General features: G+C 61.2%; 108 protein-coding genes, 1 other RNA gene and 1 pseudogene (2 of these 110 running past the window's edge). 41 read left to right on the top strand and 69 right to left on the bottom strand.

The genetic code is table 11. The features are described 5' to 3' along the window. Nucleotides 1-1,295 carry the 3' portion of a surface-adhesin E family protein gene (locus NL123_RS01780; protein ID WP_248485125.1) on the top strand. The gene continues 115 nt to the left of window position 1, outside the view, so the window shows 1,295 of its 1,410 coding nt (coding positions 116-1,410); its start codon lies off the left edge, out of view; it ends in the stop codon at nt 1,293-1,295. A gap of 22 nt (nt 1,296-1,317) precedes the next feature. Here NL123_RS01780 and NL123_RS01775 read toward each other — a convergent pair whose 3' ends face one another. From NL123_RS01775 to NL123_RS01760, 4 genes are all read right to left on the bottom strand, one after another. After that, nucleotides 1,318-3,777, bottom strand: coding sequence for a TonB-dependent siderophore receptor (locus NL123_RS01775; protein WP_494357115.1), 2,460 nt, complete (start codon nt 3,775-3,777; stop codon nt 1,318-1,320). 131 nt (nt 3,778-3,908) lie between these two features. Then, nucleotides 3,909-4,856 carry a FecR family protein gene (locus NL123_RS01770; protein ID WP_494357114.1) on the bottom strand — a complete coding sequence of 316 codons (948 nt, stop codon included), beginning with the start codon at nt 4,854-4,856 and terminating at the stop codon, nt 3,909-3,911. Further along, nucleotides 4,853-5,386 (bottom strand): RNA polymerase sigma factor, encoded by a 534-nt coding sequence (locus NL123_RS01765; protein WP_248485130.1) that lies wholly within the window; start codon nt 5,384-5,386, stop codon nt 4,853-4,855. Before NL123_RS01765 ends, NL123_RS01770 begins: the two co-directional genes overlap by 4 nt. A gap of 206 nt (nt 5,387-5,592) precedes the next feature. After that, nucleotides 5,593-6,591, bottom strand: coding sequence for a haloacid dehalogenase-like hydrolase (locus NL123_RS01760; RefSeq protein WP_166794295.1), 999 nt, complete (start codon nt 6,589-6,591; stop codon nt 5,593-5,595). Nucleotides 6,592-6,891: 300 nt separating this feature from the next. Between NL123_RS01760 and NL123_RS01755 the strand changes: the two genes are divergently transcribed. Continuing rightward, a complete protein-coding gene (locus NL123_RS01755; RefSeq protein WP_028618333.1) occupies nt 6,892-8,283 on the top strand; it encodes an L-cystine transporter in 1,392 nt (463 codons plus the stop codon). Nucleotides 8,284-8,369: 86 nt separating this feature from the next. Here NL123_RS01755 and NL123_RS01750 read toward each other — a convergent pair whose 3' ends face one another. Further along, nucleotides 8,370-8,882 (bottom strand): dihydrofolate reductase, encoded by a 513-nt coding sequence (locus NL123_RS01750; RefSeq protein WP_248485134.1) that lies wholly within the window; start codon nt 8,880-8,882, stop codon nt 8,370-8,372. Between the two features lie 69 nt (nt 8,883-8,951). On the opposite strand from NL123_RS01750, the gene NL123_RS01745 reads away from it, so the two are divergent. After that, on the top strand, nt 8,952-10,322 hold the full coding sequence (locus NL123_RS01745; RefSeq protein ID WP_494357113.1) for a DUF2868 domain-containing protein: 1,371 nt from the start codon (nt 8,952-8,954) through the stop codon (nt 10,320-10,322). Beyond that, nucleotides 10,315-11,682: a DUF3482 domain-containing protein gene (locus tag NL123_RS01740; protein WP_494357112.1), complete on the top strand. Its 1,368-nt coding sequence runs from the start codon at nt 10,315-10,317 to the stop codon at nt 11,680-11,682. The genes NL123_RS01745 and NL123_RS01740 overlap by 8 nt, the downstream gene beginning before the upstream one ends. Here the strand turns inward: NL123_RS01740 and NL123_RS01735 are convergent. From NL123_RS01735 to NL123_RS01705, 7 genes are all read right to left on the bottom strand, one after another. Next, nucleotides 11,679-12,233, bottom strand: a complete 555-nt coding sequence (locus NL123_RS01735) for a phosphonate degradation HD-domain oxygenase (protein WP_248485138.1) — start codon at nt 12,231-12,233, stop codon at nt 11,679-11,681. The two genes, NL123_RS01740 and NL123_RS01735, sit on opposite strands and share 4 nt — an antisense overlap. Further along, the gene (locus NL123_RS01730) at nt 12,233-13,366 is read right to left on the bottom strand and encodes a TIGR03364 family FAD-dependent oxidoreductase (protein WP_494357111.1); all 1,134 of its coding nucleotides are present in this window, start codon (nt 13,364-13,366) and stop codon (nt 12,233-12,235) included. The genes NL123_RS01735 and NL123_RS01730 overlap by 1 nt, the downstream gene beginning before the upstream one ends. 126 nt (nt 13,367-13,492) lie before the next feature. Beyond that, nucleotides 13,493-14,518 carry a putative 2-aminoethylphosphonate ABC transporter substrate-binding protein gene (locus NL123_RS01725; protein WP_494357110.1) on the bottom strand — a complete coding sequence of 342 codons (1,026 nt, stop codon included), beginning with the start codon at nt 14,516-14,518 and terminating at the stop codon, nt 13,493-13,495. A gap of 18 nt (nt 14,519-14,536) precedes the next feature. Then, nucleotides 14,537-16,243, bottom strand: a complete 1,707-nt coding sequence (locus NL123_RS01720) for a putative 2-aminoethylphosphonate ABC transporter permease subunit (protein ID WP_248485143.1) — start codon at nt 16,241-16,243, stop codon at nt 14,537-14,539. A 1-nt stretch (nt 16,244) separates the two neighbouring features. After that, a complete protein-coding gene (locus tag NL123_RS01715; protein WP_494357109.1) occupies nt 16,245-17,309 on the bottom strand; it encodes a putative 2-aminoethylphosphonate ABC transporter ATP-binding protein in 1,065 nt (354 codons plus the stop codon). A gap of 247 nt (nt 17,310-17,556) precedes the next feature. Further along, on the bottom strand, nt 17,557-18,420 hold the full coding sequence (locus NL123_RS01710; protein ID WP_494357108.1) for a LysR family transcriptional regulator: 864 nt from the start codon (nt 18,418-18,420) through the stop codon (nt 17,557-17,559). Nucleotides 18,421-18,436: 16 nt separating this feature from the next. Then, the gene (locus NL123_RS01705) at nt 18,437-20,689 is read right to left on the bottom strand and encodes a heavy metal translocating P-type ATPase (RefSeq protein ID WP_494357107.1); all 2,253 of its coding nucleotides are present in this window, start codon (nt 20,687-20,689) and stop codon (nt 18,437-18,439) included. A gap of 85 nt (nt 20,690-20,774) precedes the next feature. Between NL123_RS01705 and cadR the strand changes: the two genes are divergently transcribed. Further along, nucleotides 20,775-21,215: a Cd(II)/Pb(II)-responsive transcriptional regulator gene (gene cadR / locus NL123_RS01700; RefSeq protein WP_494357106.1), complete on the top strand. Its 441-nt coding sequence runs from the start codon at nt 20,775-20,777 to the stop codon at nt 21,213-21,215. 138 nt (nt 21,216-21,353) lie between these two features. On the opposite strand, the gene NL123_RS01695 is transcribed toward cadR, so the two are convergent. Together NL123_RS01695 and lgt are read right to left on the bottom strand one after the other, a co-directional pair. Then, on the bottom strand, nt 21,354-22,187 hold the full coding sequence (locus tag NL123_RS01695) for a thymidylate synthase (protein WP_071494804.1): 834 nt from the start codon (nt 22,185-22,187) through the stop codon (nt 21,354-21,356). Between the two features lie 54 nt (nt 22,188-22,241). Next, the gene (gene lgt / locus NL123_RS01690) at nt 22,242-23,054 is read right to left on the bottom strand and encodes a prolipoprotein diacylglyceryl transferase (RefSeq protein WP_058426513.1); all 813 of its coding nucleotides are present in this window, start codon (nt 23,052-23,054) and stop codon (nt 22,242-22,244) included. 212 nt (nt 23,055-23,266) lie between these two features. Between lgt and NL123_RS01685 the strand changes: the two genes are divergently transcribed. Then, nucleotides 23,267-24,013 carry an NRDE family protein gene (locus NL123_RS01685; RefSeq protein ID WP_494357105.1) on the top strand — a complete coding sequence of 249 codons (747 nt, stop codon included), beginning with the start codon at nt 23,267-23,269 and terminating at the stop codon, nt 24,011-24,013. A gap of 46 nt (nt 24,014-24,059) precedes the next feature. Here NL123_RS01685 and ptsP read toward each other — a convergent pair whose 3' ends face one another. Both ptsP and NL123_RS01675 read right to left on the bottom strand, forming a co-directional pair. Further along, nucleotides 24,060-26,339: a phosphoenolpyruvate--protein phosphotransferase gene (ptsP, locus tag NL123_RS01680; protein WP_248485154.1), complete on the bottom strand. Its 2,280-nt coding sequence runs from the start codon at nt 26,337-26,339 to the stop codon at nt 24,060-24,062. A gap of 22 nt (nt 26,340-26,361) precedes the next feature. Next, nucleotides 26,362-26,841 carry an RNA pyrophosphohydrolase gene (locus NL123_RS01675; protein ID WP_003176750.1) on the bottom strand — a complete coding sequence of 160 codons (480 nt, stop codon included), beginning with the start codon at nt 26,839-26,841 and terminating at the stop codon, nt 26,362-26,364. 143 nt (nt 26,842-26,984) lie between these two features. Between NL123_RS01675 and NL123_RS01670 the strand changes: the two genes are divergently transcribed. Then, complete coding sequence (locus NL123_RS01670; protein WP_494357104.1) at nt 26,985-27,641, top strand: histidinol-phosphatase; 657 nt, start codon at nt 26,985-26,987, stop codon at nt 27,639-27,641. Nucleotides 27,642-27,743: 102 nt separating this feature from the next. On the opposite strand, the gene NL123_RS01665 is transcribed toward NL123_RS01670, so the two are convergent. Then, a complete protein-coding gene (locus tag NL123_RS01665; protein ID WP_494357103.1) occupies nt 27,744-28,157 on the bottom strand; it encodes a DUF2269 family protein in 414 nt (137 codons plus the stop codon). Between the two features lie 40 nt (nt 28,158-28,197). Continuing rightward, entirely contained in the window at nt 28,198-29,712 is a 1,515-nt protein-coding gene (ilvA, locus tag NL123_RS01660; RefSeq protein WP_071494519.1) for a threonine ammonia-lyase, biosynthetic, read from the bottom strand. Between the two features lie 137 nt (nt 29,713-29,849). Here ilvA and rpiA point away from each other — a divergent pair, with 137 nt between their 5' ends. Continuing rightward, nucleotides 29,850-30,524 (top strand): ribose-5-phosphate isomerase RpiA, encoded by a 675-nt coding sequence (gene rpiA, locus NL123_RS01655; protein WP_248485162.1) that lies wholly within the window; start codon nt 29,850-29,852, stop codon nt 30,522-30,524. On the opposite strand, the gene NL123_RS01650 is transcribed toward rpiA, so the two are convergent. The 4 genes from NL123_RS01650 to NL123_RS01635 form a co-directional block, all read right to left on the bottom strand. Next, entirely contained in the window at nt 30,511-31,419 is a 909-nt protein-coding gene (locus NL123_RS01650) for an SdiA-regulated domain-containing protein (protein ID WP_494357102.1), read from the bottom strand. The two genes, rpiA and NL123_RS01650, sit on opposite strands and share 14 nt — an antisense overlap. A 120-nt stretch (nt 31,420-31,539) precedes the next feature. Continuing rightward, nucleotides 31,540-32,466, bottom strand: coding sequence for an SdiA-regulated domain-containing protein (locus NL123_RS01645; protein ID WP_494357101.1), 927 nt, complete (start codon nt 32,464-32,466; stop codon nt 31,540-31,542). Nucleotides 32,467-32,692: 226 nt separating this feature from the next. Beyond that, a complete protein-coding gene (locus NL123_RS01640; RefSeq protein WP_494357100.1) occupies nt 32,693-33,358 on the bottom strand; it encodes a fumarylacetoacetate hydrolase family protein in 666 nt (221 codons plus the stop codon). 21 nt (nt 33,359-33,379) lie between these two features. Then, nucleotides 33,380-34,774: an FAD-binding oxidoreductase gene (locus tag NL123_RS01635; RefSeq protein ID WP_494357099.1), complete on the bottom strand. Its 1,395-nt coding sequence runs from the start codon at nt 34,772-34,774 to the stop codon at nt 33,380-33,382. Nucleotides 34,775-34,979: 205 nt separating this feature from the next. Here NL123_RS01635 and serA point away from each other — a divergent pair, with 205 nt between their 5' ends. After that, nucleotides 34,980-36,209, top strand: a complete 1,230-nt coding sequence (serA, locus tag NL123_RS01630; protein ID WP_058426502.1) for a phosphoglycerate dehydrogenase — start codon at nt 34,980-34,982, stop codon at nt 36,207-36,209. Nucleotides 36,210-36,273: 64 nt separating this feature from the next. On the opposite strand, the gene NL123_RS01625 is transcribed toward serA, so the two are convergent. Next, nucleotides 36,274-36,714 carry a DUF4399 domain-containing protein gene (locus tag NL123_RS01625; protein WP_248485181.1) on the bottom strand — a complete coding sequence of 147 codons (441 nt, stop codon included), beginning with the start codon at nt 36,712-36,714 and terminating at the stop codon, nt 36,274-36,276. Nucleotides 36,715-36,848: 134 nt separating this feature from the next. Between NL123_RS01625 and NL123_RS01620 the strand changes: the two genes are divergently transcribed. Continuing rightward, nucleotides 36,849-37,376, top strand: a complete 528-nt coding sequence (locus NL123_RS01620) for a transporter substrate-binding domain-containing protein (RefSeq protein ID WP_248485183.1) — start codon at nt 36,849-36,851, stop codon at nt 37,374-37,376. Here NL123_RS01620 and NL123_RS01615 read toward each other — a convergent pair. Next, on the bottom strand, nt 37,327-37,809 hold the full coding sequence (locus tag NL123_RS01615; protein WP_248485184.1) for a 2-thiouracil desulfurase family protein: 483 nt from the start codon (nt 37,807-37,809) through the stop codon (nt 37,327-37,329). The two genes, NL123_RS01620 and NL123_RS01615, sit on opposite strands and share 50 nt — an antisense overlap. 2 nt (nt 37,810-37,811) lie before the next feature. After that, on the bottom strand, nt 37,812-38,444 hold the full coding sequence (locus NL123_RS01610; RefSeq protein WP_248488272.1) for a 2OG-Fe(II) oxygenase: 633 nt from the start codon (nt 38,442-38,444) through the stop codon (nt 37,812-37,814). Between the two features lie 131 nt (nt 38,445-38,575). Between NL123_RS01610 and NL123_RS01605 the strand changes: the two genes are divergently transcribed. Then, nucleotides 38,576-39,328 (top strand): DUF2059 domain-containing protein, encoded by a 753-nt coding sequence (locus tag NL123_RS01605; protein WP_248485186.1) that lies wholly within the window; start codon nt 38,576-38,578, stop codon nt 39,326-39,328. Nucleotides 39,329-39,371: 43 nt separating this feature from the next. Here NL123_RS01605 and bipL read toward each other — a convergent pair whose 3' ends face one another. Next, nucleotides 39,372-40,295, bottom strand: a complete 924-nt coding sequence (bipL, locus tag NL123_RS01600) for a phospholipase BipL (RefSeq protein WP_248488273.1) — start codon at nt 40,293-40,295, stop codon at nt 39,372-39,374. A gap of 99 nt (nt 40,296-40,394) precedes the next feature. Between bipL and NL123_RS01595 the strand changes: the two genes are divergently transcribed. Further along, nucleotides 40,395-40,970: a DUF6436 domain-containing protein gene (locus NL123_RS01595; RefSeq protein WP_494357098.1), complete on the top strand. Its 576-nt coding sequence runs from the start codon at nt 40,395-40,397 to the stop codon at nt 40,968-40,970. A 28-nt stretch (nt 40,971-40,998) separates the two neighbouring features. Then, the gene (locus NL123_RS01590) at nt 40,999-43,353 is read left to right on the top strand and encodes a penicillin acylase family protein (protein WP_494357097.1); all 2,355 of its coding nucleotides are present in this window, start codon (nt 40,999-41,001) and stop codon (nt 43,351-43,353) included. Here NL123_RS01590 and NL123_RS01585 read toward each other — a convergent pair. Then, the gene (locus NL123_RS01585) at nt 43,339-44,247 is read right to left on the bottom strand and encodes an AraC family transcriptional regulator (protein ID WP_248485191.1); all 909 of its coding nucleotides are present in this window, start codon (nt 44,245-44,247) and stop codon (nt 43,339-43,341) included. The genes NL123_RS01590 and NL123_RS01585 overlap by 15 nt on opposite strands. A gap of 102 nt (nt 44,248-44,349) precedes the next feature. Here NL123_RS01585 and NL123_RS01580 point away from each other — a divergent pair, with 102 nt between their 5' ends. After that, complete coding sequence (locus tag NL123_RS01580) at nt 44,350-44,703, top strand: carboxymuconolactone decarboxylase family protein (RefSeq protein WP_248485193.1); 354 nt, start codon at nt 44,350-44,352, stop codon at nt 44,701-44,703. Here the strand turns inward: NL123_RS01580 and NL123_RS01575 are convergent. Then, nucleotides 44,681-45,646 carry a GlxA family transcriptional regulator gene (locus NL123_RS01575; RefSeq protein ID WP_494357096.1) on the bottom strand — a complete coding sequence of 322 codons (966 nt, stop codon included), beginning with the start codon at nt 45,644-45,646 and terminating at the stop codon, nt 44,681-44,683. The two genes, NL123_RS01580 and NL123_RS01575, sit on opposite strands and share 23 nt — an antisense overlap. A 253-nt stretch (nt 45,647-45,899) precedes the next feature. Between NL123_RS01575 and NL123_RS01570 the strand changes: the two genes are divergently transcribed. Continuing rightward, nucleotides 45,900-46,541 (top strand): HD domain-containing protein, encoded by a 642-nt coding sequence (locus tag NL123_RS01570; protein ID WP_058426491.1) that lies wholly within the window; start codon nt 45,900-45,902, stop codon nt 46,539-46,541. A 111-nt stretch (nt 46,542-46,652) separates the two neighbouring features. Here NL123_RS01570 and NL123_RS01565 read toward each other — a convergent pair whose 3' ends face one another. The 8 genes from NL123_RS01565 to NL123_RS01530 all read right to left on the bottom strand — a co-directional run bounded on the left by NL123_RS01565 (nt 46,653) and on the right by NL123_RS01530 (nt 55,301). After that, on the bottom strand, nt 46,653-47,537 hold the full coding sequence (locus NL123_RS01565) for an ABC transporter permease subunit (protein WP_058426490.1): 885 nt from the start codon (nt 47,535-47,537) through the stop codon (nt 46,653-46,655). Then, nucleotides 47,534-48,454: an ABC transporter permease subunit gene (locus NL123_RS01560; protein ID WP_016979002.1), complete on the bottom strand. Its 921-nt coding sequence runs from the start codon at nt 48,452-48,454 to the stop codon at nt 47,534-47,536. The genes NL123_RS01565 and NL123_RS01560 overlap by 4 nt, the downstream gene beginning before the upstream one ends. Then, a complete protein-coding gene (locus NL123_RS01555) occupies nt 48,451-49,593 on the bottom strand; it encodes an ABC transporter ATP-binding protein (RefSeq protein WP_016973037.1) in 1,143 nt (380 codons plus the stop codon). Before NL123_RS01555 ends, NL123_RS01560 begins: the two co-directional genes overlap by 4 nt. A 68-nt stretch (nt 49,594-49,661) precedes the next feature. Further along, nucleotides 49,662-50,756, bottom strand: a complete 1,095-nt coding sequence (locus NL123_RS01550; protein WP_248485196.1) for a polyamine ABC transporter substrate-binding protein — start codon at nt 50,754-50,756, stop codon at nt 49,662-49,664. A 152-nt stretch (nt 50,757-50,908) separates the two neighbouring features. Beyond that, on the bottom strand, nt 50,909-52,003 hold the full coding sequence (locus tag NL123_RS01545) for a polyamine ABC transporter substrate-binding protein (RefSeq protein ID WP_494358275.1): 1,095 nt from the start codon (nt 52,001-52,003) through the stop codon (nt 50,909-50,911). A 197-nt stretch (nt 52,004-52,200) separates the two neighbouring features. Then, the gene (locus tag NL123_RS01540) at nt 52,201-53,565 is read right to left on the bottom strand and encodes an aspartate aminotransferase family protein (RefSeq protein WP_494357095.1); all 1,365 of its coding nucleotides are present in this window, start codon (nt 53,563-53,565) and stop codon (nt 52,201-52,203) included. A 58-nt stretch (nt 53,566-53,623) separates the two neighbouring features. Continuing rightward, nucleotides 53,624-54,982: a glutamine synthetase family protein gene (locus tag NL123_RS01535; protein ID WP_003176780.1), complete on the bottom strand. Its 1,359-nt coding sequence runs from the start codon at nt 54,980-54,982 to the stop codon at nt 53,624-53,626. A gap of 79 nt (nt 54,983-55,061) precedes the next feature. Further along, the gene (locus tag NL123_RS01530) at nt 55,062-55,301 is read right to left on the bottom strand and encodes a hypothetical protein (protein WP_494357094.1); all 240 of its coding nucleotides are present in this window, start codon (nt 55,299-55,301) and stop codon (nt 55,062-55,064) included. A 278-nt stretch (nt 55,302-55,579) separates the two neighbouring features. On the opposite strand from NL123_RS01530, the gene NL123_RS01525 reads away from it, so the two are divergent. Together NL123_RS01525 and NL123_RS01520 are read left to right on the top strand one after the other, a co-directional pair. Next, complete coding sequence (locus tag NL123_RS01525) at nt 55,580-56,956, top strand: glutamine synthetase family protein (RefSeq protein WP_003213894.1); 1,377 nt, start codon at nt 55,580-55,582, stop codon at nt 56,954-56,956. 245 nt (nt 56,957-57,201) lie between these two features. Then, on the top strand, nt 57,202-57,831 hold the full coding sequence (locus tag NL123_RS01520) for a TetR/AcrR family transcriptional regulator (protein ID WP_494357093.1): 630 nt from the start codon (nt 57,202-57,204) through the stop codon (nt 57,829-57,831). A 114-nt stretch (nt 57,832-57,945) separates the two neighbouring features. Here NL123_RS01520 and NL123_RS01515 read toward each other — a convergent pair whose 3' ends face one another. The 8 genes from NL123_RS01515 to NL123_RS01480 all read right to left on the bottom strand — a co-directional run bounded on the left by NL123_RS01515 (nt 57,946) and on the right by NL123_RS01480 (nt 65,240). After that, entirely contained in the window at nt 57,946-58,161 is a 216-nt protein-coding gene (locus tag NL123_RS01515; protein WP_003213899.1) for a TOBE domain-containing protein, read from the bottom strand. Nucleotides 58,162-58,189: 28 nt separating this feature from the next. Further along, entirely contained in the window at nt 58,190-58,996 is an 807-nt protein-coding gene (gene ssuB, locus NL123_RS01510; RefSeq protein WP_010207344.1) for an aliphatic sulfonates ABC transporter ATP-binding protein, read from the bottom strand. After that, on the bottom strand, nt 58,993-59,781 hold the full coding sequence (ssuC, locus tag NL123_RS01505; RefSeq protein WP_248485203.1) for an aliphatic sulfonate ABC transporter permease SsuC: 789 nt from the start codon (nt 59,779-59,781) through the stop codon (nt 58,993-58,995). The genes ssuB and ssuC overlap by 4 nt, the downstream gene beginning before the upstream one ends. Before the next feature lie 9 nt (nt 59,782-59,790). Further along, on the bottom strand, nt 59,791-60,939 hold the full coding sequence (ssuD, locus tag NL123_RS01500) for an FMNH2-dependent alkanesulfonate monooxygenase (protein WP_248485205.1): 1,149 nt from the start codon (nt 60,937-60,939) through the stop codon (nt 59,791-59,793). Between the two features lie 25 nt (nt 60,940-60,964). Next, nucleotides 60,965-61,933, bottom strand: a complete 969-nt coding sequence (locus NL123_RS01495; protein WP_248485207.1) for a sulfonate ABC transporter substrate-binding protein — start codon at nt 61,931-61,933, stop codon at nt 60,965-60,967. 96 nt (nt 61,934-62,029) lie between these two features. After that, on the bottom strand, nt 62,030-62,623 hold the full coding sequence (gene ssuE, locus NL123_RS01490; protein WP_058426479.1) for an NADPH-dependent FMN reductase: 594 nt from the start codon (nt 62,621-62,623) through the stop codon (nt 62,030-62,032). 316 nt (nt 62,624-62,939) lie between these two features. After that, on the bottom strand, nt 62,940-63,578 hold the full coding sequence (locus NL123_RS01485; RefSeq protein ID WP_058426478.1) for a peroxiredoxin: 639 nt from the start codon (nt 63,576-63,578) through the stop codon (nt 62,940-62,942). 291 nt (nt 63,579-63,869) lie between these two features. After that, the gene (locus NL123_RS01480) at nt 63,870-65,240 is read right to left on the bottom strand and encodes an OprD family porin (protein ID WP_248485211.1); all 1,371 of its coding nucleotides are present in this window, start codon (nt 65,238-65,240) and stop codon (nt 63,870-63,872) included. A gap of 370 nt (nt 65,241-65,610) precedes the next feature. Here NL123_RS01480 and NL123_RS01475 point away from each other — a divergent pair. Then, nucleotides 65,611-66,166, top strand: a pseudogene (locus NL123_RS01475) (ABC transporter substrate-binding protein); the annotation flags it as partial. 74 nt (nt 66,167-66,240) lie between these two features. On the opposite strand, the gene argA reads toward NL123_RS01475, so the two are convergent. Further along, entirely contained in the window at nt 66,241-67,542 is a 1,302-nt protein-coding gene (gene argA / locus NL123_RS01470) for an amino-acid N-acetyltransferase (protein ID WP_058426475.1), read from the bottom strand. Nucleotides 67,543-67,677: 135 nt separating this feature from the next. After that, complete coding sequence (argE, locus tag NL123_RS01465; RefSeq protein ID WP_494357092.1) at nt 67,678-68,826, bottom strand: acetylornithine deacetylase; 1,149 nt, start codon at nt 68,824-68,826, stop codon at nt 67,678-67,680. A gap of 158 nt (nt 68,827-68,984) precedes the next feature. Here argE and NL123_RS01460 point away from each other — a divergent pair, with 158 nt between their 5' ends. Then, nucleotides 68,985-70,352: a CYTH domain-containing protein gene (locus NL123_RS01460; RefSeq protein ID WP_248485215.1), complete on the top strand. Its 1,368-nt coding sequence runs from the start codon at nt 68,985-68,987 to the stop codon at nt 70,350-70,352. A 110-nt stretch (nt 70,353-70,462) separates the two neighbouring features. Here the strand turns inward: NL123_RS01460 and NL123_RS01455 are convergent, their stop codons facing one another. Then, nucleotides 70,463-70,933 carry an Lrp/AsnC family transcriptional regulator gene (locus NL123_RS01455; RefSeq protein ID WP_010207358.1) on the bottom strand — a complete coding sequence of 157 codons (471 nt, stop codon included), beginning with the start codon at nt 70,931-70,933 and terminating at the stop codon, nt 70,463-70,465. 127 nt (nt 70,934-71,060) lie between these two features. Between NL123_RS01455 and NL123_RS01450 the strand changes: the two genes are divergently transcribed. The 7 genes from NL123_RS01450 (at nt 71,061) to NL123_RS01420 (ending at nt 77,152) form a co-directional block, all read left to right on the top strand. Next, nucleotides 71,061-71,399, top strand: a complete 339-nt coding sequence (locus NL123_RS01450) for an ACT-like domain-containing protein (RefSeq protein ID WP_248485217.1) — start codon at nt 71,061-71,063, stop codon at nt 71,397-71,399. 83 nt (nt 71,400-71,482) lie between these two features. Next, on the top strand, nt 71,483-73,162 hold the full coding sequence (locus tag NL123_RS01445) for a GspE/PulE family protein (protein ID WP_494357091.1): 1,680 nt from the start codon (nt 71,483-71,485) through the stop codon (nt 73,160-73,162). A 77-nt stretch (nt 73,163-73,239) separates the two neighbouring features. Then, nucleotides 73,240-74,160: an SPFH domain-containing protein gene (locus NL123_RS01440; RefSeq protein WP_010207363.1), complete on the top strand. Its 921-nt coding sequence runs from the start codon at nt 73,240-73,242 to the stop codon at nt 74,158-74,160. Nucleotides 74,161-74,170: 10 nt separating this feature from the next. Next, nucleotides 74,171-74,617 (top strand): NfeD family protein, encoded by a 447-nt coding sequence (locus NL123_RS01435; protein WP_071490443.1) that lies wholly within the window; start codon nt 74,171-74,173, stop codon nt 74,615-74,617. A 69-nt stretch (nt 74,618-74,686) separates the two neighbouring features. Continuing rightward, nucleotides 74,687-75,001 (top strand): DUF2388 domain-containing protein, encoded by a 315-nt coding sequence (locus NL123_RS01430; protein WP_003176799.1) that lies wholly within the window; start codon nt 74,687-74,689, stop codon nt 74,999-75,001. A gap of 187 nt (nt 75,002-75,188) precedes the next feature. After that, nucleotides 75,189-75,854: an outer membrane protein gene (locus NL123_RS01425; protein WP_248485220.1), complete on the top strand. Its 666-nt coding sequence runs from the start codon at nt 75,189-75,191 to the stop codon at nt 75,852-75,854. Between the two features lie 158 nt (nt 75,855-76,012). Then, nucleotides 76,013-77,152, top strand: coding sequence for a DegT/DnrJ/EryC1/StrS family aminotransferase (locus NL123_RS01420; RefSeq protein ID WP_458958315.1), 1,140 nt, complete (start codon nt 76,013-76,015; stop codon nt 77,150-77,152). Nucleotides 77,153-77,194: 42 nt separating this feature from the next. On the opposite strand, the gene gcvH is transcribed toward NL123_RS01420, so the two are convergent. The 9 genes from gcvH to NL123_RS01375 form a co-directional block, all read right to left on the bottom strand. Then, nucleotides 77,195-77,578 (bottom strand): glycine cleavage system protein GcvH, encoded by a 384-nt coding sequence (gene gcvH / locus NL123_RS01415; RefSeq protein ID WP_058426466.1) that lies wholly within the window; start codon nt 77,576-77,578, stop codon nt 77,195-77,197. Nucleotides 77,579-77,631: 53 nt separating this feature from the next. Beyond that, nucleotides 77,632-78,714, bottom strand: coding sequence for a glycine cleavage system aminomethyltransferase GcvT (gcvT, locus tag NL123_RS01410; RefSeq protein WP_494357090.1), 1,083 nt, complete (start codon nt 78,712-78,714; stop codon nt 77,632-77,634). Nucleotides 78,715-78,870: 156 nt separating this feature from the next. Continuing rightward, a complete protein-coding gene (locus NL123_RS01405; RefSeq protein ID WP_248485225.1) occupies nt 78,871-80,487 on the bottom strand; it encodes an ABC transporter permease in 1,617 nt (538 codons plus the stop codon). A gap of 147 nt (nt 80,488-80,634) precedes the next feature. After that, nucleotides 80,635-81,639 (bottom strand): extracellular solute-binding protein, encoded by a 1,005-nt coding sequence (locus NL123_RS01400; protein WP_071490448.1) that lies wholly within the window; start codon nt 81,637-81,639, stop codon nt 80,635-80,637. Nucleotides 81,640-81,734: 95 nt separating this feature from the next. Beyond that, nucleotides 81,735-82,952, bottom strand: coding sequence for a 2-octaprenyl-3-methyl-6-methoxy-1,4-benzoquinol hydroxylase (locus NL123_RS01395; protein ID WP_494358274.1), 1,218 nt, complete (start codon nt 82,950-82,952; stop codon nt 81,735-81,737). Nucleotides 82,953-82,961: 9 nt separating this feature from the next. Then, nucleotides 82,962-83,447 carry a DUF4442 domain-containing protein gene (locus tag NL123_RS01390; protein ID WP_248485227.1) on the bottom strand — a complete coding sequence of 162 codons (486 nt, stop codon included), beginning with the start codon at nt 83,445-83,447 and terminating at the stop codon, nt 82,962-82,964. After that, entirely contained in the window at nt 83,440-84,627 is a 1,188-nt protein-coding gene (gene ubiH, locus NL123_RS01385; RefSeq protein WP_248485229.1) for a 2-octaprenyl-6-methoxyphenyl hydroxylase, read from the bottom strand. Before ubiH ends, NL123_RS01390 begins: the two co-directional genes overlap by 8 nt. After that, nucleotides 84,624-85,946 carry a Xaa-Pro aminopeptidase gene (gene pepP, locus NL123_RS01380; protein ID WP_248485236.1) on the bottom strand — a complete coding sequence of 441 codons (1,323 nt, stop codon included), beginning with the start codon at nt 85,944-85,946 and terminating at the stop codon, nt 84,624-84,626. Before pepP ends, ubiH begins: the two co-directional genes overlap by 4 nt. Nucleotides 85,947-85,966: 20 nt before the next feature. Then, entirely contained in the window at nt 85,967-86,524 is a 558-nt protein-coding gene (locus NL123_RS01375) for a YecA/YgfB family protein (protein WP_494357089.1), read from the bottom strand. 138 nt (nt 86,525-86,662) lie between these two features. Here NL123_RS01375 and NL123_RS01370 point away from each other — a divergent pair, with 138 nt between their 5' ends. From NL123_RS01370 to NL123_RS01355, 4 genes are all read left to right on the top strand, one after another. Beyond that, nucleotides 86,663-86,872, top strand: coding sequence for a TIGR02449 family protein (locus tag NL123_RS01370; RefSeq protein ID WP_007982902.1), 210 nt, complete (start codon nt 86,663-86,665; stop codon nt 86,870-86,872). Further along, nucleotides 86,869-87,186 (top strand): cell division protein ZapA, encoded by a 318-nt coding sequence (locus tag NL123_RS01365; protein WP_248485238.1) that lies wholly within the window; start codon nt 86,869-86,871, stop codon nt 87,184-87,186. The genes NL123_RS01370 and NL123_RS01365 overlap by 4 nt, the downstream gene beginning before the upstream one ends. Before the next feature lie 30 nt (nt 87,187-87,216). After that, a non-coding RNA gene (gene ssrS / locus NL123_RS01360) (6S RNA) lies at nt 87,217-87,395 on the top strand. 56 nt (nt 87,396-87,451) lie between these two features. Continuing rightward, nucleotides 87,452-88,081 carry a 5-formyltetrahydrofolate cyclo-ligase gene (locus tag NL123_RS01355; RefSeq protein WP_494357088.1) on the top strand — a complete coding sequence of 210 codons (630 nt, stop codon included), beginning with the start codon at nt 87,452-87,454 and terminating at the stop codon, nt 88,079-88,081. A 7-nt stretch (nt 88,082-88,088) separates the two neighbouring features. Here NL123_RS01355 and NL123_RS01350 read toward each other — a convergent pair whose 3' ends face one another. Beyond that, nucleotides 88,089-88,238, bottom strand: coding sequence for a hypothetical protein (locus tag NL123_RS01350; protein ID WP_010207387.1), 150 nt, complete (start codon nt 88,236-88,238; stop codon nt 88,089-88,091). A gap of 194 nt (nt 88,239-88,432) precedes the next feature. On the opposite strand from NL123_RS01350, the gene NL123_RS01345 reads away from it, so the two are divergent. From NL123_RS01345 to NL123_RS01330, 4 genes are all read left to right on the top strand, one after another. After that, nucleotides 88,433-88,882 (top strand): EVE domain-containing protein, encoded by a 450-nt coding sequence (locus NL123_RS01345; protein WP_494357087.1) that lies wholly within the window; start codon nt 88,433-88,435, stop codon nt 88,880-88,882. 69 nt (nt 88,883-88,951) lie between these two features. Continuing rightward, complete coding sequence (locus tag NL123_RS01340) at nt 88,952-89,917, top strand: HlyD family secretion protein (RefSeq protein WP_248485244.1); 966 nt, start codon at nt 88,952-88,954, stop codon at nt 89,915-89,917. Beyond that, on the top strand, nt 89,914-92,631 hold the full coding sequence (gene rbbA / locus NL123_RS01335; RefSeq protein ID WP_494357086.1) for a ribosome-associated ATPase/putative transporter RbbA: 2,718 nt from the start codon (nt 89,914-89,916) through the stop codon (nt 92,629-92,631). Before NL123_RS01340 ends, rbbA begins: the two co-directional genes overlap by 4 nt. Further along, nucleotides 92,631-93,749, top strand: coding sequence for an ABC transporter permease (locus NL123_RS01330; protein ID WP_248485248.1), 1,119 nt, complete (start codon nt 92,631-92,633; stop codon nt 93,747-93,749). The genes rbbA and NL123_RS01330 overlap by 1 nt, the downstream gene beginning before the upstream one ends. A 179-nt stretch (nt 93,750-93,928) precedes the next feature. Here the strand turns inward: NL123_RS01330 and NL123_RS01325 are convergent, their stop codons facing one another. Continuing rightward, nucleotides 93,929-94,336, bottom strand: a complete 408-nt coding sequence (locus NL123_RS01325; protein WP_032884296.1) for a flagellar basal body-associated protein FliL — start codon at nt 94,334-94,336, stop codon at nt 93,929-93,931. Nucleotides 94,337-94,486: 150 nt separating this feature from the next. Between NL123_RS01325 and NL123_RS01320 the strand changes: the two genes are divergently transcribed. Both NL123_RS01320 and glpT read left to right on the top strand, forming a co-directional pair. Then, nucleotides 94,487-95,464, top strand: a complete 978-nt coding sequence (locus NL123_RS01320) for an NADPH:quinone oxidoreductase family protein (protein WP_248485249.1) — start codon at nt 94,487-94,489, stop codon at nt 95,462-95,464. A 247-nt stretch (nt 95,465-95,711) separates the two neighbouring features. Then, entirely contained in the window at nt 95,712-97,049 is a 1,338-nt protein-coding gene (glpT, locus tag NL123_RS01315) for a glycerol-3-phosphate transporter (RefSeq protein WP_025857408.1), read from the top strand. Here glpT and NL123_RS01310 read toward each other — a convergent pair. Next, entirely contained in the window at nt 97,046-97,699 is a 654-nt protein-coding gene (locus tag NL123_RS01310; RefSeq protein WP_248485251.1) for a gamma-glutamylcyclotransferase, read from the bottom strand. The genes glpT and NL123_RS01310 overlap by 4 nt on opposite strands. 26 nt (nt 97,700-97,725) lie before the next feature. Then, a complete protein-coding gene (locus tag NL123_RS01305; RefSeq protein WP_494357085.1) occupies nt 97,726-100,113 on the bottom strand; it encodes a TonB-dependent receptor plug domain-containing protein in 2,388 nt (795 codons plus the stop codon). Between the two features lie 328 nt (nt 100,114-100,441). Here NL123_RS01305 and NL123_RS01300 point away from each other — a divergent pair, with 328 nt between their 5' ends. Next, complete coding sequence (locus NL123_RS01300; protein WP_494357084.1) at nt 100,442-100,924, top strand: sn-glycerol-3-phosphate transporter; 483 nt, start codon at nt 100,442-100,444, stop codon at nt 100,922-100,924. Here the strand turns inward: NL123_RS01300 and NL123_RS01295 are convergent. From NL123_RS01295 to NL123_RS01275, 5 genes are all read right to left on the bottom strand, one after another. Then, nucleotides 100,921-101,889: a CDP-6-deoxy-delta-3,4-glucoseen reductase gene (locus NL123_RS01295; protein WP_248485256.1), complete on the bottom strand. Its 969-nt coding sequence runs from the start codon at nt 101,887-101,889 to the stop codon at nt 100,921-100,923. The genes NL123_RS01300 and NL123_RS01295 overlap by 4 nt on opposite strands. Continuing rightward, entirely contained in the window at nt 101,889-103,355 is a 1,467-nt protein-coding gene (gene ubiD, locus NL123_RS01290; protein WP_003176824.1) for a 4-hydroxy-3-polyprenylbenzoate decarboxylase, read from the bottom strand. The genes NL123_RS01295 and ubiD overlap by 1 nt, the downstream gene beginning before the upstream one ends. Before the next feature lie 135 nt (nt 103,356-103,490). Further along, nucleotides 103,491-104,750: a transcription termination factor Rho gene (rho, locus tag NL123_RS01285; protein WP_016973082.1), complete on the bottom strand. Its 1,260-nt coding sequence runs from the start codon at nt 104,748-104,750 to the stop codon at nt 103,491-103,493. Between the two features lie 234 nt (nt 104,751-104,984). After that, nucleotides 104,985-105,314, bottom strand: a complete 330-nt coding sequence (trxA, locus tag NL123_RS01280; RefSeq protein ID WP_003213989.1) for a thioredoxin TrxA — start codon at nt 105,312-105,314, stop codon at nt 104,985-104,987. A 121-nt stretch (nt 105,315-105,435) separates the two neighbouring features. Continuing rightward, a complete protein-coding gene (locus tag NL123_RS01275) occupies nt 105,436-106,131 on the bottom strand; it encodes a FadR/GntR family transcriptional regulator (RefSeq protein WP_248485258.1) in 696 nt (231 codons plus the stop codon). Between the two features lie 255 nt (nt 106,132-106,386). On the opposite strand from NL123_RS01275, the gene NL123_RS01270 reads away from it, so the two are divergent. From NL123_RS01270 to NL123_RS01255, 4 genes are read left to right on the top strand one after another with little or no spacing between them, the layout of a single operon-like run. Then, nucleotides 106,387-107,172, top strand: a complete 786-nt coding sequence (locus NL123_RS01270) for a transporter substrate-binding domain-containing protein (RefSeq protein WP_017530859.1) — start codon at nt 106,387-106,389, stop codon at nt 107,170-107,172. A 15-nt stretch (nt 107,173-107,187) separates the two neighbouring features. After that, nucleotides 107,188-107,856, top strand: coding sequence for an amino acid ABC transporter permease (locus NL123_RS01265; protein ID WP_017736949.1), 669 nt, complete (start codon nt 107,188-107,190; stop codon nt 107,854-107,856). Then, complete coding sequence (locus NL123_RS01260) at nt 107,853-108,503, top strand: amino acid ABC transporter permease (RefSeq protein ID WP_058426444.1); 651 nt, start codon at nt 107,853-107,855, stop codon at nt 108,501-108,503. The genes NL123_RS01265 and NL123_RS01260 overlap by 4 nt, the downstream gene beginning before the upstream one ends. After that, the gene (locus tag NL123_RS01255) at nt 108,490-109,227 is read left to right on the top strand and encodes an amino acid ABC transporter ATP-binding protein (RefSeq protein WP_248485262.1); all 738 of its coding nucleotides are present in this window, start codon (nt 108,490-108,492) and stop codon (nt 109,225-109,227) included. Before NL123_RS01260 ends, NL123_RS01255 begins: the two co-directional genes overlap by 14 nt. Here NL123_RS01255 and NL123_RS01250 read toward each other — a convergent pair. The 4 genes from NL123_RS01250 to NL123_RS01235 all read right to left on the bottom strand — a co-directional run. After that, nucleotides 109,208-109,738, bottom strand: coding sequence for a DUF1120 domain-containing protein (locus tag NL123_RS01250; RefSeq protein ID WP_248485264.1), 531 nt, complete (start codon nt 109,736-109,738; stop codon nt 109,208-109,210). The genes NL123_RS01255 and NL123_RS01250 overlap by 20 nt on opposite strands. Further along, complete coding sequence (locus tag NL123_RS01245) at nt 109,728-112,247, bottom strand: fimbria/pilus outer membrane usher protein (RefSeq protein WP_494357083.1); 2,520 nt, start codon at nt 112,245-112,247, stop codon at nt 109,728-109,730. The genes NL123_RS01250 and NL123_RS01245 overlap by 11 nt, the downstream gene beginning before the upstream one ends. Nucleotides 112,248-112,254: 7 nt before the next feature. Beyond that, nucleotides 112,255-112,947 (bottom strand): fimbria/pilus chaperone family protein, encoded by a 693-nt coding sequence (locus tag NL123_RS01240; RefSeq protein ID WP_248488275.1) that lies wholly within the window; start codon nt 112,945-112,947, stop codon nt 112,255-112,257. Between the two features lie 139 nt (nt 112,948-113,086). Then, nucleotides 113,087-113,172 carry the 3' end of a DUF1120 domain-containing protein gene (locus NL123_RS01235; protein ID WP_248485273.1) on the bottom strand. 565 nt of this gene lie beyond the right edge of the window, so 86 of the gene's 651 nt are visible here — the last part of the coding sequence; its start codon lies off the right edge, out of view; it ends in the stop codon at nt 113,087-113,089.

Below are 113,172 nucleotides of genomic sequence, written 5' to 3'. Positions count from 1 at the left end.
ACGAAGCCATGACACTGCCGGCGCTCGACTACACCATCCTGCGCAACGGCGACAGAGTCGCGTACTCCGTCGATTTGCAGCAAAACCCGATCTCTGTGCAGTTCGACGCCTATTGCACACAAGGTCCTGGAAGGATGCTCTACCCCACGCGCACGGGCCTGCGGGCATTTACTCCCTCACCGGCAACAGGCGTCGACCTGCCGGCGGCACAGGCCCAACAACTGCAGCAAAGCGCTCAATTGCAGAGCGTATGCAAGGCACGTCCCGTGCCCGACTGGCGGGTGCTGCAAACCTCTGCCGATCAGGGCTGGCTGCTGATCGACCGTAACAGCGTGCAGCAGCAAGGCAGTCAGATATCCGCCTGGGTCGCACAGGATTACCTGCACTATCAGGTCGCCAAGAACGCATCGTTGTTTACTCAACGGCAGGAGCGGCTGACCCTGGATTGCACACAACGCACCATTACGTTGATGAGCCAGTTCAACCTCGATGAAACGCGCCAGATGATCAACGGCGAAATCCGTCGACAATTCAAGCCGCAAGCCTTGGAGCAAGCTTCCGGCGAACATGCCCAGCTCTTCAAGGCTCTGTGCCAGGCGCCGATGGAGCTGGCCCAGTTACCCGCTTTCAAGGCGCGCCAGGCATTGCCACCCGCTGCCAGCGCAACGAATGCCAACCCAGCCGTACTGGCGGCCATCCGAGCGCTCGGCCTGCCTGCGCCAACCCGCACCCTGAGCGAGCTGGCCTACGACTATGACGCCGTGCTCTTCAACAACACCCGCGTGGGCGACCAGACCAAACAGACATTCATCAGTGTCGACAACGCATCGGGCCAGACGCTGGTACAAACGCGCGACTCGGCACTCGGCTTTAACCAGGAGCTGACCTTCCAAGGCCTATTCGATCTGGACAGCCAAGGTCTGGACCGCAAAACCGGCAGTGACAAGGTGAAGACCCGCCTCTTGGTTGGCCTGAGCTTTCAAGGCGATTGGCGTAACTTGCCCCTCGCCAGTGAGGTGGGCTACACCCAGACATGGTCAAAATCCATCAACCCCGATGGCAGTCCTTCGCCAGAGAACAGCGAGCCAAGAACCGTGACCTGCAAGGTCGCTCGGGAAATCCCGGCTGCCACCCTCACCCCGGACCTGAAGGGACAAGCCAAGGTACTCGACTGCGTTCAGATGAAAGGTTGGACTTATCAGGCAGCCTACCTGAGCGACTATGGGCTGTTCATCAAACTGCATGAGAACGCGTTGGTTGCGCAATGGAACTGGCATTTGAAATCGGTGAAGTGACCCCTTGTATAGGCGCCGGGTTCTAGAACTGCGGCTTGTACGTCACGCTGAACATCATGTTTCGCGGGTCGCCGAAGTAGTTGTTGCCTACCAACTGGCTGTAGGACGGGATGTAGTAACGCTTGTCCAAGAGGTTGTTGAAGTTCACCGCCAAGGTGACTTCATCACTGGCATCGTAGGCGACTCGGGAATTGAAAATTGCAAAGCCGGCCTGGCCAAAGTTGCGGTCAAAGCTGGTGGTCGCCGTCTGTGCGTTGACCCCTGCACCCAGGCTGACACGGTTGAAATCCCCCGGTAGTTTGTAATCGCCCCAGATCCGCAGCATGTGCTTGGGCACCGCCGTACTGAAGACCTTACCCTTCAGTTCGGTGTCTTTCAAAAACACCGTGGTGTTGTAGGTATAGCTACTGCTGACCTGCAAACCCGGCGCCAATTGGCCGCTGACCTCAGCCTCCAGCCCCTGGCTGCGCACCTTGCCCGAGGCGGTGGAGCAGTACCAGCCACTGCAGGCGTTTGGTCCATCGATATCGGTGCTGAAGTCAGTGACGGCGCGGTTTTCGTGGATATAGCGGAACAGCGCAAGGGATGTATTGAGACGTCCATCCATCAACTCCCCCTTGATCCCCACCTCATAGTTGCGCCCTTCGATCGGCGGCAGACCGGTCTTTTGCTGGGTCAACTGGGTTTGCGGGATGAACACCTCCGCGTAGCTGCCATACACCGACCACTGGTCGTCCAGTGCGTACACCAGGCCCGCAAAGGGTGTGACCTTGCCATTGCTCTTGACCGAGTTTTTTTCACCACCCTCCTGATACTCACGGGCATAGTAGTTGTCTTGGTCGAAGGCGAAGTCGTACCAACTGGTACGAGCGCCGAGAATCAATGTCAGAGGCTCCGTCAGGTTGATCCGCCAGGTGCCGTAAAGACCTTTTTGGGTGATGTCATAGGTGCTCAAGGCCAAGTTGGCGCGATCAGCAATGCTGTTATAGGTCGGTTGTGGTCGGTGATGGTCGATGGCACCGATATCGGCTCCCGGCGTGAACGCACGGGCATAGCCGTCATCCGTGTTGTACTTGGAATAGTTGCCCCCCAGCACCAGGCTCTGCTTGAACGACAGCGCTTCAAAATCTCCGCTGACATAGGCGTCGAACCCGCGGTTCTTGCCATAGAAATCTGTGGAGTAGTCAGCGTAGTTACCGCTGCGCGTTGAGCCGACCGGCACCGCACCCACGATAAATTGATAAGTGGCTTCATTGGATTCATTCATCGCCAGCGCGGAGGCGTTGAATTTCCAGTGATCGTTAAAGCGGTGCTCAAGATCCAGGTATACCGCCGTCTGATCGTTGAACGAGCGGTTCCAACTTGCTCCCGTATAGGTCGAACGTGACACATCCAATGCACTGCCATCGGTGTGACGCGGCAAGGCGATCAAATACGGACGGCCATGGCTCTTTTTATTGCTGAAACCGACCCCCAGGGTCGTGTCATCGTCCAAGTCGAAGTCCAGCGCGCCGTACACGGTCTGCTCCCAATTCCACACGTAGTCGGTGAAGGAGTGGCCCTTCTCATAGTTGACCACGGCGCGGCCACGGATCGTCCCGGCCTCGTTCAATGGGCCGCCCACGTCCGCCTGGGTCGCATACCGGTCCCAACTGCCAGCCTTGGCGCTCAAGGTTACAGTCGGTGCAGCCTGGGGACGCTTGCGCACCAGATTGATTGCCCCGCCCGGGCTGTTGGCGCCTTGCAGCAGGCCAGCAGCACCACGCAGGACTTCCATGCGGTCGTAGATCACCATGTTCTCGGTGATGTAGCTACCCAACGCATACACGTTACGGGGTACCGGCACGCCATCGTATTGCAGCGATTCAATCTCGAAGCCACGCGCAAACATGAACATCCCGGGCCCTGGCGACTTGACCGACGCCATGCCCGGCACCGCTTCAATCGCTTGGGTCAGGGTGGTTATGTTCTGGTCATCCATCGCTTTGCGGGTCAGCACACTGACCGATTGCGGGATGTCCTTGAGCTTTTGCGTGCCCTTGCCGATGGTCACGGCTCCGGTGGTGTAAGAACCGCTGCCTTCGGTGGTCGTCCCCAAGTGGTCAGCGCTGATGGTGGTGGCGCCGACTTCGAGGGCACTGCCAGTGTCTACGCGCTTTTCCAGGGTGACGGTGTCGGCATTGATGAACGCCGCGCTCAGCCCTGTACCTCCCAGCAGCAAGCCCATTGCCTCGCGCTGCCCCAAGTGACCGCTGACACCTGGCGACACCAGCCCCTGGGTCAACTCACCATTCACCAGCACCTGCACCCGTGTCAACGCCGAAAATGCCGCCAGCGCACCGTCCAGGCTCTGCCCCGGAATGTCGAATCGGTAGGTCTGGGCCTGGGTGGTTTCGGCGGCCTGCAGGTACAGCGGCGCAGTGCCGCAGGCCATGGAAATGGCCAGTGCCAGCAAGGGCCGTGCGGCGAATCGGTGTGCCATGGATAGTGCTCCCCGGTGCAAAAAGTCTGTGATCGGCGCCGCACTACTTGAGAGTGCTTACTATTTACGCCTCAGTGATCAAGGACGATGGCTTGCGGGGAAACCCTGAAAATATTTTGCAAAAGTTGCCGCTAAGAGGCTTTGCCTTCGCGCAACACCAGTAAATACGGGGTGTAGTGCTCAGCGCGCAGGTTGAGGGTGTATTCCAGCGCTTTGATCACGGCCTCGGGTTTGTCGATCTCGAACACGCCGGACACCACGCGATTACGCAGCGAATCGCCCAGCACCAGGGTCGTGCCAGGCCAGTAGCGGTTCAACTCGCTGACCACTTCCGACAGCGGCTGTTGGCGAAACACCAGTTGTCGCTGGCGCCAGGCAAAACCGCTGGCCGCATCGAAACCGTGCACCTCGGCAAGGCGCTCGCCCTGATATTCCACGGCCCGTCCCGGCTCCAGGTAGACCGGCTCACCGGCGCCCGCGCTGACCTGCACCTTGCCCTGCGCCACTTGCACGCGCGTCTGCGCATCCCGCCTTGCCACGCTGAACTGGGTGCCGACCACCTTCACCCAGCCCTCGCCGGACTGCACCACGAAGGGCCGCGCCGGGTCTTTGGTCACGCTGAAAAAACCTTCCCCGCGCAACAGGCGGATCTGACGCTCACCGCCGCTCATGCGTACCTGAACAGCACTGTCAGTGTTGAGCTGCAACTGGGAGCCATCGGCCAACTCGACCGTGCGCGACTCGCCGGTGCCGGTGGCATAGTCCGCGCGCAGGCGGTCGAGCCAGGGCGTGTGCTGCACGTTCAACCCAACCGTCAGCAGCACCGCAGCGGCATAAGCCCAGCGCCGCGCGGGTTTGCGCCACGCGGCCTGCTCGGCGCGGCGGATCAGCCGTGCCGGTTCACGCAAACCACCGAGCATCGCCTGCACTTCCTGCCAGGCGTTGTCCTGGGGCTGGCCCTGCCCGAGCCAGGCGGCAAAGGCGTCCATCTCGGCCGGGGTCACGTCCTCGGCCTGCAAGCGGAAATACCAGGCGGACGCTTCTTCGAACAACACGTCGGCAGGGGGTAACGCAGTCATGACCGACGTCCTTGTGTGTCGCAGGCGAGCCGCGTCTTGATGTAGGCGCGGCATTCAATCAAGGCGCGACGCAGTTGGTATTCCACGCTGCGTGGGGTGATCGACAGGCGTTCGCCAATCTCGCGGTAGGAAAGTTCGTCGACATGATAGAGCAGGAAGATCTGCCGAGTCGCTTCGGGTAACGCCAGGATGGCGTCCTGCATCAGTCGCTCCTGCTGGTAGGCGGCCAGTTGTTCGTCGGCACCGGGGTTGCCGCACGGCAGCTCTTCGCTGGGCTCGCCGGCATCCAGGCGCTCACGGCGGATGGCCTGGCGCTGGTGATCGCGCACCAGGTTGCTGGCGATGGTGAAGAGGAAGGCTGGCAGGTTGTCGATCTTCTCGCCGGAATCCAGGCGTGCCAGGCGCAGGAACGATTCCTGGGTCAGGTCGGCGGCCACCTGAGCGCTGCCGGTGCGGCGGGTGACGAAGGCTTCGAGGGCTTTCTTCTGCTCCGCGAACAGGCGCGCGATCTGCGAATTCCAGGAGGACACAGCACTACCTTGAGAAGAACCGAGGGTTCAGGAAGTGCGCACGCTAGCAGAGGATGAGATTGGTTCGCAATTGATATCTATTTTTGCTGTGACCTTTGGGGTGTCAATCAGATAGCTATCGGGGGCAAGCCCCCTCCCACAGTTGACCGAGTTCACACTGTCGAAATGTGGGAGGGGGCTTGCCCCCGATCAAAGCCACCTCGGACTTATTGGATTTCGTCAGGCTTGACGATCACCCAGTTCTTGTCCGCCGTTACCGGCAACCCTTCCTTGGCCTGCGCCGCCGCGTGCTTGGCGATCATGCCGTTGAGTTGGGTCATGTACTTGTCCTTGCGGTTGATCCACAAATGCACGCCGCCCTTGGCCACGTCTACATCGTGAAACAGCATGTAGCCATCGCTGGTCGGGGTGTCGCCACCCACCAGTACCGGCTTTTTCCATTCGTCGATGTAAGTGAGGATCGCCGCGTGCTTGCCGGCCATCCAGGTCGCCGGGGTCCACAGGTAGGGCGTGAGTTCCAGGCCGAGGTTGGCCTTCTCGTCATACTTGCCGGCGGTGATCTGTTTGCGCGCGGTGGTCAGCTCGCCGGTCTTGCGGTCCTTGAGCAGGGTGGTCACACCGATGACGTTCTCGGGCTTGACGTTGTAGCCGTACTTCGGATCGGCGGCGACCATGCGCACCAGCTCTTCGGAAGCAGCGGTCATCACGTAGACCTCGATGCCGTTTTCCATCAGCTTGTTGTACAGCTCGGCCTGGCCGGTGAAGACTTTCGGCGGTTGCACCTCGGACTTCTTAACCGCGTCACCTTCGAAATAGGTAACGGGCACGGGCTTGCCAGAGGCCATCAGCTCATCGACCTGCACCTTGAGTTCCTTGAGGGTGAACCCCGAGAACACCTGGGCAACCCACGGGTAGCAGACCATGTCGTCCACTTCGCAGAGGCGGTAGTAGTAGCTGAACAGACTTTCCTTATGGTCGGCGGTGTCTTTGAACGGCATAAGCTTGAGCGACGGATCGAGGCTGTCGCGGGTGATCAGGCCCTTGTTTTCCATGTAGGGCAGCAGGGACTCTTCGAGGTCATAGCGGTAGCTGGTGTTGTCCATGTCGAACACCGCGAAATTGCCCTTGTTGGCGTTGGCGGCGATCATTTTGTTCAGTTGCTCGGCGGCCGGGGCCGGCCAGTGTTTCAACTCGGTGGCGGCCATGGTTGGTCCGGCAAGGCCAATGCACAACGCGGCGGCAAACAATCTCGAAGCGAGCTTCATATGCGTTTCTCCCTGAGTGAAAAACATCGACGCTAACAAATCCCTGTGACAGTTATCGCCCGAGCACGACCGCTTGCGTCGTGATCGCGCCAATGGCATGTGCCTGAGCGTCAAAGGCTTATTCCAAAAACGACAGTCACCATTCCATATCGGTATTAAATCAATATATTTCAAGCTGTTAGGCTTTCCGGTTCGCAATCGCAGGCTCGCGCGATTGGCTGCCTTCTCAACGGAGCTTCAATGAATCTGCCCCTGATTCTCAACTTACTGGTGTTCGTGGCCCTGTTGCTGGGCCTGGCACAAACCCGTCGCACAAACTGGAGCCTGGCCAAGAAGGTGCTGTTTGCCCTCGTCCTTGGCGTGGTGTTCGGCACCGTGCTGCACACGATCTACGGTGACGGCAACCCGGTACTCAAGGCCTCCATCGGCTGGTTCGACCTGGTGGGTAACGGTTACGTGCAATTGCTGCAAATGATCGTGATCCCGCTGGTATTCGCGTCGATCCTCAGCGCCGTCGCCCGTCTGCACAACGCCTCGTCCCTAGGCAAGATCAGCTTCCTGACCATCGGCACACTGCTGTTCACCACTGCGATTGCGGCGCTGATCGGTATCGGCCTGACCAACCTGTTCGGCCTCACCGCCGAAGGCCTGGTGGCCGGCACCCAGGAAATGGCGCGCCTGCAAGTGATCCAGAGCGATTACGCGGGCAAGGTCGCCGACCTGAATATCCCCCAACTGCTGCTGTCGTTCGTGCCGGCCAACCCGTTCGCCGACCTGGCCCGGGCCAAGCCGACCTCGATCATCAGCGTGGTGATTTTCGCTGCGTTCCTGGGGGTCGCGGCGCTGCAACTGCTCAAGGATGACGTGGAAAAAGGCCAGAAAGTCCTCAACGCCATCGACACCCTGCAAGCCTGGGTAATGCGTCTGGTGCGCCTGGTAATGAAGCTGACGCCGTATGGCGTATTGGCGCTGATGACCAAAGTGGTCGCCGGTTCCAACCTGCAAGACATCATCAAGCTCGGCAGTTTCGTGGTGGTGTCGTACCTGGCCCTGGGCCTGATGTTCGTGGTGCACGGCCTATTGCTGTCCCTGGCCGGGATCAACCCGCTGCGCTTCTTCCGCAAGGTGTGGCCGGTGCTGACCTTTGCCTTCACCAGCCGCTCCAGTGCGGCGGCGATCCCGCTGAGCATTGAAGCGCAGACCCGCCGCCTGGGCATCCCGCAATCCATCGCCGGGTTTGCTGCCTCGTTTGGCGCGACCATCGGCCAGAACGGTTGCGCCGGTCTTTATCCTGCGATGTTGGCGGTGATGGTCGCGCCTACCGTGGGCATCAACCCGCTGGACCCGCTGTGGATCGCGACCCTGGTGGCAATTGTGACCTTGAGTTCGGCAGGCGTTGCTGGCGTGGGCGGTGGCGCAACCTTCGCCGCGCTGATCGTACTGCCGGCCATGGGTTTGCCGGTGTCACTGGTGGCGCTGCTGATTTCCGTAGAGCCACTGATCGACATGGGCCGTACGGCGCTGAACGTGAACGGTTCGATGACGGCAGGTGCGATCACCAGCCAGGTCATGGGGCAGACGGATAAGGCGTTGTTGAATGCGGATGAGCATGCGGAATTAGCGCAAGCCTGATAGATAGCAATCGGGGGCAAGCCCCCTCCCGCACTTGACTGGGCTCACACGGTCAACATGTGGGAGGGGGCTTGCCCCCGACGCTTTTAGGCTTTTTCCCAGACTTCGAAGTTGTACGCCGGCTTATCACCTTCAGCTGGATTCTCCAGATTGGAAACCAACTTCCACTGGCCCCGATCAAACTCTGGAAACCAGGCATCCCCCTCCGGGCTCAACGCCACCCGCGTCAAATACAGGCGATCCGCCTGCTCCAGCCCCTGCGCATACAACTGCGCACCGCCAATCAGCATCAGCTCGTCAACACCTTGCGCCGTTGCCCATTCCTCAGCGCGCTCCACCGCGGCCTCCAGAGACGGAAAAACTTCCGCACCTTCCAGCGCCAGATCGGTCTGACGGCTAACCACCAGGTTCAAGCGCCCCGGCAGCGGTCGGCCCAGGGAATCCCAGGTCTTGCGCCCCATGATGATCGGCTTGCCGAGCGTGGTGGCCTTGAAGTATTTGAAATCCCCCGGCAAATGCCAGGGCATGCTGTTGTCGACGCCGATCACACGGTTTTCACCGAGGGCTGCGATCAGGCTTAAAGGGAGAGTTTTTTTCATGGCGACGAGAATACCAGAGCCCCGAGCCAGGGGTTATGCTCCAGGCTCACAAACACGACAGGACAACGCGTGACTCCTCTGCACACTCTCTGGCTGACAGAAACCGTGCGCCTGCGTGAAGAACACGCCGGCCCCCTGGAAGACCTGGAAGCCAATCGCCTGGCCCGCTCGGCAGGTGGCGATCTGCCGACGCGTATCCAGCAGCGTGCCCTGCACTTGGCCGAGCGCGATGGGCTCACGACCGCCCTCACCCGCTGGTTGCAAGGCGCACGCCTGGCGCTGGTGCTGCTGGCGGTCATCGCCGTGATCAGCGGCGCGGGCCTGGCCTTTGCCGCGCTGGGCAACGGGCTGGTCCCGGTGAATGTGTTCTGGGCCTTGGGCAGCTTGCTCGGCTTGAACCTGATCCTGCTGATCAGCTGGGCCTTGGGCCTGCTGTTTGCCGGTGAACACAGCGCCAGCCTCGGGCGACTGTGGTTATGGCTCAGCGAAAAACTCGCCCGTGACGCAAAGGCTGCGCAGTTGGCGCCCGCACTCCTGCTATTGCTGCAACGCCAGAAACTCAATCGCTGGGCCGTGGGTGTGCTGGTCAACAGCCTGTGGTTGTTGGCGTTGCTCAGCGCCCTGGTGATTCTTCTTACGCTACTCGCCACCCGCCGCTACGGCTTCGTGTGGGAAACCACCATCCTCGGCGCCGACACCTTCGTCGCCGTGACCCAGGCCCTCGGCACCCTGCCCGCGCTGCTGGGCTTCAATGTACCGAGCGTCGAGATGATCCGTGCCAGCGGCGATTCCGCGCTGAATATCGAAAGCGCCCGCCAAGCCTGGGCCGCTTGGCTCGTGGGTGTGCTGCTGGTCTATGGCCTGCTGCCACGCTTGATCCTTGCCCTGCTGTGCCTGTGGCGCTGGAAGCGTGGGCGCGCCGCGCTGCGCCTGGACCTCAACCTGCCCGGCTACAGCCAATTGCGCGAGCGCCTGATGCCGAGCAGTGAGCGCCTCGGGGTCAACGATGCCGCCCCCGAACAACTGCATCACGTCAGCGGCGGCGTCAGCGAACTGCAAAGCGACGGCGCGCTGCTGGTGGCCATCGAACTGGACGACCAGCACCCCTGGCCCCCAAAACTGCCGCACAACGTGAAGAACGCCGGTGTCCTCGACAGCCGCGAATCGCGCAACAAACTGCTGGAACAACTCACGCGCTTCCCGCCCGCCCGCCTGGCCATCGCCTGCGACCCGCGCCGCTCGCCGGATCGCGGCAGCCTGGCGCTGATCGCCGAACTCGCCCGCAGCGCCACCGCCACCCGCGTATGGCTGCTGCAAGCGCCGCCCGGCCAGGCCCTGGACGCCGAACGCCTGGGCGACTGGCATGCCGCGCTGCAGCAGCTTGAGTTGCCCTTTGCCGACTGCGCGCCGCTGAATTGGCTGGAGACCGGTCATGACTAAGCCCCTGAAACTCGCCGTGGTCGGCCACACCAATGTCGGCAAGACCTCGCTGCTGCGCACCCTCACGCGAGACGTCGGTTTCGGCGAAGTCTCCCATCGTCCCAGCACCACCCGGCATGTCGAAGGTGCACGGTTGTCGGTCGACGGCGAAGCCTTGCTGGAGCTGTACGACACCCCCGGCCTGGAAGACGCCATCGCCCTGCTCGACTACCTGGAACGCCTGGATCGCCCCGGCGAACGCCTCGACGGCCCGGCCCGCCTGGCGCGCTTCCTGGAAGGCAGCGAAGCGCGCCAGCGTTTCGAACAGGAAGCCAAGGTGCTGCGCCAACTGCTCGCCTCCGACGCCGGCCTGTATGTGATCGACGCCCGCGAGCCGGTACTGGCCAAGTACCGCGATGAGCTGCAAGTGCTGGCCAGCTGCGGCAAGCCGTTGCTGCCGGTGCTCAACTTTGTCAGCAGCAGCGACCACCGCGAGCCGGACTGGCGCGAAGCCCTGGCCCGGCTTGGCCTGCACGCGCTGGTGCGCTTCGACAGCGTGGCTCCACCGGAAGACGGCGAACGGCGCCTGTATGAAAGCCTGGCCCTGCTGTTGGAAAACGCACGGCCGCAATTGGAACGGCTGATCCTGGATCAAGAGGCGCAGCGCCAGGCCCGTCAGCAAAGCGCCGCACGGCTGATCGCCGAGTTGCTGATCGACTGCGCCGCCTGCCGCCGCAGCGTGGTCACCGAAGATGAGCAACACGCCATCGGCGACCTGCGCAAAGCCGTGCGCCAACGTGAACAAAAATGTGTGGAAGCGCTGCTCAAGCTGTTCGGCTTCCGCCCGCAGGATGCCGCCGCCAGTGACTTGCCGCTGCTGGACGGGCGCTGGGGCGACGACCTGTTCAACCCGGAAACCCTCAAGCAACTCGGCGTGCGCGTCGGTGGCGGGATCGCCGCAGGCGCGGCGGCGGGTGCCGGTGTGGACCTGTTGGTCGGCGGCCTGACCTTGGGCGCCGCCGCCCTGGCCGGCGCCATTGCCGGAGGCGCGCTGCAAACCGCACGCAGCTATGGCAGCCGGTTGCTGGGCAAGATCAAAGGCCAGCGCGAACTCACCGTCGACGACAGCGTATTGCGCCTGCTCGCTCTGCGCCAACGCCAGTTGCTCAAGGCCCTGGACCTGCGCGGCCATGCGGCGATGCACAGCATCAAGGTCGACACGCCCCAGGACAAAACCTGGCGCGAAGGCAAGTTGCCGGACGCGTTGCACAAAGCCCGCGCCCATCCACAATGGTCGTCGCTCAACCCTCACCCCAGGCTCAGCCAGGCCGAGCGCCAGGAACAGGTCGAAGCACTGGCCCGGCGCCTCGACGAAACCTAAGCCGCCAGCACTTGCCGCGCCTTGGCCTTGAGCACCTCAAGGTCGAGCACCGGCACGTGCATTGCCTTGGCCTGTTCGTCCCAATGGCGCATGCGCAGGCTGATCTCGCAGAGCGGGTCTTGCTCAAACGCCCGCGCTTCTTCCTGGGTCATTACACCGCCCTGGTACCCGAGCGTACGGCGACTGGCTTCGCTCAGGCAGGCGTAATAGTCCGGCTGGCTGAAGGTCAGGTAGCGCTTGGCTTGCACGTGATATTCCACCAGCTTGGCCATGCGCTCGCTGAAGCCTGCACGACGCAGGTAATCGGCGCCGAGCCGCTCATGGCTGACCACGCCATAGCCGCCCATGTTGTCGTTGCCCTCGCCGCACAGGTGCCCGATATCGTGGAAAAACGCCGCCAGCACCACTTCATCATCGAAGCCTTCGGCCATGGCCAACTGCGCCGCCTGGGACATGTGCTCGATCTGCGACACCGGCTCGCCAATGTAATCCGCCGTGCCGTGTTGCTCGTACAAGCCGAAGACTTCGTCGATGGTCTGTTCAGAGGTCATCACGCCGCCCCCCACAAGGTTGTGATATTGCGTTCGGCCATCGCCGGCCCCACGCTCATGCCCACACCGGTGTGCATCAACGCTGCACTCACACCCGGCGCCGCTCGCAGGAACGAAAACGGCGCCGGCCCGCGCGAGCCGTACACACCCTGCCAGCGCTCCACCACCTGGATCTTGCAGCCCAGGGTCTGCTCGGCCAACTCGATCATCCAGTCATCCACCTGCTCGGCATTGAACGGCGATGCATCGCTGCCGTAGTCATGGGAGTCACCGATGATCAGTTCGCCATGGGGCGTGGGGCTGATCAGCAAATGGATGCCGTGTTCGTGCAGGTGTGGCGCTTCACGCAGGATCTGCGCCTGGATCGGCGCCGCTTCCGGGAGATCGGCGAAAGCGCCGTAGTGCACGCAGCTCAAGCCGGTGAGCAAGGCGTGTTGCAGGTTCAGGTTCACCGCTGGCCGCGCGCGCAGCATTTGCAGGCGACAGATGCTCGGGTTGAGTTCGGCCATCGCTTCGGCCAGCAGGGTCTGGTAGTCGTGGCCGGAGCACACGATGATCTGTTCAGCGCGAAAGCTGCCTGCCGTGCTGTGCAACTGGCCCGGTTCGACGTCGCGCACCAGGGTGGAGAAGTAGAACTCCACGTTCAGCTCTTGCGCCAGGTAGTTGATCAGCGCCGGGATCGCTTCACGCGAATACAACTGCTGGTCATCCTTGCCGTGCAACGCGGCGCGGTGATGGCGGAACTGGCCGCCGTACAGGTCCTTCATCGCGGAGCCTTGCAGCAACTCGACGTGGTAGCCGTGCTCCTGCGCACGGCCAGCGCAGAACGCTTCCAGTAGATGCTCTTCGGCTTCGGTACGGGCGAACAGGTATGAGCCGTTGCGCTTGAGTTGCAGCCCGGCCACCTGCGCCCAATGGCCCCAGATTTCGCGGCTTTCTCGCGCCAGGTCGAGCATCGGCCCAGGTGGTTGACCGGTCACCAGGGCCTGGCCGAAGTTGCGCACCGAGGCGCCCAGCGGCGTGGCGCTGCGTTCGAAGACCTTGACCTTGAGGCCGCGCCTGGCGGCGGCAAAGGCGTGAGACAGGCCGAGGATGCCGGCGCCGATGATCAGCAGGTCGCTGTGGTGTGTCATATCGTGATGTCCTGTTTTGCAGACCGCCATCGGGGGCAAGCCCCCTCCCACACTTGAAAGTGTTCACAGTTCAAAATGTGGGAGGGGGCTTGCCCCCGATAAGGCCAGTAGCCCTAACGAAAAACCTTACTGACCGGCAACCTTCTCCGATTTGCCGTCATAGCGCTTGCGCCACTCGGTCAAGATGCTGTCGCGGTTCTTCGACGCCCAGGCAAAGTCGTTCTTGATCAAGCGCTGCTCGTAGTCGGCCGGCAATTCGGTCTGCGGCTTGGCGATACCCGGCTGGGCGAGCACGGCAAAGTTGTCCTTGTACAGGCCCATGGCCGCCGGGCTGGCGGAGAAGTCAGCGAGCTTCTGCGCGGCGTCCTTGTGCGCGGTGCCTTTGATCACGGCGGTGGCTTCGATGTCCCAGCCCAGGCCTTCCTTCGGCAGGATGATGTCCAACGGCGCGCCCTGGCGCTTGAGTTGTACTGCTGGGTATTCAAACGAAATGCCGATCGGGAATTCACCGGAAGCGGCCAGCTTGCACGGCTTGGAACCGGAGTGAACGTACTGGCCGATGTTCTGGTGCAGGTCGTCCATGTACTGCCAGCCCTGCTTCTCGCCAAAGGTCTGCAACCAGGCGCTGACGTCGAGGAAACCGGTGCCGGACGAGGCAGGGTTAGGCATGACGATCTTGCCCTTGTACTCAGGCTTGGTCAGGTCCTGCCAGCTCACCGGCTTAGTCAGGCCCTGTTTCTCGGCTTCAACGGTGTTGAAGCAGATGGTCGCGGCCCATACGTCCATGCCGACCCAGGCCGGAGGGTTGGCGGCGTCGCGGTAGTGCTTGCCGATCTTGTCCAGGTCCTTCGGCGCGTAGTTGTCCAGCATACCTTGCTGGTCGAGGATCGCCAGGCTGGACGCGGCCAGGCCCCAGACTGCGTCAGCTTGCGGGCGGTCTTTCTCGGCCAGCAGCTTGGCGGTGATGATGCCGGTGGAATCGCGCACCCACTTGATCTCGACGTCGGGGTTAGCCTGTTCGAAGGCCTTTTTGTAGGTCTTCAATTGCTCGGCTTCGAGGGCCGTGTACACGGTCAACTCGGTTTTCGCGGCAAAGGCATTCACGCTGAATGCCGTGAGTACCGCCGCGACCAGCGCCAGGGGCTTGAACATGGAACACCTCCTTCAGGATTATTGGCCGGGCGCGGTCTGGCGCCAGGCTTGGGAGCGGCGCAGTGCGCCACGTGAGGCCCACGCCAGCAGCAGCGAGACGCCGGCCGACGTGAACAGGATCAGGGTCGACATCGCCGCCGCACCGCCCACGTTGCCGGCGTCGTCCATGTTCAACACGGCGACGGCGGCGAGGATGGTGTCGGGGCTGTAGAGGAAGATCGCGGCGGACACGGTGGTCATCGCCGACACGAACAGGTAGCGCACGATATCCAGCAGCGCCGGCAGGCAGATCGGTACCGTCACTTTCAGGTAATGCCGGTACAGCGGTGCCTTGAGGGACAGCGCGGCGGCTTCGAACTCGGCGTCCAGCTGACGCAGCGCCGTGGTGGCGGTCATCTGGGCGGTGGTCAAATAGTGCGCAATGGTGCACACCACCAGCAGGGTCATGGTCCCGTAGAACACATGCAGCGGGTTGCCGTTAAGGTTGAAAAAGAACACGTAGCCCAGGCCTAGTACCAGGCCCGGCACGGCCATCGGCACGAAGCTGAGCATGCGCAGGGCCAGGTTTAGGCCCTTCTGGCCCTTGGTTTTTTCCATCAGGTAGGCGCCGGTGAAGATCAGCGCGCTGCCGATCAATGCGGTGCACAGGGCCAGGGTCAGGCTGTTGCGATAGGCCAGCCAGCCGCCGCCGGCCGTGTCTTCGAACTGGTAATGGTTGAGGGACAGCGACAGGTTGTACGGCCAGAATTTAACCAGCGAGGAGTACACCGCCATGCCGAACACCAGCAGCAACACCGCGCAGATCAGCAGCACGATGGCCAGGTAACAGGCGTCTCTCAGGCGCGAGGGCACCGGTTGAAACACTTGTGCACGGCCGCTCATCGAATCGCCGTGACGACGGCGCAGCCAGGCATCCACCCCAAAGCTGAGCAGCGCCGGCAGCAGCAACACCATGCCGATCAGCGCACCGCGCCCGAACTGCTGCTGGCCGACCACGGCCTTGTAGGCTTCCAGGGCCAGCACCTGATAATCGCCCCCCACCACCACGGGCACGCCGAAGTCGGTGATGGTCAGGGTGAACACCAGGCAAAACGCGGCGAACACCGCCTGGCGCGTGGCCGGCCAGGTGATGCTGCGAAACGCCCGGGCCGGGCTGGCGCCCATGCTGGAGGCGGCATCGAACAGGCGTGCATCCGCCAGGGACAACGCCGACAGCAGAATCATCAAGGCATGTGGGAAGGTGTAGATCACCTCCCCCAGCACAATGCCCCAGAAACCGTAGATATTCTCCGAGAGCAACCCACGCAGCATGCCCTGGTTGCCAAACAGGTAGACCAGCGCAATGCCCGGCAGCATCGACGGCGCCATCAGCGGCAGCAGCGACATACCGCGCCAGATCGCCTTGCCGGGAATCAAGGTGCGTTGCAGGGCGTAGGCAAACAGGTAAGCCAGCGGTACGACGATGGCTGCCACGCTCAGGGACACTTTCAGGCTATTGCCCAGCAGCCAGTGGAAGTTGGCGCTGGTCACCAGCTCCCGCGCCGCCAACAGGCCACCGCCCTGCCCGGCCTCGCTGCTGAAACCGCGCCAGAAGATCGCCAGCAACGGCATCAATACAGCGATACCCAACAGCAACAGCCACAGCAGTTTGCCGCCGACGACGAAAATTCTGTCGCCGGTTTCGGCGCGGGAAACCTGGCGTGGCAGCGTCATGACAGCGGCCATCTCAGGCAAACACCTGCAGGCTGCGCGGCGGCAAGGCCACCCAGATGTCCTGGGCGCCCAGGCGCGGCATGGCTTCCGGGGCCAGTTCGGCGAGCAGCGGGTGGCCGGGCAATTGCTCCAGTTCAAAGCTCATGCGGCAGCGGTTGCCAAGGAAGGTGATCTCGCGCACCTTGGCCGGGAACAGGTTTTCTTCATGCACCGGCGGGTTGACGCTGATCGCCTCCGGACGGCAGAACAGGCGGCCCGACTTGGCCACGCCAGCATCGTCGGCCAGGCGCATGTTCATCCCGCCGACCTGGGCGTGACTGGCACTGTTGCGGCTGAACGGCAGCCAATTGCCCTGGCCGACAAACTCCGCCACGAACGGCGTGGCCGGGCGGTCGTAGATCTCCTGGGGCGTGGCGTATTGCTCGACCTTGCCGTTGTTCATCACGGCGATGCGGTCGGCCATCAGCATGGCTTCGTCCTGATTGTGGGTGACCATCAGCGTGGTGATGCCCAGGCGCCGTTGCAGTTGGCGCAGCTCGGTGCACAGATGCTCACGCACGCGGGCGTCGAGGGCCGACATCGGTTCGTCCAGCAATAACAATGAAGGCGCGGGCGCCAAGGCACGCGCCAAAGCGACGCGCTGCTGCTGGCCGCCAGACAGCTGGCCGGGGTATTTCTTTTCGCTGCCGACCAGGCCGACCAGTTCGAGCATCTGGCCAACACGCTGGCGCACTTCATCACGACCACTGCCGGTGAGGCCGTAGCCGATGTTCGCTTCGACGGTGAGGTTGGGAAACAACGCGTAGGACTGGAACAGGATGCCGTAGTCCCGCGCCTGGGGCGGCAGCCGGGACACATCGCGGTTGCCCAGGTAAAGCTCGCCACTGTCCTGGCGTTCAAGGCCGGCGATGCAGCGCAGCAAGGTGGTCTTGCCGCAACCGGACGGGCCCAGCAGGCACACCAGCTCGCCGGCGGCGACGTCCAGCGAGACGTTATCCAGCGCGGTAAACGCGCCGAAGCGTTTCTGGATACCGCGCACCTTCATGGGCGCGCCGGGTTGGGTCAGGGCTGTGTTCATGCAAGGCACCTCATCGAACGGATGAAGGCCATGCTAGGGGGGCAATGCGTCCCTGGTGTGGCAGAAAGGCAAAACCCGGTGATAGTGGTATTGGTGGATTTGGGTAGGGCTCTCAGCGCTGAGTTGCCTGGTCTATCACTATCGGGGGCAAGCCCCCTCCCACATTAGACCCCGTTCTCATGTTGGAACTCGGTCAAGTGTGGGAGGGGGCTTGCCCCCGATTGGCCCTCAAGGCGATCACCACGCTTCAGAGCGGCGACATTTCCTGCGCCAACCCCAGAAACGCCGCCGGCAGGCGAGCACTTTTCCGTTCCTTGAGGCAGTACAGATACTCCGGAATCTGCGGCGCGTTCTCGAACGTCAGCACGCGCAATTGCGGGTCATGGGGCACTTCCTGGCGGGCAATAATGCTGATACCGATATTGCGCAGCACCGCTTCACGAATCGACTCGCGGCTGCCGATTTCCAGCAGCGGTCCGAAGCTCATACCTGCGCTCTGCAACAGTTCTTCGGTCAAACGTCGCGTGGTAGAGCCCGCCTCACGCATCAACAGCGTGTGCCCGGCCAATGCGTTGAGCGGCACATGGTCGAGCTTGGCCAACGGATGGTTGCGATGCACCGCCAGCACCAGCGGGTCGGTGCCCAGCACACGGCGAATCAGGCGTGGGTCTTCCAGCAGTTGCGAGGAGGCGGCGACGTCGACACGGTAATCGTCCAAGGCTTCTAGCACTTGTTGGGAGTTACCGATTTCCACCGACACTTCCACTTGCGGCAGGCGTTCACGAAAGGCTTTGACCAGATCGAGGATGTAGTACGGTGCCGTGGCGGCAATCCTCAGTGCACCCTGGACCTGGCCATTGTTGCGTAGAAAAAATTCGATGTCGGCTTCTTGCTGCAACAGCGCCTTGACCATCGGCAGCAGCCGCGCGCCCTCGTCGCTGACGGTGAGGCGACGGCCGCCACGGTAGAACAGCTCAACACCGTATTGGCTTTCCAGGTTACGGATCTGGGTGGTGACCGTGGGTTGGCTCAGGCCGAGTTTTTTCGCCGCCTGGGTAATGCTGCCCAGGCGGGCGACCATGAAAAAAGCCTTCAACTCGGCACTCAGCACACCACCCTCTCATCGTTTATTTGCGCAACAGGCGCAGGCCATTGAACACCACCAGCAGGCTCACGCCCATGTCGGCGAACACCGCCATCCACATGGTGGCCATGCCCAGGAAGGTGACCGCCAGGAAGATCGCCTTGATCACCAATGCCAGGGCGATGTTCTGCTTGAGGATACTCGACGTTTGCCGCGACAGACGAATGAAAGCCGGAATCTTGCGCAGGTCATCGTCCATCAAGGCCACATCAGCGGTCTCGATGGCCGTGTCAGTACCCGCTGCGGCCATGGCAAAGCCGATCTCGGCGCGGGCCAGGGCCGGGGCGTCGTTGATGCCGTCGCCAACCATGCCAACGCGGTGGCCTTGGCCGTAGAGGGTTTCGATGGCTTGCAGCTTGTCGGTCGGCAACAGATCACCCTGGGCCTGGTCGATGCCGACCTGGGCGGCAATCGCCTGGGCGGTGTGGGTGTTGTCACCAGTGAGCATCAGAGTCTTGATGCCCAGCTCGTGCAACTGCTGGATGGCTTCGCGGCTGCTGTCCTTGACCGTGTCGGCCACGGCGAACAGCGCCAGCGGGCCGGATTTGTCGAGCAGCAACACCACGGATTTGCCTTGTTTTTCCAGGGCGAAGAGTTTCTCTTCCAGCTCCGGCGAGCACAGGCCCAGGTCTTCCACCAGTCGGTGGTTGCCCAGGTGGTAGGTTTCGCCGTTGATCTCGCCACGCACGCCGCGACCGGCCAGGGCCACGAAGTTATCCACAACGTGGGTGGGCAGGTTTTTATCCACAGCCGCGTTGGCGATGGCCAGCGACACCGGGTGATCGGAACGCCCCGCCAGGCTGGCGGCCAGCGCCGGTGCGCTGTCTTCGACGTTGGGGAACAGCGCCAGGTAGTCGGTTTGCACCGGTTTGCCGTGGGTGATGGTGCCGGTCTTGTCGAGGGCCAGGTAGTCGAGCTTGTAACCGCCCTCCAGGTACACGCCGCCCTTGATCAGGATGCCTTTGCGCGCCGCTGCCGCGAGGCCGCTGACGATGGTCACCGGGGTGGAAATCACCAATGCACACGGGCAGGCGACCACCAGCAGCACCAGGGCACGGTAGATCCAGTCGAACCAGGCGCCGGCCATGAACAGCGGTGGGATCAACGCCACGCCCAGGGCAAACAGGAACACCGCCGGGGTATAGATCTTCGAGAAGCTGTCGACGAAGCGCTGGGTCGGTGCCCGGGCGCCCTGGGCCTGCTCCACCGCGTGAATGATGCGCGCCAGGGTGGAGTTGTTGGCGGCGGCAGTGACTTTATATTCCAGGGAGCCGGCCTGGTTGATGGTGCCGGCGAAGACTTTGTCGCCCACCGTCTTTTCGATCGGCAGGCTTTCACCGGTGATCGGCGCCTGGTCGATGGTGGATTGGCCAGCGGTGACTTCGCCGTCCAGGCCGATGCGCTCGCCAGGCTTAACCCGCACGATGGCGCCAAGATCGATACTCTTGACCTCTTGTTCAGCCCAAGACCCATCAGCCTGTTGCACGGTGGCCTGCTCGGGCGTCATCTGCATCAAGCCGCTGATGGCATTGCGCGCACGGTCCAGGGACTTGGCTTCGATCAACTCGGCCACGGTGAACAGGAACATCACCATCGCCGCTTCCGGCCACTGGCCAATCAGGATCGCACCGGTCACCGCAATGCTCATCAGGGCATTGATGTTCAGGTTGAGGTTTTTCAGGGCAATCCAGCCCTTTTTATAGGTGGTGAGGCCGCCGCTGAGGATCGACACCAGCGCCACGATGGCAATCACCCAGGTCGGCGCGGCGTTAGTGAAGTGCAGCACTTCCGCCGCCAACGCGCCGATGCCGGACAACGCCAGCGGCCACCAATGTTTCTTGGCGGGCGGTTCGGCGGCGGGGGTGCCTTCTTCGATGGGATCGGCCTGCATGCCCAAGGACTTGATGGCGTCGATGATCGGCGCGGTACTCGGCAGGTCGTGGGTAACGCCGAGGATGCGGTTGATCAGGTTGAATTCCAGCTGCTGCACACCCGCAAGCTTGCCCAGTTTGTTCTGGATCAGCGTCTGCTCGGTGGGGCAGTCCATGGCTTCGATGCGGAAGGTGCTCAGCCGCGAACCGGCGGTGAGCGCTTCGCTCAATTGCACCAATGCCGGGGCCGGCGTGCCGGAGCAGCAGGAGCCGCCGTGGCCGTGGTCATGCACAGGGGTCAATTTCTTCGGGCCATGATCATGGTCGTGATCGTGCTTGTGCGGGGTGTGGATGGAATCGCTCATTCTGTCGCGTCCGTAAAGGTGCCTGTTGCCAAGTAAAGACCCTGTAGCCACTATAGGGTCAAGCACCCATTTGGAGATTGTTGCGATGAAGATCGGCGAACTGGCCAAACTGACCGACTGCCCGGTGGAAACCATCCGTTACTACGAGAAGGAAGGCCTGCTGCCGCCCCCGGCGCGCACCGACGCCAACTACCGCGTATACACCCAGGCACACACCGAGCGGCTGGTGTTTATCCGCAATTGCCGCAGCCTGGACATGACCCTGGAAGAAATCCGCAGCCTGCTGGGGCTACGGGACAGCCCCCAGGACCAGTGCGAAAGTGTGAATGCGTTGATCGACGAGCATATCCACCATGTGAAGGCGCGGATCGATGGGCTGTTGGTGTTGCAGGAGCAATTGCTGGACTTGCGCCAACGCTGTGGCGGCGGGGATCAGTGCGGGATTCTGCAGCGGCTGGAAGTCAGCGGCAGTGTGTTGGCCAGTGAGGCTGAGCCTTCCCATGTGGGCAGAAGCCACGGCCATTAACTCAAACGAAGACGGTTCAAATGTGGGAGGGGGCTTGCCCCCGATGGGGAGTTCCAGCCACCCAATACTTAGCTGATCCACCGCTATCGGGGGCAAGCCCCCTCCCACACAAGCCACACCTTAAGACCAGGACAGCCTTCAGATCGCGACGTCGGCCTTGATGCTTGGGTCGGCGTCGTAGCCCACGATCTCGAAGTCTTCGAACTTATAGTCGTAGATCGACGCAGGTTTGCGCTTGATCACCAGCTCCGGCAGCTTCTTCGGCGTGCGCGCCAACTGGGTGCGGATCTGTTCCATATGGTTGCTGTAGGCGTGGGTGTCGCCGGTGGTGACGATGATCTCGTGGGGGATCAGGTCGCACTGCTGGGCCAGCATATGGGTGAGCAAGGCCAGCGCGGCGGTGTTGTACGGCAGGCCGAGGAATACATCGGAGCTGCGGATGTACAACTGCATCGACAGGTGACCGTCGTGCACGAACGCCTGGTACAGCAGGTGGCACGGTGGTAGGGCTTGTTTGCCGTTGCGCGCGTTTTCCTGCGGGCTCTGGGTTTCGTCGGGCAGGTACTCGACGTTCCAGCCGTGGAACAGGATGCGGCGGCTGTTGGGGTTGGTCTTGAGGGTGTGGACCATGTAGTCGATCTGGTTGATCGTGCCGCCGTCCTTGGTTGGCCAGGCCGTCCACTGCTCGCCGTACACCGGGCCGAGGTCACCCTCTTCGGTGGCCCATTCGTCCCAGATGCGCACGCCGTTTTCGTTGAGCCACTTGATGTTGGTGTTGCCGCTCAACATCCAGATCAGTTCATTGGCGATACTTTTGAAGTGAAGCTTCTTGGTGGTCAGCAGCGGGAAGCCGTCGGCCAAGTTATGCCGATACTGACGGGCAAACACGGCCTTGGTGCCGGTGCCGGTGCGATCGCCCTTGGTCAATCCATTGGTCACGACGTCGTTCAGTAGTTCGAGATATTGCTTCATGTGGGTACCCGTATCGTTGAAGCCCAGGCCAGATAAAGACCTGGGCATTCGAATTTAAAGCGCGGTGTTCTTCAGAGGTTGCGGGCGGTTGTACGCCCACCACAGCAGGCCCAGGCCGCCGATGATCATCGGCAGGCTGAGGATCTGGCCCATGGTCACCCAACCGAACGCCAGATAGCCCAGCTGCGCATCCGGTACGCGCACAAACTCGACGATAAAGCGGAAGATCCCGTAGAACAGCGCGAACATGCCGGAAACCGCCATGGTCGGGCGCGGTTTGCGCGAGAAAATGTAGAGAATAAGGAACAGTGCCACGCCTTCCAACGCGAACTGGTAAAGCTGCGACGGGTGGCGCGGCAATTGCGCCGGGTCGCTGAACGGCGGGAACACCATGGCCCACGGTACGTCGGTCGGCTTGCCCCACAACTCGGCGTTGATGAAGTTGCCGATACGCCCGGCGCCCAGGCCGATCGGCACCATCGGCGCAACGAAGTCCATCAGTTGGAAGAACGACTTGCCGTTACGGCGACCGAACCACCAGGCGGCGATCATCACACCGATGAACCCACCGTGGAACGCCATGCCGCCCTTCCACACTTCGAAGATCAGTGTCGGGTTGGCGATATACGCCGAAAGGTCGTAGAACAACACATAGCCGAGTCGTCCGCCGACGATCACCCCCATCGACAGCCAGAAAATCAGGTCGGAGAGTTTCTCCTTGGTCCAGGTCGGGTCGAACCGGTTCAGGCGTCGGGAGGCCAGAAACCAGGCACCGCCGATGCCGATCAGGTACATCAACCCGTACCAGTGGATTTTCAGCGGACCGATGGCCAGGGCCACCGGGTCGATCTGCGGGTAAGGCAGCATTGCGACTCCTCATTAAATCATTCGTTAGGCGTGCGGACCATGCCGGTGTGCGATTAAGCCTGCGTTACAGCCGCTGTTTCAAATTAAGAAGTTCACACGCACCGAAACGCCAGGCATGTTAACGGATGGAAGGCGTGCCGCCCAACTTCGATACGATGGAACGCCTGCCGCTGTATGAGTAGAGTGACAAAAAACACAAAAGGGATCGCCTGATGTGCCTGATTGTTTTTGCCTGGCGGCCGGGCCACGCCCAGCCGCTGATCGTCGCGGCCAACCGTGACGAGTTCTACGCCCGCCCCAGCCTGCCGCTGGCCCAGTGGCCGGATGCGCCAGAGGTGTACGCCGGTCGTGACCAGGAAGCCGGTGGCACCTGGCTGGGCGTGAATGCCGATGGGCGCTTTGCCGCCCTGACCAATATCCGCGACCCGCATCAGCCGCCGGCCCGTAAGTCACGGGGAGAGCTGGTTGCGCGATTTCTCAACGGTTCGCTGCCGATTGATGAGTATTTAGCCGACGTTAACGGCCGTTCAATTGAATATGCCGGGTTTAACTTGCTGGTGGGCACGCGGGATGAGCTGTGGCATTACAACGCCAATCACACCGAGCCCACGCGCTTGAAGGCCGGAGTGTATGGATTATCCAATGCGGGGCTGGATACGCCGTGGCCCAAGTTGCTCAAGGCCAAGGCGGCGTTGGGCGAAGTATTGGCGGACCCGCAGCCGGAGGCCTTGCTGGAAATCCTGAGTGATCCGCAGACGGCACCGTTTGCCGATTTGCCGGATACCGGCGTGGGGTTGGCGACGGAGAGCCTGCTGTCGAGCGTGTTTATTGCCAGCCCGAGTTACGGCACGCGGGCGAGCACAGCGCTGATAGTGAATGCCGACGGAACGCGGCGGATGGTGGAGCGCAGTTTTGGGCCGCATGGTGGGCGGCTGGGCGAAGTCGAAATCAACCTATAACCACACCGAAACCCAATGTGGGAGGGGCAAGCCCCCTCCCACATTTTTAAAGGGTTTTGGCAGACGCCGGGTTGATCATCCGCGTCAGCCCCAGGTTCTTCAGGGCCAACTGCAACGAGCTGTGGATAACTTGCGGGTTGTCGATAGTCATCAACTCCGCCAGCAGCTCCTTGGCCATGCTCAGTTCCACCTGGCGCAGCATCCATTTCACCTTCGGCAAGTTGGTGGCGTTCATCGACAGGCTGTCAAAGCCCATCGCCATCAACAACACTGCCGCCGCCGGGTCACCAGCCATTTCGCCACAGATGCTCACCGGCTTGCCTTCGGCATGGGCGTCGCGCACCACATGTTGCAGGGCTTGCAGCACCGCCGGGTGCAGGTAGTCGTAGAGGTCGGCCACCCGTGGGTTGTTACGGTCCACGGCCAATAGGTATTGGGTCAGGTCGTTGGAACCCACTGACAGGAAGTCCACCTGCCGTGCCAGTTCCTTGGCCTGGTACACCGCCGCCGGGATTTCGATCATCACACCAATCGGCGGCATCGGTACGTCGGCGCCTTCGTCGCGTACTTCGCCCCAGGCGCGGTGGATAAGATGCAACGCCTCTTCCAGCTCATGGGTGCCTGAAATCATTGGCAGCAGGATGCGCAGGTTGTTCAGACCTTCGCTGGCCTTGAGCATGGCGCGGGTCTGTACCAGGAAAATTTCGGGGTGGTCGAGGGTGACGCGAATGCCACGCCAGCCGAGGAACGGGTTGTCTTCTTTGATCGGGAAATACGACAGTGACTTGTCGCCGCCGATGTCCAGGCTGCGCATAGTCACCGGCAACGGGTGGAAGGCCTGCAGTTGCTCGCGATAGATCGCCAGCTGCTCCTTCTCACTCGGGAAGCGCTGGTTGATCATGAACGGCACTTCGGTGCGGTACAGCCCCACCCCTTCGGCGCCGCGCTGTTGCGCACGGGCCACGTCGGCGAGCAGGCCGGTATTCACCAGCAACGGCACACGGTGACCATCGGTGGTCACGCATGGCAACTCGCGCAATGAATCGAGGCCCAGCGCCAGTTGCTTCTCTTCCTCAACCACTTCGGCGTATTGCTTGCGCAGCACTTCACTGGGGTTGGTGAACACTTCACCGCGATGACCATCGACGATCATGTCGATACCATCCACCTTGGAATACGGCAGGTCCACCAGGCCCATCACCGTCGGGATGCCCATGGCCCGGGCCAGGATCGCGACGTGGGAGTTACCCGAACCCAGCACCGAGACCAGGCCAACCAGTTTGCCTTCTGGCACTTCGCCAAGCATGGTGGCGGTCAGCTCTTCGCTGATCAGGATGGTGTTGTCGGGGTAGACCAGGTTGGTGGTGCGATCTTCCTGCAGGTACGCCAGCAGACGGCGACCGAGGTCGCGCACATCCGAGGCCCGTTCGCGCAGGTAGGCGTCGTCCATCAGTTCGAAACGGTTGACGTGATCGGTGACCACCTGGCGCAGCGCGCCCTGGGCCCACTGGCCGGTCTTGATCACGGTCTTGACTTCATTACCCAGCGACGCGTCGTCAAGCATCATCTGGTACACGTCGAACAGCGCGCGCTCTTCGGGGCGCAGTTGGGTGGCCAGCTTGGTCGACAGGTTGCGCATGTCGGCGCGCACGCCTTCCAGGGCGGTCTTGAACAGTTTGATTTCAGCGTCGATGTCGGTGACGGTCTTGTCCGGCACCACGTCCAGATCCGCCGGCGGCAGCATGACCACCGCCGTACCGACCGCAGCGCCTGGCGAACCGGGTACACCAACGAACTTGGCTTCCTGGATACCCTTGCCTTCGCGCCCCAGGCCGCGAATCGAGCCGGTGGCTTCGGCGTGGGCGATAACCCCGGCGAGTTGCGCGCTCATGGTCACGAGGAAGGCTTCTTCACCTTCGTCGAATTGGCGACGTTCTTTCTGCTGGATGACCAACACGCCGACGACGCGGCGGTGGTGAATGATCGGCGCACCGAGGAACGAGGCGTAACGCTCTTCACCGGTTTCGGCAAAGTAGCGATAACGCGGGTGATCGGCCGCGTTTTCAAGGTTCAGGGGTTCTTCACGCGTCCCCACCAGGCCCACCAGACCTTCATTGGGCGCCATGCTGACCTTGCCGATGGAGCGCTTGTTCAAGCCCTCCGTGGCCATCAGCACAAAACGGTTGGTCTCGGGGTCCAGCAGGTAAACCGAGCAGACCTGGCTGCCCATGGCTTCCTTGACGCGCAACACAATAATCCCCAACGCCGCCTTGAGATCCTTGGCGGAGTTAACTTCCTGGACGATCTTGCGCAGCGTATTGAGCATGGCTCGGGGTCGAACTCCGTCGTCAGTCGCGCGCTAAAAGGCGCGGGGCAAGCTCTTTGAGCGCGCGACGATAAACCTCGCGCTTGAATGTCACCACCTGGCCCAACGGATACCAATAGCTGACCCAGCGCCAGCCATCGAACTCCGGTTTACCGGTCAAATCCATCCGCACCCGCTGCTCGTTGGAGATCAGGCGCAGGAGAAACCATTTCTGCTTCTGGCCGATGCACAGCGGTTGGCTGTGGGTACGCACCAGGCGTTGCGGCAAACGATAGCGCAACCAGCCACGGGTACAGGCCAGAATTTGCACATCTTCGCGCTCAAGGCCGACTTCTTCGTTCAACTCGCGGTACAAGGCGTCTTCAGGGGTCTCGTCGGGGTTGATTCCACCTTGAGGAAACTGCCAGGCATCTTGGTTGATTCGGCGAGCCCATAGCACCTGTCCGGCATCATTCGTAAGAATAATCCCGACATTAGGACGGAAACCATCGGGGTCGATCACGGCAACAACCTCGCAAACGCATGTCGCCGCATTGTTCCACAAAGGTTGATGAAGCGGCAACGAGGCTTCGTACCTTATGTGCACTCTTGTGAAAAGACCGTATTCTGGACGCCTTTTTACAGACTTTTCAGCGAGTAACTGCAATGCGCCTGGCTTTATTCGACTTGGACAACACCCTTCTCGGCGGTGACAGCGATCACGCCTGGGGCGATTACCTCTGTGAACGCGGGATTCTCGACCCGGTGGCCTACAAGGCCCGCAACGACGAGTTTTACCAGGACTACCTGGCCGGCAAGCTGGACAATGCCGCCTACCTGAACTTCTGCCTGGAGATCCTCGGCCGCACCGAGATGGCCCAGCTGGACGAGTGGCACAACGACTATATGCGCGACTGCATCGAGCCGATCATGCTGCCGCTGGCCATTGAGCTGCTGGCCAAGCACCGCGCCGCCGGTGATAAGTTGGTGATCATCACCGCCACCAACCGTTTCGTCACCGCGCCAATTGCCGCACGCCTGGGCGTGGAAACCCTGATCGCCACCGAGTGCGAAATGGAAAACGGCCGCTACACCGGGCGCAGCACCGATGTGCCGTGCTTCCGTGAAGGCAAGGTGACGCGCTTGAACCGCTGGCTGGAAGAAACCGGGTACAGCCTTGAAGACAGCTACTTCTATAGCGACTCGATGAATGACCTGCCGCTGCTGGAGCAAGTGACCCACCCGGTGGCGGTGGATCCGGATCCGAATCTGCGGGCCGAGGCCGAGAAACGCGGGTGGCCGGTAATCACGCTGCGCAGCTGATGAAGCCATCGGGGGCAAGCCCCCTCCCACACTTGATCGGGTTCACACGGTCAAAATGTGGGAGGGGGCTTGCCCCCGATGCAGACGACTCGGTCCAAAGCCTTAAACCGGCTTGGCGCCCATCAGACCGGCAATCACCACAAACCCCACCAGACTGACCACCGCCAGCACCAGCGTGAAGTTCAGGCTACCGCCCTCGCCTTTGCCCAGGCGATTGAGCCGCGCCACCAGCCAGAACCAGGCCAGCGCCGCCACGGTATAGAGGATGCTGGAGCCCAGGATCCAGGTCTGGCCCAGCGGCCAGCCCACCAGATGCACCAGCCACCAGCCGGTAAACGGCATGCTGACCACGCATACGCCCATCAGCAACCAAACAAAGGCCCACGGGCGTTGCACGGTCACCGCCGGGCCGGCGCTGCGCTTGCGCCAGGCCAGCAGCGCCAGGCCAAGGCCACTGAGCAGCAACACCACGGTGGCTGCCATGTGGATAACTTTCAGGGTGGTCAGGGTTTCCATGTGTCGTTTTCCTTAAAGGCCGCCCCCTCAGCGTAGTCGCTCAACCGAGGAACAGTTTGTAGGCCGGGTTATCGCTTTCATCCCAGTACGGGTAGCCGATGGCTTCCAGGGCGGCCGGTACCAGGTGACGTTCATCCGCCGGCACTTGCAGCCCGGCGACCACACGGCCGTCTGCCGCACCGTGGTTGCGATAGTGGAACATCGAGATGTTCCAGCGCCCGCCCAATTTGTTAAGAAAGTTGAACAAGGCCCCCGGACGCTCCGGAAACTCGAAGCGCAACACCACTTCATCGCTAACCTTGGCCGCATGCCCGCCGACCATATGACGGATATGCAACTTGGCCAGTTCGTTCTCGGTCAGGTCCAGCACCGGGAAACCCTGGCTGGTCAGGCTGGCGATGAGTGCACTGCGCGGATCGTTTTCCGGGTGGGTCTGCACGCCGACAAAGATGTGCGCCTCGCTGCCGGAGTGGTAGCGATAGTTGAATTCGGTGATCTGGCGTTTACCCACGGCCTCGCAGAACGCCTTGAAGCTGCCGGGCTTCTCGGGGATGGTCACGGCGATGATGGCTTCGCGCCCTTCACCCAGCTCGGCGCGCTCGGCCACATGGCGCAGGCGGTCGAAGTTGACGTTGGCACCGGAGTCGATGGCGACCAGGGTCTGCCCGGTGACACCACGGGTTTCAACGTACTTCTTGATCCCGGCCACGCCCAAAGCCCCTGCCGGCTCGGTGATGGAACGGGTGTCGTCGTAGATGTCCTTGATCGCCGCACAGATCTCGTCGGTGCTCACGGTGATCACTTCATCCACATAGTCCTTACAGATGTCGAAGGTGTGCTGGCCGATCTGCGCCACCGCCACGCCATCGGCAAAGAGGCCCACGCTCGGCAACACCACGCGCTCGCCCGCGGCCATGGCGGCCTGCAGGCAGTTGGAGTCGTCCGGCTCGACGCCGATGATCTTGATCTCGGGGCGCAGGTATTTCACGTACGCCGCAATCCCGGCGATCAGCCCGCCGCCGCCCACCGGTACGAAAATCGCGTCCAGCGGCCCTGGATGCTGGCGCAGGATCTCCATCGCCACGGTGCCCTGCCCGGCAATGGTGTGTGGATCATCGTAGGGGTGGATATAGACGTAGCCTTTTTCGTCGACCAGTTTCAGCGAGTAGGCCAGGGCTTCCGGGAACGAATCGCCATGCAGCACCACTTTGCCGCCACGGGAGCGCACGCCTTCGACCTTGATTTCCGGCGTGGTCTTGGGCATCACGATGGTGGCCTTGACCCCCAGCACCTTCGCCGCCAGGGCCAGGCCCTGGGCATGGTTACCGGCAGAAGCCGTGACTACCCCGCGCGCACGTTCTTCGGCGCTCAGTTGGGTCAGCTTGTTGTAGGCGCCGCGAATCTTGAACGAGAACACCGGCTGCAAGTCTTCACGCTTGAGCCAGACCTGGTTGCCCAGCCGCTCGGAGAGCTGGCGGGCGGTCTGCAACGGGGTTTCTACGGCAACGTCGTAAACGCGCGAGGTGAGGATCTTTTTGACGTACTGTTCAAGCATCGGCGGATATCACTGGGCGGGTTGGGCAGGGCCAAGGAGTCTAACCCAGCGTTTGGGCGGGCGACCACACGAATCCAGAGGTTTTGTTGGGTTATACTCGCGCCCCTCGATAACTCCCCGCCCGTTCCGGAGCCCGCATGACCCAGGATCAACTCAAACAGGCAGTGGCCCAGGCCGCTGTCGATTTAATCCTTCCTAAACTCGACGACAAGAGCATCGTCGGTGTCGGCACCGGCTCCACCGCCAACTGCTTTATTGATGCACTGGCCCAGCACAAAGGCGCATTCGATGGCGCCGTGGCCAGCTCCGAAGCCACCGCCGCACGCCTCAAGGGCCACGGCATTCCGGTGTACGAGCTCAACACCGTGAGCGACCTGGAGTTCTACATCGACGGCGCCGATGAAAGCGACGCACACCTGAACCTGATCAAAGGCGGCGGCGCAGCCCTGACCCGCGAGAAAATCGTCGCGGCCGTGGCCAAGACCTTCATCTGCATCGCCGACGCCAGCAAACTGGTGCCGGTGCTGGGCGCCTTCCCGCTGCCGGTGGAAGTGATCCCGATGGCCCGCAGCCACGTGGCCCGCGAGCTGGTGAAGCTGGGCGGCGACCCGGTGTACCGCGAAGGTGTGCTGACCGACAACGGCAACATCATCCTCGACGTGTTCAACATGCAGATCACCAACCCGGTGGAGCTTGAAACTCAGATCAACGCGATTGTCGGCGTGGTCACCAACGGACTGTTCGCGGCGCGCCCGGCCGATGTGCTGCTGCTGGGCACCGCCGAAGGCGTCAAAACCCTCAAGGCTTCTTGAAGACGTAGAACAGGTTCGGCTCGCTGACGAGGTACAACGCGCCCTCGTCATCCATGGCGATGCCTTCGGCCTGCGGCACTCGCTTCGTCAGGCCATGGCGCCCGTTGAGCAGTGACAGACTGCTCAGCGGGCGACCGTCGATATCCAGTTCCAGCACCAGGAACGACTCATCCGACAGCGCCAGCAGATGACCGCTGCGCTCATCGTATTGCAGGCTCGACAGGTCACGCACAAACAACCCGGCGTCGCGCTTGGGGTTGTTGATCACGTGCACCGAGTAGGTTTTTTCCGGTTTGAAATGCGGGAAGCCATGCACCTCATAGATCAGCATCGGGTCGCGCTCCTTGGCCACGAACAGGCGCTTGCCCACTGAGTCGTAGGCCAGGCCTTCAAAGCCCTTGTTGCCACCGACATGCACACCCAGGGTCATCTGCTCCGCATCAGCGGCGTCGAGGAATTGGGTGTCATCGTCCACATGCACCTTGATCAGCCGCTGCTGGCGCTCATCGCTGATGACATAGATGTTGTCGCTGATGAACTCCACGGCTTCGGCATCGCCAAACCCGATCAAGGGGATGCGTCGCAGGATCTTGCCTTCCAGGGACAACTCGATCAGTTCGGCGTTTTTATTGGTGACGGTGAACAGGCTTTTGCGCACCGGGTCGTAGGTCAGGGCCGACACATCGTCGTCGAGCCCCTCAATGGCCTGGGCCTCAAGCGTGACGCGGTAGTCCGCCAGCCCGATGGAGCGTTCGTCCGCTGGCTGGCGCCATACCTGCCAATTGAACCAGGCGCGTTCAAACAGACGAAAATGCTGCGCGACGGCCCCGGCGCTGACCAGGGCGATCAGCGCAAGCATGATAAAGAGGGGTTTGGGACGGGCTAGTCGTTGCATCGGGCGGGCTCAAAGTCAAAAGTGGCGAATGAATATCACGCCCGTCTGAATTTAAACTTAAACACGCCCGGATGTCTGGCAGATGCCGCTCACAGAGACCTATCTGACGTAATCGGTGTGCTATTTCTGCTTTTCGAACCGGTAGAACAGGTTGGGCTCACTGACGATGTACAGCGTGCCCTCCTCGTCCATGGTCACCCCTTCGGCACGGGGAATGGTGCGCTTGAGGCCGTTGAAGCCACCCAGCAGGGTCATGAAGCTGACTTGCTGGCCCTTCTCGTCCAGCTCCAGCAGCAGGTGGGAGTCGGCCGACAGCACCAGCAAATGGCCGGTACGCGGGTCGACGGCCAGGGCGGAGAGGTTGCGCATGTCCAGTTCTTTGCTCGCCAGATTTTGTTTATCGCCCGCCAGGGTCGGGCCGCCGTCGCTTTTCCAGGTGAACAACGCGGGCGGGCGCTCTTCGCCAAGGATCAACTGCTGGTTGCGCTTGTCCCAGGTGATGGCTTCGAAGGCCTTGTTCTGGTCCTTGGACGGGCCGAGGTCATAGCTGGTGAAGTCGGCCTTGTTCAGTTGGGTGGTGCTCGCATCGACCTTGACGATGGTCAGGGTGTGCTGGCGCTCGTCGACCACCGCCAACAGGCCATTCTCCATCACCGTCACGCCTTCCGGGTTGTCCCAGCCGTTGAGCGGCATCTTGCGCAGCACATCGCCTTGCAGGCTCAACTCGGCCAGGAACGGGTTTTTGCCCATCACGGAAAACAGGGTTTTGGTCTGTGGGTTGTAGGCAACGTCTGACGCTTCGTCCTTCTCCATCCCCGGCAAGAGCTTGCCATCGATGACCGCATGGTAGTCGGGCAGCCATACGCTCTGCTGGCGTTCGGCCGGCGTCTCAAAGCGCTCCAGCACCCACAGCACACCGCGATCATCCCAGTGCAGGGCCCAGGCCACGCCATACAGGATCACCCCTGTCAGCAACAGCCAGGAATACCAGCGCATGGCAAAACGGGAACGCGGCTTGGGTGAAGCGGAGGGCAGGGACACGGCCATTGGGCGCTTTTTCCGGAAAGTCAGCGTTAGGTGATAGCACAGGAACAACGGGCCTGCGCGAACGAGGCTGAGGATTATCCGGATGGCGTGTGAAAAAAATGCAAAAGCCTGGGATGTGGGAGGGGCTTGCCCCCGATTGCTGAGTGTCAGGCAACAGATGTTTGACTGATAAACCGCTATCGGGGGCAAGCCCCCTCCCACAATGTTGACCGCATTTTGTCAGTGCTTAACGCACAACGCTTTCAAAGCGATTCTGGCCCGCCAATTCCAGCACCAACTCATCCCCCACATTCAGCGGGCCCACTCCGGCCGGGGTGCCGGTGAGGATCACGTCGCCGGCCTGCAGCGAGAAGCAGCCGGCCATGTGCTGGATCATCGGGATGATCGGGTTGAGCATCTGCGCGCTGTTGCCGTCCTGGCGCACTTCACCGTTGATGCTCAGGCGGATGCCGATGTCGGTCACGTCGGCAAAGGTGCTGCCCACCACGAACGGTGCAATCACCGCCGCGCCGTCGAAGGACTTGGCGATTTCCCACGGCAGGCCCTTGGCTTTCAGCTCGGCCTGCTTGTCACGCAGGGTCAGGTCCAGGGCCGGGGCGAAGCCGGAGATGGCGTCCAGTACTTCTTCACGGCTGGGCTTGTTCGACAATGGCTTGCCGATCAACACCGCGATTTCCGCCTCGTAATGCACCGAACCGCGCTCGGTGGGGATCGTGAAACTGTCGCCCAACGACACCACGCAGCTGCCTGGCTTGATGAACAGCAACGGCTCGGTTGGCACCGGGTTGTCCAGTTCCTTGGCGTGTTCGGCGTAGTTACGCCCGATACACACCACTTTCCCCACCGGAAAGTGGATGTTGGTGCCGTCGACATACTTATGCTGGTAGCTCATGGAACGACTCCTTCAGGGCGGTTAAACAGCGAAGATCTTGCCAGGGTTCATGATCCCGTTCGGGTCGAACACCGCTTTCACTGCCTTCATGTATTCGATTTCAACCGGCGAGCGGCTGTAGGTCAGGTAATCGCGCTTGGTCATGCCCACGCCGTGTTCGGCGGAGATCGAACCGTTGTACTTCGCGACGGTTTCGAACACCCACTTGTTCACGGTGGCGCACTTGGCGAAGAACTCGTCCTTGCTCAGATTTTCCGGCTTGAGGATGTTCAAGTGCAGGTTGCCGTCGCCGATGTGGCCGAACCAGACGATTTCGAAGTCCGGGTAGTGTTCGCCGACGATCGCGTCAATTTCCTTCAAGAACGCCGGAACCTTGGAGACAGTCACCGAGATATCGTTCTTGTATGGGGTCCAGTGGGAAATGGTCTCGGAGATGTACTCGCGCAGTTTCCACAGGTTGTGCAGCTGGGTTTCGCTCTGACTCATCACGCCGTCCAGCACCCAGCCCTGTTCCACGCAGTGCTCGAAGGTTTCCAGCGCGTGGTTGGCGACTTCTTCGGTGGTGGCTTCGAATTCCAGCAGCGCATAGAACGGGCAGTCGGTTTCGAACGGCGCCGGCACGTCGCCACGACCCATGACCTTGGCCAGGGCCTTGTCGGAGAAGAATTCGAAGGCGGTCAGGTCCAGTTTGCTCTGGAACGCGTGCAAGACCGGCATGATCGAATCGAAGTCAGTCGTACCGAGCACCATGGCAGTGAGGTTCTTCGGCGCACGGTCCAGGCGCATGGTGGCTTCGACCACAAAGCCCAGGGTGCCTTCGGCGCCGATGAACAGCTGGCGCATGTCGTAGCCGGTGGCGTTCTTGATCAGGTCGCGGTTCAGCTCCAGTACGTCGCCCTTGCCGGTGACGACCTTCATGCCGGCCACCCAGTTGCGGGTCATGCCGTAGCGAATCACCTTGATCCCGCCGGCATTGGTGCCGATATTGCCGCCAATCTGGCTGGAACCCGACGAAGCGAAGTCCACCGGGTAGTACAGGCCTTTTTCTTCGGCGACGTTCTGCAATTGCTTGGTGACCACGCCCGGCTGGCACACGGCGGTGCGGTCGGTGAGGTTCACGTCGAGGATCTGGTTCATATAGTCGAACGACACCACCACTTCACCGTTGGCCGCCACGGCAGCGGCCGACAGGCCAGTACGCCCACCGGATGGCACCAGCGCGACCTTGTGGGTATTGGCCCAACGCACGATGGCCTGGACCTGCTCAGTGGTCTTGGGGAAGACAATGGCGGTCGGCGCGGGTGCGAAGTGCTTGGTCCAATCCTTGCCGTAAGCCTCCAGGGAGTCTGCATCGGTCAGCACTTTGCCGGGCTCAACCAGGGTCTTTAGCTCATCAATCAGGGCAGGATGGGTCATCGACAGAACTCTCGAACAATTCATGGTCATCCTGAGAACGCTTCACGTCGCAGGAATGAGTGTTTAGCGGGGCGCGTATGCTAGCATACCGCCCCCGCAGGACAGAGCCCAAGGGCGTTTCTGCGGTGACGGCTTTCCTGCCGTCCGGGTCAGCTTAAGCGATCCGATTCCCTGCCATTTTTCTCCGGGATACAGGTTTACGCAGATGAGCAAGACTTCTCTCGATAAGAGCAAGATCAAGTTCCTTCTTCTGGAAGGCGTCCACCCATCGGCCGTCGAAGTTCTGAAGGCCGCCGGGTACTCCAGCATTGAGTACATCACCAGTTCTCTGCCGGAAGCCCAGCTCAAGGAAAAGATCGCCGACGCGCACTTTATCGGCATTCGCTCCCGCACTCAGCTGACCGAAGAGATCTTCGATCACGCCAAGAAACTCGTGGCGGTCGGCTGTTTCTGCATCGGCACCAACCAGGTCGACCTCTCTGCTGCGCGCGAGCGCGGCATCGCGGTGTTCAACGCACCGTACTCCAACACCCGTTCCGTAGCGGAGCTGGTGCTGGCCGAGGCCATCCTGTTGTTGCGCGGCATTCCCGAGAAGAACGCTTCCTGCCACCGTGGCGGCTGGATCAAGAGCGCGGCCAACTCCTTCGAGATCCGTGGCAAGAAGCTGGGCATCATCGGCTACGGCTCGATCGGCACCCAGTTGTCGGTCCTGGCTGAAGGCCTGGGCATGCAGGTGTTCTTCTACGACACCCTGACCAAGCTGCCATTGGGCAACGCCACCCAAGTGGCCAGCCTGACCGAGCTGCTGGGCATGTCCGATATCGTGACCCTGCACGTTCCGGAAACCGCTGAGACCCAGTGGATGATGGGCGAGAAGGAAATCCGCGCCATCAAGAAGGGCGGCATCCTGATCAACGCGGCACGCGGTACTGTGGTCGAACTGGACGCCCTGGCCGACGCGATCAAGGACAAGCACCTGATCGGCGCCGCCATCGACGTGTTCCCGGTTGAGCCTCGCTCCAACGACGACATCTTCGAAAGCCCGCTGCGTGGCCTGGACAACGTGATCCTGACCCCGCACATCGGTGGTTCCACCGCTGAAGCCCAAGCCAACATTGGCCTGGAAGTGGCCGAGAAGCTGGTCAAGTACAGCGACAACGGTACCTCGGTATCGTCGGTGAACTTCCCGGAAGTGGCCCTGCCGGCTCACCCTGGCAAGCACCGTCTGCTGCACATCCACCAGAACATCCCTGGCGTGATGATGGAGATCAACAAGGTCTTCGCGGAAAACGGCATCAACATCTCCGGTCAGTTCCTGCAGACCAACGAGAAGGTCGGCTACGTGGTGATCGACGTCGACGCCGAGTACTCGGACCTGGCGCAAGAGAAGCTGCAGCACATCAACGGCACTATCCGTAGCCGCGTGTTGTTCTAAGGTTTCAACCGCACCACGAAAAAGGGAGCCCCTCGGGGCTCCCTTTTTTGCATCTGAACAAATCTTACTTGACGTTAACCGTGATCACTTTCGAGGCTACAGTGGGCTCGAACTGGCGGTGCACGTTATCGCCCGCTACCAGCTGCAAGGTGTGTTTGCCTGGGGTCAATGTCAACTCGGTTTCGGTTTGCGCCTTACCGAAATGAATCGAGGTGGCAGTGGCCGGGATAGCCTCGTCTGCTTTGAGCGACGTCACGTCCTGGTCGACCAGCAGGTGATGGTGACCGGCACCTGGCACCTGCTTGTCGATCGGTTCCAGGTCCAGACCCTTCACGCCAAATTTGACGGTGAAGGTCTTGTCGACGGTCGCGCCATCTTTGGGCGATACGATAAACACCTCGGCGCCTTTGGGGGCGGGGGTGCGCGGAACATCAGCAGCATTCGCCAACATCGAAGCACCCAGCATCAGGGAGGCCAGGGTGGCACGGGACAAAAGGGCTTTCATTCGCTTCTCCAGTTTTTCTGTGAAATCTGTAGGGTTATGACAACTTCGCGACAAATTGCTGTCCAAGGCACTCAACACCATAGCAAAGCGATGCTGACCGGCGCCTCGCACATAAAAATTCTCTAGGAGTGACCATGCGCTTTTCGCCTGGCCTGTTACTGCTGCTTCCCCTTCTGAGCCCCCTGGCTCACGCCGAACTGGTCGATGATGTGTTCGATCGTGGCGAACTGCGCATCGCCCTTGAAGCCAATACGCCACCGTTCAACTTCAAGGACGGCGACAAACTCACCGGTTTTGAAGTGGAACTGGGTGAACTGCTGGCCAAGGAAATGGACGTGCGCTCCTCGTTCATCACCACCGATGACGCCGACTTGCTGCCAGGGGTGGCAACCGGCAAGTACGACGTGGCCATCAACCATATCGCTAAGACTGCCGACCTTGAGGATCAGTTCGATTTCAGTGAGGCTTATCGCGAGAAGCCCGATTTGGTGATCCCGTTCCAAAAGGGTAACCCGGCGTTCAAGACGAGCCTGGACGGCGCGCTGAAGCGGGTGAAGGAGGATGGCCGGTTAAAGGCGCTGTCGCAGAAGTGGTTTGACGCAGAAGCCCCGACTACAACTGCGCCAGTGCCTGCGCAGCCTCAGGTAACTCCAACTCACTGAACACCTGCACGCCGTGGCGCTTGAGCAGCGCCGCGGTTACGCCCTCGCCACTCACTTTCACGCCGGTAAAGGTACCGTCATAAGTGAGCAGGTTGCCACAGGACGGGCTATTGGCCTTGAGCACGGCGATGCGGATAGCGTGGCGTTCAACCAGCGCCAGTGCCTGGCGGGCGCCATCAAGGAACGCTGCGCTGAAATCTTCGCCCTCAGCCGTCAGCACCTGGGCACGCCCCTCCCACACATCCACGCCCTGCCCGCCTGGGATCTCGGCAGCAGGTCGTGGCGTTGGCAAACCACCCGACACTTCCGGGCAGATCGCAACCACACGCCCTTCGGCCTGCCACGCCGCCAATTGGTCGAACGGCCCGCTGGCCCCGCCGTCGTAACGCACCTTGTGCCCGAGCAGACAGCGGCTGATCAGAATCTTTTGCATGTTTAAAACGGCTCGTTGCCCCGCCGGCGAAACCAGCCGGTGAGGGACAGGCGTTCGCGCGTAGCGGGCATCACTTCGTGGGGCACCTCGCCCGACAGGAACACCACCAGGCAACCGCCGGTGGGCACCACATCGTATTCGACGCCGTCCTTGAGGTACATGCGCAACTGGCCGCCATGTTCGGGCAGCCAGGCGTCATTCAAGTAGATCACCGCCGAGACCATGCGCCGGTCATCGTCGCGGAAACGGTCCAGGTGCTTGAGGTAAAAAGCCCCCGGCGGGTACATCGCGAAGTGGCTCTCAAAGTCTTCCAGGCCCAGGAACAGGCCACGGTTCATGGCGAGGCGCAGGCTGTCCATCACCGCCATGTAAGTGTCGCAAACCGCCGCATCGCCCTCTTCCAGCCACTGGATGTGGTCACCGCGAATGCCTTCTCGAATCTCCTGGGTCGGCCCCCGCCCTACCGCTGCCGGGGCCAGTTCACCTTCGGCCTTGCGTTTACGGCACTCAGCCGCCAGTTCCAGGGTCAGAGCCTGGGGCAGGAAGCCGTCCTGTCTGGACCAGCCCTTTTCGGCCAGGTCGTCGACAATACGTTGCAGCAAGGGGTGATCGAGGGGTATTTGCATGGCGCGCATAGTATCCATACGCCTGTGAATCCGACAGAGCCGCCGAGCGTCTGAATGCACTTTAGTCAGGTGACTGATAGGACTTCTCGACAAATCCTACGCCCGACACGGACAATAGTGGCCGACTGACAGGAGTCCCTATGCGTCGTTTGTTTTTTTCCTTGCTGATGTTCTGCGTTTTGCCCGCCTGGGCAGACGGCCATGACCAGTTGTACAAGGTCGCCGGCTGGGCCGAACAACGTGCGCATTTCAATGACGCCCTCAGTGCCGCCCAGCAACGCTACCGCAATAGCCTGCCGCCAGCGGTGTACCAGGCGCTGGTGGATAACAGCAATAAACGCTTCGCCGCCCAGGCGGTGGACCAGCGTGCCGAAGCGCAATTGCGCAAGCACCTGGCGGACCCTGCGCCTGCCTTGGCGTTTTTCCAATCACCCCTGGGCCGCAAGATTGTCGCCGCCGAATTGCTCGCCACCCGCCGCGACCAACTGGCGAAAAATGCCCAGGGCCTGCCGAAAATCGAGGCCGACGCCACCCGCAGCCTGATCATCGGCCACCTGGCCCAGGCCCTGCCGGCCCGCGAAGCCGGCGCGGAAGTCAGCCTGGCGATTGCCGGCGTGGCGGCCGACAGCCTGAGCCAGATGATCCCCGGCCTGCTGGGCGGCGGCCAGGCCCAGGGTATGTTGAATGGCCAACGCGAGCGGTTGATGCAGCAGATCGACAAGGACCTGAACAACACGCTGCTGTACGTTTATCGGGATCTGTCCGACCCGGAGCTGGAAGAATTCGCGACGTTTGCGGAGTCGCCGGAGGGCAAGGCGTATTACCAGGCGGCACTTGCCGCTATTCGCGCCGGGCTGGCGGTCGGGCAAAGCACTTCCAGCCTTACGCAGTAAAAAGTGTGGGAGGGGGCAAGCCACCTCCCACATTTGGATCGCGTTAGTTCAGGTGTTGGGTGAGATAGCTGAAGTACTGCTCACGAATCTCCGGAATCTCATTGGCCAGATGATGCCTGCCACGCGGCAGCATCAACACCTCGGGCTGGTCGAACTTGCTGCGCAACACCTGCAGGTTGTGCTGCCAATCCACGGTCATATCCTCTTCACCCTGCACAATCACCGGTCGCCGAGGGCTGCGCGGTGCGGCTTCGATGCGTTTGATCCAGCGCGCCAATGCACCCACCCAGGCGGTCGGCAATTGCCGCGGCTGCAGCGGGTCGACTTCAAGGAACGGTTTGAACGCGGGGTCGTGGGTGTTTTCGCTGAACCGCCGCGCAATGCCTTTGACGAATGGGCGCAGCAGGTAATAACTGACCTGCGACCAACCCCAGGCACGCGGCCGCACCAACGGTGACAGCAGGAAGGTCTTGCCCTGGGCCGGGCTGTCGGCGCCGTGGTTGAGCAGGTGGTCCACCACCACCGCGCCGCCGGTGCTTTGCCCGAACAGGTGCCAGGGTTGCGGCAACTGCAATGCTTCGGCCTGGGTAAACAGCGCCCGCACCACGTGCTGGTACACCGCGAAATCATCGATGCTGGCGCGTGCGCCGCTGGACAGCCCATGCCCGGGCAGATCGCAGGCGATCACCACAAAACCCTGGTCCAGCGCCCACTTCACCACATGGCGGTACAACCCCATGTGGTCGTAGAAGCCGTGGAACATGAACATCGTCGCTACAGGCCTGGGCGGCCACCACACCTGCGCGACCACCTCGAAACCGTCCACCTCGAAGCGCCCCAGGCGGCTCTCGGCCTGGTCCAGCCCGTAGAAACGCTGGTAGACCCGTGCCTCGGCTGAAAGCGGTTGCGCATCCACCAGGGGCCGCAAGCTTTCGCGCAGATGATCGGGGTCAAAGGTAACGGGCATAAAGGCTTCCAGACTGGCGGCGAAGATGAATATCGAGCTGCGATATTCATCTGTCAGGACAAGCATGGCAAGCTACGCGACCTTCGAGGATACATCTGAATGCGACCGCCCTACCGCACCGCCCTATTCGCCAGCCTGATCCTGGTTATCTGCGCCGGCGTGCTGTGGGCGGCGTATGACTGGTTCCAGGGCCGCTACCTGCGCGCCTTCAGCGAACACACGGCGGTGTTTTCCGGCGACCCATTGAAGCTGCCCGCCGACCTCGCCGGCCCCGGCCCGATCCGCCTGGTGCACTTCTGGGACCCGGCCTGCCCGTGCAACGTCGGCAACCAGCAGCACCTGGGCGAGCTGATCGAGCAATACGCGCCCCAAGGCGTCGAGTTCTATGCCCTGCAGAAGCCCGGCAGCCACGGCCAACTGCCCGACAACCTGCGCACGATGAAAATCCTCACCACCCTGCCCGGCGCCGACCAGGTGCCGGCCAGCCCAGCCGTGGGAATCTGGGATCGCACAGGCAAGCTCGCGTATTTCGGGCCCTACAGCGAGGGCCTCACCTGCAACTCCAGCAACAGCTTCATTGAGCCGATCCTCAAGGCACTAGACGCAGGACGCCAGATAAATGCTACTCACACCCTGGCAGTGGGCTGCTATTGTTCGTGGCCAAAAGGCTCGTAACCCGCCTCTCTCTTGGTAAGGAATATTCATGAAGCGCGTCTTGCAGGTGTTCGCGGTTCTGGTCGTGCTGGCTGCCCTTGGCGCAGGCGCGTACGTCTATAGCAAACAGCCCACCCGCCAGGGCACGGTGACGCTGGCCAACCTGCAAGGCTCCGTCACGGTGCGCTATGACGACCGTGGCGTGCCGCATATCCGCGCCGAGAACGAAACCGACCTGTATCGCGCCCTCGGCTATGTGCATGCCCAGGACCGTCTATTCCAGATGGAGATCATGCGGCGCCTGGCGCGTGGTGAACTGGCCGAGGTGCTGGGCCCCAAAGTGCTGGAGACCGACAAGCTGTTTCGCAGCCTGCGCATTCGCGACCGCGCCGCGACCTATGTGGCGCAACTGGATCATGAGTCGGCGCACTGGAAGGCCCTGCAGGCCTATCTGGACGGGATCAACCAGTATCAGGACAGCCACGCCCGCCCGATGGAGTTCGACGTGCTGGGCATCCCCAAGCGACCGTTCACCGCTGAAGACACCATCAGCGTTGCCGGGTACATGGCCTACAGCTTTGCCGCCGCGTTTCGTACCGAGCCGTTGCTGACTTACGTACGCGACCAATTGGGCAGCGACTACCTGAAAGTCTTCGACCTCGACTGGCAACCCAAGGGTGCGCTCAACCTCGCCGCCAGCGATTGGCAGACCCTCGGCGCCCTCGCCTCACTGAGCGAACAGGCCCTGGCCGACAACGGCCTGCCGCAGTTCGAAGGCAGCAACGCCTGGGCCATCAGCGGCAACCGCACCAAGAGCGGCAAGCCGTTGCTGGCGGGTGACCCGCATATTCGTTTCTCGGTGCCATCGGTGTGGTACGAAGCGCAGCTGTCGGCACCGGGTTTTGAGCTGTATGGCTATCACAACGCTCTGGTGCCGATGGCGTTCCTGGGACACAACCTGGACTTCGGCTGGAGCCTGACCATGTTCCAGAACGATGACCTCGACCTGATCGCCGAGAGGGTCAACCCGGACAATCCCAACCAGGTCTGGTACCACGGCCAGTGGGTCGACATGACCCGCACCGAGCAACAGATCGCGGTGAAGGGCCAGGCGCCACTGACGTTGACCCTGCGCCAATCGCCCCACGGCCCGATCATCAATGACGTGCTCGGCGAGAACGCCGGCAACACACCGATTGCTATGTGGTGGGCGTTCCTCGATACCCAGAACCCGATCCTCGAAGGCTTCTACCAACTCAACCGCGCCGACACCCTGGCCAAGGCGCGAGCCGCTGCAGCCAAGGTTTCCGCACCGGGCCTGAATATCGTGTGGGCCAACGCCAAGGGTGATATCGGCTGGTGGGCAGCGGCGCAATTGCCGATCCGCCCGGCCGGAGCCAACCCCGGTTTCATCCTCGATGGCAGTACCGAACAAGCCGATAAACTGGGCTTCTACCCCTTCACCGCCAACCCCCAGGAAGAGAACCCGGTGCGCGGCTATGTGGTGTCGGCCAATGCTCAGCCCGTGTCACCCACCGGCATGGAAATCCCCGGCTATTACAACCTGGCCGACCGTGGCCAGCAGTTGAATGCGCAGTTGAGCGACAAGAGCGTGAAGTGGGACGTGAACAACAGCCAGGCCTTGCAGCTGGGCACCACCACCGCTTTCGGCCCGCGCCTGCTGGCGCCGCTGCTGCCGGTACTGCGTGAGGTGGTCAAGGACCCGGCGCAGCTGAAACTGGTGGAACAGCTTGCCAGCTGGAAGGGTGACTACCCGCTGGACTCCACCAGCGCCACGCTGTTCAACCAGTTCCTGTTCAACCTCGCGGACGCGGCCTTCCACCCGAAACTCGGCGACAGCATGTTCAAGACCCTGCTCACCACCCGTGTGATTGACGCCGCGCTGCCCCGCCTGGCCGCCATGCCGGATTCGCCGTGGTGGGACGGCAAGCGCGCCGACACCGTCAAGCTCGCCTGGGACAACAGCCTCGCGCACCTCAAGGCCACCCTTGGCGATGACCCGAGCCAATGGCAGTGGGGCACCGCGCATACCCTCACCCACGGTCATCCGTTGGGCATGCAGAAGCCTTTGGACAAGGTGTTCAACGTCGGCCCGTTCCCTGCCCCGGGCACCCATGAAGTGCCGAACAACCAGTCGGCCATGATCGGCCCGGCACCGTGGCCGGTCACCTACGGCCCCTCGACCCGTCGCCTGATCGATTTCGCCGACGTGGCCCACGCGCTGACCATCAACCCGGTCGGGCAAAGTGGCGTGCCGTTTGACCGCCACTACAGCGACCAGGCCGAAACCTACATCGAAGGTGGCTACGAGCAGGCGCACTTCACTGACGAGGAAGTCACCGCCAACACCCGTGGCACCCTCAAGTTGCTACCCGCCCGATGAACGCAAACGCCCCGGCGCCTCGCCATAGGTTTCCTTGAATTTCTTGCTGAACGCCGCCTGGGACTGGTAACCCACCTGGGCGGCGATATCCAGCAGGCTCAGGTGTGACTGGCGCAGCAGGTTGAACGCCAGCTCCATGCGCAATTGGGTCAGCAGCACCCACGGCGATACGCCCGCGACTTTCACAAAGGCGCGCATGAAGGTGGCGCGTGACATCGTCGCAGCGGCCGCCAGGCTGTCGATGGTCCACTCATACCCTGGATCGGCCAGCATGGCTTGCCAGGCCTTGCTCAGGCGCTTGTCGGTAAGCAAGGCGAAGGTGCCGGCGACCGGTGCCTGACGGGCGAGCCAGGCGCGCAGGATCAGGGTGAACAGCGCCGATGACAATGCATCGATAAACGAGCGGGCGCCGAGTTGCTGGCCGTCCGCTTCGCTGCGCAATAACGCGATCAACGCCGCCAGTTGCCCGTCGCCGTGCCACTCGCGGCTGGACACCACCAGGTATTCCGGCAACGCGCCGAGCAGCAGCGACTGGCGGTTGTAGTGAAAGCTGCCGCAGAGCATGTCCAGGTCCGGCTGGTCACCGCCCAGGCGGTGCACGGTGAGCACACCGCCTTCGATGACCTTGGGTTGCATCGGCCGGATCCGCGCGCCCTGGCTGCGCAGCAAATGCGTGGCACCGCCGGGCATCAGCAAAATATCGCCCTGCTCCAGGGTCACTTGCTGCCCACCCGACAACTCGGCGCGGCAGGTGCCACTGAGCACGATGTGATAGGGCGCCATACCCAGGCTTTCCGGCGCATGGTCCAAGGCCCAGTCGCCCTGGAACTGGCAGCGCAGATCCAGACTGCCGCGCAGGTTGGCCAGCGCGATAAGCGTGTCGATCGAATTCATTTGCGAGCATCGGTCAAAAACATGAGCGGATTGAACAATAACGCCGCCCCCGAACGGAAGACACTGGCTCCACACCACCCTACCCGTTCAGGAGTTACCGCAATGTTCAATAACTGGTCCGACTTGCTGCCTACCGTGAAGAAAGCCTTTGGCGCGCTGGGCAAGAGCAACCCGAAGATGGTCAAAGCCTACATGGCGCTGGGCGAAGCTGCCGAGGAAAACAACGTCCTCGATGCCAAGACCCGTGAACTGATTTCCATCGCCGTGGCCATTACCACCCGCTGCGACGGTTGCATCGGCGTGCATGCCGATGCGGCAATCAGGGCCGGCGCCACCCGCGAAGAAGTCGCTGCCACGCTGGCCACTGCGATCTCGCTGAATGCCGGCGCGGCGTACATCTACTCGCTGCGCGCGCTGGAAGCCTACGACACGCTCAAACCGGCGCCGCAAAGTTAAGCCGGAACTGTTGCGGCGTCACGCCCAGCCGACGGTTGAACACACTGCGCATGTGCTGGGCGTCACGAAATCCGCATTGATAGGCCACGGTCTTCAGCGGTGCGGGGCTGCTTTCAAGCATCACCCGCGCCGCGTCCACCCGCGCGCGCTCGACAAACTCCGCCGGCGTGATGCGCGCCTCGCGGGCAAACACCCGGGAGAAATTGCGCGCACTCATGTTCGCGGCCTTGGCCAGGTCGGCAATGGTCAGGTCCCCGGTCAGGTTCGCCAACACGTACAACTGCACCAGCGCCACCGCCGAGGTGGTTTCGGCGTGGGGCGTCAGAAACGGGCTGAACTGCGACTGCCCGCCCGACCGCTGGGTGAACACCACCAGGCGCTTGGCCACGCTCAACGCGACTTCCGGGCCATGGTCCTGGGCCAGCAGATACAACGACAGATCGATGCCCGCCGTGACCCCGGCCGAGGTGTAGAGATTGCCATCCTGTACGTAGAGGCGATCGGCTTCGACCTGGGCCGTGGGGCACAGGCGCGCCAGATCCGCCGCATCGTTCCAGTGGGTGGTGACGGTTTTCCCGTCCAGCAGCCCGGCGCGGGCCAGCATGAAGGCGCCGTTGCAGATGGAGCCGAAGCGCTGCGCACGCGCCGTGGCACCACGCAGCCAAGCATCGAACTCGGCGCCGAAGTCTTCGAAGGGTAACTGCGGACCACCCGCCACCAGCAGCAGGTCATAGGGCTCAAGGGCATCGCTGTAGTGCCGGTGGGCCTGCAGCGACAGACCGTTGGAAGCGGCCATGTTGCCGTGACCGAAGCCGATGACTTCCAACTGGTAATGATCCTGCGGCGGCAGAAAACGATTGGCTTCGCAGAACACGTCCATGGGACCGGTCACGTCCAGTGACTGGACGCCGGGGAAGATCAGGATGGCGACGATTTTGCCCATGGGTACTAAGCCTTGTGATGACCTGTAGGAGCGAGCTTGCTCGCGAAGAACGCCAACGATAACGCGTTCTGCCTGGAGGGGCGTGGTGCCTGGACGTTTTTCGCGAGCAAGCTCGCTCCTACAGATAAGGCCTGGCGTGATATGCAGGCACATTGGCCGGGATCGCTCCCTCGCCGCCATAGCCCCTTCGCGGGCACGCGAACAGACTGGACTCATCGGCGCCACCCCCGGCGCTTTGTTGAGGAGAACGACCATGAGCACCACCATCGCCGGCATCCAGATCCCGGACAGCGCCCTGGCCAAGGCCACCACCGAGTACATCCGCGACGTCGAATCCGACCTGCTCTACCATCACTCGCGCCGAGTGTTCCTGTTCGGCGCCTTGAGCGGTGAACGCAAGCAACTGGCCTACAACCCGGAGCTGCTTTACGTCGGCGCGATGTTCCATGACTTGGGCCTGGTGGAGGGCCATCGCAGTGACAACGAGCGCTTCGAAGTCGACGGCGCCAACGCTGCGGCCGCGTTCCTCAAGCCGTACGGGCTGAGCGATGACGACATCGAACAGGTGTGGCTGTCCATCGCCCTGCACACCACGCCGGGCGTGCCGCAGCATTTGCGCCCGACCGTGGCACTGGTGACGGCCGGTGTGGAAATGGACGTGCTGGGCATGGACTATGCCGCGTTTTCCAGCGTGCAGCGCGAAGCCGTGGTGCATGCGCATCCACGCGGTGAAGGGTTCAAGGAGTGCATCATCTGCGCGTTTGCCGACGGCTTGCGCCATCGTCCGCAGACCACGTTTGGCAACGTGAAGACGGATGTGCTGGTGGATCAGGAGCCGGGGTTCAAGCCGATGAATTTTGTTGAAGTGATCCGCAAGTCGCCGTGGGTCGCATAGTTGACTTGAAATGCAATCAAATGTGGGAGGGGGCTTGCCCCCGATAGCGGAGCATCAGCCACATATCCATTGGCTGACACACTGTCATCGGGGGCAAGCCCCCTCCCACATTTAGACCGGTGCAGCCGCCCGGCGCTTGTCCGGCTGCTGCCAGCCATCCGCCGCGGCTTCTTCGATGGCTTGCTGAATGGCCTTCTTGCGCATCTCTTCGGCACGCCGGCTGAAGAACCACACCAGGAAGGTCACCAGCGACACCGCCAGCAGGATCAGGCTGGCCACGGCGTTGATCTCGGGTTTGACCCCAAGGCGCACCGCCGAGAACACTTCCATCGGCAGGGTCGTCGAACCCGGCCCCGACACGAAGCTGGCCAGTACCAGGTCATCCAGGGACAGCGCGAACGACATCATGCCGCCCGCCGCCAACGACGGCGCGATCATCGGGATGGTGATCAGGAAGAACACCTTCCACGGTCGCGCACCCAGGTCCATTGCCGCTTCTTCGATCGACAGGTCCAATTCACGCAAGCGCGCCGACACCACCACCGCCACATACGCCGCACAGAACGTGGTGTGGGCGATCCAGATGGTGACGATGCCACGTTCCTGGGGCCAGCCGATCATCTGCGCCATGGCCACGAACAGCAGCAACAGCGACAGACCGGTGATCACTTCCGGCATCACCAATGGCGCGGTCACCAGGCCGCCGAACAGCGTGCGGCCTTTGAACTGGCTGATGCGCGTCAGCACGAAGGCCGCCAACGTACCCAGCGCCACCGCCGCCACCGCCGTGTAGCAGGCGATTTCCAGGGAACGTGCCACCGAGCCCATCAACTGAGTGTTGTCCAAAAGGCCCACGTACCACTTGATCGACCAACCGCCCCACACTGTCACCAGTTTGGATTCGTTGAACGAGTAGATCACCAGGATCAGCATCGGCAGGTAGATAAACAACAACCCCGCCACCAGCATGAAACTCGAGAAACTGAAGCGCTTCATATCTTGCCCTCCATCTCTTTGGCTTGGCTGCGGTTGAACAGGATGATGGGCACGATCAGGATCGCCAGCATCACCACCGCCAGGGCAGAGGCCACCGGCCAGTCACGGTTGTTGAAGAATTCTTGCCACAACACTTTACCGATCATCAGGGTTTCCGGGCCGCCGAGCAGTTCCGGGATCACGAACTCGCCCACCACCGGGATGAACACCAGCATGCAGCCGGCAATGATGCCGTTCTTGGACAGCGGCACGGTGATCTTCCAGAAGCTGTTGAAGGTGCTCGAACCCAGGTCGGATGCGGCTTCCAGCAGGCTCTGGTCGTGTTTCACCAGGTTGGCGTACAGCGGCAGGATCATGAACGGCAGGTACGAATAGACCACGCCGATATACACCGCGATGTTGGTGTTGAGGATCTGCAGCGGCTCGTTGATCAAGCCGATGGACATCAGGAAGCCATTGAGCAGGCCGTTGTTGCTGAGGATGCCCATCCACGCATACACGCGGATCAGGATCGCGGTCCAGGTCGGCATCATGATCAGCAGCACCAGCACGGTCTGCATCTCTTTGCGCGCGCTGGCAATGGCGTAGGCCATCGGGTAGCCGATCAACAGGCACAGCAACGTGCTGAAGAACGCCATTTTCAGCGAGCCCAGGTACGCAGCGATGTACAACTCGTCGTCGCCGAGCATCGCGTAGTTGCCCAGGTTGAGCACCAATTGCAGTTTCTGCTCAACGAAGGTGTAGATCTCGGTGTACGGCGGGATCGCCACGTCGGCTTCGGCAAAGCTGATCTTCAGGACGATGAAGAACGGCAGCATGAAGAACAGGAACAGCCACAGGAAGGGAATGCCAATGACCGCATGACGGCCACTGGGCGTTATTCGTTGCAGGCGGCGCTTGAGCTTCTTCATGTTCATGAGCGCAGTACCACGCCGCTGTCGTCTTCCCACCACACGTACACCTGGTCACCCCAGGTCGGCCGCTGGCCGCGACGTTCGGCGTTGGCCACGAAGGACTGCACCAGCTTGCCGCTCGGCAGCTCCACGTAGAACACCGAGTGGCCGCCCAGGTAGGCAATGTCGTGCACCTTGCCGCTGGACCAGTTGTGCTCGCAGGTCGGCATTTCGGTGGTGACCAGCAGTTTTTCCGGGCGGATCGCGTAGGTCACCGACTTGTCTTCCACCGAGGTGGCGATGCCGTAGCCCACATAGATGTCGCGGTCCAGGTCGGCGCACTTGAGCACCGCGTGGCCTTCGGCATCGTCTACCACCTGGGTATCGAAGATGTTGACGTTGCCGATGAACTCGCACACCAGGCGGCTGGTGGGCGTCTCGTAGATGTCGATCGGGCTGCCGATCTGGGCGATCCAGCCCAGGTGCATGATCGCGATGCGTTCGGCCATGGTCATGGCCTCTTCCTGGTCGTGGGTCACCATTACGCAGGTCACACCCACGCGCTCGATGATCTCCACCAACTCCAGTTGCATCTGCGAACGCAGCTTCTTGTCGAGGGCGCCCATGGGCTCATCGAGCAGCAGCAGTTTCGGACGCTTGGCCAGGGAACGGGCCAGGGCCACACGCTGACGCTGGCCACCGGACAACTGGTGCGGCTTACGCTTGGCGTACTGGCTCATCTGCACCAGCTTGAGCATCTCGGCCACACGGGCGTCGATCTCGGCCTTGGGGATCTTGTCCTGTTGCAGGCCGAACGCGATGTTCTGCGCCACGGTCATGTGTGGGAACAAGGCGTAGGACTGGAACATCATGTTGATCGGCCGCTCGTAGGGCGGCATGTCGGTGATGTCTTCGCCATCGAGGTAGATGCGACCCTCGGTCGGGCGCTCGAAACCTGCGAGCATGCGCAGCAAGGTGGACTTGCCCGAACCCGAACCGCCGAGCAGGGCGAAGATCTCGCCCTTCTTGATTTCCAGGGACACATCGTCCACGGCAATCGTCTCGTCGAACTTCTTCGTGACCCGGTCGATTTTGACCAGCACCTTCTTCGGTGTCTGGTCCCCTTCGAGGGCTTTCTTATAGGCGCCGGAGGCAACTGCCATTTACGAAACTCCCAGAAAAAAAAGAGTGCAGCGGACCCAATGCGGGCCTGCCTTGGATAGTTTGAGCCTTACTTGCCCGTCTTGACCTTGGTCCAGCTACGGGTCATCAAGCGTTGCACTTTCGGGGGTAGCTCGAAGTTGACGAAGGTCCTGTCGAGTACCGCCTGCGGTGGGTAAACCGCTTCGTCCGTGCGTATCGATTGCTTCATCAGTTTGTCCGCCCCTGGGTTAGGGTTGGCGTAACCGACGTAATCACTGACCTGGGCGATCACCTCAGGTTGCAGCAAATAGTTGATGAAGGCGTGGGCCTCTTTGACGTTGGTGGCATCCTTGGGGATGGCCAGCACGTCGAACCACAGGTTGCCGCCTTCCTTCGGAATCGCGTAGGCGATGTTCACGCCCTTGCCCGCTTCGCTTGCGCGAGCCTTGGCCTGGAACACATCGCCGGAGAACCCGGCGGCCACACAGATGTTGCCGTTGGCCAGGTCCGATATGTACTTGGAAGAATGGAAGTAGGTCACGTAGGGCCGCACTTTGAGCAGCTTGGCTTCGGCCTTCTTGTAGTCTTCCGGGTTCTCGCTGTTGGGGTTCAGGCCCATGTAGTTGAGCACTGCCGGCAGCATTTCATCCGCCGAGTCCATGAACGACACGCCGCAGGTCGCCAGCTTCTTCATGTTCTCAGGCTCGAACAGCACGGCCCAGGAGTCGATATGGTCGATGCCCAGCACTTCCTTCACTTTATCGACGTTGTAGCCAATGCCGTTGGTGCCCCACAGGTACGGCACGGCGTACTGGTTGCCCGGGTCGTTCTTTTCCAGGCGCTTGAGCAGCGCCGGGTCGAGGTTGGCGTAATTCGTCAGCAGTGACTTGTCGAGTTTCTGGAATGCCCCGGCCTTGATCTGCTTGCCCAGGAAGTGGTTGGACGGCACCACCACGTCGTAGCCGGTACGCCCGGCCAGCAGCTTGCCTTCCAGGGTTTCGTTGGAGTCAAACACGTCATACACGGGCTTGATGCCGCTGGCCTTTTCGAAGTTGGCCAGGGTGTCGGCGCCGATGTAATCCGACCAGTTATAAATATGCACAGTCGGTGCGGCCTGCACGCTCAACGTCAGCGTGATACCTGCACCCACCAGCAAGGCTTTGCGAAATAAAGAAATTGGCAAGTGGAGGTCCTCTTAAATAGTTGGGCCTTAAAGTTGTTGCCCGGCAACAAAACCGGCGCGCAACTTACCCTCGATAAACCGATCCGGCAAAACTTTCTGTCATTTAATTTGTGAGAGGGGCAGTCAAACTGCCCCTCCACAGGTTTCAGGGCTTATTTGCCCGATTTGATCTTGGTCCAGCTGCGTGTCATTTCACGCTGGGTTGCAGCCGGCAGGTCGGCAATCGCGTAGAGCTTGGCCTGCACATCCGCTGGCGGGTAGATGCCCGGGTCGCTGGTGATGTCTTTGTCGACCAGTGCGGTGGCCTTCTCGTTACCGTTCGGGAAGCGCACGCTATCGGTGATCTTGGCCATGACTTCCGGCTTGAGCAGGTAGTTCATGAACTTGTAGGCCGCGTCGACGTTTTCGGCATCCTTAGGGATGGCGACCATGTCGAAGAAGCTGCCAGCGCCTTCTTTCGGAATGTCGTAGGCCACCTTGACCTTGCCACCGGCTTCAGCCGCACGGGACTTGGCCTGCTGGATGTCACCCGAGTAACCCACGGCGACGCAGATGTTGCCGTTGGCCAGGTCGGAGATGTACTTGGACGAGTGGAAGTAGCCGATTGAAGGGCGGATCTTCAGGAACAGGTCTTCGGCCTGTTTCAGGTCAGCCTTCTTCTGACTGTCGGTCGGCAGGCCCAGGTAATGCAGCGCCACCGGCAGCATTTCGGTTGGCGAATCGAGGAAGCTCACGCCGCAGCTTTTCAGCTTGGCGATGTTCTCAGGCTTGAGCAGCACGTCCCACGAATCGATCTTGTCCACGCCCAGCGCGGCCTTGACCTTCTCCGGGTTGTAGCCGATGCCGATCGAACCCCACATGTACGGGAAGGCGTGCTTGTTGTCCGGGTCGCTGACCGACACGGCTTTAAGCAGGGATTTGTTCAGGTTGTCGTAGTTGGACAGCTTGGACTTGTCCAACTCCTGGTAAACGCCGGCCTTGATCTGCTTGGCGAGGAAGTTGTTCGACGGCACGACGATGTCGTAACCGGACTTGCCTGCCAGCAACTTGGCTTCCAGGGTTTCGTTGCTGTCAAAAACGTCGTACACCACCTTGATGCCCGACTCTTTTTCAAAGTTGGCGATGGTGTCCGGTGCAATGTAGTCGGACCAGTTGTAGACGTGCAGCACTTTATCGTCTGCCTGGGCCGCGCCCGCCATTGCGCCCATCAGGGACAAGGCGAGGAGGGTCTTGCCAGCGTTCTTCAAACCTAATGCCTTCATTTGGTGATGCTCCAATTTTTTCTTTTTTGGGCCACAAGCTTTTTATGTTGAGTAGCCCAGCCAAAGGGCAACAAAACAGGGCGACAGTCTGGCAAGTTCCGAGGCCGGCTTTCAACCAAAGCCTCACTTATAACTGCCCAGGGACGCAGCGCCCGAAAGCTGCTGCGTTCTGAGCCTAGCACTTAGCCCTGCAATGCCGCCAAAGTCAGGTCCAGGCACTGCCGAGCCTTGGTCACCAGCTCGTCGATTTCTGCCTTGCTGATCACCAGCGGCGGCGAAATGATCATGGTGTCGCCCACGGCGCGCATGATCAGGCCATTTTCGAAGCAGAACGTGCGGCAGATCATGCCGACGCCCTTGCCTTCGTAGCGTTTGCGGGTGGCCTTGTCCTGCACCAGTTCAATGGCACCGAGCATGCCCACGCCGCGCACTTCGCCCACCAGCGGATGGTCCGCCAATTCCCTCAGACGTTTCTGCAAATACGGTGCCGTTTCGTCGTGCACACGCTTAACAATTTGCTCATCGCGCATGATACGGATGTTTTCCAGGGCCACTGCAGCGGCCACCGGGTGACCGGAGTAGGTGAAGCCGTGGTTGAAATCACCACCTTCGTTGAGCACCGCCACCACGTCATCGCGCACGATCAGGCCACCCATGGGGATGTAGCCCGAAGTCAGGCCCTTGGCGATGGTCATCATGTGCGGCTTGAGGTCGTAGAAATCGCTACCGAACCACTCACCGGTACGGCCGAAACCGCAGATCACTTCGTCGGCGATAAACAGAATGTCGTACTTGGCGAGGATTTCCTTGATGCGCGGCCAGTAGGTGTCTGGCGGAACGATCACGCCGCCGGCACCCTGGATCGGTTCGGCAATAAAGGCGCCGACGTTGTCCACGCCCAGTTCCAGGATCTTTTCTTCCAGCTGGTTGGCAGCCCACACGCCGAACTCTTCCGGGCTCATGTCGCCGCCTTCGCCAAACCAGTACGGCTGGGCGATGTGGGTGATGCCCGGGATCGGCAAGTCGCCCTGTTCATGCATATAGGTCATGCCGCCCAGGCTGGCGCCGGCCACCGTGGAGCCGTGGTAGCCATTCTTGCGGCTGATGATGGTTTTCTTGTTCGGCTGGCCCTTGATCGCCCAGTAGTGGCGGACCATGCGCAACATGGTGTCGTTGCCTTCGGAGCCGGAACCGGTGAAGAACACGTGGTTCATGCCGGCAGGTGCGATGTCGGAAATGGCCTTGGCCAGTTCCAGCACCGGCGGGTGTGCGGTCTGGAAGAACAGGTTGTAGTACGGCAGTTCTTTCATTTGCTTGGCGGCGGCGTCAGCCAGTTCATCGCGACCATAACCGATCGCCACGCACCACAGGCCGGCCATACCGTCGAGGATCTTGTTGCCTTCGCTGTCCCACAGATAAACGCCGTGGGCTTTGGTGATGATGCGCGGGCCTTTCTCTTTCAATTGCTTGAAGTCGCTGAACGGCGCCAGGTGGTGATCACTGCTTAAGGCTTGCCATTCACGGGTTTGCGGGTTGTTGCTGGACATACCAATCTCCTAGACTTTTCAGGTGAGGGCGCGCTGTTCCCACAGCGCGCCCGGCGCATCAGACGGCAAAGAGCAGGAATTCCCGCTCCCACGAACTGATCACGCGCTTGAAGTTTTCATGCTCGGCCCGCTTGACCGCGACGTAGCCTGTGATGAATTTCTGACCCAGGTATTTCTCGATGGTCTTGCTGTTTTCCATGCGCTCCAGGGCGTCTTCGATGGTCAACGGCAGGCGCAGGTTGCGCCGCTCGTAACCACGGCCCACCACCGGCGCGCTCGGATTATGGCCTTCGACCATGCCGATGTAGCCGCACAACAGGCTGGCGGCAATCGCCAGGTACGGGTTGGCGTCGGCGCCCGGCAGGCGGTTTTCCACACGGCGGTTCTGCGGGCCGGCATCCGGTACGCGCAGGCCGACGGTGCGGTTTTCTTCGCCCCATTCCACGTTCACCGGCGCCGAGGTGTCGGGCAGGAAGCGGCGGAATGAGTTCACGTTGGGAGCAAACAGCGGCAGCAGTTCAGGGATGAACTTCTGCAGGCCGCCAATGTGGTTGAGGAACAGCTGGCTCATGGTCCCGTCTTCATTGGAGAAGACGTTCTTGCCGGTGGCGATGTCGATGATGCTCTGGTGCAGGTGCATCGCGCTGCCGGGCTCACCGGTCATCGGCTTGGCCATGAAGGTGGCGGCCACGTCGTGCTTGAGCGCGGCTTCGCGCATGGTGCGCTTGAACACCAGGATCTGGTCGGCCAGGGACAGGGCATCGCCGTGACGGAAGTTGATTTCCATCTGGGCCGTGCCGTCTTCGTGGATCAGGGTGTCGAGGTCCAGCTCCTGCAGTTCGCACCAGTCGTAAACGTCTTCGAACAGCGGGTCGAATTCGTTGGCGGCTTCTATAGAGAAGGACTGGCGACCGGTTTCCGGGCGGCCGGAACGGCCAATCGGCGGTTGCAGCGGGAAGTCCGGGTCTTCGCAGCGTTTGGTCAGGTAGAACTCCATCTCCGGCGCCACGATGGGCTGCCAGCCTTTGTCAGCGTAGAGCTTGAGGACTTTCTTGAGCACGTTGCGCGGCGACAGCTCGATGGGGTTGCCTTGCTTGTCGTAGGTGTCGTGAATCACCTGGGCGGTCGGCTCGATGGCCCATGGCACCAGGAACACGGCGTTCTGGTCGGGGCGGCAGATCATGTCGATGTCGGCCGGGTCGAGCAATTCATAATAGATGTCGTCTTCGACATAGTCGCCGGTCACGGTCTGCAGCAGAACGCTTTCGGGCAGGCGCATGCCCTTTTCGGCAATGAACTTGTTGGTCGGCGAGATCTTGCCCCGGGTGATACCGGTGAGGTCGCCAATCATGCATTCGACTTCTGTGATCTTGTGGTCTTTCAACCAATCGGTGAGCTGGTCGAGGTTGTTACTCATAAATGCCTCTGGGCTGGGTTTCCTGGCATCCATTAAAGGCCAGGCGTTGTTTGACGCAGCATCCGCGTCGTTTTTTCGTTCAGGGTAGGAGCTTACCTGCCATTTGCTGCTGCGTTGCATTCCTCACGCCAAAGTTGTGCGCAATCTTGAGCAGCATGCTGGGCGCACGCTGTTCGGTGGCAGATGAAGAGGCAAAGAAGAGGTCGGCCCGGGCGTCAAGAATATTGGCCGGGGAGCGCGCTATCACGCGGGAGGAATGTACGGATGACACAGCCTTGCTGAAGCAGGCCAAGACGCCGTTGGGCGGCAGGTGAAACATGAAGCACCCCGGTATTATTGCTGTTATGGGTTTGAATCGAGCTTAGCCTTGTTCATTTTTTTACACAACACCCCCGTAAAAAATACAACACGGCCCGCTCAAGCCTGCGAGTCCTAAGCCGTTCAAACCCAAAAAACCGCCCCAAAAGGCCCCAAAAAAGCCTTCGTGGCGCTTTTTTAGGGCAAAAAAGGCCTCGCTTGACTTCGGCATGCCGTTCGGGTTGACTGAAACCAGAAAAGATCAATGATTGATATTTTTAACAACAAAGGTGTTGCATCATGTCGGTACCCCCGCGTGCCGTTCAGCTTAACGAAGCGAACGCGTTCCTTAAGGATCATCCTGAGGTTCTGTACGTAGACCTTCTAATTGCGGATATGAATGGTGTGGTGCGCGGCAAGCGCATCGAACGCACCAGCCTCCACAAGGTTTACGAGAAGGGCATTAACCTGCCTGCCTCTTTATTTGCCCTGGATATCAACGGCTCTACGGTGGAAAGCACCGGCCTGGGCCTGGACATCGGTGATGCTGACCGAATCTGTTATCCGATCCCCGACACCCTGTGCAATGAACCCTGGCAAAAGCGCCCTACCGCGCAATTGCTGATGACCATGCACGAACTTGAAGGTGAACCTTTCTTCGCCGATCCGCGCGAAGTGCTCCGCCAAGTTGTAAGCAAATTTGACGACCTCGGTCTGACCATCTGCGCCGCCTTCGAGCTTGAGTTCTACCTGATCGACCAGGAGAACGTGAACGGCCGCCCACAACCGCCCCGCTCGCCGATCTCCGGCAAACGCCCGCACTCGACACAGGTCTACCTGATCGACGACCTCGACGAATACGTCGACTGCCTCCAGGACATCCTGGAAGGTGCGAAAGAGCAAGGCATCCCGGCCGACGCCATCGTCAAGGAAAGTGCCCCGGCGCAGTTCGAAGTGAACCTGCACCACGTGGCCGACCCGATCAAGGCCTGCGACTACGCGGTACTGCTCAAGCGCCTGATCAAGAACATCGCCTACGACCATGAGATGGACACCACCTTCATGGCCAAGCCTTACCCAGGCCAGGCAGGCAATGGTTTGCACGTACACATCTCGATCCTGGACAAAGACGGCAAGAACATTTTTGCCAGCGAGGATCCCGAGCAGAACGCCGCATTGCGTCACGCGATCGGCGGTGTGCTCGAGACCCTGCCCGCCCAGATGGCGTTCCTGTGCCCCAACGTCAACTCCTACCGTCGTTTCGGCGCACAGTTCTACGTGCCGAACTCGCCGTGCTGGGGCCTGGACAACCGCACCGTGGCGATTCGCGTACCGACCGGCTCGTCCGATGCCGTACGTATCGAACACCGCGTGGCCGGCGCCGACGCCAACCCTTATCTGCTGATGGCTTCGGTCCTGGCAGGCGTGCACCACGGCCTGACCAACAAGATCGAGCCTGGCGCACCGGTGGAAGGCAACAGCTACGAGCAGAACGAACAGAGCCTGCCGAACAACCTGCGCGATGCATTGCGCGAGTTGGACGACAGCGAGGTGATGGCCAAGTACATCGATCCTAAATACATCGATATCTTCGTCGCCTGTAAGGAAAGTGAGCTGGAGGAGTTCGAACACTCCATCTCCGACCTTGAGTACAACTGGTACCTGCATACCGTGTAAGCGGTTGCGGCTGTAAATGTGCTGAGCGGGCTTGTTGTGGCGAGCAGGCTTGCCCTGCGTTGGGCTGCGAAGCAGCCCTGAATCCAGACGCCGAGTTCTTTCAGAAAGAACTCGGCGTTTTTATTGGGGCCGCTGCGCGGCCCAACGCAGGGCAAGCCCGCTCGCCACACCTACACAGTCGCCTCACAGGTATGGATCATCCTTATGCTCTGCGTACAATGCGCTCAGCCTTGTAGGAGACTTCCATGAACACCCGCCCCGCCCCCCTCCGCAAACCCCGCGCCCGCAGCCAGGCCCGGATCGATGCGATCCTTGACGCCGCCCGCACCTTGCTGGCCGCCGAAGGCGTGGCGGGTTTGTCGATCTACGGCGTGGCCGAGCGAGCGCAGATTCCGCCGTCGTCGGTGTATCACTTCTTCGCCGGCGTGCCGGCGCTGTTGGAAGCCCTGACCGCCGATGTACACGCCGCTTTCCGGGCGGCGATTCAGGCGCCCATCGAGCATGACTCACTCAAGCACTGGCGCGACCTGTCCTGCATCGTTGAACAGCGCATGCTCAGCATCTACGAGCACGACGCCGCCGCGCGTCAGCTGATCCTGGCGCAGCATGGGCTGACTGAAGTAACCCAGGCGGATCGTCAGCATGATCTGGAGCTGGGCGACCTGATGCTCACCGTGTTCAACCGTCACTTTGAAGTGCCGACGCTACCGAAGGATGTGGATGTATTTGCCCTGGCGCTGGAGCTGAGCGACCGCGTGTATGCGCGCTCGGTGCATCAGCATGGGCTGATCACGCCGCGTATGGCGCAGGAGGGGATGCGGGTGTTTGATGCCTATGTGGGGCTGTACCTGCCGCCCTACCTGCCCAAGCGTTAATTTTGTGGGGGCCGGGCCGGCCTCATCGGGGGCAAGCCCCCTCCCACATTTTGAATGTATTCACAAATCAAAGTGTGGGAGGGGGCTTGCACCCGATGGCGGTCTCAAGCGCCATCACAACTTGGCGATCGACACCTCGGTGGACTTCACGAAGGCAATCACTTCGCTGCCAATCACCAGTTCCAGCTCCTTGACCGAGCGGGTGGTGATCACGGAGGTGACAATACCGGACGCGGTCTGCACGTCGATTTCCGACAGCACGTCGCCTTCGACGATTTCCTTGATGGTGCCTTTGAATTGGTTACGCACGTTGATGGCTTTAATAGTCATGGTGTTCTTCCTTCAGGGGACGAGTGAGTTATTGAGCCCAACGCAATTGCGTAGGCAGCGGTGAAACAGGTTCGGGTTCCGGCGGCGAGCCCGGCAGGGACAGCACGCGGTTGAGCACTTCGGCTTCCAGCGCGGCCAGGCGATGTGAGCCCCGGGCACGCGGGCGCGGTAGGTCGACGATCAGGTCGAGGCCGATCTCGCCGTCTTCGATCAGGATCACCCGATCGGCAATCGCCACGGCCTCGCTGACGTCATGGGTCACCAGCAACACGGTGAAGCCGTGCTTCTGCCAGAGGTTTTCGATCAGTTGCTGCATCTCGATGCGGGTCAGGGCGTCCAGCGCGCCCAACGGTTCGTCCAGCAACAGCAGGCGCGGTTGGTGGATCAGCGCACGGGCCAGGGCCACGCGTTGTTTCTGCCCACCGGACAGCGCCGCCGGCCACTCGTTGGCACGTTCAGCCAGGCCGACCGCTTCCAGGGCTTCCAACGCCTTGGGGCGCCAGTCGCCCTTGAGGCCCAGGCCGACGTTGTCGATGATCTTTTTCCACGGCAGCAGGCGCGCTTCCTGGAACATCAACCGCGTGTCTTCAATCGCTTCGCTCAGCGGTGCGGAACCGGCCAGCAGCTCGCCGCCGCTGGCTTTGTCCAGCCCGGCCAGCAGACGCAGCAAGGTACTTTTACCGCAGCCACTGCGACCGACCACCGCCACGAATTGGCCGGCCGGAATGTGCAGGTCGATGTCCTTGAGCACTTCGCGCGCGCCAAAGGCCTTGCGCAACTTGCGTACTGCCAGGGGGATCCCCTTGAGCAGGCGCGGGGGTTGTTGAGCTGTCATGCCGCACCTCCTTTATTCACTTGATACGCCGGGTGCCAGCGCAGCCATACACGCTCCAGGCCACGAGCGGCCAGGTCGGCGAGTTTGCCGAGGATGGCGTACATGACGATGGCCAATACCACCACGTCGGTTTGCAGAAATTCCCGGGCGTTCATCGCCAGGTAGCCGATGCCCGAGCTGGCCGAGATGGTTTCCGCCACAATCAGCGTCAGCCACATGAAGCCCAGGGCAAAGCGTACGCCCACCAGGATCGACGGCAGCGCGCCCGGCAGGATCACCTGGCGGAACAGGCTGAACCCGGACAAGCCGTAGCTGCGCGACATCTCTACCAACGCCGGGTCGACGTTGCGAATGCCGTGGTAGGTGTTGAGATAAATCGGAAACAGCGTGCCGAGGGCGACCAGGAAAATCTTCGCCGTCTCATCAATGCCGAACCACAGGATCACCAGCGGAATCAGCGCCAGGTGCGGCACGTTACGGATCATCTGCACCGAACTGTCCAGCAGGCGTTCGCCCCACTTCGACAGACCAGTGATAAAGCCCAGGACCAGGCCGATGCTGCCGCCGATCACAAACCCCAGGCCGGCACGCCAGCCACTGATCGCCAGGTGCGTCCAGATTTCACCGCTGGCAACCAGATGCACACCGGCCGCAATCACGGCACTAGGCGCCGGCAGGATACGGGTCGACAACCAGCCCGCCGACACCGACAACTGCCACACCGCGAGCAATAGCACCGGCAGAATCCAGGGCGCCACACGGTGGCTTAGTTTTTCATAGCTCATGGTGCGGCCTCAGCTCTGCGACGCAGCTTTGGGAAGGATGTCGTTGGCCACCATCTCGCCGAACGGGCTGACGTAGCCGGCGCTTTTCGGCAGCTCGGGACGTTCGATATCCAGGTGCGGAAACAGCAACTCGGCGACGCGATACGACTCTTCCAGGTGTGGATAACCGGAGAAGATGAATGTATCGATACCCAGCGCCGCGTATTCCTTGACGCGCTCCGCCACGGTCGGGCCATCGCCGACCAGCGCGGTGCCCGCACCACCACGCACCAGGCCGACACCGGCCCACAGGTTGGGGCTGACTTCGAGGTTGTCGCGGTTGCCACCGTGCAACGCCGCCATGCGTTGCTGGCCGACGGAATCAAAGCGTGCCAGGGAGGCCTGGGCACGGGCGATGGTCTCGTCGTCAAGGTGGGAGATCAGTTTGTCGGCGGCCTTCCATGCTTCTTCGTTGGTTTCACGCACGATCACATGCAGGCGGATACCAAAGCGCACGGTACGCCCGAGCTTGGCGGCCTTGGCCCGTACCTGTTCGATTTTTTCCGCGACAGCGGCCGGTGGCTCGCCCCAAGTCAGCACCATTTCCACCTGCTCGGCTGCCAGGTCCTGGGCCGCTTCGGAGGAACCGCCGAAGTACAGTGGCGGACGCGGTTGCTGGATTGGCGGATAAAGCAGCTTGGCGCCTTTGACGCTGATGTGCGCGCCGTCGTAATCCACGGTCTCGCCCTCCAGCACACGCCGCCAGATGCGGGTGAATTCCACCGAGGCTTGATAACGCTCTTCATGGCTGAGAAACAAGCCATCGCCGGCCAACTCTTCCGGATCACCGCCGGTGACCAGGTTGAACAACGCACGCCCGCCAGACAGGCGGTCCAGGGTCGCGGCCTGACGCGCGGCCACCGTCGGGGAAATGATCCCGGGGCGCAGCGCGACAAGGAATTTCAAACGCTGGGTCACCGGGATCAGCGAAGCGGCCACCAGCCACGAGTCTTCGCAGGAGCGCCCGGTCGGGATCAGCACCCCGCCGAAGCCCAGGCGGTCGGCGGCCTGGGCAACTTGCTGCAAATAACCGTGGTCAACGGCGCGAGCGCCTTCGGCGGTGCCAAGGTAGTGGCCGTCGCCGTGGGTAGGCAGGAACCAGAAAATATTGAGGCTCATGGAGTTGTCTCCTGAAGAAGTCGGATTACGGCGCTTTGGCAACGGCGGCGGGTGGCGTCCAGATCACGTCCTTGATGCTCAAGGGTTTGGGGATCAATTTGAGTTGGTAGAAGCTGTCGGCGATTTTCTGTTGGGCGGCGACCACTTCCGGGGTCAGGAACAATGCGCCATAGCCTTGGCGCTTCACCGAGGTCAGGGTGATGTCAGCCGGCAGACCGAGCAGCGGTGCGACTTGTTCGGTGACTTCCTGGGGATTGGCCTTGGACCATTCGCCCACGGCGCGCACTTCTTCCACCAGCGCCTTGATCACTTCTGGATGTTGTTCGGCGTAGGGCTTGGTCGCCAGGTAGAACTGATGGTTGTCGGCGATACCGGTACCATCACGCAGGGTGCGGGCTTGCAGCTGTTTCTCGGCGGCGGCCTGGTACGGGTCCCAGATCACCCAGGCGTCCACGCTGCCACGCTCGAAAGCGGCACGGGCATCGGCGGGCGGCAGGAACACGGTCTGCACGTCGGTGTATTTCAGGCCGGCGTCTTCCAGGGCACGTACCAACAGGTAGTGCACGTTGGAGCCTTTGTTGAGCACGATTTTTTTGCCCTTGAGCTCGGCCACGGATTTGATCGGTGAGTCTTTCGGCACCAGGATCGCTTCACTGGTCGGCGCCGGTGGTTCGTAGGCTACGTAGAGCAGGTCGGCGCCGGCGGCCTGGGCGAACACCGGCGGGGTTTCGCCGGTCACGCCGAAGTCGATGGAGCCGACATTCAGGCCTTCAAGCAACTGGGGGCCGCCAGGGAACTCGGTCCATTGCACGTTGACGCCTTGGGCCGCCAGGCGTTTTTCCAGGGTGCCCTTGGCCTTGAGCAGCACCAGCGTGCCGTATTTCTGATAGCCGATCCGCAGGGTCTCGGCCGCTTGAGCTTGAACAATGGCGCCGAAGGACACAGCCGCAGCAAACAGTGCGACCAGACCACGACGCAAGATGACAGTGCGCATGGCGCTCTCTCCAAAAATGCGATTAGGGGTTTTGGCTGCACCTGCTTGGCCGTTGGCGGCTGAGTAAGGTGAGTGTTTCTTTTATATCGGTGAGGCTCAGATGCTCCAGCGAGCACTCAACAGACGTTCATTCAACACGTGGGGGTCCAGCGGTTTCGGGCGACGGGCCATGGCGCCGTAAAGTGTTTCCAGGGCTTCGTGCAAACGCTGTTCAAGTACCGGCACCAATTGCGCCTGGGCACTGCCTTCGCCGTACGCGATCTGGCTGTCTTCGGCAAAGATGCCGTGGAGCAACTCCTGGGCTTTCAACGCCGACAGCACCGGCTTCAATGCGTAGTCCACCGCCAGCATGTGGGCGATGCTGCCGCCGGTGGCCATCGGCAACACGATCTTGTGGGCCAGGGCGCGTTCAGGCAGCAGGTCCAGCACGGTCTTCAGCGCGCCGGAGAACGAGGCCTTGTACACCGGCGTGGCGATCACCAGGCCATCGGCGTTGGCGACTTGCTGCAGCAGGTCGATGACCTTGGGGCTGTCGAAGCGCGCATGCAGCAGGTCCTCAGCCGGGAAGTCCCGTATCTGGTAACTCACCACTTCTACGCCTTTGTCTTGCAACCACTGACGGGTTTTATCCAGCAACACCCCGGAGCGCGAACGCTGGCTGGGACTGCCTCCAAGTGTTACGACCAACATGCAGGAATTCCTTGAGCAGGTGTCGGCGGTTCGCTGTGTGGCGATGGCGCCAAGATGGAACAGACCTTATCAGCAGATTCATATATCTATAAATCTTATTTTTTCATTTGTTTATTCTCTAAATGCATATGAGAGTTATAGATCTCCAGGCGAAAAAAAAGGCCGTCGAAACGGCCTGAAAACCCCTGCTATGTGATTCGGTTTACATCTCAATTCTGTGGTACATGCACCGCCGCCATCGCGGGCAAGCCCGGCTCCCACAGTTGACCGTATTCCCCTGTGGGAGCCGGGCTTGCCCGCGATGGCGATTTCAGCATCAACGATTGGGCTGCGGGGTGAGCCGCAGGTACGGCTTCACCGCGCGATAACCCTTCGGAAAGCGTTTCTTGATCTCTTCCTCGTCCTTGAGCGACGGCACGATCACCACTTCATCGCCGTCCTGCCAGTTGGCGGGCGTGGCGACCTTGTGGTTGTCGGTGAGCTGCAACGAGTCGATGACCCGCAGGATTTCGTGGAAATTACGCCCGGTACTGGCCGGGTAGGTGATGGTCAGGCGGATCTTCTTGTTCGGGTCGATCACGAACAAGGAACGCACGGTGAGGGTGTCACTGGCGTTGGGGTGGATCAGGTCGTACAGGTCGGACACTTTGCGATCGGCGTCGGCCAGGATCGGGAAGTTGACGACCGTGTTCTGGGTTTCGTTGATGTCTTCGATCCACTTGTGGTGCGAGTCCACCGGGTCGACCGACAGGGCGATGGCCTTGACGCCACGCTGGGCGAATTCGTCCTTGAGCTTGGCGGTAAAACCCAGTTCGGTGGTGCACACCGGAGTGAAATCCGCCGGGTGGGAAAACAGCACACCCCAGCTATCGCCCAGCCATTCGTGGAAACGAATCGTGCCAGCGCTGGAATCCTGTTCGAAGTCGGGGGCGATATCGCCCAGTCTTAGGCTCATGGTGTGGCTCCTGATGAGTGCTTATGGAGCCCACTGTGCATGGATTGCGGATTATTTAAAAAGAATAAATATCGATTTATCTAGACGATAAAGGAATATTAAAAATCTGTTCATTGGACGTGGGTGCAGGCGAGGAGCAACATCGTTTTCAAGGTTCGAGAAGGCCTTGAGACGCTGTACAAAGAGGGGTTCAGGAAGGGCCTGCGGGGGTTTGGCCCGACTTGAAAGCAAGACACCCTGCCCGGTGTTGCACCGGGCAGGGCTTTACAGGCTTACAACAGCGTCACGCTACTAGAACAGTGGCAGCGAGTAGCTGACGATCAGGCGGTTTTCGTCCTGGGAACGGGTGTTCGCCAGATCGGTACGCCACATAGCGTTTTTCCAGGCAACGCCGAGGTTTTTCAGCGGACCTTCTGGAATCACGTAGGCAACGGTGATGTCGCGTTCCCACTCGGATTGACCGGTGGTTTCGGCACGGCCGTTGTTGTTGGCGATGGTGTCGATGTCGCTGCCTTTGAGGTAAACAACACCAGCGGTCAGGCCAGGTACACCGACTTTTGCGAAGTCATAGGCGTAGCGAGCTTGCCAGGTACGCTCGCCAGCGCGGGCGAACTTCTGGATCTGCATGTCGGTAGTGATGTAAGCCGACGAGCCGTCACCCTGGTTCAACCAAGGGAAGTCGCTGCTGCCATTGCTGACTTGGTAACCACCACCGAAGGTGTGACCGGCAACGGTGTACAGGAACAGGCCGCTGTACAGGTTGTTGTCGACCTTGCCTTTACCGGCGTTGAAGTTGTTGTAGTTACCGCTGGAGTAGTAAGCGGCGGTGTCGCCGTTCTTGCCATCGTCCGAGCTGTTGAAATAACGCAGGTCAGACTTCAGAACGCCCGGGCCGATTGCCCAGTTGTGGGTCAGACCCAGGAAGTGCTGCTTGTAGAAGTCTTCCAGATTGCCGTAGTAGTACTGGGCAGTCAGGTCTTTGGTCAGCTTGTAGTCACCACCGGCGTAGTAGAACTTGTTGCTGAACTTGCCGGCGTTGTAGTTGGAGCTACCGTTGGCGCCGCCAATCGACAGGTTTTCGTTGTTGCTGGAGTTACGGCCCTTGGCCTTTTCCACCTGACCGGCCACCAAGGTCAAATCCTTGATGTCGTTGGTGGTGATCTGGCCACCTTGGAAGGTTTGCGGCAGCAGACGACCATCGTTGGTCACGATAACCGGCAGTTTTGGCTGCAGGGTACCCAGCTTCAGTTCGGTCTGGGAGATCTTCACCTTACCGGTCACGCCCAGGCTGGCGTAATCGTGGACGGCTTTGTTGCCGTCGCTTGGGAAGATGGTGCCGCCGGAAGCGGTGCCGGTGTAGTTACCGTGATCAGCACGGCTCGAATCCAGACGCACGCCGTACAGGCCGATCGCGTCAACACCGAACTGAACGGTACCTTGGGTGTAACCCGAGATGAAACGCAGATCGAAGCCTTGGCCCCATTCAGCGTTTTTGCTACGTGTGTTGGACGTGGCGTTAGGGTGGCCGTCACGGTTATCAGTGTTGATGTAGAAGTTACGCAGCCCCAGTGTTGCCTTACTGTCTTCGATGAAACCGGCGGAGTTTGCCTGCTGGGCAATCGCAGCCAAAGCTACGGCCAACGCCAATGTTGACTTCTTCATGTACCGCTCCTCTCATTTCTAATTTTTGTATTTCTTTGGTCTCGGGTCTGACGCCCTCGATCCACAGATGCCCGATTAGCGCCAGATAGTGACTACCAAGTCAATCGTAACCTTGTGTGTCTACTACCTTCGTCTAATCGCAGTTGATTTGGTCCCTGCAGGGTAATGAGTTTTTCATACACCCAAAAAGAATTGTTTCATTCTTTTTCATACGATTCGGGAATAAGCCTTTTCATGACGCGGACCCGTCAGGGTAGACGACCCACTCCATAAGCTAATGCCTAAAAGGTATTTGTTAGCGCTTTTTTAGATCGTTTAGTGTGGCCGTACTGTTGCATACGTCACCCACGATCAAAAAGGCGACGCCATCATGGCCAAACGCACATCCTCCCGTCAATTTGTTACAGTTTTTGTGTCACTAATACTTTCTTTTGGTGTCAAAGCCGCCGATTTGACCATCGGCGAGAAAATTGCCTAGTGCCGTTTCAACAGTGGGCCGGAAGTCGTAACCGCCATCGCCTCGGGCGACTTGCGAATCGGCAACCTCGGTTCCAGCCCTCTTGCCGCAGTGGCATAGCGGAATCTATCCATCGTCGCGTTCATCGTATCGGCCCAGATCAATACTTCTGAAGCATGGGTGGTGCGTAATGACAGCCACATTGACGCACCCAGGGATTTGATCGGTAAAACCATCGCCACGCCGTTTGTCATTAGTGGATACGGAACCGGTGCACAAAATCGCGAAAATGACAGGCGCCAACGCCGCAGACACTCCTGAGCTGCTGGCAGGCACGACATTCCCGGATGCCCAGGCACAACAAGCCGATGCGCTGCTAAAAGGCGGCACGGCAAAGTTTTTGAAGGAAAAGGGAAAGGTGGAGGTGGTGCTGCCGGATTACTTGGCCTTAGTGACTGACAAATTTATCAGTCCGAGAACTGATCCATGTGGGAGCGGGCTTGCTCCCACATTTTTTGACCTGAGTCGTTCCCGAAATCGAGGTTACAGGGCCTTCTCGAAAATCTTCGAATTACGCTGATAGTTGTACAGGGACGCCCGCGCAGACGGCAGACGGTCAACACTGCTCGGCTCAAACCCCCGCTCACGGAACCAGTGGGCGGTGCGGGTGGTGAGGACAAACAAGGTCTTCAACCCCTGCGCCCGGGCACGGGCCTGGATGCGCTCCAGCAACACATCACCACGTGCGCCATGACGGTACTCCGGGTTCACTGCCAGGCAAGCCAACTCACCCGCGTCCGAATCGGCAATCTGATACAGCGCCGCACAGGCGATGATCATGCCTTCGCGCTCCACCACGCTGAACTGCTCGATCTCACGCTCCAGCACTTCCCGCGAACGGCGTACCAGGATGCCCTGCTCTTCCAGCGGGCTGATCAGGTCAAGCAAACCGCCGACATCCTCAATCGCCGCTTCGCGCACCTGCTCGAATTGCTCCTGGGCCACCAGCGTACCGCCGCCGTCCCGGGTAAACAGCTCGGTGAGCAAGGCGCCGTCTTCGGCATAGCTGACAATATGGCTGCGCCCTACTCCACCCCGGCACGCTTCGGCGGCGGCATCGAGCAATTCGGCCTGATAGTTGGTTTTGCCCAGGCGTTGCAGGTGAGCCGGCACCTGTTGCGGGCGCAACTCGCGTACCAGGCGACCATTTTCATCGATCAAGCCCATATCGGCGCCAAACAACAGCAGCTTGTCGGCGCCCAGGTCGATGGCGGCGCGGGTGGCGACGTCTTCGCAGGCCAGGTTGAAGATCTCCCCGGTCGGCGAGTAGCCCAACGGCGACAGCAGCACGATGGAGCGTTCGTCCAACAGGCGGTTGATGCCCTTGCGGTCTACGCGGCGTACTTCGCCGGTGTGGTGGTAGTCCACGCCATCCAATACACCGATGGGACGTGCGGTCACGAAATTACCGCTGGTTACACGCAGGCGCGAGCCCTGCATCGGCGACGAGGCCATGTCCATCGATAGGCGAGCTTCAATGGCGATGCGCAGGTGGCCGACCGCGTCGATCACGCACTCCAGCGTCGCCGCGTCAGTGATGCGCATGCCTTCGTGGTAAGTCGGGATCAGGCCACGCGCTTCAAGGCGCACTTCGATCTGTGGCCGCGAACCGTGGACCAGTACCAAGCGCACGCCCAGGCTGTGCAGCAGCACTAAGTCGTGGACGATATTGCCGAAGTTGGGATGCTCCACACCGTCGCCGGGCAGCATGACCACAAAGGTGCAGTCGCGGTGGGCATTGATGTAGGGGGACGCGTGACGAAGCCAGTTAACGTAGTCGGGCATAGAACCTGGGCCTGTAATAAAAAGCAGCCGAAAAAGGATGATTCGTGAAAGCGCACGGCGGGCTGATGGTTATCGTCGGAACAGGCTTGGCGACACGCTCACTCTCCTTCTATGTACGAACAGGCAGGGGTTAATTTATGCAGGTTTCAGGCAGTAATGTTCGATCAGTTCCCGCAATAGACGCACTGTAGGCGTCAAGCGTGACATTTCGAGGTATTCGCCCGGCTGGTGCGCGCAGGCGATGTCGCCGGGGCCGAGCACCAGGGTTTCACAACCAAGGCGCTGAAGATAAGGCGCTTCGGTGCCGAACGCTACTGCTTCGGCACGATGGCCGGTCAATCGTTCCGCCACCCGCACCAGTTCGGCGTCCTCCGGTTGCTCGAAGGGCGGTACTTCGGGGAACAGCGGCGCGAAGTCAATCTTGACCTGATGGCGCTCGGCCAACGGCTGGAGCTTCTGGCGGATGGCGTCGCGCAGCACCTGGGGATCCATGCCCGGCAGTGGGCGCAGGTCGAATTCCAGGGAGCACTGGCCGCAGATGCGGTTGGGGTTGTCGCCGCCGTGGATACAGCCGAAGTTCATGGTCGGCTGCGGCACGCTGAACTGCGGGTTGCGGTACTCGCGCTGCCAGGCCAGGCGCAGGCCACGCAATTCGCCGATGGCGTCGTGCATGGCTTCGAGGGCACTGTGACCCAGGCTCGGGTCCGACGAATGGCCGCTTTGGCCAAGAATATCGATGCGCTCCATCATCACGCCTTTGTGCAGGCGGATCGGCTTGAGGCCAGTCGGCTCGCCGATCACCGCTGCGCGGCCCAGCGGGCGGCCTGCTTCGGCCAGTGCGCGGGCGCCGGACATGGAGCTTTCTTCATCACAGGTGGCGAGAATCAGCAGCGGTTGTTTGAACGGCTGATCCAGCAGCGGCAACACCGCTTCGATGGCCAGCGCGAAAAAACCCTTCATGTCGCAGCTGCCCAATCCTACCCAACGGCCGTCAACTTCCGTCAGCTTGAGCGGGTCGGTCTTCCACAATGCGGCGTCGTAGGGGACGGTATCGCTATGCCCCGCCAGCACCAGGCCACCGGGCCCCCTGCCGTAACTGGCCAACAGGTTGAACTTGCCGGGGCTGACCTGTTGGATATCGATGGCGAAACCCAGATCCCCCAGCCAAGCGGCGAGCAAGTCGATCACCGGGCGGTTGGTCTGGTCGAGAGACGCCTGGGTGCAGCTCACGGATGGCGCAGCAATCAGCGCGGCAAACTGCTCTTTCATGGACGGTAACGGCATGCTCGGCCTCTCGACTTCCCGGATGAACCTCACTATAGAGCCATCTGCACGACACAATAAACCGTTGCGGCACGTTGCCGGGCTCAGTCCTGTACACTGCACGACCTTGGCAGCCACTCTTTTACCCGGCTGCGCTCCCGATCCTGGATGTTCCGGCCATGCAAAAAGAAACTGAAATCAAGCTCCGCGTCAGCCGCGAGACCCTCGCCGCGCTGCGTGAGCACCCGCTCCTGAAAAAACGCAACAAAAGTGGCTGGGAACGCCGTGAGTTGATGAACCAGTACTTCGACACTCCCGAGCGCGACCTGGCCCAGGCCAAAGTCGCCCTGCGCCTGCGCAAGGACGGTGACGACATCATCCAGACCCTCAAGACCCGTGGCCAGAGCGTCGCCGGCTTGTCGGAACGTAACGAATACAACTGGGAACTGCCCAAAGCCAAGCTCGACGTAAAGAAACTCGACGGCGAATGCTGGCCCGAGCAACTGGCCGAGCTGGACAAAAAGACCCTCAAGCCGATCTTCACCACCGACTTCGTGCGTGAGCGCGCCGAAATCGCCTGGGGGCGCGGCAAGGCCAAGGTGGTGATCGAAGCCGCCCTGGACCTGGGCCACGTGGTGGTCGGCAAGCAGAAAGAAGAAATCTGCGAGCTGGAACTGGAACTGCGCGAAGGCGAACCGTCTGCCCTGCTGGAACTGGCCGCCGAACTGGCCGCGACCCTGGCGTTGATGCCGTGCGATATCAGCAAGGCCGAGCGCGGCTACCGCCTGTACGACGCCAGCAGCTACTCCCTGAGCCTTCCGGCGCCACAGTTGCACGCCGAAATGCCGCTGGATGACGCCTTCGCCGCGATCATGTGGCACCTGCTGGGCAGCAGCCAGCGCCTGGCCGAGCAATACCGTTTCAATGGCCACTGGCGCCTGCTGCAAGACTGGGTCGACAACCTCGGCGAACTGCGTGCCTTGGTCGGCAGCCTCGGCCAGGCGGCACCGCGTCAGTCCACCAGCGAACTGCGCAGCGCACTCGATGCCTTGCTGGAAGACTGGCGCCCACTGGTGCAGGCCGGCGATGACGACGAAGACATCCGCAAAGCCGCGCCGGAGCAGTTCGCCGAAGAACTGGACGACGTGCGCTGGGGCCTGTTCTCGCTGAACGCTTCACGCTGGCTGCTGGCCCGCACCTGGACCGCGGACCGCAACGTGCGTGGCAACCGCCAAGGCGCCGCGCAAATCACCAACTGGCTGCCGCGCCTGCTGGCCGACGATGCCGTCGCCCTGCAACTGCCGCGCTACCAGCAACAGCCGGAAGACCTGGCCGAGCAATTGCCACGCATCGAGCGTATCCAGGCCTGGCTGCACCATGCGCGTCAGGTGGTCGACATTCCCGAACTGGACCGTCTGTACGGCGAGCTGAACAAGTTGGTGCAACTGGCCAACCAGCCGATCACCGATGAGTCGCTGGATGCGCGGATGCATCAGGCGATTGCGGTGTATCAGAACCGGGCGTGGAAGACCTTGTTGCGCCTGTAAGGACGCTTTCGCGGGCAAGCCCGCTCCCACACTGACTGGGTTCACACATAGAAATCTGTGAACCCAATCCAATGTGGGAGCCGGGCTTGCCCGCGATGAGGCCATCCCTGTCAGCGCAATACTGGCAGGCTGGTGGTGGATTTGATCTCGGACAAAGCCACAATCGAATTGACCTCCTGAATCCCGGGCACCATCGACAGCTTCTCGAAGAAAAACCGCTCATACGCCTCGATGTCCGAGGTGACGATGCGCAGTAGAAAATCCACCGCCCCCATCAGCACATAACACTCCAGCACTTCCGGAAACCCGCGAATCGCGTCGGTGAACTCGGTGAAGTTGGAACGACCGTGGGCGTTGAGTTTCACTTCGGCGAATATCTGCGTGTTGAGGCCGATCTTCTTGCGATCCAGCAAGGTCACCTGGCCGCGAATCACGCCCTCTTCCTTGAGCCGTTGGATGCGTCGCCAGCAAGGCGACTGGGAAAGGCCCACCTGTTCGGCGATCTGCGCGCTGGAGAGAGAAGCGTCTTCTTGCAACAGGGCCAGGATACGGCGGTCGTAGGCGTCCAACTCGCTGTGCATATAAATACCCTCCATCGCACTTATTCTGAATTGATTGATTCGATTTTTTACAAAACAGGCCCATCTTAGATAAGAAATCTCCGGTGGCGAATGTAAAAATTTCTCCAGTCGAATCTGGAGCTTTCCCATGCACGCCGTCGAAACCAACCACCCCGCTACCCGCGTCGATGCGTGGGCCGTCAACAACGCCCATTGCCAGGCGCATTACCAGATCGTCGCCGAGGCGGAGCCCGACGTGGTGTGCCGGGTACTTAACTACTTCGCCCTGCAATGCCTCACGCCGCAACAGGTCACGGTCAACCGCGAAGAAGACCTGTTGAACATCGGCATCGTCATGGACGGCCTGAGCTGGCACCGCGCCCAGGTGATCGGTGAAAAGATTCGAAACCTGATCAGCGTGTGCGCGCTGGACGTGTGGTCGGCTGATGCCGCGGGGCCTCTGGCAGTGGTGGCGGTCGCTCAGTAAGAACCTGCAATACACGCCGGGAGGAAGATATCCAGGGGCTGGCTAGCCTGGGATTTACGCCCACTGCCCTCAGGAAAACCTTCATGCCGGTTGATCAACGCTTGGAACTGCATCAACTGCTGCCGGCTTTGCTTGAAGGGCGACTGATCACCCCAGAAGTTGCACAGCAGTTGTCGGCGCTGCCGGCCAGCAACACCTTGCATCCCCTGGAACGCATCGCAGCCCTTGGCCCCAGCCTGGAAACCCTGTCCGAATGGCTGGCCCAGCATGCCGGGCAACCGTACCTGCGTATCGACCCGTTGAAGATCGATGTGGCGACGGTCGTGCCGCTCATGTCCCACGCGTTCGCCCAACGCCACTCGATCCTTGCGGTGGCGGTGGACGCGCAGACGGTCACCGTCGCCAGCGCCCAGCCACACGTCACCAGTTGGGAAGCCGGGCTGGCGCAGGTGCTCAAGCGCTCGATCAAGCGTGTGGTCGCCAACCCCCAGGACATAACGCGCTGTATCGGCGAGTTCTACCGGCTGGCGAAGTCCGTCAGCGGCGCCGATCAAAAAGTTGCGGCACCGGGCAACAACGAACTGCTCAACCTCGGCGCCAGCGACCAGGAGCCGGATGCCAACGACGCACATATCGTCAACATCGTCGACTGGCTGTTGCAATACGCTTTCGGCCAGCGCGCCAGCGATATCCACATTGAGCCGTGCCGAGAACAGGGCCGTGTGCGCTTTCGTATCGACGGGTTGTTGCACGACGTCTATCAGTTCCCGCCCCAGGTCACGATGGCAGTGGTCAGCCGCCTCAAAAGCCTGGGCCGCATGAATGTGGCGGAAAAGCGCAGGCCCCAGGACGGTCGGGTCAAGACCAAAAGCCCGACCGGAGCGGAAGTGGAGCTGCGCCTGTCCACCTTGCCCACGGCGTTTGGCGAAAAGCTGGTGATGCGGATCTTCGACCCACAAGTACTGCTCAAGGGCTTTGACCAGCTTGGTTTATCGGTTGAGGACCAGCAACGCTGGCAAGCCATGACGAGCCAGACCAACGGCATCATCCTGGTTACCGGCCCTACCGGTTCAGGCAAGACCAGCACCCTCTACACCACGCTCAAGCAATTGGCCACGCGGGAGGTCAACCTGTGCACCGTGGAAGATCCGATCGAGATGGTCGAGCCGGCGTTCAACCAGATGCAGGTGCAGCACAATATCGACCTGACCTTCGCCAGCGGCATCCGCGCCCTGCTCCGCCAGGACCCGGACATCATCATGATCGGCGAGATCCGCGACCAGGAGACCGCCGAAATGGCGATCCAGGCCGCATTGACCGGGCACATGGTGCTGTCGACCCTGCATACCAACGATGCGCCCAGCGCCATCAGCCGCTTGCAGGAACTGGGCATTGCGCATTATTTGATCAAGGCCACCTTGCTCGGCGTAATGGCGCAGCGTTTGGTGCGGGTCTTATGCCCGCACTGCAAGCGGTCTCTGGGTGACGCCCATGAAGCAGTCGGGTGCGTTGAATGTCGACACAGCGGTTATCAGGGGCGGGCCGGCGTTTACGAAATCATGGTTTTGAACGAAGCGCTCAACACATTGATCACGCCTGGGGCCGATGTGCAGGCCCTGCGCCAGGCCGCAGTTACCCACGGCATGTGCAGCTTGCGCATGGCCGGCATGCAGAAGGTCGCGGCGGGGGTCACCACGATGGCGGAAGTCTTGCGGGTGACTCCCGGGGATTCGGTAACAAATCCTTTGTTTGTCAGGCAGTGAAACCGTTCTTATCGGTGACAACACCGTTACAATCGGCCCAACGTCGTTTCACTGACACCATCAGATAGGGAATCGCTATGCAGATCGGAACCGTACTGCTTCTTTTCGTGGGTTTGGCCATCGCCATCCTGTTCATGGGCTTCAAGGTGGTCCCCCAGGGCTACCAATGGACGGTCGAGCGTTTTGGCCGTTACACCAACACCCTCAAGCCTGGCTTGAACATCATCATCCCGGTCATGGACCGCATCGGTCGCAAGATCAACGTGATGGAAAGCGTACTGGATATCCCGCCCCAGGAAGTCATCACCGCCGACAACGCCACCGTGCAGATCGACGCCGTGTGCTTCTTCCAGGTGGTAAACACCGCCCAGGCCGCCTACGAGGTCAACAACCTCGAACACGCCATCCGCAACCTGCTGCAAACCAACATCCGTACCGTGCTCGGCTCCATGGAACTGGATGCCATGCTCAGCCAGCGTGACGGCATCAACGAAAAACTGCTGAAGACCGTGGACGAAGCCACCGCGCCGTGGGGGATCAAGATCACCCGTATCGAGATCAAGGACATCAGCCCGCCTGCCGACCTGATGGCCGCCATGTCGGGCCAGATGAAAGCCGAACGGATCAAGCGTGCGCAGATCCTCGAAGCCGAAGGCCTGCGCGCCTCGGCGATCCTGACTGCCGAAGGCAAGAAGCAGGCACAGATTCTCGAGGCCGAAGGTAGCCGGCAGGCGGCGTTCCTTGAATCCGAAGCCCGTGAGCGTCAGGCCGAAGCCGAAGCACGCGCCACACAGGTGGTGTCGGAAGCGATCGCATCAGGCAACGTGCAGGCGGTCAATTACTTCGTCGCACAGAAATACATCGACGCCCTGGGCAAGCTGGCCTCGGCCAACAACAGCAAGGTTATCCTGATGCCGCTGGAGGCCAGCCAGGTGATCGGCGCAGTTGGCGGTATCGGCGAGATCGTCAAGGCAACGTTCGACAACAAGAAAGGCTGAGGCCAGCGCCATGTGGGATTTCCTGCAGCATCTGTCGTTCTGGGATTGGTTGGCACTGGGCACAGTACTGCTGATTCTTGAGGTATTCGGCGCTGGCGGTTACCTGTTGTGGATGGGTATCGCCGCGGCCGCCGTGGGCGTGATCAAGTTTCTGGTGCCACCCCTGGGGCTGGAATGGCAACTTCTGCTGTTTGCCGTGTTGTCGATAATGACGGCGGTGTACTGGTGGAAGCGTCAGCGCAGCAGCGCCAAGGCCAGCGACCAGCCGGGTCTCAACGAGCGCGGTTCCGAGCTGATCGGCCGCACCTTCGTGGTGCACCAGGCGATTGTGGATGGCCGGGGCAAGGTAAAAGTCGGTGATGGCGTATGGATGGTGACCGGCCCGGACAGCCCCGTAGGCGCTCAAGTGCGGGTGGTTGGCCAGGAAGGCGTGGTGTTAAGGGTTGAAACTGTTTAGTCAGTGATGGAACTCGGTTGGGCTAACTACAATCATAAAGTACAGATAACCCACCCGGAGTCACCCATCATGCGTCTCAAATATGCTGTCGCAACCCTTGCTGTGCTTTCCCTCCCTGTCGGATCAGCCATGGCCGACAGTTTCTGGCGCAATGTCATCTCGTCGGGCGCCACCACCGGCTCGACATACCTGACGTTCAAGGACCACAAGCTGGTGGTCGCCGCCCAAGACGACGCCGGCAGCTTCGTTGCCAGCGATGGCGGCATCCGTGGCCCATACCTGGAAGCCGCGATGCAGAAAGTCCGCGCCGACAACCCTGGCCTGCAGGCCACGGACATGGAGCTGGCCAACGCTATCCTCGCGAAAAATGCAGTCACCGAATAACTCGGGCTCAATAAAAATGCCGCTGTTAACAGCGGCATTTTTTTGTCCTCAATTCCTACGGTCATCATCGCTGGGCACTACACAAGCATTGCTGTTTTCCCAACTGCATACAGAGAAGTCCTGTCGAGCCTCACTCTGCCGGGCCACAAGCTAAGGATTCCTTTTTGAACAAAGCGAATCACTGCCCATGCACAAGATTGCCTACGCACTGCTGTTCTCTGCATTTGCCACCGCCTACGCCCAGGCAGAAAGCTGGTACGGATCAGCCAAATTCAACAACGCTCGCCAGAACCTCTCCAGTTCACTGCTCACCAGCCCGCGCGTGACGGACAGGGTGGACGCCCCGGATAGCAGCAAAGCATTCGTGGCCTCTTTCGCCGCAGGCTATGCCTTCGCCAATGGCTGGCGCCTGGAAGGGGAGTACACGATGCCAAACAGTTCGACCTTCAAATCCTACTGGGCCCCCTTCAATGCCAACGTCAACAGCCTGCATGTGCAGAGCCAGCGCTTGATGCTCAACGGCTATAAAGATATCCCGATCAACCAGTGGCTATCGTTTTACGGTATGGCCGGTGTGGGCATCGCACGCATTGAGTCCGAAGGTTATCAAACCATTGAGACCCGTCGTTTTGCCAGCAACCGCCAACATAACCTTGCCTATAGCCTGGGTATTGGGCTGGAGGCCAAGGCCAGTGAGCGACTCACGTTAGGGGCGGGTTATCGTTACACCGCCATGGGCGACGTCGAAACCGGTTACAACACCTTCACGAACCGCGCAAATGCACGGGATGAGCAACTCAAAGGCAAACTCAAGGAGCAGAACATGTTCCTGGAAGCGCGGCTTGCCTTCTGATTATTTGCGAAGAATGCCGCCTTCGACGTGGCATTCTTCGGCTCAATAGTGACGATTCATTCACAGATGACAGGCTATATTCAGTCAAGCCGTGCAACCATGCCGGTACTGATACCTCGCTTACTCATCGCCAACCTGAAACGGATGCCTTCGTCGTCATGAGCCAACTGCCCTTCCTGCCGTTTTCCAAACCCACCATTGATGAAGCCACCATTGCAGCGGTCGGCGATGTACTGCGCTCGGGCTGGATCACCAGCGGGCCGAAGGTCCAGGCATTCGAGGCGCAGTTGTCGGAGTACTTTGGCGGTCGGCCGGTGCGCACCTTCAACTCGGGCACCTGCACCATGGAGATTGCCTTGCGCATTGCCGGCATCGGTCCGGGCGATGAAGTCATCACCACGCCAATCTCTTGGGTGGCCACGGCCAACGTGATCCTGGAAGTGGGCGCTACGCCGGTGTTTGCCGATATTGACCCGGTGACCCGCAATATCGACCTGTCCCAGGTGGAAGCGGCGATTACCCCGCGCACCAAGGCGATCATCCCGGTTTACCTGGCCGGCCTGCCCCTGGATATGCCGATGCTGTATGCACTGGCGAACAAGTACAACCTGCGCATTATCGAAGATGCGGCGCAGGCGCTGGGTTCCAGCTGGGATGGCGAGCGTATTGGCGCCACCGGGGATTTTGTGTCGTTCAGTTTCCAGGCCAACAAGAACATCACCTCTTCCGAAGGCGGCTGCCTGGTGTTGAACAACGCCGAAGAGGCACGGCTGGCGGAAAAATACCGCCTGCAGGGCGTTACCCGCACCGGCTTCGACGGCCTCGACGTGGATGTATTGGGCGGCAAGTTCAACATGACCGACATCGCCGCCGCCATTGGCCTGGGGCAATTTGCCCATATCGAGCAGATCACTGCTCACCGCCAGAACCTGGCGCGGCACTACTTCAAATGCTTTGGCAGTGACTTTGAAGAGCAGTACGGCGCACAACTGCCGCCGGCAGACTTCGAGAACAGCAACTGGCACCTGTTTCAACTGGTGCTGCCGGAACGTCAAGACGGTCTGCCAGCCCGCGCCGCCTTCATGGAGCAGATGCAGGCTCATGGCGTCGGCATTGGCTATCACTACCCGCCGATCCATCTGCTGAGCCTTTATCGGGCACAGGGGTTCAAGGAAGGCATGTTCCCGGTGGCGGAGAGAGTGGGGCGTTTGATCGTGTCGTTGCCGATGTTTACAGCGATGACAGAGGCGGATGTGGAGCGGTCGGTGGCAGCCGTGAAGGCGGTGCTACAGCCCTGAAAACACATTGCGGGAGCCGTATAACCGGCTCCCGCAACAGGATCACTCGCCGATGGCGGCTTTGTAGCCGGCAGCATCCAGCAATTTGTCCAGGTCAGCCGGGTTGCTTGGCTTGAGCTTGAAGATCCAAGCGCCGTAGGGATCAGAGTTCAGCAGCTCCGGGCTGCCACTCAGTTCTTCGTTGACGGCAATCACTTCGCCTGCAACCGGGGCGTAGATATCCGAGGCGGCCTTGACCGACTCAACCACACCCGCCTGGCCAGCAGCGTCAAACTGGGCGCCCACTTCGGCCAACTCAACAAACACCACATCACCCAACGCTTCCTGAGCATGGTCGGAAATACCGACGGTCACGGTGCCGTCAGCTTCCAGGCGTGCCCATTCGTGGCTTTCGGCAAAACGCAGGTCGGCAGGGATATCGCTCATAATCTGTGTCCTCAAGAAGTAATGTCAGCGGCCATTGGCCTGCCGGAAATTGGTTAGATCAAGGTTTTGCCATGGCGCACGAAGGTCGGTTTGACCACTCGAACCGGGTACCACTTGCCGCGGATTTCCACTTCGGCCCGATCAGCGGTTGCCGTCGGTACACGCGCCAGGGCAATGGATTTGCTCAGCGTAGGAGAGAAACTACCACTGGTGATCTCCCCTTCGCCAATATTGGCGATACGAACCACCTGGTGAGCGCGCAAAACCCCGCGTTCTTCCAGCACCAGCCCGACCAGCTTGAACTGCACCCCGGCTGCTTTTTCTGCTTCCAGCGCGGCGCGGCCAATGAAATTACGCTGGGCAGGCTCCCAGGCGATGCTCCAGGCCATGTTCGATGCCAGGGGCGAAACCTCCTGGTGAATGTCCTGGCCGTACAGGTTCATCCCCGCTTCCAGGCGCAGGGTATCGCGGGCGCCGAGGCCGATGGGTGAAATACCAGCGCCCACCAGGTCATTGAAAAAGCCCGGAGCCTGATCAGCGGGCAAAACAATCTCCAGGCCATCTTCGCCGGTGTAACCCGTGCGTGCGATAAACCAGTCACCATCGGCGTGGCCTTCGAAGGGCTTGAGCTGGTGAATCAGGGTGCTGCGCGATTGCGTGACCAGTTCGGCGATCTTTTGCCGGGCGTGGGGACCTTGGATGGCCAGCATGGCCAACTCGGGGCGCTCATGCAGTTGCACCTGATAGTCGCCCAGTTGCGCTTGCATCCAGGCCATATCCTGGTCGCGGGTGGCAGCGTTGACCACCAGCCGATAAGCGGCCTCGGTGCGGTAGACAATCATGTCGTCCACCACGCCGCCCTGTTCGTTGAGCATGGCGCTGTACAACGCACGGCCGCAGCCGTGCAGGCGTTCGACATCATTGGCCAGCAGGTGCTGGAGCCATTCCTTGGCCTGGGGGCCGCTGACATCGATCACGGTCATATGAGATACATCGAACACCCCGCAGTCGCGTCGCACCTGATGGTGCTCCTCAACTTGCGAGCCGTAGTGCAGAGGCATATCCCAACCGCCAAAATCGACCATTTTCGCGCCGAGGGCGAGATGCAGGTCATACAGAGGCGTACGCTGTCCCATGGGTTTCTCCTTCCGGGCTTGGCGAAGGTGCGCGGAGCTACTGTCCGCGCTGAACACCTTGATTCACAAGGCCTGCAGCCACGTCCAGCGACCCGCTCCAAAAGACGAAGCGCACCGAATGCCGCGCATTGTAGCCGCAAGCCGTAGGACTGGCACCTAACCGATTTGCCGTGCAGAGCGTCGGATCAGCCCGATCACCGGCAACAGGCCCACCAGCACCAGGGTCAACGCCGGCAAAGAGGCCCGTGCCCACTCGCCCTCACTGGTCATTTCAAAGATCCGCACTGCCAGCGTATCCCAGCCAAACGGGCGCATCAGCAAGGTGGCGGGCATTTCCTTGAGCACATCGACAAACACCAGGAGTGCTGCGCTCAAAGTACCCGGCAGCAGCAACGGCAGATACACTTTGCAAAACAGTCGTGGGCCACTCACACCTAGACTGCGTGCAGCTTCCGGCAGGGACGGGCGGATACGCGCCAGGCTGTTTTCCAACGGCCCATAGGCCACCGCCAGGAAACGCACCAGGTACGCCAGCACCAATGCCGACAGGCTGCCCAACAGCAACGGCTTGCCCGCCCCACCGAGCCAGCTGGAGACAGGCACCACCAGTTCACGGTCCAGATAGCTGAACGCCAACATGATCGATACCGCCAGCACCGAGCCCGGCAAGGCATAGCCGATGTTGGCCAGGCTGATACCGGAACGGATCGCCCGTGTCGGCGCCAGGCGGTTGGCGAACGCCAGCACCAGGGCCACGCTGACCGTGATCAAGGCCGCGATGCCGCCCAGGTAAAGCGTGTGGAGGATCAGGCCCGAATAGCGCTCATCCAGATCGAAGCGGCCGCGCTGCCAGAACCAGGCCACCAGTTGCAACATCGGGATGACAAACGCACAGGCGAACACCAACCCGCACCAACTGCTGGCCGCGACCGCCTTGAACCCACGCAGGTGGTACAACGCCTTACTACGTGGCCGTTCATTGCTCGGTCGGCTGGCGCCCCGGGCGCGCCGCTCGCCGTACAGCACCAGCATCACCACCAGCAGCAACAGGCTGGCCAACTGGGCGGCGCTGGAAAGGCTGAAGAAGCCGTACCACGTCTTGTAGATGGCGGTGGTGAACGTGTCGAAGTTGAACACTGAGACCGCGCCGAAATCCGCCAGGGTTTCCATCAACGCTAAGGCGACTCCAGCCCCAATCGCCGGCCGCGCCATGGGCAGGGCCACGTGCCAGAACGCTCGCCATGGCGATTGCCCCAGCACCCGCGCGGCCTCCATCAGGCCTTTGCCCTGGGCCAGGAACGCGGTGCGCGCCAATAGATAAACATAGGGATAGAACACCAGGACCAGGACGATGATCACTCCGCTGGTGGAGCGCACCCGTGGCAGGCGCAGCCCGGTGCCGAACCATTCACGCAACAGGGTTTGCACGGGACCGGAGAAGTCCAGCAGGCCGACAAACACAAAGGCCAGCACATAGGCAGGAATGGCGAACGGCAACATCAACGCCCAATCCAGCCAGCGCCGACCAGGAAACTCGCAGAGGCTGGTCAACCAGGCCAGGCTGACGCCCAACAGGGTCACGCCGATACCGACGCCCAGCACCAGGGTGAGCGTGTTGCCCAGCAGGCGCGGCATCTGGGTTTCCCACAGGTGCGACCAGATCTGGTTGTCGATACTTTGCCAGGACAGCAACAGCACGCTCAGCGGCAGCAGTACGAGGGCGGCGACGGTGAAGACCGGCAGGTACCAGCGGCGTTGGGCGGGGTGGGCCAAAGTCAGTTCTCAGTGAATGTCTTTAATTCAACTCAATCCAATGTGGGAGGGGGCTTGCCCCCGATGGCGGTGGATCAGTCCATGATGAGTGAACTGATATCCCGCTATCGGGGGCAAGCCCCCTCCCACATTTTGACCAGCAGTGTGTCAGTTCCAGCCGGCGCGATCCATCAGGCGGATCGCCTCAGCCTGGCGCTTGCCCGCCACTTCCACCGGCAAGGTGTCCGCCACGAACTTGCCCCAGGTCGCCACTTCGGCTGACGGCGGCACTGCCGGGTTGGCCGGGAACTCCTGGTTCACATCGGCAAAGATCTTCTGCGCCTCAGGCGTGGTCATCCACTCTACCAGCGCCTTGGCGGCTTCCGGATGCGGCGCGTGCTGGGTCAGGCCGATACCCGACAGGTTCACGTGCACGCCACGGTCGCCCTGGTTCGGCCAGAACAGCTTCACCGCCAGGTCCGGTTTCTGCTTGTGCAGGCGGCCGTAGTAGTAGGTGTTGACGATACCCACGTCGCATTGCCCGGCGTTGATGGCTTCGAGCACAGCGATGTCATCGGAGAACACGTCGGTGGACAGGTTGTTGACCCAACCCTTGACGATCTCTTCGGTCTTGGCCGCGCCGTGGGTTTCGATCAGGGTGGCGGTCAGCGACTGGTTGTAGACCTTTTTCGCCGTACGCAGGCACAGGCGGCCTTCCCACTGTTTGTCAGCCAGGGCTTCGTAGGTGGTGAGGTCACCCGGTTTCACCCGGTCGGTGGAATAGGCGATGGTGCGTGCGCGCAGGCTCAAGCCGGTCCAGGTGTGTTTTGACGAGCGATATTGCAGGGGAATGTTCTTGTCGATCACCGGGGAGGTGAACGGTTGCAGGATCCCCATCTGCTCGGCCTGCCAGAGGTTGCCGGCATCCACGGTGAGCAGAAGGTCGGCGGTGGCGTTTGCGCCCTCGGCCTTGATGCGCTGCATCAGCGGCGCTTCCTTGTCGGTGATGAACTTGACCTGCACGCCGGTTTTCTGGGTGTAGGCATCGAAGACCGGCTTGATCAGCTCATCGATGCGCGAGGAGTAGACCACCACTTCGTCGGCGGCCTGCACAGTGGTGCTGCCGATCAGGGTGAGTGCCAGGGCAGTCAGGAGGCGCTTGGGTGCCAACATGGGTGCGGTCTCTCATTTGCAAAAAGAGGGCAAATGATAAGGACTCACATTTGGTAACGCTTGGTGGAGGCGTTACCAGATGTTGCACAGCTCCTTCAGGGCTTGGCCAGCTCCGGCAGATCCCCACTCAGGCCCAGCGCCTGACGCACAAACACGGCCTTGGCCTCGGGCATCTGGTCGACCATCTTCAACCCGGCGTTGCGCAACCAGCGCAGCGGCAGTTGATCGGCCTGGAACAGTCGCTCAAAACCCTCCATCGCCGCCATCAGCGCCAGGTTATGCGGCATGCGCCGACGCTCGTAACGGCTCAGTACCTTAACGTCCGCCAGGCGCTCGCCGCGCTCGGTTGCCGCCAACAGCACCTCGGCCAACACCGCTGCATCGAGGAATCCCAGGTTCACACCCTGCCCCGCCAACGGATGAATGACGTGAGCCGCGTCGCCGATCAAGGCCAGGCCTTCGGCCACGTAGCGTTTGGCGTGGCGCTGACGCAACGGGACACACACACGCGGGTCGGCGCTCAACACCGTACCAAGGCGCCCTTCAAAGGCGCGTTCCAGTTCACGACAGAAGCTTTCATCATCCAGCGCCATCAAGCGCTCGGACTCGGCCGGCGTGGTCGACCAGACGATCGAACACCAATCCTCCTGCCCATCCCGCTCCAGCGGCAAAAACGCCAGCGGACCCATATCGGTAAAGCGTTGCCACGCCGTACGCTGATGCGGCTGGCTGCTGCGCACGCTGGTGACGATGGCGTTATGCAGGTAATCCCACTCACGGGTCGCGGTGCCTGTCAGGCGGCGTACGGCGGAGTTGGCACCATCGGCGGCCACCACCAGCGGCGCGCGCAACGTGCGGCCATCGGCCAGGGTCAGCAGCCAGTCATCGCCGGAACGGCGCATCTGTTCCAGGCGCGCATTGGCCAGCAGGCCCAGGTCGCAGTCGTGCAGACGGTCAAGCAAGGCATCCTGCACCACGCGGTTCTCGACGATATGCCCGAGCACCTCGGCATGCACGCTGGCGGCCGAAAAGTGGATCTGCCCGGTGCCGCTGCCGTCCCACACCTGCATCTCGCCGTAAGGGCTGGCGCGGCGCGAGACGATGCCGTCCCACACGCCCAGCCGCTCCAGAATGCGCTGGCTGGCGGCCGACAAGGCGCTCACACGGGGTTCGAAGGCGGCCTCGCGGTCGAACGGCTTGACGCTCAGCGGGCTGCCGTCGAGCAGCAGCACCTGCAGGCCGCTGCCCTGCAACGCCAGCGCCAGGGCGCTTCCGACCATTCCGGCCCCGACAATCAGCACATCTGCGCGCATGTCCATGCTTTAAGCCTGTCTCACTGGCGGCTTGCGCCGCACGTAAAGGGTTTTGTCGACACGCGCCACCAGGGTGCCGGAGCCGTCATGAATCTGCACCTTGAGGTGGGGCAGGTACTTCTCGCCACCTTCGGTGTGTCGACGGACCTCGTCCAGCAAGGCCTCGTCGATGGAAAATTCGGCATACACCGGGCCTTTGCCGGGCGAAATGAAATCGATACTCGCGGCCTTGTCCCACACGATGTAGTCGCGGCCCAGGTTCTCCATCAGCATCAACATGTAGAACGGGTCAACCATCGAATACAGGCTGCCGCCGAATTGCGTGCCGACATAGTTGCGGTTGTACCAGCCCAGGCCCATGCGCACTTTGACGTGACGAAAATCGGCGCTCATGCGCTGAACGCTGACCCCCGCGCCCAGGTACGGCGGGTACAGGGTCATGATCCAACGCAACAATCTCGCCTTGCCCAGGCGCGCGATCAACCACTTACGCATCGGGACGCGTGCCCAGGCCCATGGCTTGCCGGGCGAACCAGCGTTTGGCGGGCGGCAACAAATCCAGCCCCAGCAGCCCCATGTTTCGGCCCAGGGCGACCAACGGTTGGGCGCTGCCGAACAGGCGCGTGACCTGGTCGGAGAAGCCCACGGTGAGTTTCTGGTCCAGGCGCTGGCGCTCGCGATAACCCTGCAAGGTGGCCAGATCACCCGGCACCTGCGGCCCGGCCAGCAAAGCCTCGGCCAGGGCATTCGCGTCACGCAGGGACAGGTTGAAGCCCTGCCCGGCAATTGGGTGCAGGCTGTGGGCGGCGTTGCCGAGGATCGCCAGATGGGAGCGCACTTGCTCCTCGGCTTCCACCAGCGTCAGCGGATACAGGTGACGGGCGCCCACTTGCTTCAGCGTACCCAGGCGATAGCCGAACACGCCCTGCAATTCACTGAGGAAACTGCGTTCATCGAGATTGGCCAGGCGCTGCGCATCCATGCCGATGCGCGTCCAGACCAGCGCGCAGCGGTTGTCTGGCAGCGGCAGCAAGGCCATCGGGCCTTCATCGGTGAAGCGCTCGAACGCCTCGCCGTTGTGGGCTTCGCTCGGGGTGATGTTGGCGATCAGCGCGCTCTGGTTGTAGGGGCGGGTTTTCACGCCGATGCCCAGTTGTTCGCGCAGGCCGGAGCGGCCGCCGTCAGCCAGTACAGCGAGATCGCACTCCAGCACGGTTTCATCGTTAAGGGTCAGGCGGTAGCCATCGGGAAGCGGCTCCATGCGCGCGACTTCGGCCGGGCAACGCCAGCTGACCACGTCTTTGTCCAGGCCTTGCCACAGGCATTGGCCCAGCCAGGCGTTTTCCACCACGTAACCGAGGGCCGGCACGCCCTCTTCCATGGCAGACAAGCGCGCGGTGGAGAAACGCCCACGGTCGGACACATGGATCTGCTTGATCGGCTCGGCGCGGCGTGAAATGTCCTGCCACAGGCCCAGCCGCTGATAGATCTGCCGGGCGCCGAAGGACAGCGCCGAAGAACGCGCATCGTAGCTCGGCTGGTAGCTGTCGCCCGGCGCGAAGGGTTCGATCAGCACGATCTTCCAGCCCCGGGCCTTGGCCCCGGCCTGCAACGCCAGTGCCAGGCTGGCGCCCACCAGGCCGCCGCCGATGATCGCCAGGTTGACCCGGCTCATCGCGCAGCCGCCATCAGCGCTTCGATATCGGCGACAGTCTTGGGCACGCCGCCGGTCAGGATTTCACAGCCTTGCTTGGTCACTACCACGTCGTCCTCGATGCGTACGCCAATGCCACGCCATTTCTTTGCCACGTTCTGGTTGTCCGGTGAAATGTAGATCCCCGGTTCCACGGTCAACGCCATGCCGACTTCCAGCACACGCCATTCACCGCCCACTTTATATTCGCCCACATCGTGTACATCCATGCCCAGCCAATGACCGGCACGGTGCATGTAAAACACCTTATAGGCTTCGCTGGCGATCAGTTCGTCGACGTCACCCTGCAACAACCCCAGCTTGACCAACCCGGCGGTGATGACCCGTACGGTCGCCTCATGGGCCTGGTTCCAATGCTTGTCCGGGGCGATCTCCGCGAAGGCGGCTTCCTGGGAGGCCAGCACAATCTCGTAGATCGCCTTTTGTTCCGGCGAAAATCTGCCATTGACCGGCCAGGTGCGGGTGATGTCGCTGGCATAGCAGTCGATCTCGCAACCGGCGTCGATCAGCACCAGGTCACCGTCCTTGAGCACCGCGTCATTCTGCTGGTAATGCAGGATGCAGCTGTTGCGCCCGGCGGCGACGATGGAACCGTAGGCCGGCATTTTCGCGCCGCCTTTGCGAAATTCATAATCCAGCTCGGCTTCCAGGCTGAACTCATACAGGCCGGCCCGGCTGGCCTGCATCGCCTTCACGTGGGCCGCGCAAGAGATTCGCGCCGCCTCGCGCATCACCTTCACTTCCGCCGCCGATTTATACAGGCGCATGTCGTGCAACAGATGATCCAGGGCAACGAATTCGTTCGGTGGCTGGGCGCCCAGGTGGGCCTTGGAGCGGATCACGTTGATCCACTCCATCAGGTGCCGGTCGAACTCGGCATTGCTGCCCATGGCCGAGTACACCCGGTCGCGGCCTTCGATAAGGCCGGGCAGGATGTCGTCGATATCGGTGATGGGGAAGGCATCGTCGGCGCCAAAGTCACGAATCGCGCCTTCGGTGCCGGCGCGCAGGCCGTCCCACAGTTCGCGTTCGGCGTTGCGTTCGCGGCAGAACAGCACGTACTCGCCGTGCTGGCGACCGGGCATCAGCACGATCACCGCTTCCGGCTCGGGGAAGCCGCTCAGGTACTGGAAATCACTGTCCTGGCGGTACACGTGTTCGACATCGCGATTGCGGATCGCCACGGCGGCGGCCGGCAGGATCGCGATGCTGTTGGGTTCCATCTGCGCCATGAGCGCCTTGCGGCGCCGGGTGTATTCCGCTTTGGGGATATGGATCATGGGCAGAGGGGTTTCCTTTCTTAGTGCAGCGACGGCTTGGGTGCAGCCGGCTCAGCCGATTTTTTGGTCTCGGTGAACAGCAGCAGCGGCGCGACGCGCAGGTATTCCATCACTTCCATGTAGTCACCCTCGCCGTCTTCGGACTCGTCCAGGGCGTCTTGCACCTGGGAGATGGCTGCCAGGTCCTGCAGCACTTCCTTGGCGTCGGTGCTCAGTTCCAGGCCGCCGGCGTTCACGCCGAAGCCGTGGAGGAAGCCCTGGCACCATTGGCCCAGTGCGGCGGCACGCTCGGTTAGCGGCGCGTCGTCGGTCGGCAGCAGCAGGACCACGGTGACGTCATCACCGGTCAGCTCGCCCTTGACCATCTCTTGTAGGCCGATCAGCGCGTTGCGCACGTTGTCGGTCGGTTCGGTTTCCAGCAGCTCGGCCACGTCGGCCAGCCAGTTGTCGGCGTCGAAGCCGACGCCGGTGCAGCTACGGCCCAGCAACACGCCGTGCAATTCGGCCGGCGAGCAGGGGTGGCCGCTGGTGCTCAGCAGTTTGGAGAAAGCATCGTACGGGGAGTTCTGAATAGGCATGGTGAGCTAGGCGCCAGACGGCGCAATGTCTAGAATGGAGCGCTGTATCCTAGCACCGGCAGACGTACCAAGACTATCAAGGGCGTCAGATCGTTTATCCTGCAGTTGCCATTCATCAGACAAATCCAGTGGAACCCAATGGAAGACACCGACCTGCAAGCGCTGATGGCCAGACTCGAATTGCTAATTACTCGGGTCGAGCAACTTAAGAGTCAAAACGGACTCCTATTAGCTCAGGAAAAGACCTGGCGCGAGGAACGCGCTCACCTCATTGAAAAAAACGAAATCGCCCGGCGTAAGGTCGAATCGATGATTTCGCGCCTGAAGGCCCTGGAGCAAGACTCATGAGTTCAAGCAATAGCGTCACCGTGCAGATCCTCGACAAAGAATATTCGATCATCTGCCCCCAGGAAGAGCGCAACAACCTGGTGAGCGCCGCCCGCTACCTGGATGGCAAGATGCGTGAAATCCGCAGCAGCGGCAAAGTCATCGGCGCCGACCGCATCGCCGTGATGGCCGCCCTGAACATTACCCACGATTTGCTGCATAAGCAGGAACGCCCTGACGTGCAGGCCAGCGGTTCGACGCGTGAGCAGGTGCGTGACTTGCTGGAGCGTGTCGATCTGGTGCTTTCCAGCGATGCAGACGCACCCAAGGGCTGATTGCCGCGACTGTTTAAGGTATACTCGCCCCACTCCCTGGCGTGTTTGCCAGTCGGCGATGTCCCTGAGCCGATTCGCACTACCCTGGAAGTTGCACGTTGGGCTGGTGTGCATGTCCGCTAGACGGAAAGCCTTAAAGCCTACTGCATCTTCCACCTTGAACTTTCGGGTTCAAGGGCTAAGTCGACAGCGGCTCTGTCGGGGAGCCTGAATTCCCAAACTCAATGCCAGTCTTCGGACTGGCATTGTTTTATGAGCCGAAACCATGACCGAACCTGCGCCGCTTTCCCGTCCGCAACTTCGACGCATGTTGCGCAAAGCCCGCCGCGCCCTCACGCCGAGCGAGCAGCGCAAGGCCGCCCACGGCCTGTATCGGCAACTGGCACAGCACCCGCTGTTTCGCCGGGCCAAACATATTTCCTTATACCTACCGACGGACGGTGAAATCGATCCGCGCTTGCTGCTGCGTGCAGCACAGCGCCGGGGCAAAGCCACCTATCTGCCGGTGCTCAGCGCCTGGCCACGTACCAAGATGGTGTTCCAACGGGTCAAGCCTGGTGAGAAGCTGCTGCCCAATCGCTTTCGCATCCTGGAACCACGGGTGAACATCAGCCGCCAACGCAAAGTCTGGGCGCTGGACCTGGTGCTGCTGCCGTTGGTGGGTTTTGATGATGCCGGCGGACGCCTGGGCATGGGCGGCGGGTTCTACGACCGCAGCCTGGCTTACCTGGCGCGCCGCCAGAGCTGGCGCAAGCCGACGCTGCTGGGCCTGGCCCATGAATGCCAGAAGGTCGATCGATTGGCGCAGGCGAGCTGGGATGTGCCGTTGGCGGCCACCGTCACCGATAAGCATTGGTATATTGCGAAGACGCCACTGGAGTCAGCGGCGCCTTGAAGAAGGGTCAGCGCTTGAACGGTTGCGGCTGCTGCTGAGCCAGTTCAACGGGCGCATCGGTCTTGTTCGACCACAAGCTTTGGGCATACCCGGTGGTCACGACGCCCAGACCAAACAAAATCACCAAAATCCATAGTAAATCCGGTTTACGTTGCATCGATTGCCCCCCTTCAGGCACCTCGTACACGATGACAACAACGTTCCAAAGAGTCCGTTGCAGCTGCGTCAAGCTTTAAAAGCCGGCATTCTGCGGTAACGTGAACCAACACGCAAACCTTGGCGCCAACCGACTGTCGGTTTGTCATCAAATTGCAGGACAACTTGCCCACCGCTTATTTCAGGAGCCCAACAATGGCCTATTGGCTGATGAAATCCGAGCCCGACGAACTCTCCATCAAAGGCCTGGAAAAGCTTGGCGAAGCCCGCTGGGACGGGGTACGCAACTACCAGGCGCGTAACTTCCTGCGGGCCATGGCGGTGGGTGACGAATTTTTCTTCTATCACTCCAGTTGCCCGGAGCCGGGCATTGCCGGCATCGGCAAAATCATCGAGGCGGCCTATCCGGATCCCACCGCGTTGGAGCCCGAAAGCCACTACTTCGACGCCAAGGCCACCCCGGAGAAAAATCCGTGGAGCGCGATCAACGTTGCCCATGTGCAGACCTTTCCCAAGGTGCTCGGCCTAGGCTACCTGAAGCAACAAGCCGCCCTCGCCGAACTGCCCCTGGTGCAAAAAGGCAGCCGGCTGTCGGTGATGGCCGTCACGCCCGAGCAATGGCACGCCGTTATCCATTTGATTTGACTGACCGGCATCAACGCCCCACCGGGGCAAACCGCTCACACTAGGACGCTAACGCCGCAGGAAGCAGCCATGTCGACGAACCACCACACCTCCCGCCTTTTCGCCGTTGCCCTCATCGCCCTGTTGCTGGGTGCCGGTGGCTTCGGTTACTGGCGCTCCACCCAGGACCGCCTGCCCGAAGGCCTGAGCATGGGCAATGGGCGCCTGGAATCCACCGAAGTGCAGATCGCCGCCAAGATCCCCGGGCGCCTGGCCGAAGTGCGGGTAGACGAAGGCGACAAGGTGCTCAAGGGCCAACTGCTTGCACGCATGGACACCCGCACCCTCGAAGCCCAACGCGCCCAGGCCGAAGCCGAAGTGCTGCGCGCCAAGGAAAACTTCGCCGCCGCCGAGGCCAACGTGCAACTGCGCCAGAGCGAGCAACTGCTGGCCAACCAGGAACTCAAGCGCACCCAGGAGCTGTACAAGCGCGGCTTCGCCAGCAGCCAGCTGATTGATCAACAGCAGGCGCGACAGAACACCGGCAACGCCGCCGTGATTGCCGCGCAGGCCCAGGTCAATTCGGTAAAGGCCGCCATTGGCGCCGCCGAGGCCCAGGTCGCCCAGCTCACCAGCGAGATCGACGACAGCAGCCTGCGCGCGCCCATCGACGGCGTTATCCAGCTACGCCTGGCCGAGCCGGGTGAAGTGCTGGGCGCGGGCGGCCGTGTACTGCTGTTGATCGATCCCAATGATCAATACATGAACCTCTACCTGCCCGCTTCCGTGACCGGCCGTCTCACCGTCGGCAGCGACGCACGCATCCTGCTCGACGCCCTGCCCGACCAGCCGCTGCCGGCCAGGATCAGCTTCGTCGCCGCCAAATCCCAGTTCACCCCCAAGGAAGTGGAAACCCGCGACGAACGCCAGAAACTGGTATTTCGCGTCAAACTGCGCCTGACCCAACCCAGCGCCGTGCCCCAGGCCAAACCGGGCATGCCCGGCGCCGGCTATGTGCGCACGGCTGACATCGACTGGCCGGCCAACCTGCAATGACCGCCCTGGCGCTGCAGGCCACGGGGATCAACCACCGCTACGGCAAACAGCAGGCCCTGGTCGACATCGCCTTCAACCTGCCGGCCGGTACGCGCTGCGGGTTGATCGGGCCGGATGGCGCGGGCAAGTCGAGCCTGCTGGGTTTGATCGCCGGGGTTAAAAAGCTGCAGGACGGCCAGTTGCAGGTGCTCGGCGGCGCCATCGACGATCGCCGCCACCGCAACAGCCTGTATCCGCGCATTGCCTTTATGCCCCAGGGCCTGGGCGGCAACCTGTACCCCGAGCTGTCCATCAGCGAAAACATCCGTTTCTTTGCCACGCTGTTCGGCCTGTCCAAAGCCGATTGCGACCAGCGCATGCACAACCTGCTGCTGGCCACCGACCTCGCACGCTTCGCCGAGCGCCCGGCCGGCAAGCTCTCCGGCGGCATGAAACAGAAGCTTGGCCTGTGCTGCGCGCTGATCCACGACCCGGACCTGTTGATCCTCGACGAACCCACCACCGGCGTCGACCCACTGTCACGTCGGCGCTTCTGGGAACTGGTCGACAGCGTACGCAGCGAACGCCCGCAACTGACATTGCTGGTGGCCACGGCCTACATGGAAGAAGCCGAGCAGTTCGAACACTGCCTGATGCTCGATCGCGGCAAGCTGATCGCCGATGGCCTGAGCAGCGACTTGGCCGCCGCGACACCCAGCGGCAAATTGGACGAAGCCTTCACCCACTTCCAGGGTGACAGCGCCCACGACAACCAGCCGCTGGTGATTCCGCCGAGGGAGAGCGACAACACCGATGTCGCCATCGAGGCCCATGACCTGACCCTGCGTTTCGGCGATTTCACCGCGGTGAACAAGGTCAGCTTTGCGATTGGTCGCGGCGAGATCTTCGGCTTCCTCGGCTCCAACGGCTGCGGCAAGACCACCACCATGAAAGTCCTCACCGGGCTGATGCCGGCCACCGAGGGCAGCGCGACGCTGCTGGGCAACCCGGTGAACGCCAAGGACCTGGCCACGCGCAAGCGCGTGGGTTTCATGTCGCAAAGCTTTTCGCTGTACGGCGAACTCAGCGTGCGCCAGAACCTGGTGCTGCATGCGCAACTGTTCGACCTGCCCAAGGCCGACAGCGGACCGCGCATTGATGAGCTGATCCAGCGTTTCGACTTGGGTGACGTCGCCGAGCAACCGTCCGGCGAGCTGCCCCTCGGCCTGCGCCAGCGTTTGTCATTGGCGGTGGCGGTGCTGCATCGCCCGGAAGTGCTGATCCTCGATGAGCCCACCTCGGGCGTCGACCCAGCCGCACGGGATGACTTCTGGCGATTGCTGATCGAGCTGTCCCGCGAACAAGGTGTGACCATCTTCCTGTCCACCCACTTCATGAACGAAGCCCAGCGCTGCGACCGCATTTCCCTGATGCACGCGGGCAAGGTGCTGGCCTGCGATACGCCGGATGCGCTGCAACAGCAATTCCACGGCAATACGTTGGAAGCCGCGTTCGTCACCTGCCTGGAACAAGCCCAGGGCGAAGCCGAGCCCACCGCGCCGGCCAAGACCGTCAGCGAAACCAGCACAGCGCCAGTGAGTAAACGCGGTTTCAGCCTGGCCCGTCTGGTAGCCGTGGCCAGCCGCGAAGGCAAGGAACTGCTGCGCGACAGAGTGCGCATGGCCTTCGCCCTGCTGGGGGCGATGTTCATGATGGTGATCTTCGGCTATGGCATTTCCCTGGATGTGGAAAACCTCGCCTTCGCCGTCTACGACCAGGACCAGACGCCGCAAAGCCGCGCCTACCTGGAGGCGTTTCGCAGTTCGCGCTATTTCGCCGAGCAAGCGCCGATCCAGGACTCGACTGAACTGCACCGGCGCCTGCAACGTTCAGAAATCAAACTGGCCCTGGAGATCCCGCCTGGTTTTGGCCGCGACCTCTACGCCGGCCGCCAACCCACGGTGGCCGCGTGGCTGGACGGCGGCATGCCGTTTCGTGCGGAAACCAGCCGTAACTATGTCGAGGCCGTGCATCAGGAGAACCTGCAGCAACTGGCCGAACTGAGCAGCCTGCCGCGCAACACCCCGGCCGCCGCCAAGCTGGAAACGCGCTTTCGCTATAACCAGGACGTGGTCAGCGTAAACGCCATCGGCCCCGGCGTGATGGCGCTGATCCTGGCGTTTATCCCGGCGATGCTCACCGCGCTCGGCATCGTGCGCGAGAAGGAGCTGGGCTCGATCACCAATTTCTACGCCACGCCGCTGACCCGCCTGGAGTTTCTATTGGGCAAACAGGCACCGTACCTGGCCGTGAGCCTGGTCAACCTGACGGTCTTGGTGGCGATGAACCGCTGGCTGTTCGGCGTGCCCTTCAAGGGCAGCGCCCTCACCCTGGCGTTCGGCGGCCTGCTCTACGTGCTGGCGACCACCAGCATGGGCCTGCTGATTTCGGCCTTCACCCGTACGCAGATCGCGGCGATCCTCGGCACCATGATCATCACCAGTCTGCCGACCATCCAGTTCTCCGGGCTGATCGTGCCGCGCTCGTCCCTGGAAGGCGCGGCGGCCTTGATGGGCATGCTGTTTCCGGCCGGGCACTTCCTGGACATTGCCGTGGGCACCTTCACCAAGGCCCTGGACCTGCGCCAGTTGTGGCCGCAGTGCCTGGCGCTGTTCGGGTTCTTCGTCGGGTTTACCGGGCTGAGCCTGGTCATGCTCAAGAAGCAGGAGGCCTGATGCATAAGTTCGCGCACATTCTGCGGCTGGGGATCAAGGAACTGACCAGCCTGCGCCATGACAGCGTGTTGCTGCTGTTTCTGTTCTACGCCTTCACCGTCGCCATCTATATGCCCGCCGCCGGTTCGGTGATCGGTGTACACAACGCCAGCGTGGCATTTGTCGATGAAGACCACAGCGCTCTCTCGCGGCAGATGGCCGAAGCGCTGCAACCGCCCGAATTCCAGGCGCCTGCACCGTTGGCCTATGACCAATTGGACAGAGTCATGGACAGCGGCAAGTACACTTTCGTAATCAATGTGCCGGCGAATTTCCAGGCCGACCTGTTGGCGGGGCGCCAGCCGGGGGTGCAGGTGAATGTGGATGCCACGGCAATGAGCCAGGCGTTCATGGGGGCGGGCTACATCGGGCGGATTTTCCAGCGCGAACTGCTGACCTACAGCGGACAAGCCGATGCCGCCAGCCGGGCACCCGCGCAGCTCACTACCCGGGCGCTGTTCAATACCAACCTGGAAGGCGGCTGGTTCCTGGCGGTGATCCAGATCGTCAACAACATCACCATCCTCGCCATTATCCTGACCGGTACCGCCCTGCTGCGTGAGCGTGAACACGGCACCCTCGACCACCTGCTGGTACTGCCGCTGACGGCGCTGGAAATCATGCTGGCGAAAATCTGGAGCAACATGCTGGTGGTGGTGCTGTGTACCTGGCTGTCGGTGGAACTGGTGGTCAAGGGCCTGCTTGGGGTGCCGCTGGCCGGCTCGCTGGGGTTGTTTCTGTTCGTGACCGCGCTGTACCTGTTTGCCAGTACGGCGCTGGGGATTTTCCTGGCGACGCTTGCCCGTTCCACACCGCAATTCGGCCTGCTGGCAATTCCAGTGATTATCCCGATGCTGTTGCTCTCAGGCGGCAGTACGCCGCTGGACAGCATGCCCGAGTGGTTGCAGTGGGTGATGCAGGGGTCGCCGTCGACGCATTTTGTGAGTTTGAGTGCGGCGATTCTGTTTCGTGATGCGGGGGTGAGCGTGGTGTGGCCGGATTTGCTGGCACTGGCGGGGATTGGGTTGGTGTTTTTTGCGGTGGCGTTGGCGCGGTTCCGCAAAAGCCTCGCCTCATAAGCCTGGATCCGGCTTGTTGTGGTGAGCGGGCTTGCCCCGCGCTGGGCTGCGCAGCAGCCCCATCAGACTCACCACATTTCTTCAGGCACACCGAGGTGTATGGTTTTGGGGCGGCTTCGCCGCCCAGCGCGGGGCAAGCCCGCTCACCACAGAAGCCAGGCCCATAACACTTAGGAGACTTACTGGATGATCAGGTTGTTGAACAACAGATCTTCCACCACCGGCTTGCCCGTCTCGTCATTCATCACTTGCTGGGTCTGCTTCAGGGCTTCCTGGCGCAGTTTTTCTTTGCCCTCGACGGTGCTCATCGCCTCGTTGGTCTGCTGGGTGAACAGGGCCACCAACTGGTTACGGATCAACGCATCGTTGGCTTTGACGGCGGCGGCCGCTTCGGTGCCGGTCACGCGCAGGGCGATGTCGGCCTTGAACACCTTGAGTTTCGCCGTGCCATCCAGGCCGTAGTTGCCCACGAACGGCGGGCTCAGGCTGATATAGCTGACCTTCGGCGCCTCGCCCTCTTTGGCTTCTTCGGCCTGGGCCGCCATCGGCAAGGTCAGGGCCAGCATCAACAGGATCCACGCTTTCACAGTTCATTCCTCACATTCGGTTGCCGGGTAGCATAACGCTAGCAAGGCAGAGCACAAGCTTATGGCGGCTTATCAGGCCTGGGCATGCTCGTTGACCCACGGGCGTACCCTCCTACACTTATCGGCCACGACGCCAAAAGGAATAGTCCGATGAAAGCTGTGCTGTGCAAAGCCTTCGGCCCTGCCGAAACCCTGGTGCTGGAAGATGTCGCAAGCCCTGCGATCAAGAAGAACGAAATCCTGCTGGACGTGCACGCGGCCGGGGTCAACTTTCCGGATACGCTGATCATTGAGGGCAAGTACCAGTTCAAGCCGCCCTTTCCGTTCTCGCCGGGTGGCGAAGCGGCTGGCGTGGTCAGTGAAGTGGGCGAAAAAGTCGGCCACCTGAAAGTCGGTGACCGAGTCATGGCGCTGACCGGCTGGGGCAGCTTTGCCGAACAGGTCGCGGTGCCGGGCTATAACGTACTGCCGATCCCGCCGAGCATGGATTTCAACACCGCCGCCGCGTTCAGCATGACTTACGGCACGTCGATGCACGCGCTCAAGCAACGGGCCAACCTGCAAGCCGGCGAAACCCTGCTGGTGCTCGGCGCTTCCGGTGGCGTGGGCCTGGCTGCCGTGGAAATCGGCAAGGCCATGGGCGCGCGTGTGATCGCCGCCGCCAGCAGCGCCGACAAACTCGCGGTGGCCAAGGCCGCCGGCGCCGATGAGTTGATCAACTACAGCGAAACCAGCCTGAAAGACGAGATCAAGCGCCTCACGGACGGCAATGGTGCCGATGTGATCTACGACCCGGTGGGCGGCGACCTGTTTGACCAGGCCATCCGCGCCATCGCCTGGAACGGCCGCTTGTTGGTGGTGGGGTTTGCCAGCGGGCGCATACCGGAGTTGCCGGTGAACCTGGCGCTGCTCAAGGGCGCGGCGGTGGTCGGGGTGTTCTGGGGTTCTTTCGCCCAGCGCCAGCCGCAGGATAATGCGGCGAACTTCCAGCAGTTGTTCACTTGGTACGGTGAAGGCAAGCTCAAGCCGCTGGTGTCGCAGGTGTATCCGTTGGAACAGGCCGCCCAGGCGATCAATGACCTTGGCCAGCGCAAGGCGGTTGGAAAGGTCGTCGTCCAAACCCGCTAAAAATTTGAAATACCGTCAATGTGGGAGGGGGCTTGCCCCCGATAGCGGTGTGTCAGTCACAGCTATACAGACTGATAAACAGCTATCGGGGGCAAGCCCCCTCCCACTTTTCGATCTCCGGTGTTCGTAAGGGAACATTCATTAGCGTTCATTTCTGGTTGTTTATAGATAAGAGGCGATGCTATTTTCGGTAACGAAACTGTAACATTCGCATCCGCAGTCAAAACAAGAAATCTGGAGCTCTTGAATGTTTGCTTTCTTTCGTCCTGCCGCACATCAGGCGCCCCTGCCTGAAGAAAAAATAGACAGCACTTACCGACGCCTGCGCTGGCAGATCTTCGCCGGTATTTTCTTCGGTTACGCCGGCTACTACCTGCTGCGCAAAAACTTCTCCCTGGCCATGCCCTACTTGATCGACGAGGGTTACACCCGCGGCGAACTGGGCCTGGCGATGTCGGCCATCGCGATTGCCTACGGCCTGTCCAAGTTCCTCATGGGCCTGGTGTCCGACCGCTCCAACCCGCGCTACTTCCTGCCCTTCGGCCTGCTGGTTTCCGCCGGGGTGATGTTCATTTTCGGTTTCGCACCCTGGGCGACGTCCAGCGTGACCATGATGTTCATTTTGCTGTTCATCAACGGCTGGGCCCAAGGCATGGGCTGGCCGCCGAGTGGGCGGACCATGGTGCACTGGTGGTCGCAGAAGGAACGCGGCGGCGTGGTGTCGGTGTGGAACGTGGCGCACAACGTCGGCGGCGGCCTGATCGGCCCGCTGTTCCTGCTGGGCATGGCCTGGTTCAACGACTGGCATGCGGCGTTCTACGTACCGGCTACCGTGGCGTTGCTGGTGGCGGCGTTTGCCTTCATCACCATGCGCGACACCCCGCAATCGGTCGGCCTGCCACCAATTGAGCAGTACAAGAACGACTACCCGGAAGGCTACGACGCCAGCCACGAAGATGAATTCAGCGCCAAGGAAATCTTCGTCAAGTACGTGCTGCGCAACAAAATGCTGTGGTACATCGCCTTCGCCAACGTGTTTGTCTACCTGCTGCGTTACGGCGTACTGGACTGGGCACCGACCTACCTGAAAGAAGCCAAGCACTTCACGGTGGATAAATCGTCGTGGGCGTACTTCTTCTATGAGTGGGCGGGTATCCCGGGCACGCTGCTGTGCGGCTGGATGTCGGACAAGATCTTCCGTGGCAACCGTGGCCTGACCGGCATCGTGTTCATGGCGCTGGTGACCGTGGCGACCCTGGTGTACTGGCTCAATCCGCCGGGCAACCCGATGATCGACATGATTGCGCTGTTCTCCATCGGCTTCCTGATCTACGGCCCGGTGATGCTGATCGGCCTGCAGGCGCTGGAACTGGCACCGAAGAAAGCCGCCGGCACCGCTGCTGGCTTCACCGGCCTGTTCGGTTACCTGGGCGGCTCGGTGGCGGCCAGTGCGGCCATGGGCTACACCGTCGACCATTTCGGCTGGGACGGCGGTTTCGTGCTGCTGATCGGCGCATGCCTGCTGGCAATCGCCTTCCTGATCCCGACGCTGTGGCACACCAACAGCGTCAGTTCGGCGCGCTAAGCACCTGAGCAACCCTTTGCACAACGCTTGAGCCGCGCCTCCAGGTTCTTATCTGGCATGGCGTGGCTGCGCAGGGCGTTGACGGTCTGCTCGACATAATCGCGAGTGGTGCCGTAACGCCCGCAAGCACTTTGCAGCACATGGTTCAGTACGATATCGGGCAAGTTACCGGCGTAGCTGGGCAAGTGCCGCTCCAACACAAACCCCAGCGCCTGTACGGTACTGCCATCTTCCAGACGGCAGCTGAGCCAGTGTGGCCGGTAGGACGGGTAAGGCATCTCGCGCTGCCACAGGGCGTACAGCGAGGCTTCCAGCTGATCTTCCGGCAAACGGTAGGCAAACCCGCTGCAGGAGCCCCCACGATCCAGGCCAAAGACCAGCCCCGGCAGCTCCGGCGTACCCCGATGCTCATGGGACCACAGGTACAGGCCCCGGTGATAACCGTGGACCCGTGCCCGCACCCGCTCGGTCGAGGAGCATTCAGGGCGCCAGATCAGCGAACCATAAGCGAATAACCAGACCGGCCCACCCTTATGCCGCGCCATGGTGGCCTGCATCGAGCTCATCAACTGTTCGTGAGTGAGTTGCGGCCCAAGATCGAGCCGCGGAGGGTAAGCCAATTGCAAAAGATCGGATTCAATAACGGTCATGGCAAATCGCTTAGGTCTCCTGTGCTTTACCAGTTGTAGGCAACTTTACCGTAATAGAACGCACCGCTGTAACCGTACGGCGAAAAAGTGCTATAGGCCAAATTGCCACCGCTGCTGGCGAAGGCATTGACCTTCTCAGGGTATTTATCGGTAACGTTGTCGCCACCCAGGGTGAAGGTCCAGTTCTTCAACTTATAGTCCGCCGACAAATCCAGCACCCAGGCCGCCTTGAAGGTCTGGTCGTTGACCTTGTCTGCCTGGTAGCTGGTGAATTCACCATAGCGCACCAGGTTGCTGTGCAGCGCCCAATTGCCGAATGTGAAGTCGTTACCCAGGCTCAGTTTGTGCTCAGGCGTGGTGTCGCCCAGCAAGCCGCTCTTTTCGCGACGGTCCACCCGCACCAGGTTGGCACCCAGGCTATCGAGGATGGCCGGGTTGGGCTTCACGTCCGTCACCCGGGTATGGTTGTAGTTGTAGCCCACGGTGCTGTTCCAGCGGATGCCGTTATCGAATTGATAGCGATAGTTGGCCACCAGGTCGACGCCGTCGGTGCTGGTGTCGGTGGCATTGGTGAAGTAGCGGGCGGTGGTGTAGTTGATATTGCCGACACCGTTGGCGCGCAGATAGGCCTGGGTGGCCGGGTCCAGATTGAGGTTGGACGACAGGCTGATACGGTCGCGGATATCGATGCGGTACACGTCCACGGTTACTGTCAGGTCGTCGGCAGGCTCCAGCACCAGGCCAAGGCTATAGTTGCGCGACTTCTCGGCCTTGAGGTCTTCCGCGCCCAGCAGGCGGGCCACCTGGCTCGATGCCGGGAAAGTGCCGGCCTCGCGGATGTCGCTGCCGATCAACTGCGACGAGGTAAACGCAAAGTTCTGCTGCGCCAGGGACGGTGCGCGGAAACCGTTGGAGATACTGCCGCGCAAGGCCACCTGCGGGGTGAAGTCGTAACGGGCCGACAGCGAACCGCTGACATTGGAGCCAAAGTCACTGTAATCCTCATGCCGCACGGCGGCCGATGCGCTGAGTTTTTCGGTGAAGTTGGTTTCCAGGTCCAGGTACTGGGCCCAGTTGTGGCGCGAACTGCTGCCGGCGTCGGCATCACGGAAGCCGCCGAGGCCCGAGCTGCCGGTCTGGTAGTAGGACGCCGGTTCACCCGCTTCAATCTCATACCCCTGGCGCAGGTATTCACCGCCAAAGGCCACGGAGACCGGGTATGGCAGGAAGCCCACGTCGAACTCACGGGACAGGTCGAGGCTGACTTGCTTCTGGTCGTTGCTCAGGGTGCCGTTGTCGAACTTGCGCGGCGTGGCCAGGCCCAGGGAGGTGTTGATGGTTTCGGTGCTCAACTCGTACTGGTTCTTGCCGTAGTTGGCCGAGAGGTCGTAGTGCCAGTCGTAGGCCAACAGCCCGCGCAGGCCCACCACCAGCGAGGTGTCCTCCAGGTTGCCCTTGATCAACGGCAGGTAGCCGTTGGGGTTGAGCGCCGCAATGTTGTTGGAGGCGTTGCTCGCCCGATAGAACGCCGCCGTCTCGCCGCGCCGCTTGCTGTAGCCGCCGAAGGTGTAGAACTCGGCGGCATCGTTGAACGAATATTCCGAGTTGAACTGCAACTTGCCTTCATTGGTGGCCGGTTCGCCCTGGCGGAACACGCGCTGGCCGTAGGTGGTGGAGCCGACACTGGCTGGGCGGTAATCATTGCCGGCACGGTTGGTGTAATCGTTATCGGCACCTTCTGCCGAGAGGTTGATGAAGCCGTTATCGCCCAATGCCAGGCCGGTATTGCCGCTGACGTTACGCTGGATACCATCGCCCTTCTTGTATTCGCCGAACTTGGTGGAGATTGAGCCGCCATGGTCGGCGTGCTTGAGGATCACGTTGATCACCCCAGCAATGGCGTCCGAGCCGTAGCGCGCGGAAGCGCCATCGCGCAGCACCTCGATATGGTCTACCGCCGACAGCGGGATCGCGTTCAGGTCCGCCGGCGCCGAGCCGCGCCCCACCGCACCGCCCAGGTTGACGAACGCGCTGGTATGGCGACGCTTACCGTTGACCAGCACCAGCACCTGATCCGGCGACAGGCCGCGCAACTGCGCAGGACGCACCAGCTCAGCACCGTCCACCAGGCTCGGGCGCGGGAAGTTGATCGATGGAATCAGCCGCGCCAGCACTGCGCCCAGCTCATCGGAGCCGGTGCTGCGCAGGGTATCGCCGGAAATCACATCGATGGGTGACAGCGAAGCACTGGCCGTACGCTCCTGGGCGCGGGTGCCGGTGACGATCACGGTGTCGAGCTTGGGTGTATCGGTGGCCGACGTTTCGGCCGCGAAGACAGGATTGAAACCCACGGCGGCCAGCAAATTGGCTGACAAAATCGCCGTGTACAGCGCGTGTTGCTTGTAGCTCCCCATACCGCTCCCCTTTGAATCAAAAACCAGAACGTCGTGCTCTGAGTTCTTACGATCGATCCGGCTGGCGGGCGGTGGCGGTCAGTGATTAGTGGTTGTGAAAGAGTCGGTAGTCCGTTGCGATATAGCTTAAGGATATTTATGTAACAAATTAAATACCTTTAAAGCATAAGTGATTGCATAAGCAAACTCGCCCATTCATCAGGATTGCGCGGGCCAATCCCGGTAGTTTCAGCCCCGGTTCAGCCTGGGAACGTGCCAAACCGTCAAAATGGCGCCCACCTTATGACCCACCTAGCCGAGCATCAAACCGACTATCGAGGTCGCACCCATGAAAAAATTCCGACTGCCTGGCCTGCTGTTCCTGGCCCAGGCCACCACCGCCCTGGCGGGCGAAACACCGGCCACAGAGGACGACAAAGGTTTCTGGTATGCGCAGACCAGCGTCTACACCCGGCACTTTGCGCCGGACCCGGACCACAACAACAACCAGGACCTGATCGGCCTGGAGCGCAATGAAGCCTCAGGCTTTGTGTATGGCGGGGCGACGTTTCGCAACTCGTTCAGCCAGCGCTCGTACTACGCGTACGCGGGTAAACGCTACGACATGGCCGACTATCCGGTGTATTTGAAACTGACGGGCGGGGCGATCCAGGGCTATCGCGGCAAGTACCGCGACAAGATCCCGTTGAACCGTTTCGGTGTGGCGCCGGTGATCATTCCGTCGGTGGGCACGCATTACGGGCCAGTGGCGGCGGAATTGGTGTTGCTGGGGTTCAACGCAGCGATGGTGACGACCGGCGTACGATTTTAAGCACGCGGCGCATAGGCAAACACGTCGGCGCGCATCTGGTGCGCATCCATGCCGGCTTCGACCAGCGCATCCAGGGTGCCATAGATCATTGCCGGCGAGCCGCTGGCGTAGACGTGCACCGACTTGAGGTCGGCAATGTCTTCGCACACCGCTTCATGCAACAACCCGCAGCGCCCTTCCCAACCGCACAGGTCGCTGACGACTTTGTGCAAAAACAGGTTGGGCAGTTGCAACCATTGGTCCCAGTGTTCGATCTCGTAGAAATCTTCCGGGCGGCGCACGCCCCAGTACAGGTGCACCGGGTGCTTGAAGCCGGAGGCGCGGCAATGTTCGATCAGGCTGTGCATCTGCGCCATGCCGGTGCCAGCGGCAATCAACACCAGCGGACCATCGGGCAGCTCGGCCAGGTGGGTGTCGCCAAACGGCAGCTCGACGCGAGCCATCTGGTTGCGTTGCAGTTGCGCAAGCAAAGTGCGGGCACTGTCCTCGCGAGCCAGTACATGCAACTCCAGCTCACGTCCGGCATGAGGCGCAGAAGCCAGGGAGAATGCGGATTTCTCGCCGTTCTCCCGCTCGATCATCAGGTACTGGCCGGCGTGGTAACGCACCGCCTTGCCGGCCGGTGCACGCAGGCGCACCCGCCACACGTCGCCACCGACCTCTACGCATTCACTCAATTGGCACGACAGTTTGCGCAACGGCAACTCTCCCGGCGCCAGCACGCCATCCCACAACACAACGCAATCTTCCAGCGGCTCGGCAATGCAGGTGTAGAACTCACCGTGATCACGCACTTCACCGGCCTGCTGTACGCGGCCTTCCACCAACAGCGCGGCGCACACATGGCACACGCCGTTGCGGCAGGCCTGTGGGCACTCGTAGCCCAGGCGACGCGCGCCTTCGAGGATTCGCTCGCCAGGGACCAGTTCCAGCACGGCGCCGGAAGGTTGCAGGGTTACACGCATCAATCTATTCCCAATTCTTTCCAGATCGCATCGACACGGGCGGTGACGGCTTCATCCTTGACGATCACCCGGCCCCACTCGCGGGTGGTTTCGCCCGGCCATTTGTGGGTGGCATCCAGGCCCATCTTCGAACCCAGGCCCGACACCGGCGAAGCGAAGTCGAGGTAGTCGATCGGCGTGTTGTCGATCATCACCGTGTCGCGCTTGGGGTCCATGCGCGTGGTGATGGCCCAGATCACGTCGTTCCAGTCGCGGGCGTTGATGTCGTCGTCGGTGACAATAACGAACTTGGTGTACATGAACTGTCGCAAAAACGACCACACACCGAGCATTACCCGCTTGGCATGGCCCGGGTACGACTTCTTCATGGTCACGATGGCCATGCGGTACGAGCAGCCTTCCGGCGGCAGGTAGAAGTCGGTGATCTCCGGGAATTGCTTCTGCAGGATCGGCACGAACACTTCGTTGAGCGCCACGCCGAGAATCGCCGGCTCATCGGGCGGCCGGCCGGTGTAGGTGCTGTGGTAGATCGGCTTGATCCGATGGGTGATGCGCTCCACGGTGAAGACCGGGAAGCTGTCGACTTCGTTGTAGTAGCCGGTGTGGTCGCCGTAAGGGCCTTCATCGGCCATTTCGCCCGGATGAATCACGCCTTCAAGGATGATTTCGGCGGTGGCCGGCACTTGCAGGTCGTTGCCACGGCATTTCACCAGCTCAGTGCGGTTACCGCGCAGCAGACCGGCGAAGGCGTATTCGGACAGGCTGTCGGGCACTGGGGTCACGGCACCGAGGATGGTGGCGGGGTCGGCGCCCAGGGCCACGGAGACCGGGAACGGTTTGCCGGGGTGCTTTTCGCACCACTCACGGAAGTCCAGCGCGCCGCCACGGTGGCTCAGCCAACGCATGATGACCTTGTTGCGGCCGATCACTTGCTGGCGATAGATACCGAGGTTCTGGCGGTCCTTGTTCGGGCCTTTGGTGACGGTCAGGCCCCAGGTGATCAGCGGGCCCACGTCCCCGGGCCAGCAGGTCTGCACCGGCAGCATGGCGAGATCGACGTCATCGCCTTCGATGACCACTTCCTGGCACACCGCGTCCTTGACCACTTTGGGTGCCATGGCAATGATCTTGCGGAAGATCGGCAGCTTCGACCAGGCATCCTTCAGCCCCTTGGGCGGCTCAGGCTCCTTGAGGAAGGCCAGCAGCTTGCCGATCTCGCGCAATTCGCTGACCGACTCGGCACCCATGCCAAAGGCCACGCGTTCGGGCGTTCCGAACAGGTTGCCGAGCACCGGGATATCGAAGCCGGTCGGGTTCTCGAACAGCAGCGCCGGGCCCTTGTTGCGCAGGGTACGATCGCAAATCTCAGTCATTTCCAGCACCGGGGAAATCGGCATCTGGATACGTTTCAACTCTCCGCGCTGCTCAAGTTGCTGCACGAAATCCCGAAGATCCTTGAATTTCATTAACCATGCCACCCGTAAAATAGGCGTACATCCTACCTGCTCCAGGGTGCGTTTGCCTGCCAGCAGCGCTTAAAAAACGGGCACAAAAAAATGGCGCCCCTGGGGGCGCCATTCTTCAGGACCTGAAACGTCGTATTACTTACGCTTCATCGACAGGAAGAACTCGTCGTTGGTCTTGGTGGTTTTCAGCTTGTCGACCAGGAACTCGATGGCGGCTACTTCGTCCATCGGGTGCAGCAGCTTGCGCAGGATCCACATGCGCTGCAGCTCGTCGTCAGCGGTCAGCAACTCTTCGCGGCGGGTGCCGGAACGGTTGATGTTGATCGCCGGGAACACGCGTTTTTCCGCGATGCGACGGTCCAGGGGCAGTTCCATGTTGCCGGTACCCTTGAACTCTTCGTAGATCACTTCATCCATCTTCGAACCGGTTTCAACCAGTGCGGTGGCGATAATGGTCAGCGAGCCGCCTTCTTCGATGTTGCGCGCGGCGCCGAAGAAACGTTTCGGTTTCTCCAGGGCGTGGGCATCGACACCACCGGTCAATACCTTGCCGGAGCTCGGGATCACGGTGTTGTAGGCACGGGCCAGACGGGTGATGGAGTCGAGCAGGATCACCACGTCCTTCTTGTGTTCGACCAGGCGCTTGGCCTTCTCGATCACCATTTCGGCAACCTGCACGTGGCGGGTTGGCGGCTCATCGAACGTCGAGGCAACCACTTCGCCGCGCACGGTGCGCTGCATTTCGGTTACTTCTTCCGGACGTTCATCGATCAGCAGCACGATCAGGTGAACTTCAGGATTGTTACGCGCGATGTTCGCTGCAATGTTCTGCAGCATGATGGTCTTGCCGGCTTTCGGCGGCGCGACGATCAGGCCACGCTGGCCTTTGCCGATCGGGGCGCACAGGTCGATCACACGACCGGTCAAGTCTTCTGTGGAACCGTTACCGGCTTCCATCTTCATGCGCACGGTCGGGAACAGCGGGGTCAGGTTCTCGAAGAGAATCTTGTTTTTCGCGTTCTCGGGACGGTCGAAGTTGATCGTGTCGACCTTGAGCAGGGCGAAATAACGCTCGCCTTCCTTCGGTGGGCGGATCTTGCCAACGATGGTGTCACCGGTGCGCAAGTTGAAGCGACGGATCTGGCTCGGCGAGACGTAGATATCGTCTGGGCCGGCGAGATAGGACGCGTCAGCAGAGCGGAGGAAGCCGAAGCCGTCCTGGAGAATCTCCAGCACGCCATCACCGGAGATTTCCTCGCCGCTTTTCGCGTGCTTCTTGAGCAGGGAGAAAATCACGTCCTGCTTGCGCGAACGGGCCATATTTTCTATGCCCATTTCTTCGGCCAATTGGAGCAGGTCGGTAATCGGCTTTTGCTTGAGTTCAGTCAGATTCATATAGGAATGACGTAATCATTTATGGAGGGGGGAAATTAAGCTTTTGGCTTAATGAGGCCGCGCCGCAGAGAAGGCGACAGGATCGCGTACTAATCGAAAAGGAATGCGTCGGCGACGGCTTGCAGGGGGCAGTGGAGAAACCAGTGCGGGGCCGAATGTACCACCTGAGTTTCGGAGCGTCTAGCCCTGTTTCACGAAAAAGCCCCGCTATTTGCGGGGCTTTTTTGACGACGCTTAGATGTTCGCGTCGAGGAAAGCTTGCAGCTGAGACTTCGACAGCGCGCCTACTTTGGTCGCTTCGACGTTGCCGTTCTTGAACAGCATCAGGGTCGGGATACCACGCACGCCATGCTTGGCAGGGGTTTCCTGGTTATCGTCGATGTTCAACTTGGCAATGGTCAGCTTGCCTTCGTAGGTAGTCGCAATGTCGTCCAGGACTGGAGCGATCATTTTGCAAGGGCCGCACCATTCAGCCCAGTAGTCAACCAGCACCGGGCCTTGAGCCTTGAGTACTTCGGCCTCAAAGGTCGCGTCGGTGACGTGCTTGATAAGATCGTTGCTCATGGATGTCTCCGGATTGTAAGCAAAAAAAACGTGGCCCATCATAGCTGCCCTTCCCCCGTTCAGGAAGCCGCCTCTGATTGAGTCTTCCTATGATGGCCCATGAGTTTGGGTATCGCCCAACTCAGGGCGTGACGGGGGTCACGAAGGCAATACCGGTGCGCAACGCCGCATTGCGCACGTGTTCCTGCATGGTTTTCTGCGCCGCCGCGCTGGCGCGTCGGGCCAGGGCGCGCACTATCCGGCGGTGCTCCTGCCAGGTTTCCATGGCCCGTTCCGGTCGGATGAACGGTAGCTTCTGGCTCTCCAGAAAAACCTCGGCACTCGCGCTCAGGATGCTCACCATCGCCTGGTTGCCACTGGCGAGCAGGATGCGCTGGTGAAATTCGAAGTCGAGCCGGGCGGCGGCTTCGAAGTCGCCGGCCTTGAGGACCTTGCGCATGGCCTCGACATTGTCTTCCAGGCTGTCCAACTCATCGATGGTCAGCGTCACCGCCGCCAGCCCCGCCGCAAAACCTTCCAGGGCATAGCGCAACTGGAAGATATCCAGTGGCGTGGCCTGCGCAGCGAAGGGCCAGGCAAACCCCGGCGCCTCCTCGGCGGTCTGCACGAACACGCCCTTGCCCGGCTGCACACTGACCACACCCAACGCGCTGAGGGATGACAACGCCTCGCGCAACGACGCCCGGCTCACCCCCAACTGCACCGCCAGATCCCGTTGCGACGGCAACGCATCGCCCGGTCCGAAGCCTTGCTCCTTGATCAGTTTGCGAATGGCCTGCAGGGCCGCTTCCGGTACGGCTTGGGCGATGGAATTCATAAAAAACTCAAGGTTCCAGTCAACTGAGTGGCTAGTTGTAAAGCTATTCGTGGCGGGCGGCAAGCCACGCCCCAAAGGGGCTCGCGAGGTTTTGCCGACGCTCGAAAACAGTGCGCAAAGCCCCTGCACTGTTCAGACCAGTCCGACCACCAAAACTCAATAAATACTGGCCCTGCAGACGATTCAGAAGGTGATGGCATGCGCTGTGCACTGGGCAAATCCAGAAAATCCCTTCGCCCTTCTCGGAGAGTTGCCATGACCAAGCGCTACAGCGCCCTGCTTACTGCCCTGTTTGCCAGCCTGATGCTGAGCCAGGCACCCGCCCAGGCCAATGGTCTGGACGACATCGTCGCCCGTGGCACCCTCAAGGTCGCCGTACCCCAGGACTTCCCGCCCTTCGGCTCGGTCGGCCCCGACATGAAGCCACGCGGCCTGGACATCGACACCGCCAAGCTGCTGGCCGACCAGCTCAAGGTCAAGCTGGAACTGACCCCGGTCAACAGCACCAACCGTATCCCGTTCCTCACCACCGGCAAAGTCGACCTGGTGATCTCCAGCCTGGGCAAGAACCCTGAGCGGGAAAAGGTCATCGACTTCTCCAAGGCCTACGCACCGTTCTACCTGGCCGTGTTCGGCCCGCCTGACGCCGCCATCAGCAGCACCGACGACCTCAAGGGCAAAACCATCAGCGTGACCCGTGGCGCCATCGAAGATATCGAACTGACCGCCGTCGCCCCCAAGGAAGCCACGATCAAGCGCTTCGAAGACAACAACTCGACCATCGCCGCCTACCTGGCCGGCCAGGTCGACCTGATTGCCAGCGGCAACGTGGTAATGGTGGCGATCAGCGAACGCAACCCCAAACGCGTACCCGCGCTGAAGGTGAAGCTCAAGGACTCGCCGGTGTACGTAGGCGTGAACAAGAACGAGCCGGCCCTGCTGGAGAAGGTCAACCAGATCCTGGTCGCGGCCAAGGCCGATGGCAGCCTGGAAAAGAACGCTATGCAATGGCTGAAAGAGCCACTGCCCGCCGATCTCTGAAAGCGGAGCTGACCCATGGCGTATCAATTTGACTTTGTGCCGGTGCTGGCCAACACCGACCTGCTGCTGCGCGGCGCGCTGTTCACCCTCGAGCTCACGGCCATCGGCGCCATCCTCGGCGTGGCCCTGGGCACCGTCGGCGCTGTGGTACGGGCGTGGAAGATCCAGCCGTTCGCCTGGTTCTTCGGCGTTTATGTCGAGTTGATCCGCAACACGCCGTTCCTGGTGCAGTTGTTCTTCATCTTCTTCGGCCTGCCGTCCCTGGGGCTGAAGATCACCGAGTGGCAAGCCGCCGTGCTGGCGATGGTGATCAACCTGGGCGCGTACTCCACGGAAATCATCCGCGCCGGTATCCAGGCCATTCCGCGCGGGCAACTGGAAGCCGCTGCCGCGCTGGCGATGACGCGCTTCGAAGCCTTCCGCCACGTGGTACTGCTGCCGGCGCTGGGCAAGGTGTGGCCGGCCCTGAGCAGCCAGATCATCATCGTGATGCTCGGCTCGGCGGTGTGCTCGCAGATCGCGACTGAGGAGCTGAGCTTTGCCGCCAACTTTATCCAGTCGCGCAACTTCCGTGCGTTCGAAACCTATGCCCTGACCACCCTGGTGTACCTGTGCATGGCGCTGATGATTCGCCAGTTGCTCAACTGGATCGGCCGCCGCTTCGTAATGAGGAACAGTCGATGAGTGATTTCTCGTTCTGGGACATCGTGCGCAACCTGGCCACCGGCCTGCAATGGACGTTGCTGCTGTCACTGGTGGCGTTTGTCGGCGGCGGCGTGATCGGCTTGCTGGTGATGACGATGCGCATCAGCCGCAACGCCTTCCCGCGCAATGTCGCACGCACCTATATTGAGCTGTTCCAGGGCACGCCGCTGTTGATGCAGCTGTTCCTGGTGTTCTTCGGCATTGCCCTGCTCGGTGTGGATATCTCGCCCTGGCTGGCGGCGGCGATTGCCCTGACCCTGTTTACCAGCGCCTACCTCGCCGAAATCTGGCGCGGCTGTGTCGACTCCATCGCCCACGGGCAATGGGAAGCGTCGGCCAGCCTGGCACTCAACCCGCTGGAGCAACTGCGCTACGTGATCCTGCCCCAGGCACTGCGCATTGCGGTGGCACCGACGGTGGGCTTCTCGGTGCAGGTGGTCAAAGGCACCGCCGTGACCTCGATCATCGGCTTCACCGAACTGACCAAGACCGGCGGCATGCTCGCCAACGCCACGTTCGAACCCTTCATGGTCTACGGCCTGGTGGCCCTTGGTTACTTCTTGCTCTGCTACCCCCTGTCCCTCAGTGCCCGCTACCTGGAAAGGAGACTGCATGCCTCTGCTTAGAATTTCCGCCCTGCATAAGTATTACGGCGATCACCATGTGCTCAAGGGCATCGACCTGACCGTGGATGAAGGCCAGGTGGTGGCGATCATCGGCCGCAGCGGCTCGGGCAAATCCACGTTGCTGCGCACGCTCAACGGCCTGGAATCCATCAACGACGGCGTGATCGAGGTCGATGGCGAATACCTCGACGCCGCCCGTGCGGACCTGCGCAGCCTGCGGCAGAAAGTCGGCATGGTGTTCCAGCAGTTCAACCTGTTCCCGCACCTGACGGTCGGCGAGAACGTCATGCTCGCGCCACAAGTGGTGCAGAAAGTACCCAAGGCCAAGGCAGCCCAACTGGCCAAACAGATGCTGGAACGCGTCGGGCTTGGCGAGAAGTTCGACGCCTTCCCCGATCGCCTGTCCGGCGGGCAACAACAGCGTGTGGCGATTGCCCGCGCCCTGGCAATGTCGCCCAAGGTGCTGCTGTGTGATGAAATCACTTCAGCGCTGGACCCGGAACTGGTCAATGAAGTGCTCAGCGTGGTGCGCCAATTGGCCAAGGACGGCATGACCCTGATCATGGTGACTCACGAGATGCGCTTCGCCCGGGAAGTCGGCGACAAGCTGGTGTTCATGCACCAGGGCAAGGTGCATGAAGTGGGCGACCCGAAGGTGCTGTTCGCCAACCCGCAAACCGCCGAGCTGGCCAACTTCATCGGTTCTACGGAACAGCCGAACTGACCAGCTCGAATTGACCACGCCCCTCCAGCAGCATCTCCCGACGTACTGAGAGGGCATCGGCCGGCAATTGAACCGCTATCTCCACCAGGGCCGTCAGCCGACGGCCCGTCACCGGCGCATCGCCTGCTGTCGCATACAACGCCCGCCCCGGTAACAGCTGCCCACCAGAGGCTTCATCGGGCTGCCACGACACCGGCCTGCCGTCGACCTGAGCCTGCCTCAGGTTCAAGGTGAAACGCCCTTGCCGCCCGAATTGAAAGCCTTGTGCATCGGCGGCGACACCGCTGAAACGCAGCGCCATTGCCGCAGGATCCGCGCAAAGCACGCTCAGGTGCAGCGTACGCGGCGTGTCGAGCGTCATTGTCGCCCTGCCGGAGGACGCTTGCGAAGGGCGAATCACCCCGTAGTCGACCCGGTGCTCGCTCAAGGTCATCCGGCAGTTTTCAGCCTGCGCCTGGCTCGCCACAAGGGCCACCCACAACAGCCACAGACTTCGGCGTTTAGCGAGCATGGCAGACCACCGGCGCGGTTTCATAGAATTGGTCATCGTCAGGCTCTTGCTCCGGATTGACTTGCAGCAGACAGGATTGCGAATTCGGTAATGAAACCTTCAAGGTTTGCAGCCCATCGATGTTGCTGAGGAAAATCATGCCCTCACCCACCACACTGGTCACAAAACTGTTGTCCTGCCCGAACACCGCCGCCCCTTGAGGCAAGGGCCGACCCTGTTCGTCCTGGGCTTCGAGCAATAGACGACGCACTTTCACCACATCAAAGTTGAGAATATTGACTGACCCACGACCGGCAGCGAGCACTTTGGTCCCGTTCTTCAAGTCGACGCGTTTGGGCAGCGACTGGGTCTGAACCTGCAGATGGTTGTTGCTGTAGGCCTGCAGGCCGGGGATCACTGCCTGACCGCTGAAATCGGTCCATACCGGCCCTTGGGGCGTCGAGACCTTGGCCGCTCCGATATCTCCCACCGACACAATGCCAAAGGTGTCCTGCACGGCATACGGCGAGAAGGTCACGCCGTGCTCATGGGCCACGATGCCGCCTTGCAGTTGGCCGGAATAGTTGGTGTTCGACGGGTCACGGCTGACGCCCAGGCTCACGCGGGTATACAGCGGCAAGACATCCACACGACCACGCACGCTTTGCTCCCGTTCTTTCACGTCCCGATCAACACCGACTTCATAGTTCACATAGTCGTTGACCCGCTCACTGAGCGCGGTACCGGCATCCAGCCGGTCACCTCGACGACTGACGTAAGTGCTCATGCGCCGATCATTGCCGAGGGGCATCGTGACCTGCAGCCTGACAGACGTCCCCTCGTCCAGCCGCTCGTCGCGGCGGCCACCTCGAATTGGGTCCGGGCGCCGAGGGGCGGTCGCACCGACCTGAGCGTCGGCGATGAGTGCGACACCCACGCCATTGAAGGTGTCGTTCCATGAGGCAAAGAGGTGATCGTTGGATTGCCCGTCAAACTGCGAGTTACGGGTGAAACCGAGGGAGAAACCACCCAGGGACGGCGCCGCCCAGCTCAAACCTGCCGTGTACTGGCGTTTGAAACGCGCATCGAGGTTATACCCCCGCGACGCCTGACCGGCGTCCAGTACCTCCCGGTAGCCGCGGCTCTGCGTCGAGGCGCTCAGGTTGATATCAAGGTTGGCGAATAATGGAGTCCCCAAAGACAGCGTGCTCCGTGCACCGCCCACCTCATCTTGAGCATCACGGGACACGTTATGGCGCACGCCCACGGTCACCCGATGGAAAAACACACTGCTCAGGGCCCCCCCTGCCGACTGGTACTCATCGGTACCCAGCAAACCGAAACCCAGCGACGAATGCGGACTAAGCCCCCAAGTGCCGCTGCCCATGGCGACAACGGGCGACTCCCGACTTTCGGTAGACGTTTCACGCACCTTACCGAGGGAAAAGTAGTAGCCCGGCGCAACCGGAACCCCACCACGAAAGGAAGCAGCAGGCACCACGAAACTGCGCTTTGCCCCACGCACGTCGATCACGCTCACATCGAGGTCGCTGGTACTGTTCAGCAACGGTAAACCGGTCAGCCTGAACGGGCCTTCCGGCACCAGGGTGGAGTGAATCAATGCGCCCGACTGACGGACTTCGACCCGCGACTGACTTTGCGCCAGCCCTTCGACTACCACGTTGCTGTCGCCCGCGCCGGTACGCTGCTGGCCATCCGGGGAGAACTGCAAGCCGGTCAGCTGTACCCCGCCAAAGATCGGGTTGTTGCTGGAAATCTGTCCCCCCTGGAAGGTCGACTGCAACGCCGCGATATCACGCTGGGCATAGGCATTCACGTGTTCGGTGCGCGTCTTGCCATTGTCGGAAACATAAAACTGGCGACTGCGAACAATCCAGTTCCCCAGGTTGAATCCCGCCTCCGTATAGGCCGATACGAAGCGACTTGGCCCACTGCGCGAGTGGGTATCGAAACCCAATACGTCGTAGTTGAAGATGGCGGCCGCGCCACCCTCGGAAAAATTACCGCCCTCCCATTCCGGTGCTCGCAGGGACTGGGTCGGCACCACCAGGGTGACCTCATCGCTGCTGGGGCGCAGCCGCACCATGGTCGCTGGGTATTCTCCAACAAAATCATGGCATGCCTGATCGGGAGTAACGCCCTCGCTCAGAAGCCTGGACGGGGTGATCAGGCCGGCCTTTGCCAGTAACGCCGGGGTGAAGCACAACTGACCCTGGTAATCGAAACGGGCGTCAACCAATCCCAGCGGCGTGCCATTGACTCGCAGTCCGACTACATGGACACCTTCGCGAAAGCGCGCTGCGCTGCGAAAGTATTCAGACACCTGTGGATCAATCCCGAGGGAGTTCAATGCGACCAGGTCAAAGCCTTCCCCCAGCCCAACCGCTGCGCTCGTGCCTGGCAGACTCCACAGCGTCGCGAGCCCCAATAAAAACCTGGAGCGCGCCTGGGCGGAACCACTGCACGGTACCCGTTTGGCGGGGCGACCTGATTGCCGGATCTTTTTCATAGGCCCGTCAATCCGCTTCTGCCGTGACGGGCGTGCGGTAACTGTCCACCGTAAACCCATACACCGTGGCCGGGTGAATCTCCACCGCCACCACTCCCGCCACCGAGCCTGCCGACGCGAGCGTCAGCACTTCGCCCGGCAGGATGTAGGTTCGCGGCAACGTTGCTACGCTTGCCTGCGGATGCAGCTGCACTTCCATCCCCAGGCGGACGACGTAAGCGCTGTTGTTGTGGACCCTCAACTGATCCCCTTTACGTTCCCATGTCAGCAACTGCCAGGGCGCGTCATGCCTGGGTAAGCCTTTGGGGTGCAGGATCAATGGCAGGCTCTGGCGCAAGGTGATACCAATGGTCGCAGCGCCGGGCGCACGTGCCTCAGGGATACCTTCAAAGGAAACGCGTTTCAGGCGCTGGGTCTTGAGCGGCTGCTTGGCGGTACTGATGAAGCGAACAAGTTGTGTCTCGCCCGCTTCAACCCGAGTAATCGGGGGCGTCACGATCAACAAGTGTTCGAGGTCTTCGGGTATGTTTTGTATGACTGAATGAAGCAAGGCAGGGCCAGGATCCGTGTTTTTAATATTAAGCGTTGCCTCACCTTCTTCTTCATTCAGAATAACAACGGTTGTTTCGGGCTGCATGCCGTCGGCTACGGCCATGCCGCACAAAAAAAGGGACACGCTTATATATCGCAACAGCGACATAACGGTTATTGATAAAACATTCACCGATTTTCCCCACAGCCAAAAAGTCGAACATCAACAATTGCACACATTAAAACTGCCGACATTTAGCAGAGACACGAAAGTATCTTCAGCTTAATGTCGGCTGTTAAAGGCGTAGTTAGATGTAATCCACTGACAGACTGGTGCGACCGTCCAGCGTTACATCGCGGGTCAGGTCCAAATCGTTCGTGCGGTTGATAACGG

The sequence above is a fragment of the Pseudomonas sp. FBCC-B1565 genome, assembly GCF_059133265.1.
This window is presented reverse-complemented; position numbering and strand designations above follow the sequence as displayed.

Bases quoted from the DNA above. Each gene is read 5' to 3' on its own strand.
- ubiD (WP_003176824.1), bottom strand. From the start codon at position 103,355: ATGAAATTCAAGGATCTTCGGGATTTCGTGCAGCAACTTGAGCAGCGC.
- NL123_RS01395 (WP_494358274.1), bottom strand. From the start codon at position 82,952: ATGCGCGCAGATGTGCTGATTGTCGGGGCCGGAATGGTCGGAAGCGCC.
- NL123_RS01740 (WP_494357112.1), top strand. From the start codon at position 10,315: ATGACTAAGCCCCTGAAACTCGCCGTGGTCGGCCACACCAATGTCGGC.
- NL123_RS01460 (WP_248485215.1), top strand. From the start codon at position 68,985: ATGCAAAAAGAAACTGAAATCAAGCTCCGCGTCAGCCGCGAGACCCTC.
- NL123_RS01720 (WP_248485143.1), bottom strand. From the start codon at position 16,243: ATGGCCGCTGTCATGACGCTGCCACGCCAGGTTTCCCGCGCCGAAACC.
- NL123_RS01625 (WP_248485181.1), bottom strand. From the start codon at position 36,714: ATGAAAGCCCTTTTGTCCCGTGCCACCCTGGCCTCCCTGATGCTGGGT.
- ptsP (WP_248485154.1), bottom strand. From the start codon at position 26,339: ATGCTCAATACGCTGCGCAAGATCGTCCAGGAAGTTAACTCCGCCAAG.
- NL123_RS01585 (WP_248485191.1), bottom strand. From the start codon at position 44,247: ATGAATTCGATCGACACGCTTATCGCGCTGGCCAACCTGCGCGGCAGT.
- NL123_RS01760 (WP_166794295.1), bottom strand. From the start codon at position 6,591: ATGGCCGCCACCGAGTTGAAACACTGGCCGGCCCCGGCCGCCGAGCAA.
- NL123_RS01400 (WP_071490448.1), bottom strand. From the start codon at position 81,639: ATGTTGGCACCCAAGCGCCTCCTGACTGCCCTGGCACTCACCCTGATC.
- NL123_RS01355 (WP_494357088.1), top strand. From the start codon at position 87,452: ATGACCGAACCTGCGCCGCTTTCCCGTCCGCAACTTCGACGCATGTTG.
- NL123_RS01450 (WP_248485217.1), top strand. From the start codon at position 71,061: ATGCACGCCGTCGAAACCAACCACCCCGCTACCCGCGTCGATGCGTGG.
- NL123_RS01770 (WP_494357114.1), bottom strand. From the start codon at position 4,856: ATGACTGCGTTACCCCCTGCCGACGTGTTGTTCGAAGAAGCGTCCGCC.
- NL123_RS01685 (WP_494357105.1), top strand. From the start codon at position 23,267: ATGTGCCTGATTGTTTTTGCCTGGCGGCCGGGCCACGCCCAGCCGCTG.
- NL123_RS01330 (WP_248485248.1), top strand. From the start codon at position 92,631: ATGCATAAGTTCGCGCACATTCTGCGGCTGGGGATCAAGGAACTGACC.
- NL123_RS01705 (WP_494357107.1), bottom strand. From the start codon at position 20,689: ATGAGCGATTCCATCCACACCCCGCACAAGCACGATCACGACCATGAT.
- NL123_RS01390 (WP_248485227.1), bottom strand. From the start codon at position 83,447: ATGCGTAAGTGGTTGATCGCGCGCCTGGGCAAGGCGAGATTGTTGCGT.
- NL123_RS01250 (WP_248485264.1), bottom strand. From the start codon at position 109,738: ATGCTCGCTAAACGCCGAAGTCTGTGGCTGTTGTGGGTGGCCCTTGTG.
- NL123_RS01635 (WP_494357099.1), bottom strand. From the start codon at position 34,774: ATGACCCATCCTGCCCTGATTGATGAGCTAAAGACCCTGGTTGAGCCC.
- lgt (WP_058426513.1), bottom strand. From the start codon at position 23,054: ATGCTGCCTTACCCGCAGATCGACCCGGTGGCCCTGGCCATCGGTCCG.
- NL123_RS01615 (WP_248485184.1), bottom strand. From the start codon at position 37,809: ATGCAAAAGATTCTGATCAGCCGCTGTCTGCTCGGGCACAAGGTGCGT.
- NL123_RS01730 (WP_494357111.1), bottom strand. From the start codon at position 13,366: ATGACACACCACAGCGACCTGCTGATCATCGGCGCCGGCATCCTCGGC.
- NL123_RS01345 (WP_494357087.1), top strand. From the start codon at position 88,433: ATGGCCTATTGGCTGATGAAATCCGAGCCCGACGAACTCTCCATCAAA.
- NL123_RS01755 (WP_028618333.1), top strand. From the start codon at position 6,892: ATGAATCTGCCCCTGATTCTCAACTTACTGGTGTTCGTGGCCCTGTTG.
- NL123_RS01270 (WP_017530859.1), top strand. From the start codon at position 106,387: ATGACCAAGCGCTACAGCGCCCTGCTTACTGCCCTGTTTGCCAGCCTG.
- ssuB (WP_010207344.1), bottom strand. From the start codon at position 58,996: ATGACAGCTCAACAACCCCCGCGCCTGCTCAAGGGGATCCCCCTGGCA.
- NL123_RS01295 (WP_248485256.1), bottom strand. From the start codon at position 101,889: ATGCGTGTAACCCTGCAACCTTCCGGCGCCGTGCTGGAACTGGTCCCT.
- trxA (WP_003213989.1), bottom strand. From the start codon at position 105,314: ATGAGCAACGATCTTATCAAGCACGTCACCGACGCGACCTTTGAGGCC.
- NL123_RS01445 (WP_494357091.1), top strand. From the start codon at position 71,483: ATGCCGGTTGATCAACGCTTGGAACTGCATCAACTGCTGCCGGCTTTG.
- NL123_RS01595 (WP_494357098.1), top strand. From the start codon at position 40,395: ATGCGACCGCCCTACCGCACCGCCCTATTCGCCAGCCTGATCCTGGTT.
- cadR (WP_494357106.1), top strand. From the start codon at position 20,775: ATGAAGATCGGCGAACTGGCCAAACTGACCGACTGCCCGGTGGAAACC.
- NL123_RS01455 (WP_010207358.1), bottom strand. From the start codon at position 70,933: ATGCACAGCGAGTTGGACGCCTACGACCGCCGTATCCTGGCCCTGTTG.
- argA (WP_058426475.1), bottom strand. From the start codon at position 67,542: ATGCCCGACTACGTTAACTGGCTTCGTCACGCGTCCCCCTACATCAAT.
- rbbA (WP_494357086.1), top strand. From the start codon at position 89,914: ATGACCGCCCTGGCGCTGCAGGCCACGGGGATCAACCACCGCTACGGC.
- NL123_RS01555 (WP_016973037.1), bottom strand. From the start codon at position 49,593: ATGGCAGTTGCCTCCGGCGCCTATAAGAAAGCCCTCGAAGGGGACCAG.
- NL123_RS01540 (WP_494357095.1), bottom strand. From the start codon at position 53,565: ATGTCCAGCAACAACCCGCAAACCCGTGAATGGCAAGCCTTAAGCAGT.
- NL123_RS01255 (WP_248485262.1), top strand. From the start codon at position 108,490: ATGCCTCTGCTTAGAATTTCCGCCCTGCATAAGTATTACGGCGATCAC.
- NL123_RS01565 (WP_058426490.1), bottom strand. From the start codon at position 47,537: ATGAAGCGCTTCAGTTTCTCGAGTTTCATGCTGGTGGCGGGGTTGTTG.
- NL123_RS01265 (WP_017736949.1), top strand. From the start codon at position 107,188: ATGGCGTATCAATTTGACTTTGTGCCGGTGCTGGCCAACACCGACCTG.
- NL123_RS01665 (WP_494357103.1), bottom strand. From the start codon at position 28,157: ATGGAAACCCTGACCACCCTGAAAGTTATCCACATGGCAGCCACCGTG.
- NL123_RS01650 (WP_494357102.1), bottom strand. From the start codon at position 31,419: ATGCAACGACTAGCCCGTCCCAAACCCCTCTTTATCATGCTTGCGCTG.
- NL123_RS01715 (WP_494357109.1), bottom strand. From the start codon at position 17,309: ATGAACACAGCCCTGACCCAACCCGGCGCGCCCATGAAGGTGCGCGGT.
- NL123_RS01670 (WP_494357104.1), top strand. From the start codon at position 26,985: ATGCGCCTGGCTTTATTCGACTTGGACAACACCCTTCTCGGCGGTGAC.
- NL123_RS01370 (WP_007982902.1), top strand. From the start codon at position 86,663: ATGGAAGACACCGACCTGCAAGCGCTGATGGCCAGACTCGAATTGCTA.
- NL123_RS01575 (WP_494357096.1), bottom strand. From the start codon at position 45,646: ATGGGCAAAATCGTCGCCATCCTGATCTTCCCCGGCGTCCAGTCACTG.
- NL123_RS01695 (WP_071494804.1), bottom strand. From the start codon at position 22,187: ATGAAGCAATATCTCGAACTACTGAACGACGTCGTGACCAATGGATTG.
- NL123_RS01240 (WP_248488275.1), bottom strand. From the start codon at position 112,947: ATGTCGCTGTTGCGATATATAAGCGTGTCCCTTTTTTTGTGCGGCATG.
- NL123_RS01495 (WP_248485207.1), bottom strand. From the start codon at position 61,933: ATGCGCACTGTCATCTTGCGTCGTGGTCTGGTCGCACTGTTTGCTGCG.
- NL123_RS01515 (WP_003213899.1), bottom strand. From the start codon at position 58,161: ATGACTATTAAAGCCATCAACGTGCGTAACCAATTCAAAGGCACCATC.
- NL123_RS01525 (WP_003213894.1), top strand. From the start codon at position 55,580: ATGTCGGTACCCCCGCGTGCCGTTCAGCTTAACGAAGCGAACGCGTTC.
- NL123_RS01365 (WP_248485238.1), top strand. From the start codon at position 86,869: ATGAGTTCAAGCAATAGCGTCACCGTGCAGATCCTCGACAAAGAATAT.
- NL123_RS01300 (WP_494357084.1), top strand. From the start codon at position 100,442: ATGAAAAAATTCCGACTGCCTGGCCTGCTGTTCCTGGCCCAGGCCACC.
- NL123_RS01530 (WP_494357094.1), bottom strand. From the start codon at position 55,301: ATGTTTCACCTGCCGCCCAACGGCGTCTTGGCCTGCTTCAGCAAGGCT.
- NL123_RS01260 (WP_058426444.1), top strand. From the start codon at position 107,853: ATGAGTGATTTCTCGTTCTGGGACATCGTGCGCAACCTGGCCACCGGC.
- NL123_RS01570 (WP_058426491.1), top strand. From the start codon at position 45,900: ATGAGCACCACCATCGCCGGCATCCAGATCCCGGACAGCGCCCTGGCC.
- NL123_RS01480 (WP_248485211.1), bottom strand. From the start codon at position 65,240: ATGAAGAAGTCAACATTGGCGTTGGCCGTAGCTTTGGCTGCGATTGCC.
- NL123_RS01750 (WP_248485134.1), bottom strand. From the start codon at position 8,882: ATGAAAAAAACTCTCCCTTTAAGCCTGATCGCAGCCCTCGGTGAAAAC.
- argE (WP_494357092.1), bottom strand. From the start codon at position 68,826: ATGCCGTTACCGTCCATGAAAGAGCAGTTTGCCGCGCTGATTGCTGCG.
- NL123_RS01560 (WP_016979002.1), bottom strand. From the start codon at position 48,454: ATGAACATGAAGAAGCTCAAGCGCCGCCTGCAACGAATAACGCCCAGT.
- ilvA (WP_071494519.1), bottom strand. From the start codon at position 29,712: ATGCTTGAACAGTACGTCAAAAAGATCCTCACCTCGCGCGTTTACGAC.
- NL123_RS01440 (WP_010207363.1), top strand. From the start codon at position 73,240: ATGCAGATCGGAACCGTACTGCTTCTTTTCGTGGGTTTGGCCATCGCC.
- rho (WP_016973082.1), bottom strand. From the start codon at position 104,750: ATGAATCTGACTGAACTCAAGCAAAAGCCGATTACCGACCTGCTCCAA.
- NL123_RS01430 (WP_003176799.1), top strand. From the start codon at position 74,687: ATGCGTCTCAAATATGCTGTCGCAACCCTTGCTGTGCTTTCCCTCCCT.
- NL123_RS01620 (WP_248485183.1), top strand. From the start codon at position 36,849: ATGCGCTTTTCGCCTGGCCTGTTACTGCTGCTTCCCCTTCTGAGCCCC.
- glpT (WP_025857408.1), top strand. From the start codon at position 95,712: ATGTTTGCTTTCTTTCGTCCTGCCGCACATCAGGCGCCCCTGCCTGAA.
- ssuD (WP_248485205.1), bottom strand. From the start codon at position 60,939: ATGAGCCTCAATATTTTCTGGTTCCTGCCTACCCACGGCGACGGCCAC.
- NL123_RS01535 (WP_003176780.1), bottom strand. From the start codon at position 54,982: ATGAGTAACAACCTCGACCAGCTCACCGATTGGTTGAAAGACCACAAG.
- NL123_RS01435 (WP_071490443.1), top strand. From the start codon at position 74,171: ATGTGGGATTTCCTGCAGCATCTGTCGTTCTGGGATTGGTTGGCACTG.
- NL123_RS01245 (WP_494357083.1), bottom strand. From the start codon at position 112,247: ATGAAAAAGATCCGGCAATCAGGTCGCCCCGCCAAACGGGTACCGTGC.
- NL123_RS01735 (WP_248485138.1), bottom strand. From the start codon at position 12,233: ATGACCTCTGAACAGACCATCGACGAAGTCTTCGGCTTGTACGAGCAA.
- NL123_RS01590 (WP_494357097.1), top strand. From the start codon at position 40,999: ATGAAGCGCGTCTTGCAGGTGTTCGCGGTTCTGGTCGTGCTGGCTGCC.
- NL123_RS01425 (WP_248485220.1), top strand. From the start codon at position 75,189: ATGCACAAGATTGCCTACGCACTGCTGTTCTCTGCATTTGCCACCGCC.
- NL123_RS01485 (WP_058426478.1), bottom strand. From the start codon at position 63,578: ATGAGCCTAAGACTGGGCGATATCGCCCCCGACTTCGAACAGGATTCC.
- NL123_RS01420 (WP_458958315.1), top strand. From the start codon at position 76,013: ATGAGCCAACTGCCCTTCCTGCCGTTTTCCAAACCCACCATTGATGAA.
- ssuE (WP_058426479.1), bottom strand. From the start codon at position 62,623: ATGTTGGTCGTAACACTTGGAGGCAGTCCCAGCCAGCGTTCGCGCTCC.
- NL123_RS01775 (WP_494357115.1), bottom strand. From the start codon at position 3,777: ATGGCACACCGATTCGCCGCACGGCCCTTGCTGGCACTGGCCATTTCC.
- NL123_RS01320 (WP_248485249.1), top strand. From the start codon at position 94,487: ATGAAAGCTGTGCTGTGCAAAGCCTTCGGCCCTGCCGAAACCCTGGTG.
- rpiA (WP_248485162.1), top strand. From the start codon at position 29,850: ATGACCCAGGATCAACTCAAACAGGCAGTGGCCCAGGCCGCTGTCGAT.
- ssuC (WP_248485203.1), bottom strand. From the start codon at position 59,781: ATGAGCTATGAAAAACTAAGCCACCGTGTGGCGCCCTGGATTCTGCCG.
- NL123_RS01605 (WP_248485186.1), top strand. From the start codon at position 38,576: ATGCGTCGTTTGTTTTTTTCCTTGCTGATGTTCTGCGTTTTGCCCGCC.
- bipL (WP_248488273.1), bottom strand. From the start codon at position 40,295: ATGCCCGTTACCTTTGACCCCGATCATCTGCGCGAAAGCTTGCGGCCC.
- NL123_RS01640 (WP_494357100.1), bottom strand. From the start codon at position 33,358: ATGAGCTACCAGCATAAGTATGTCGACGGCACCAACATCCACTTTCCG.
- ubiH (WP_248485229.1), bottom strand. From the start codon at position 84,627: ATGAGCCGGGTCAACCTGGCGATCATCGGCGGCGGCCTGGTGGGCGCC.
- NL123_RS01350 (WP_010207387.1), bottom strand. From the start codon at position 88,238: ATGCAACGTAAACCGGATTTACTATGGATTTTGGTGATTTTGTTTGGT.
- NL123_RS01375 (WP_494357089.1), bottom strand. From the start codon at position 86,524: ATGCCTATTCAGAACTCCCCGTACGATGCTTTCTCCAAACTGCTGAGC.
- NL123_RS01610 (WP_248488272.1), bottom strand. From the start codon at position 38,444: ATGCGCGCCATGCAAATACCCCTCGATCACCCCTTGCTGCAACGTATT.
- NL123_RS01725 (WP_494357110.1), bottom strand. From the start codon at position 14,518: ATGTTCAAGCCCCTGGCGCTGGTCGCGGCGGTACTCACGGCATTCAGC.
- NL123_RS01340 (WP_248485244.1), top strand. From the start codon at position 88,952: ATGTCGACGAACCACCACACCTCCCGCCTTTTCGCCGTTGCCCTCATC.
- NL123_RS01645 (WP_494357101.1), bottom strand. From the start codon at position 32,466: ATGGCCGTGTCCCTGCCCTCCGCTTCACCCAAGCCGCGTTCCCGTTTT.
- NL123_RS01275 (WP_248485258.1), bottom strand. From the start codon at position 106,131: ATGAATTCCATCGCCCAAGCCGTACCGGAAGCGGCCCTGCAGGCCATT.
- serA (WP_058426502.1), top strand. From the start codon at position 34,980: ATGAGCAAGACTTCTCTCGATAAGAGCAAGATCAAGTTCCTTCTTCTG.
- NL123_RS01305 (WP_494357085.1), bottom strand. From the start codon at position 100,113: ATGGGGAGCTACAAGCAACACGCGCTGTACACGGCGATTTTGTCAGCC.
- NL123_RS01580 (WP_248485193.1), top strand. From the start codon at position 44,350: ATGTTCAATAACTGGTCCGACTTGCTGCCTACCGTGAAGAAAGCCTTT.
- NL123_RS01520 (WP_494357093.1), top strand. From the start codon at position 57,202: ATGAACACCCGCCCCGCCCCCCTCCGCAAACCCCGCGCCCGCAGCCAG.
- NL123_RS01310 (WP_248485251.1), bottom strand. From the start codon at position 97,699: ATGACCGTTATTGAATCCGATCTTTTGCAATTGGCTTACCCTCCGCGG.
- gcvT (WP_494357090.1), bottom strand. From the start codon at position 78,714: ATGGGACAGCGTACGCCTCTGTATGACCTGCATCTCGCCCTCGGCGCG.
- pepP (WP_248485236.1), bottom strand. From the start codon at position 85,946: ATGATCCATATCCCCAAAGCGGAATACACCCGGCGCCGCAAGGCGCTC.
- gcvH (WP_058426466.1), bottom strand. From the start codon at position 77,578: ATGAGCGATATCCCTGCCGACCTGCGTTTTGCCGAAAGCCACGAATGG.